Source organism: Streptomyces atratus (assembly GCF_900119365.1).
Lineage (GTDB): Bacteria > Actinomycetota > Actinomycetes > Streptomycetales > Streptomycetaceae > Streptomyces > Streptomyces atratus_B.
The window spans coordinates 457,936-568,763 of record NZ_FPJO01000002.1 but is presented as its reverse complement, the minus strand read 5'-3'; the positions used below and the strand labels follow the sequence as shown (position 1 = coordinate 568,763).

The following is a 110,828-nucleotide window of genomic DNA, read 5'->3' as shown; positions in this document are numbered from 1 at the left end:
GACGACGGCCCGTCGACGCGGGCGGCCGGCCCGTATCCCACCGGCTCCACCGAGGACGCCCTCCCCGACCGCATGCCGGAAGAAGTGCGGGCCACCGACCCCCTCACCGGGGTCGACGCCACGATCGGCATGGCGAGAAAACCCTGGGGCACCAGCGCCGTGCTGGAGCTCAGGAACGTCACGGGCCCGCAGAAATGCAGCCTGATCGCGGTGTCGAGGACCGGCGAGGAGGAAGTCGTCACCTCCTGGTCCGTACCGGAGTGGGGATACGGCGTCGAGGACTCCTCGCACCAGGGCGCGCGTTACCCCCTCCATGTCCAGGGCGGTGCGGCCATGGACCGGGACGACATCGACCACTTCGAGGTGCGTACGTCCGACGGCAGGCGGCTGGTCGAGGTCGATGCCTGACCGAGACCGGCGGCGGACCATTTCGATATGCGCGGCGGGTGCGCGGCGGGTCCCCCTTCGAATAGGGTTGACGGCTGCCCAATGCACGTCAGAAAGGGGCCTCGGTGGCCGCGCAGGATGCCGCTGTCGATTCGTTGCGGGACCGGGAAATCGGTGTCGAGCAGGAACATCTCGACCGTGTGTACCACCGCCTTGAGGAGAAGATCCACGAGGCGGAATTTCTCATGAATGACGCCGTCAAGCGCGGCCAGGTCGGGACCCCGGGAGCGCTCGCCGAGCGCGACGCCCAGGTGTTCCGGGCCGGAATCCACCTCAACCGGCTGAACAGCGAGTTCGAGGACTTCCTCTTCGGACGGATCGATCTGCTGCTCGGCAAGGACGGCGAACGCGGTCCGGACGGCGCCTACACCTCCGTGGAACCTGCCGACGACGCCGTACGCGAGGACCTGACGGCCGATATCGCGGAGACGCTGCACATCGGCCGCATCGGGGTCCTCGACTCCGACTACGCGCCGCTGGTCATCGACTGGCGCGCCCCGGCCGCCGCACCGTTCTACCGGTCGACGCCGAAGGAACCCGGCAGGGTCGTACGCCGCCGGGTCGTCCGCTCCAAGGGCCGCCGGGTCCTCGGCGTCGAGGACGACCTGATGCGCCCCGAGCTGACCGCGTACCTGGGCGGCGACAAGCTGCCCGTCATCGGCGACGGCGCCCTGATGGCGGCGCTCGGCCAGGCCCGCAGCCACACCATGCGGGACATCGTCTCCTCCATCCAGGCCGAACAGGACCTGGTGATCCGGGCCCCCGCCGCCTCCGTCACCGAGGTCTCCGGCGGCCCCGGCACCGGCAAGACGGCCGTCGCCCTGCACCGTGCCGCGTACCTCCTCTACCAGGACCGGCGGCGTTACGCGGGCGGCATCCTCGTCGTCTCGCCGACCCCGCTGCTGGTCGCGTACACCGAAGGCGTGCTGCCCTCGCTGGGCGAGGAGGGGCAGGTCGCGATCCGCGCCGTCGGCTCGCTCTCCGACGAGGCGGCCGGCGTCGAGGGCGCCACCACTTATGACGAGCCCGCCGTCGCCCGGATCAAGGGCTCCTCGCGGATGCTCCAGGTGCTGCGCAAGGCCTCCCGCGGCGCGCTGGAACAGCCCGGCACCCCCCGCAGGGCGGCGGACCGGGACGGCCAGCTGTCCTTCGGCGACGAAGCGGACGGGGCCGAGGGAGCAGCCGGAGCCCCGGCCACCCCCACCCGGCTGCGGGTCGTCGCCTTCGGCGCCCGCGTCGAGCTGAACGCCGACGAGCTGCACCGCATCAGGCATTCCGTCCTCGGCGGCACCGCCCCGGTCAACCTGCTGCGCCCGCGCGCCCGCAGAATGCTCCTGGACGCCCTGTGGAACAAGTCCTCGGGCCGGGGCCGCTGCACCGACCCCGAACTCGCCGCCGAACTGCGCTCCTCCTTCGACGAGGACGTCTCCACCGAGACGGTCTTCCTCGACTTCCTGAACGCCTGGTGGCCCGAGCTCACCCCGCGCGGGGTGCTCGCCGCGATGGCCGACGAGAAGCGGCTCGGCCGCTGGGCCCGCCGGGTCCTCAACCAGGGCGAGGTGCGCCGCCTCGCCCGCTCCCTGAAGCGGCTCGACCGCGAGGGGAACGGGCCGCTGTCCGTGCACGACGTGGCCATTCTCGACGAGCTCCAGACGCTGCTCGGCACACCGCACCGGCCGAAGAAGAAGCGCGAGCTCGACCCGCTGGACCAGCTCACCGGTCTGGAGGAGCTGATGCCGCAGCGCGAGGAGACCCAGCGCGAGCGCGCCGAGCGGCTGGCGGCGGAGCGTACGGAGTACGCGCATGTCATCGTCGACGAGGCGCAGGACCTCACGCCCATGCAGTGGCGGATGGTCGGCCGCCGCGGCAGGCACGCCACTTGGACGATCGTCGGGGACCCGGCGCAGTCCTCCTGGTCCGATCCGGACGAGGCCGCCCGCGCGCGCGACGAGGCGCTCGGCAACCGCCCGCGCCGCCGCTTCACCCTCACCGTCAACTACCGCAACCCGGCGGAGATCGCCGAGCTGGCCTCGAAGGTCCTGGCGCTGGCGATGCCCGGAATGGAGTCGCCGTCCGCGGTCCGCTCCACGGGTGTGAAGCCGCGCTTCGAGACCGTGCGGGACGGCGATCTGGCCGCCTCGGTGCGCGAGGAGGCGCGGCGGCTGCTCGCCGAGGTCGACGGCACCGTGGGCGTGGTCGTCGCGATGGACCGCCGGGCGCAGGCCCGCGGATGGCTCGCGGAGCTCGGCGAGCGAGTGGTGGCGCTGGGCAGCCTGGAGGCGAAGGGCCTGGAGTACGACGCCACGGTGGTCGTCTCGCCCGCCGAGATCGCCGACGAGTCCCCGGCCGGCCTGCGGGTGCTGTACGTGGCGTTGACGCGTGCGACGCAGCAGCTCACGGTGGTCTCGGGGGAGCGGGACCTGCCCGACGAGGACGGTGTTCCGGACCTGCTGAGGGACTGAGGCGGGGGCCGGGCGGAAGCGGTGGGGACCGCGGGGCGGACCGATTTACGGGTCAACCTGTGCAGCGGGGAATCACTTCTTCGGGGTCTTTGTTAGCCTGGTGTAGGCACCGGCTCGATCCAAGCCCCCGGGCCCAACCTTCGTCGCTACGAGCGACCACTTGCCGCGAGGCGAGCATGGCGGGTCGGTGTCGCTAGACCAAGAAGACAGACCCGCGTCACCTCCAGGTGGCGCGGGTCTGTTCTTGTTTGCGCAGTCCTTTCCCGCGCAGAGGAGGGGTGCCCCATCTCACGGACATGGCCGGGACCGGATGCGTCCGGGACCGGGTGGGGGTTCCGCTGAAGCGGTCATATCTCGTATGGTGGAAACTGCTTTCCGAAGAGTGGCAGTCATTACCGGCTACCGGCCAGTAGGTGCGACGATCGGGAAGCGTGTCCGAGGCGAGCGCCCCGGTCGCGCGGCAATGAAGCTAAGGAAAGCGAAGGACTCGGCCATGGCAACGGCGCCCAGCGTCTCGTACTCGATGACGGTCAGGCTGGAGGTGCCCGCGAGCGGCACAGCGGTCTCCCAGCTCACCACGGCCGTGGAGTCCTCCGGCGGATCGGTCACCGGCCTCGACGTGACCGCCTCCGGTCACGAGAAGCTGCGGATCGACGTCACCATCGCGGCCACCTCCACCTCGCACGCCGACGAGATCGTCGAGGGCCTGCGCGGCATCGAGGGCGTCGTCCTGGGCAAGGTCTCCGACCGTACGTTCCTGATGCACCTCGGCGGCAAGATCGAGATGGCGTCCAAGCACCCCATCCGCAACCGTGACGACCTCTCGATGATCTACACCCCGGGCGTGGCCCGGGTCTGCATGGCGATCGCCGAGAACCCCGAGGACGCCCGCCGCCTCACCATCAAGCGCAACTCCGTCGCAGTTGTGACGGACGGCTCCGCCGTGCTCGGCCTCGGCAACATCGGCCCGATGGCCGCGCTCCCGGTGATGGAGGGCAAGGCGGCCCTCTTCAAGCGGTTCGCCGGCATCGACGCCTGGCCGATCTGCCTGGACACCCAGGACACCGACGCCATCGTCGAGATCGTCAAGGCGATCGCCCCCGGCTTCGCGGGCATCAACCTGGAGGACATCTCCGCCCCCCGCTGCTTCGAGATCGAGGCGCGGCTGCGCGAGGCCCTGGACATCCCGGTCTTCCACGACGACCAGCACGGCACCGCGATCGTCGTGCTGGCCGCGCTGACCAACGCACTGCGCGTGGTGGGCAAGGGAATCGGGGACGTACGGGTCGTCATGTCCGGCGCCGGAGCGGCAGGTACGGCCATCCTGAAGCTCCTCATCGCCGCGGGCGTCAAGCACGCCGTCGTCGCGGACATCCACGGTGTGGTGCACGCCGGCCGCGAGGACCTGGTCTCCGCCGACGCCGACTCGCCGCTGCGCTGGATCGCCGACAACACCAACCCGGAGTCCGTCACCGGCACCCTCAAGCAGGCCGTCGTGGGCGCCGACGTCTTCATCGGCGTCTCCGCCCCGAACGTGCTGGACGGCGCCGATGTCGCCGCCATGGCCGACGGTGCGATCGTGTTCGCGCTCGCGAACCCGGACCCCGAGGTGGACCCGGCAATCGCACGTCAGACGGCGGCAGTTGTCGCCACCGGGCGCTCCGACTTCCCGAACCAGATCAACAACGTGCTGGTCTTCCCGGGTGTCTTCCGCGGTCTGCTGGACGCCCAGTCCCGCACCGTCAACACGGAGATGATGCTCGCCGCGGCGGGCGCCCTCGCCGACGTGGTCGCCGAGGACGAGCTGAACGCGAACTACATCATCCCCTCGGTCTTCAACGACCGGGTCGCGGGCGCGGTCGCCGGCGCCGTCCGGAACGCCGCGAAGGCAGCTGTCGGCGGCGTGAAGGCCTAGGGTCGGACCGGGCCGCTCAGGGCCGGGCCGACCTCAGGGCCGGTCCGGTCTACGGCGCGTCGCGGTTCGCCGCGCCCCAAACGCCCCTTTAGGGTGGGCGGGCGGCGCGTCCCCGCCAAGGCCCGCATCCGCTGCGGAACGTTTCCGGGGAGTCGACGGAACGTCACCACGAAGAGGCAGTGGCGCTTTTCGTGTGACTCCGGAGGGTGCCGGATTGGCGTTACCGCCGCAGGTGGGGGCAGGATGCGTAATCGGGCGCGAGGGTCTGACGACAGACCCGGGTCCGGGGACTGTCCGAGGGCCCTGGCAGCATCGGCTTCGATCTCACGCCTCACAGGCAAGAAGAACACGGGAGTAACAACATGAACCGCAGTGAGCTGGTGGCCGCCCTGGCCGACCGCGCCGAGGTGACTCGAAAGGACGCCGACGCCGTGCTGGCCGCGCTCGCCGAGACCGTCGGTGAGATCGTCGCCAAGGGCGACGAGAAGGTCACCATCCCCGGCTTCCTGACCTTCGAGCGCACCCACCGTGCCGCTCGCACCGCTCGTAACCCGCAGACCGGCGACCCGATCAACATCCCGGCCGGCTACAGCGTGAAGGTCTCCGCGGGCTCCAAGCTCAAGGAAGCCGCCAAGGGCAAGTAAGCCCCACAGGCGCGACGAAGGGCGGTCACCCCACCAGGGTGACCGCCCTTCGGTGTGCCGGCCCGAGAGGCCCCGTTCTGGGCCTCTACGGCCCGGTATCGAGGAACCGGGGCCCGGTCGGCGGGGGGGAACGGGCCCCGGAAACGGAGGAACGGGGGCCCGGGGCAGCGCCCCGAACCCCCGTCAGCAGCCGTCCGGCGCCCGGTCTCAGACCAGCGCCCCGCCCGGCAGCTCGACCTTCGCGCCCAGCTTCTCCAGCTTCTCCATGAAGTTCTCGTAGCCGCGGTTGATCAGGTCGATGCCGTGCACCCGCGAGGTGCCCTGCGCCGCCAGCGCGGCGATCAGATACGAGAAACCGCCGCGCAGGTCCGGGATGACCAGATCCGCGCCCTGGAGCCGCGTCGGCCCGGACACGACCGCCGAGTGCAGGAAGTTGCGCTGGCCGAAGCGGCAGTCGGAGCCGCCCAGGCACTCGCGGTAGAGCTGGATGTGCGCGCCCATCTGGTTCAGCGCGGAGGTGAATCCGAGCCGGGACTCGTACACCGTCTCGTGGACGATGGACAGGCCCGTGGCCTGCGTCAGAGCCACCACCAGCGGCTGCTGCCAGTCGGTCTGGAAGCCGGGGTGCACGTCCGTCTCCAGGGCGATGGCGTTCAGCGCGCCGCCCGGGTGCCAGAAGCGGATGCCCTCGTCGTCGATCTCGAAGGCGCCGCCGACCCGGCGGAAGGTGTTGAGGAACGTCATCATCGAGCGCTGCTGTGCGCCCCGTACGTAGATGTTGCCCTCGGTGGCCAGGGCTGCGGACGCCCAGGAGGCCGCCTCCAGGCGGTCCGGGATCGCCCGGTGCGTATAGCCGTCCAGCCGGTCGACACCGGTGATCCGGATCGTCCGGTCGGTGTCCATCGAGATGATCGCGCCCATCTTCTGCAGTACGCAGATGAGGTCCTCGATCTCCGGCTCCACGGCCGCGTTGGACAGCTCGGTGACGCCCTCGGCGAGCACCGCCGTCAGCAGCACCTGCTCGGTGGAGCCCACCGACGGGTACGGCAGCCGGATCTTGGTGCCTCGCAGCCGCTGCGGGGCCTCCAGGTACTGCCCGTCCGCCCGCTTCTCGATGGTCGCGCCGAACTGCCGCAGCACGTCGAAGTGGAAGTCGATCGGCCGGCCGCCGATGTCGCAGCCGCCGAGCCCCGGGATGAACGCGTGGCCGAGCCGGTGCAGCAGCGGGCCGCAGAAGAGGATCGGGATGCGCGACGAGCCCGCGTGGGCATCGATGTCGGCGACGTTCGCGCTCTCCACATGGGTCGGGTCCAGAAGCAGCTCGCCCGGTTCGTCACCGGGCCGGACCGTCACACCGTGCAGCTGGAGCAGCCCCCGGACCACCCGCACGTCGCGGATGTCGGGCACATTGCGCAGCCGGCTGGGCCCGCTGCCGAGCAGCGCGGCGACCATCGCCTTCGGCACCAGGTTCTTGGCGCCTCTGACGCGGATCTCGCCCTCGAGCGGGGTTCCGCCGTGGACAAGCAGGACATCGTCTGTGCCGGTCATGAATCTCGCGTTCCGGAGTGGTCGGGCAGGGGGCCAAACGAAAGAGTAATGGCCCACTGCCCCCATTCCGTAAGAGAAGAGGGGGTGTACGAACGTCATGAATCCGCCACAACACGCTCTGCTTCCCGGGTCTTGCGGAGGGTGACCGTCCGCATGGTCCTCCGCAATGCGCGCTCCCCGTGCACCCGTGCGCCCTGAGCTGCGCCGCGGCCCGTCCGGCGACCGGGCGGCCCGCTCGGTCCCCGCGGGGAGCGAAGATGCGGGATCATTTCTGCCATGACCGAGGTGTCCTCGCTCACAGGGCGACTGCTCGTGGCCACACCCGCGCTCGCGGACCCGAATTTCGACCGCGCGGTGGTGCTGCTCCTCGACCACGACGAGGAGGGCTCACTCGGCGTGGTCCTGAACCGCCCGACCCCGGTCGGCGTCCGCGACATCCTCATGCCCTGGGCGGGCCTGGCCGGTGAACCGGACGTCGTCTTCCAGGGCGGCCCGGTCTCGCTCGACTCGGCGCTCGGTGTGGCCGTCATCCCCGGCGACGAGGGTCCGCTCGGCTGGCGCCGGGTGTACGGGGCGATCGGCCTGGTGGACCTGGAGGCGCCGCCGGAGCTGCTGGCCGCGGCGCTCGGCTCGCTGCGGATCTTCGCCGGTTACGCGGGCTGGGGCCCGGGCCAGCTGGAGGCCGAACTGACCGAGGGCGCCTGGTACGTGGTCGAGTCCGAGCCCGGGGACGTCTCCTCCCCGCGCCCGGAACACCTCTGGCGCGCGGTCCTGCGCCGCCAGCGCAGCGAACTGGCGATGATCGCCACCTATCCGGACGACCCTTCGCTGAACTGAAGCTCCGGGCTGTCGGTACCCTTGGCGGTTATGAGCACTCTTGAGCCCGAGCGCGGGGCAGGTACCGGAACCCTCGTGGAGCCGACGCCGCAGGTGTCGAACGGCGACGGCGACCACGAGCGCTACGCCCACTACGTCCAGAAGGACAAGATCATGGCGAGTGCCCTGGAGGGCACCCCCGTGGTCGCACTGTGCGGAAAGGTCTGGGTACCGGGGCGCGACCCCAAGAAGTACCCGGTCTGTCCCATGTGCAAGGAGATCTACGAGTCCATGGGCGCCGGTGGCGACAAGGACAAGGGCAAGGGCGGCAAGGACAAGAAGTAGCGGGAAGCAGGCCGGAGCCGTCCGGCGACCATTGCTTCGGGCCCCCGGGGCGCGCGTTCGACGCGCGCCCCGGGGGCCCTTTGCGTTGCACGGACTGCTTCACCGGGTCACAGAGTGGTAGAGACCACTTGTCGGCGTCTGCGTGCGCACCTACTCTCCTGCCAGTTGTGCACAACGAAACGCACGCCTGAAGAGCAGTTCGCACCGCACCCTCGCCGTGGACCTGATGAAGTCGCCAGATGGTGCCGGTCGAGGCACTGACCATCCCGCTGTTCTTCCTGATGCGGGACTTCGGCCGGCTGAACACGCTCGGCTCGCTGATCCTGCCGCACCTCGCCTTCTCGCTGCCGTTCGCGATCTGGATGCTGCGCGGCTTCGTCAAGGCCGTCCCGGAGGCACTGGAGGAGGCCGCCTGCATCGACGGTGCGAGCCGCACCCGCTTCCTGTGGCAGATCCTCTTCCCGCTGGTCTTCCCCGGCCTCGTGGCGACCAGCGTCTTCTCGTTCATCTCCACCTGGAACGACTTCCTGTTCGCGAAGTCGTTCATCATCAGCGACACCTCCCAGTCGACGCTTCCCATGGCGCTGCTGGTCTTCTTCAAACCCGATGAGAACGACTGGGGAGGAATCATGGCAGCCTCGACGGTGATGACCATTCCCGTGCTGGTCTTCTTCGTACTCGTACAGCGCCGCCTGGTCTCGGGACTCGGCGGAGCGGTAAAGGACTGACGCCATGGACATGGACCAAGACATGGACCCGACCCCGGCGCCCGCGCACCTCGTCCCGGCGCCCGTGCGCGCCGGTGGTGAAGGGCGGCCCGGCTTCCTGTTCGACCCGTCCACCACCATCACGGCGGCCCCCGGCACGGAGAACACCGAACGCTGGCTGCGCACCACGCTCGGCGCCGCCTTCGGCCTGCCGCTCGCCCCGGGCGGCGAACACACCACGAACAACGTCCGGCTGGGCATCGACCCGGCGCTGGAGCCGGAGGGCTACCGGCTGAGCACCGGGACCGGCGGAAGCGTCGAGATCACCGGAGGCAGCCCCGCCGGGGTCTTCTGGGGCGCGCAGACCCTCCGTCAGCTCCTGGGCCCCGAAGCCTTCCGCCGAGCGCCCGTCGATCCCGGCGCGCGCCGCGCGATCCCCGGCACGGACATCGAGGACGGCCCCCGCTTCGCATGGCGCGGCATGATGCTCGACGTGGCACGGCACTTCATGGCCAAGGACGACGTCCTGCGCTATCTCGACCTCCTCGCCGCGCACAAGCTGAACGTCTTCCACTTCCACCTCACCGACGACCAGGGCTGGCGCATCGAGATCAAGCGCTACCCGCGGCTCACCGAGATCGGCTCCTGGCGGTCCCGTACGAAGCACGGTCACCGGGCCTCCGAGCTGTGGGACGAGACCCCGCACGGCGGCTACTACACGCAGGACGACATCCGCGAGATCGTCGCGTACGCCGCCGAGCGGCATATCCGCGTCGTCCCCGAGATCGACATCCCGGGCCACTCGCAGGCCGCCATCGCCGCGTACCCCGAACTGGGCAACACCGACGTCATCGACACCACCACCCTCTCCGTCTGGGACACCTGGGGCATCAACGCGAACGTACTCGCCCCCACTGACAACACCCTGCGCTTCTTCGAAGGCGTCCTCGAAGAGGTCCTCGACCTCTTCCCCGCCGCCACCTCGCCGTTCATCCACATCGGCGGCGACGAATGCCGCAAGGAGCAGTGGAAGGAGTCGCCGGTCGCCCAAACCCGGATCGAAGAATTCGGCCTGGCCGACGAGGACGAGCTGCAGTCCTGGATCATCCGGCACTTCGACACCTGGCTCACCGCACGTGGACGCCGGCTGATCGGCTGGGACGAGATCCTGGAGGGCGGCCTCCCGGCGGGCGCCGCCGTGTCCTCCTGGCGGGGCTACGGTGGAGGCATCGCCGCCGCGGAGGCCGGCCACGACGTCGTCATGTGCCCCGAGCAGCACGTGTACCTGGACCACCGTCAGGACGCCGGCCCCGACGAGCCGATGCCCATCGGCTTCGTCCGTACCCTGGAGGACGTCTACCGCTTCGAACCCGTACCGGCGGGACTCTCCGAGGAGGCGGCCCGTCACATCCTGGGCACCCAGGCCAATGTCTGGACCGAGGTGATGCAGAACCGGGCCCGCGTCGACTACCAGGTCTTCCCGCGCCTCGCGGCGTTCGCCGAGGTCGCCTGGTCACCGCTGCCCGCCTCCGCCGAGCGGGACTTCGCCGCCTTCGAGCGCCGAATGACCACGCACTACGCCCGACTTGACGCCGTCGGCGTCGACTACCGGCCGCCGGGCGGCCCGTTGCCCCGGCAGCAGCGCCCCGGTGTGCTGGGCCGGCCCATCGACGGAGTGCCCCCGAACGTGTGATCCCGACCGCACCCGGACTCCGGCCGGCACGCCCCGAAACGGACGTGCCTGCCGACGGTTTTTTGTCCGGAACTCGCCCTGCCGCAAAGGCCGCCGCACCAGGTCGTGTCGTCGAGCTGCCGTCTGCCGCGCGGCAGAGCACCGCAGAGGAACAATCAGCAACAAGGCATGGCGAAGAGTCGCAATTCACACTCGGCACCGAAGCGGGCCGAAGCGGTCCGAAACGGGAACATTCCTCTGATCAGGGATGGATGCGCCCTTCGTGGACCCTCGCGTCGGTCCGATCCGAAGATGTGCCAGAGTTGCCACGTCCAGGCTTTGAGCACGTACCGTACGGCGAAACAGCCGGACAGCCGGGACACCGGGAAGGGGCAGCTGGGTTGACCACGCACGCACCGCAGGCGACGCAGTCCGTGACGTTGCCGGCCTCGCTCGACGAGGCCGTGGCGGCGCTCGGCGCCATGCCCGCCGCCGTTCCTGTGGCAGGCGGTACAGACCTGATGTCGGCCGTCAACAAGGGGCTGCTGCGCCCCTCGGGCCTGGTCGGCCTGGGCCGGATCAGCGAGCTGCGCGGCTGGCACTACCAGGACGGCCACGCCCTGCTCGGCGCCGGACTCACCCATGCGCGCATGGGGCGGCCCGACTTCGCCGCCCTCATCCCCGCCCTGGCCGCGTCGGCACGCGCCGCGGGCCCGCCCCAGATCCGCAACGCCGGAACGCTCGGCGGCAACATCGCCACCGCGGCCCCGACCGGCGACGCCCTGCCGGTGCTCGCCGCGCTGGAGGCCGAACTGGTCATCGCCGGCCCGGGCGGCGCCCGCCGCGAGATCCCGGTCTCGCACCTGCTGGCCGGCCGCGACATGCTCGAACCCGCCGAACTCATCGGCTTCGTCCGGGTACCGCTGCTGCACGCCCCCCAGGTCTTCCTGAAGGCCACCGGCCGCACCGGCCCCGGCCGCGCCACCGCATCCGTCGCGATCGTCCTCGACCCGGCCCGGCGCGGGGTGCGCTGCGCGGTCGGCGCCATCGCGCCGATGCCGCTGCGGCCGCTGGAGGCCGAGCGCTGGATCGCCTCACTGATCGACTGGGACGGCGAACGCGGCCTGGCCCCCGACGCGCTGGCCGCCTTCGGCGAGTACGTCGCCGCGGCCTGCATCCCGGACCAGGCACCGCCCGCCGACGGGGGAGAGGCACCACCGCTGCCCCCCGCCGTACTGCATCTGCGGCGGACCGTCGCCGCGCTGGCCCGACGCGCGCTGGGGAGGGCACTGTCGTGAGCAACGAGGACCGCAACGATCAGCACGGGCAGCAGGAGCACCTGCGGCACGGGAGCTGGCAGCCGACGCCGCAGGGCGGCGAGTACGACGCCGACGCGACCGCCTTCGTCCACCTGCCGCCGGAGGACCTGGCGAACATCCCCCTGGCCGCGCCCGGCCAGGGTTACGTACCGCCGATGATCCTTCCGCTGACGCCCGCGGCCGGGCTCGACCCGTCGGCCACGGGCAGCTGGGTCGTGCAGCCGCAGAGCCGGCAGGAGCACGAAACGGGCGCGGAGCAGCCGGCACCCGAGGCGGTGCACTGGCCGGACCCGAACCAGCAGCGGGGCCCGTACGACTACGAGTACCCGCAGGCCCCTGACGTCTCCCAGGTCCCGCAGACCCCTCACGACGCGTACCCGCAGCAGCAGTACGGGGAGACGCACGGGGTGGCCACGGGCCAGTGGAACTTCACCGAGTCCACGGAGTACGGCGTCCACACCGGTCAGGTCGGGCACGCGGGTCAAGTCGACCACACGGGTCAGGTCGGGCACGCGGGTCAGGTCGACCACACCGGTCAGGCCGGCCACGTCGACCACGCCGGTCACACCCCCCAGGGTGGCCACACCGGTCAGTGGACGATCCCGGTCGCCGACGGTGATCTCCCGGAGGAGTCCGGCGAATTCGCCGCCTCGGCCCTGGCCGCCCAGTGGTACGGGGACCGGACCCCGCCGGCCACGCTGCCGGGCGGTGCGCCCGCCCCGTGGGCGACACAGCAGCCGACTCCGGAGCCCCAGGCTGCTCCGGAGCCCGTTTCCGAGGCTGTTCCGGAGCCCGTTTCCGAGCCCGCTCCGGAGCCCGTTTCCGAGCCCGTTTCCGAGGCCGTTTCCGAGGCCGAGAAGGCACCGGCTCCCGAGGAGGCGCCGACCCCCGAGGAAGCACCGGCGACGCCCTCCGACAACGCCTCGGCTTCGGACGAAGCGCCTTTCGAGCATTCGGCGGAGGCCGAGCCCGAGCCCGGGCCCGAGCAGCACTCCGCGGACCAGCCGCCGGAGCCGGCTCCCGACGCCCCGCAGCCCGTGGTCGTCGACGACGCCGCACCTGCCCCCTCGGCCGACACAGCACCGCCGGAGGCGCAGGCTCCCGACGCCGAGTCTCCCGATGCCGAGTCTCCCGATGCCGAGTCTCCCGATGCCGAGTCTCCCGACGCCGAGCCGCTGGACGCCCAACCGGCCGCCGACCTCCAACCGTCGGACGACGCCCAGCCGGACGCCGCCGTTCAACCCACCGACCCCCAGCCGCTCGCCGTCCCGGACGAGCACCCCGCCGCCTCCTACGTCCTGCACGTGAACGGCGCCGACCGCCCCGTCACCGACGCCTGGATCGGCGAGTCGCTCCTCTACGTGCTCCGTGAGCGCCTCGGCCTGGCCGGCGCCAAGGACGGCTGCTCGCAGGGCGAATGCGGCGCGTGCAACGTCCAGGTGGACGGTCGGCTGGTCGCCTCCTGTCTGGTCCCCGCAGCGACCGCGGCCGGCAGCGAGGTGCGTACGGTCGAGGGCCTCGCCGTGGACGGCGAACCGTCCGATGTCCAGCGCGCCCTCACCAAGTGCGGCGCCGTCCAGTGCGGCTTCTGCATCCCCGGCATGGCCATGACCGTCCACGACCTGCTGGAGGGCAACCACGCCCCCAGCGAACTGGAGACGCGTCAGGCGCTCTGCGGAAACCTCTGCCGCTGTTCCGGCTATCGAGGTGTCCTCGACGCCGTCAACGAGGTCATCGCAGGCCGCGAGGCCACCATCGACCCAGCCTCGTCGGACTCCACGTCCCCGGAGCCCGACGAGGCCCGCATCCCGCACCAGGCGGCCCCCGGCGCCGGTAGCGTCCAGTCGCACCCGCAGGACGGAGGCATGGCGTGAGCAACGACGCAGCCACCGCTGCCAACGCGACCAGCACACGGATCACCACCTCGGTGACCGAGGGCCCCGACACCGAGCCGCCCGCACTCGGCCTCGGCGTCTCGCTGCCGCCCGCCGACGCGCGCGCCAAGACCGAGGGCACCTTCCCGTACGCGGCCGACCTCTGGGCCGAGGGCCTGCTCTGGGCGGCGGTCCTCCGCTCCCCGCACCCGCACGCCCGGATCCTGTCCGTCGACACCTCGGCCGCCGTCGAGATGGCGGGCGTACGGGCCGTCATCACGCACGAGGACATCCCCGGGGAGCGCGCGTACGGCCGCAGGATCGTCGACCGCCCGGTCTTCGCGTCCGACCTGGTCCGCCACCACGGCGAGCCGATCGCCGCGGTCGCCGCCGACCACCCCGACACGGCCAGGCTCGCCGCCGCGGCCATCGCCGTCGAGTACGAGGTCCTCGAACCGGTCACCGACCCGGAGAAGGCCTTCGCCGCCGAACCGCTGCACCCCGACGGCAATCTGATCCGCCACATCCCGCTGCGCTACGGGGACCCGGACGTCACCGGCGAGGTCGTCGTCGAGGGCCTGTACCGCATCGGCCGCCAGGACCCGGCCCCGATCGGTGCCGAGGCCGGACTCGCCGTGCCCCGCCCCGACGGCGGAGTGGAGATCTACACCGCCTCCACCGACCCGCACACCGACCGCGACCTCGCCGCCGCCTGCTTCGGCCTCGAACCGGAGCGGGTGAAGGTCGTCGTCACGGGTGTCCCCGGCGCGACCGGCGACCGCGAGGACCCCGGCTTCCAGCTTCCGCTCGGCCTGCTCGCCCTGCGCACCGGCTGCCCGGTCAAGCTGACCGCCACCCGCGAGGAGTCCTTCCTCGGCCACTCCCACCGCCACCCGACGCTGCTGCGCTACCGCCATCACGCGGACGCCGACGGGCGGCTGGTGAAGGTCGAGGCACAGATCCTGCTCGACGCGGGCGCGTACGCCGAATCCTCGTCCGAGTCGCTGGCCGCGGCGGTCGCGTTCGCCTGCGGCCCGTACGTCGTCCCGCACGCGTTCATCGAGGGCTGGGCCGTCCGTACGAACAACCCGCCGTCGGGCCATGTGCGCGGCGAGGGCGCGATGCAGGTCTGCGCGGCCTACGAGGGCCAGATGGACAAGCTGGCCGCCAAGCTCGGCATCGACCCGGTCGAACTGCGCCTGCGCAACGCCCTGGCCACCGGCGACATTCTGCCCACCGGCCAGACGGTGACCTGCCCCGCACCCGTCTCCGAACTCCTCACCTCCGTACGGGACTTCCCCCTCCCCGCTCTCCCCAAGGATGCCCCGGAGGACGACTGGCTGCTCCCCGGCGGCCCCGAGGGCGCGGGCGAACCGGGTGCGGTGCGCCGGGGGGTCGGCTATGGGCTCGGCATGGTCCACATGCTCGGCGCGGAGGGCGCCGACGAGGTCTCCACGGCCACGGTCAGGGTCCACGACGGCATCGCCACGGTCATCTGCGCGGCGGTCGAGACGGGCCAGGGCTTCTCGACCCTCGCCCGGCAGGTCGTCCAGGAGACCCTGGGCATCGAAGAGGTCCACGTGGCGTCCGTCGACACCGACCAGCCCCCGGCCGGCCCGGCGACGCACGGCCGCCACACCTGGGTGTCGGCCGGAGCGGTGGAACGCGCCGCCAAAATGGTCCGCACCCAGCTCCTCCAGCCCCTGGCCCACAAGTTCGGCATGTCCACGGAGCTGCTGCAGATCGCCGACGGCAAGATCACCTCGTACGACGGTGTGCTGTCCACGACGGTCACGGAAGCGATGGACGGCAAGGAACTCTGGGCCACCGCCCAGTGCCGCCCCCACCCGACCGAACCCCTCGACGAATCCGGCCAGGGCGACGCCTTCGTCGGCCTCGCCTTCTGCGCGATCCGCGCGGTGGTGGACGTCGACATCGAACTCGGCTCGGTCCGGGTCGTGGAGATGGCGGTCGCCCAGGACGTCGGCCGGGTCCTCAACCCGTCACAGCTGGCGACCCGTATCGAGGCCGGCATCACCCAGGGCATCGGCGCCGCCCTCACCGAGAACCTCCGTACCGCCCGCGGCCTGATCCGCCACCCCGACCTCACCGGCTACGCGCTCCCGACCGCCCTGGACGCACCCGAAATTCGCATCGTCAAACTCATCGAAGAGCGCGACGTGGTGGCCCCCTTCGGCGCCAAGCCCGCCTCGGCGGTCCCCGTGGTGACGTCCCCGGCAGCAGTGGCCGCAGCAGTACGCGCAGCCACCGGCCGCCCGATAAACCGCCTCCCCATCAGACCCCAGGCGGCGGTGGCGGCCCCCAACGCCTGAGCCCGGCAAGGATGGCGTGATCCGATGCAATCCAGGTTGCAGGTGCAATCTGGAGATGCACACTGTCACCGCTGCTGGCTAAGGTGAACCCCGAGGCAATAGGCGGCTGTTGCCGAACGGGGGAGGACACTGTGGGCCAGAGTGATCCGGGGGCGGAATCCTCGGCGTTTCCATGGGGTGTTGCTGGCGCGTTCGGGGCCGTTGGAGCGGTAGCGCCGGGCGCCGTGGGCGAACTGGTCACCGAACTCTCCTCGTTCACCAAGTTCCGAGACCGCATCGAGGAACTCCTGCGCGACCTCAAGGGATCTCCGGCAGACGCGAAGAAACTGGGTGAAGTCGCCATCGGTGCGACTCAGTTCGGCGACCCCGCGTGGGCGGAGGCAACAGGCTTGCACACCGCGTACCAGAAGGTTGTCACGGAGCTGGAATCCCTCTCGAAGCTGCTGTCGGATTCCATTGAGGGCATGGGCATCGCGGTCCTGGCGGCGCACAAGGGCTACGAGAACCTGGACGACGACATCCGTGACCGCATGCTCGCGATCAAGAGAGATACGCAGGAGCACTACGACGGGGTGTACAACCCAGTTCCTGAAGAGGGCAAGCATGGCGGTGGGCAGTCGGCGACTGCGAAGCCGGCCGGAGGCGACACGACGGGCGGCGCGGGCATCTGATGATCGCGATCATTGGCTTGGCACCGGGAGAAACGGGGCAGTGGGATGGGTACGACATCTTTCGACGACATGTCGCACGAGCAGATGATCGCGTGGCTGGACAAGGCCAGCAGCGGGGCTGTCCAGGCTGCGGCTGACAGCTTGTTGAGCGCGGCGACTGAGATCGACAAGATCGGCGAAGAGCTGAAGATCCGTCCGCAGATCGTGGACTGGAAGGGTGAGGGAGCGAACTCGTTCCGTACCTGGAGTGCCGACCTGGCCAACGCCACCCTGCGTCTGGGGCTGTACAGCAGGGAGGCATCGAAGCGGCTTGGCGAAGCCGCTGAGGCGATCGCCCTGGCCAAGGCGGCGGCACCTCATCCCCAGCCGGGCGCGGAGGCGACCCTGAAGGCGGCTCTCTCGGTACCGAACGACCCGGATGCGTCAGCACTTGCGAAGAAGTTGCACACGGAGAAGGATGCGATGGCCAGGGAGATGACGAAACTCTCTCAGGCGTACAACCAGTCGGTGGATGGGATCGGCGCCCTGAAGAAGCCGGAATTCCCTCCGCCTCCAGAGGTGATCGCGCCGCGCTCGGCGGCGAGGCGCGATCAAGCCGCCAGTGAGTATTCCCCTGGCGGGGGAGCGGCGGTGGGCGCCGCCGGTGCGGTGTCACGGAGTGTTTCGATGCCCGGCGCCGGCCATGAATCGCCTGTTGGGCTTGCAGCCCCCTCAACAGCGCACTCAAGCGTCACCGTTCCGGTCGGCGGCACCGCGTCGCGCCCGGTCGACATGGAGATCGATGGTGTCGCGACCCTGCCCAAGACCGCACCGAATCCTCCAGTGCATCAGCCCGAAGTGCCGGGCCTGGCGAGGCCCGATGGCGGCCTGCCTGTAACGCCTGAGGTTCTGCCGCCGAGCATCGGCGACAGAACCTCAGTGCAGCCTCCGTCGAAGAATGCGGGTGGCAAGACAGCGGGGATCTCTCGGCCATCGATACCCTCGGCCACAGGGAACCCGGTGGCAGGGCCCGTGGGGAGGCCGTCCCGGGACACTGGAATCGTGGGGGGTCGTCCGGCCGCGCAGACAACTGGGCGTCCCACAGGGGGCCTTCCTCGCGGCACCGTGGTCGGCGGCGGCGAAGGCACTCAGGCCGGTCGCGGAATGATGGGGCACGGTGCCGGGATGGGCGGGGCCGGGGGCAGCGGCCAGAGCGGGATCGCCGGTGGCCGCCGATTGGCGGCTGAGGCAGGGGGCATCGTTGGGGGCCGTCCCCAGCAGCCCGGACGCATGGGCAATCGCCCCTTCACGCCCGGTGGCACGGGTCTGGTGCGAGGTGCGGCAACGGATGACGGGAGCCGAGGAGTTGGGCAGGCAGGTCGCGGGGCCTCCCATGGTCCGAGAGTCGGAGACCCGCGCCGTGATGAGCGGGAACGCCCGGATTACCTCGTCGAGGACGAGGAAACCTGGCAGCAGGGCTACCGGCGGGTTGTCCCGCCGGTGATCGACTGAGTAGCCGAAACCAGGAAAAGGGAATGAGATGCGTTCCAGCACTGCAGCGGCCATCCGTCGTGGTGTCGCTGTCTCGTCTGCAACGGCGCTGCTGCTGGTGGGCGCCAGACCTGCGTACGCGGACACCGTCCGTTCGGACCAGTGGTACTTGGATGCGATGCAGGCCGAGCAGATGTGGGAATTGAGCACGGGGAAAAACATCACGGTAGCTGTTATCGATTCGGGCGTGGACGCATCCATCCCGGATCTCCAAGGACGCGTTCTCAAGGGATTGGATCTGGCGAAGGATTCCCCAGGAGACGAGCAAACGGACTACGACAATCACGGGACTGGTATGGCGAGCATTATCGCCGGGACCGGTAATGTGGCTAGTGGTGGTGGTTCTTTCGGGCTCGCGCCGGGGTCGAAAATTCTCCCGATCCGGCTGAGAGACAATACCAATAAAGTGAATGGGGCGACAGGGAACAAGTATTTTAATGATGACTTGTCCGTAGCGATTCGCTTCGCTGCTGATCACGGTGCAAAAATCATTAATGCTTCGGTCGGAGATAGTATTGGGGGGTCGCAAAAACTCGCGGATTCCGTGAAGTATGCCCTGGATAAAGGCGTGCTCATTTTTGCGGCTGTGGGGAATACTGCTGATGAGGGAAATCTGATCGAGTACCCTGCCGGGACTCCAGGGGTCGTCGGCGTAGGGGCGATTGGCAAGAACTTGCACAAGTCGGATTTCTCTCAGTACGGCGCACAGGTCGATCTCTCGGCCCCAGGCGTGGACATGGTGCACGGTTGCAGCGGTGGCACGAGACTGTGCAAAACCAGTGGCACCAGCGATGCCACAGCTGTCGTTTCCGCTTCCGCCGCGCTGATCTGGTCCAAGTATCCGGATTGGACCAATAACCAGGTACTGCGGGCTCTGCTCAAGACGGCAGGTGCTCCGACCAGCGGCGCCAAGCGCAACGACTATGTCGGCTACGGCATCGTCCGCCCCCGCATTGCCCTCAAGGCCCCGGGCGACCCCGGCCCGCCAGACGTGTACCCGCTCCCCGACCTCGCTGCATCCGAGCGTTCAAGCCCCAGCCCTTCCGTCAAGCCATCCAAGGCGACCGGGGGTTCAGCGGACGTCAACAAGCCGACCGCAGCACCCCCCGCCTCCGATGGCAGCAGCAACACGGGTCTCTGGATCGGTCTGGGTATCGGCACGGTCGCGCTCACTGGCGTAGTGGCCGCGGCTCTGTCTATCCGCTCCCGTCGTCGCAAGTCTGGCTCCGCAGCCGCGCCATCCGCGTACCCGCACCAGCCTCCGCGCACCAACCCGTACCAGCAATCCCAGCAGCCCACGCACCCGGCCTACGGACCCCCTCCGACCGCTCCCCCTGGCTCCAATTCGCCCTGCGCATAAGTACTCACGGCTGCGTAGTGCTGGTGCGATAATCCGGACACTGCCGACAACGTGGTGACGTACGTGCCCGGGACGTTTGCCAAGCTGGGGTCCATCGACGGAGACATCGGAAGAGCTGTAGCACTCCAGTCGGAGGCAGAGCGCCACGATCTCGCCCACTCGACGGCATCGGTCGTGTGGCTTGGTTACGACGCCCCGCAGGCCATCATGAGCGATGCGACGGAGACCGAGTGGGCCGACAAGGCCGAGGAGCCGCTGGGCAACTTCCTTCAGGGTATTGAGGAAGCCAACCATCGCGATGTGAACCAGACGCTCCTGGGTCACAGCTATGGGTCCCTGGTGGCAGGCCAGACGATGAGTACCCATATAGACCTGCCGGTCGACAACGCGATCATGGTGGGTAGTCCGGGCGTGGGCGTGGACCATGCGAAGGACCTGAATATCCCGGCGGACCATGTCTTCGCGGCCACGGCCAAGAACGATCTCATCAACCTTGCCCCGCCGCTGGCAGGCCCCCTGGCCCCCCTCAATCCGAAGGCGTACATGGAGCTTTTCGACGACCACTCGATCGTTCACGGAACCGACCCGGTCTCCGACGACTTCGGCGGCGTGGTCTTCGACGTCCCCGCCGGGAGGCACCCGGGCTCTGGTGGCGAAATTATGCCCGCGCACTCCCAGTATTGGGACGAAACCAGTCAACAAGCTGGCAAGGATCGTTACCGGAGGACAGCCATGACTCTGCGGGGGGCTTTCCCGGCTGCTGCACTGCTGGCGGCCATGACGGTCATGGTGACCGCGTGCGGGGCACAGCAAGACAGCGGAGAAACACCGAAGCAGGTCATGATGAACGAGCAGCAAGCGATGGACCGGGCAGAAGAGATCGTTCACCAGGCGGTGGACGGCATGTCGCCCAATCCGACACTGGAGCGCACGGGCCCCGAGACCGTTGGCCCCTGTATCGCCAGAGACGACCACGGTCCCGACGACCGACTGCAGGTCACCCTCTTCTACAAGCTGACCGGGGTTCCGGGGTCCGAGGCCAAGAGCCTCGTGCTGCAGGCGCGGGATGCCTGGCTGAAGCAGGGCTACAAGTACAACTCGTCGAACAAGGAGGATATGTCCGGCCCTTTCCCCTGGGTCAGCATGCGCACGGAGCCCGATGACTTCTGGATGGAAGGCATCACCGGTGTCCTGGACCGCACCAAGGGCGAGGGCCTCGCTACCCTCAAGGTGAGGTCGCCCTGCTTCCTCCCGCCGGGGAAGTCCTCGGCATCGACCGAGGCCGACCCCGCCGCACTGGAGGAGCCGCAGGCCGACGATCCCGCTCGGCATCGGGCTCTCGGCCACTCCAGCCGTATCTACGATGCCCTGCGGGTCGGGTCGGCGCCCACGCAGCCCGGGGAAGGCCTCGGCGTGGTCCGGGACGAGTCCGGGGCCTCGGTTCATCACGCCTGGTCGACGGAGCCGCTGCCGGAGGACGTGAGGGTACGGGTCCTGGCACGCGCGCAGGCGTACTTCCAGCGCGCGGGATGGAGCGTGCGCCACGTGCCGACGCGTGAGGGCGCCCCCGTCGTCGTCGCCCGCCACCCCGAAGAGGGCACGATCGCACAGGTCGCAGCCTCGACCACCGGCGCCGTGCGCGTCGCGGTCACGACGCCCGCCGACGGTCCGACGGCCGCAGACGTGTGACAGCCGTCCTCAAGTCCCGCTGCTGCGAGGTCCGGGTGCGACCCCACGCGGCTCGTTCACCGAGGCGATACGCGTGGGTGCCCGCAGGGATGCGGACCACCCGCGTCAGGCGGCGGGGCCGCGGTCTGCGACGGCTCTCGCACCGTCGTGCAGGTCGGCCGCGACCTCCACCTGAGTGGTTCGTCGGCGGTACGTCCACCGTTTATGTCGTGCGATCTTCCCCGAGCCTGTCCGGAGCCAACTGCGCCATCACTAGCCCGTACAGCAGCTCCACGTCCACGAACTCCCCTTCCTGCGGCGCCCCGCACCGCCAGCTCAGCGGGTACGTGTTGCCGTCCGGAGCGGGGATTCCGACGTACTGGTCCCGGGCAGCCGGCCCGAAGCACCTGGCGCCCGGAGGCCAGTCGTACTCCTTGCTCGACCCGGGTGGGATCAGGAAGTACGTCCATCGGCTGCCTGCGATCTCCCGTACGACCGGGCCCGGTTCGCCCTCGGTGAGGGTGCCGAGGTGGTGCAGCACTGCCTCGCCCCGTACGCCCCGCAGCCGGATGGCGTCGAAGTGGATGCCGGTCAGGTGCAGTTGGTGTCCGGCGGACGGGACCCATTCGGGGTGCTTCTTGCTCGTCATAGCTATGAGGATTCCGTCGGTTGCGTAGCGTGACCAGGAGGGCGCGATCCACATCGACGGGATGTAGAGAGGGTGGTGGTGGTTGTGGGGACCAGTGGAGAGCCGTCGCGGGTGCGCAGGCTCGTGGGGGACCTGATCCGTATCCATCGGGTGCGGGCCGGGCTCACGCAGAAGGACGCGGCGGACAAGCTGTTGATCTCGGAGTCGCTGATGGGGGCGGTCGAGCGGGCGGAGCGCATTCCGTCGGTGGAGCTGCTGGCCGACGCGGACCGGGTCTTCGTCGCGGGCGGTGCGCTGAAGGCGTGCATCGAGCTGATCGACGAGGAGAAGTACCCGGCGAAGTTCCTGGACTGGGCGCGGCTGGAACGGCAGGCGCGGGTCATCAGCGCATACGAGACGATGCTGATTCCGGGGCTGCTCCAGACGGAGGCGTACGCGTACGCCCTCTACGGGGCGCGCAAACCCGCGTACACCGAGGACGAGACCGTCCGGCATGTCGAGGCGCGGCTGGAACGGCAGGCGGTGCTGATGCGCACGCCGCCGCCGTACGTCGGGTTTGTCATCGAGGAGTCGATCCTGGACCGGACCCTCGGCGGCGCGGAGGTGCTGAAGGCGCAGTTGCTGCATCTGCTGGAGTGCATGCGGCGGATGAACCACCTCACCGTGCAGGTCATGCCCTCGGATCAGCACACGCACGCTGGATTGATGGGGCCGATGCAGTTGATGTGTACGGCAGAAGGCCGCAATCTGGTGTACGTGGAGGCGCAGGGCGGCGATAGGTTGATCTCCAGGCCGGAGCAGGTGGGCGACATGTTCGACCTCTTCGGCATCCTGCGGGCTCAGGCGCTCAACCCCTGGAAGTCGGCGGAGATCATCGAAACGAAGGCGAGGCAACTGTGACCACCGGGCCCGAGCTCTCCTGGTTCAAATCCAGCTACAGCGGCAACGAAGGCGGTGCCTGCGTCGAAGTCGCCTACGACTGGCGCAAGTCCAGCTACAGCGGCAATGAGGGCGAAGCCTGCGTGGAGGTTGCTGCCTGCCCCCACACCGTGCATGTCCGTGACTCAAAGGTCGTCGACGGTCCCACCTTTGCCGTCGCTCCTGCCGCTTGGTCCGCGTTCCTCGCGGGTGCCGTCAAGGGCTGACCACGGTCGTGTTGCCGTCTGCTGATCCCGGCCCCGCCGTTGTCCTCATCACCGGCGTGATGGCCTCCGGGAAGTCCACCGTGGCCCAGGCCCTTGCCGAGCGGCTGCCCCGGTCCGTTCATGTGCGCGGAGATGTCTTCCGGCGAATGGTGGTGTCCGGACGGGCCGAGATGGTGCCGGGGGCGTACGAGGAGGCTGCCGCTCAACTCCGGTTGCGATACCGGCTGTCTGCGATGACGGCCGACACCTACGCGGGTGAGGGCTGGACCGCTGTCGTTCAGGACGTGGTGCTGGGGGCGGAGTTGGCCGGGTACGTCGAACTCGTGCGGACGCGACCCTTGTACGTCGTCGTGCTCGCCCCCGAGCCGCGGGCCGTTGCCGAGCGGGAGGCCGGGCGGGGCAAGAGCGGTTATGGGGCCGGGTGGACGGTGGAGGCGCTGGACCGTGTGCTGCGGGAGGAGACGCCGCGGATCGGGCTCTGGCTGGACACGACCGGGCAGACCGTGGAGCAGTCGGTGGACGCGGTCCTCGCACAGCTCGATCAGGCGCGGGTGAGGGGTGCGTGAGCGGAGTCGGGGCGTCGGCAGGCTCGACGCGGCGACTGCTTTGACGGTCGGTGTTTTCCAGGGGTGACATTCTGGATGCGCACGGCGCCTGGACCGTGCGGCAGTCGTTGGTTGATCACCTTTCGGGGGACTGGCTGATACTGAGAGGCCGACGTGAGAGCCTGCGAAAATGGTCTCGTCGGTATCCGGGAACTGATTGTGGGGGAGTTAATGACATTCGATGCTGAGTGGTCAGCTCTTCGTGCAGAATCGGCGCAAAAGGTTGATATGCGACTTAATGGGGTCGGGGGTGGTGCAGGTAGCCAGGCTGGTCCCGCGAACGCCGATCTGGCGGTCAATCAGGACCATCTGGGTGCCATTGGTCACGATGCGTATGGGTTGCGTACCCGGCTCTCCAGGGAGGGTGACCATGCCCGCCCCTCGACTTTCGATGCGGCGAACGCGCTCACTAATGGAAATTTTTCCAGTGGGTCCGCCCTGTTGAAGGTCCATGATCGGTGGAACACCCACCTGAAGACCCTTCTTGACGCCTGTGCGCAGATCTCGAACCATCTCGACTACACCAAGTCCGCCCATGCGAAGGACGATGTGCAGATCGGTGGCGACCTGATTTCTGTCTCCAAACTCAACGAATACCTGAAGTAGTACGTGGGGGAACAGGCGCATGCTGAATTTCGAGGACATTGTCGACGCGCCCGTGGCCAAGTTGAAGGCAGCGGCCGACGACTGGTCGGAGATGGTCGCCAAACTGGACCGGCTGGCCGAGGACGCCCATGACGGCATGAAGGCCAAAGCGGACAAGGCCGAGTGGGAGGGCGTCAACGCGGGCGTCACGAAAGGGTTCATCGGCAAGACGGCCAAGGAGTTCAAGGACGCCGCCGCTGAGGCCAAGGGGGTCAAACAGATCCTCGAAGACGCGTGCGCGGCCATCAAGAAGGCCAAAGATGAGCTGATCAGCATTCGCGACGACGAGGGACCCTCGGCCGGCATCCATGTGGACGCCAAGGGCAAGGTCACGGCTCGGCATCCTTACGAAAAGTCAGGAGTCTCGCCCAACCAGGATCCCGACTATTTCGAAATTCTGGGCCAGCAGAAGAAGGCGATCGAGGCATGGCAGAAGAAGATCGACCTCATCGTCGACAACTGCAATGACACCGATGTCGCTTTCAAGAACGCCCTCGAGGCCAACGTCACCAAGGGCCGCGACTTCACCGCGCCGAAGTACGAGAAGCTGGACCAGGAGGAGGCGGCCCGCGCAGCCGCGCTTGCTGGCAAAGGTCGGGACATCACGCACACCGAGCTGCAGGCGCTCAACGAGCTGCTTCACGACAACGGCAGGTCGCGCGAGTTCGCGAAGAATTTCTACGAGAAGCTCGGTCCGGAGAAGTCGCTCGCCTTTTTCGGTCAGCTATCGACTGATACGTACGAGTACGGAAAAGTTGACAAGGAGCGGCTGAAGGACGTCCAGGAGCTCCAGAAAAACCTGGGTCTCAACCTGGCTACCGCCTCCGGTGACAAGAAATTCACAGCCGATTGGGGTCCGGACCTGCGCAAGCTCGGCACCGAGCGTATCCCGCTGACCAAGTACGACAGCGGTGGGCCGTTCGGATACCAACTGCTCGGCGGGATCATGCGGTACGGGAATTACAGTGCGAAGTTCCTGAACCCGATTGCCGAGCACGTGGCGCAGCTGCACCAGAAGGACCCGTACATGTTCGCCGACAGCAAGGTGGTGAACAGCCCGTTCAAGAACCCGTTCAACCCCTCCGGCGTCAACGGCTCCGGATACGACCCCACCGTCTCCATGCTGGAAGCCCTGGGGCACAGCCCGGACGCAGCCAAGCACTTCTTCTCCGACGGCCCGACCATGTACAACGAGGACGGCACGGCCAACAAAGATGCTACGGCGGACCTCGGAAAGGCGGATGGCGCGGCCATCGACAACTACCTCGACTTCTTCGGGAATGAGAAGTGGAAGTCCTTCGGGGATGTCGACTCGCTCGACCCGAAGGAACAGGAGAGGTCGCTCGGCTACATGCCGGACGCGCTCGGACATGCACTGGAGGCGGCGACCCTCGGGTACCCGTATGACAGTCCGAATGCCGGTGTCGAACGGGACGCGGGCAACGCCGGCGTCATGCGCGATGTCATGGAGAAGTACGGCTCGGATGCAGGCCTGCTCAAAAAGCAGGAGGCGATGGCCGACAGCCTCGGGGTCATGGGGGCTGGGTACATCGACGACATCAACTGGTCGCTCGAAAAGAATGACTCGGACAGCGTATTTGCTCCGAGCAAGAATCCGGAAGGGCACCTCGACTTCTCCATCGTGAACAGTGATGGAGTAAGTCGCAACGGAAGAGATGTAGCGCGTCAATTCCTCAGTACTCTCGGCCAGCACCCAGACGCATACGCCACGCTTTCCAACGCAGAACAGATCTACACCACCGGAATGTTGGAGCGTCAGGTGGACTCGAGCGGCGAGGTCAACCAGGGTGATGCGCGATCAGTAGTTGGTACGGGCGCCGAGGTGCAGGGCATGCTCGACCAATCTCGTGCGGATCAGGTCGTGGCGTCGGACATGAAGAAGCAAGAAGATTACGAAAAGGCCGTGGCCGCACGGTCCGGCTGGATCGAGTTCGGAGCAGGTGTGGGGGTCGCCGCGGGCGTCGCATTTCTGCCACCCGTAGCGGCAGTAGGCGCGGCGGCAACGCTGATCACGCTGGGCAGCGATACGGCCAGCGGAGCCGTGGAACATGTCATCGGTCAGTTCATCGGGAAGGTTTCGGACCAGTCCGTGGAGGAGCACAAGGAAAAGGTCGAGGAACTCACCCGTGAGGAGAAGACCAGGGTGTTCCGTTCCGGGGAGTCCATGGCTGAGGCGCCCATGGAAGGGTTCCTGGAGCGGCATACGATTGCTGCTGACGCCACTTTCCGTCAGGACCTGAAGGAATCGATGAGAATCGGATATGCAATAGGAAATGACCGTGAGAACCAGCAGGGCAGCGATCCCGAGACCGGAGACTGAGCCGGCGAATGGTGTGGGACGAGGCGCGGAGGTGAAGGCCGTGGAAACGGTGCGCGTGAGGCGGGTGCTGTGCACTGTCGGGTTGCTGATGGCTGTCGGGGCAGCGACTGCCGGGTGTGGCGAGGAGAAGAAGACGCCGGAGTACGTCGGGGCGGGGGAGGTATGTGATGGCCTGTTCAAGGGTCCGCTGGCGAAGACGATTCAGTCCGTCACGGGTGCGAATTCGTTCGCCTGGACCAACCCGAACGCCATGGACCGCGTCGCCGACGCACTTGAGGACGGGTACGAGTCCGGCCGTCGCTGGGCCCAAGGCGACACGTTGTGTCGAATCGCCCCGAAAGGCGCGGGGAGAGAGGGGCGAGCGGGCATCGCGTTTTCCATGTACGCGCCGCAGGACGTGGGAGACCTGCGCCTTCCGGCAGGGGGAAAGCTCTACACCATGGGAAAGCAGTCCGAGGCGACTCCGACGTCCGCCGCTCTCTACTTCGAGTGTGTGAGCTCTCGGTTCGAAGGTTCGAAGGATCGTCCGATGCGCATACTCGGCAATTTTGGCCGACCGAGGGACCATGAGCAGACTCAGTCTGATTCGCGGGAAGTGAACCTGACGGTCCTGCATGCAGCATCCCTTGCCGTGGCGAAGAAGCTGCAGTGCGAGAACAACGGCGGGCTGCCGGACAAGCCTGTGCTGGAGTCCCGGACTGCCAACTGAGTTTCTATTGGTGGCGGGGTCGGGGCCCTGGACCCGGAAAGCCGCCCGCCCCGGAACGTCCCCGGGGGCGGGCGGCTTCGTCTGCGAGGCCGTGACCGGATTCGAACCGGTGTAACTCGAGTTGCAGTCGAGCCCCTGAACCACTCGGGCACACGGCCGTGTGTTCCTCGTCGTGGTTCGACCGTAGGGCCGGGTGTTCCGGGTGCTCAAGAGCGCGGGGCGGGCTGCAATGCGACTGCCATGCCGCGTTCACGATCGGGGGCGGCGGCGTCCGTGCGGTGCGTCGCGGTCCTACGACCAACGGACGAGCGGGGGACCGCCTCGCGACAGGGACCAAGTGAGATTTTGCCCCTTACGCTTGGGCTCATGAGTGCCTTGGAACCGCGTGACGGCGTCGATGTCCCGCCCCTAGCCGTGGACACAGCGGATGCCGCCGTCGCCGCCGAGTCCGAGTCCGGATCCGGAGAAGGGGTGCTCGGGAGGACCTACCGGGCGCTCAGTGTCGGCATCGTCTCCGTCGTGTTCCTGATCGCCTTCGAGGCGACCGCCGTGGGGACCGCGATGCCGGTCGCCGCGCGTGAGCTGCACGGCATTCCGCTGTACGCGTTCGCGTTCTCCGCGTACTTCACGACCAGCCTCTTCGCCATGGTGCTCTCCGGGCAGTGGGCGGACCGGCGCGGTCCGCTGGGGCCGCTGGCCACCGGGATCAGCGCGTTCGCGGCAGGGCTGCTGCTCTGCGGGACCGCCGGGACCATGTGGATCTTCGTCGCGGGGCGGGCCGTCCAGGGGCTCGGCGGCGGGCTGGTGATCGTGGCGTTGTACGTGGTGATCAGCCGGGCCTACCCGAAGCGGCTGCAGCCGTCGATCCTGGCCGCCTTCGCCGCGAGCTGGGTGATCCCGTCGGTCGTCGGGCCGCTCGTCTCCGGGAGCGTGACCGAGCACCTGGGGTGGCGGTGGGTCTTCACCGGTATCCCCGTCCTCGTGGTGTTCCCGCTGGCGCTCGCGTTGCCCGCGATCCGGCGGCGGGCGTCCGGGCCGGCCGATCCCTCGGCGCCCGTCGAGCCGTACGACCGGCGGCGCATCATGCTCGCGCTCGGGATCTCGCTGGGTGCGGCGCTGCTCCAGTACGCCGGGCAGGAGCTGAACTGGTTCGCGCTGCTGCCGGCCGCCGTGGGTGTCGCACTGCTCGTGCCCGCCGTGCGGGGGCTGCTGCCCCCGGGGACCGGCCGGGCGGCGCGCGGGCTGCCCTCGGTGGTGCTGCTGCGCGGGGTGGCGGCCGGGTCGTTCATCGCCGCCGAGTCGTTCGTACCGCTGATGCTGGTGACCCAGCGCGGGCTCAGCCCCACGATGGCCGGGTTCTCGCTCGCGGCCGGGGGCGGGACCTGGGCGCTCGGTTCGTACGTACAGTCCCGGCCGCGTCTGGAGCCGTACCGGGAGCGCATGATGGTGGGCGGCATGGTGCTGGTCGCCGCGGCGATCGCGGCCGCGCCGTCCGTGCTGATCGACTCGGTGCCGGTCTGGACCGTGGCCGTGGCCTGGGCCTTCGGGTGCTTCGGCATGGGCGTGGTGATCGCGTCGACGAGCGTGCTGCTGCTGAAGCTGTCGGCGCCGGAGGAGGCGGGGGCGAACTCGGCCGCCCTCCAGATCTCCGACGGGCTGTCGAACGTGCTGCTGCTCGCCGCGGGCGGAGCGGCCTTCGCCGCGCTCGGCGGTGGTGCGGTGGGGGCCGTGCACGACGCGGCGGCGGGGGCCGCGGGGTCCCATCCGGCGGCGTTCGCGGCGGTCTTCCTGCCGATGGCGGGGGTGGCGCTGGCGGGGGCGTGGGTGGCGGCGCGGGTGCGAACCCGGTAGTTGGTACCAGTCTGGCCCCACTCGGCGGTACCGGTTTGGTATGGCGATGAACCTGCGTCTCCGTGACGACCAGACCGAAGCCCTCAAGCAGCGCGCGGCGCAGGAGGGGACCAGCATGCACGCCATACTGCTCCAGGCCGTGGACGACTACCTGGCCAGGACCGCTCAGCAGGCCATCGTCCGCAAGACGGCCAAGGAGCAGGCGGCCAAGTGGAGCGAGCTCATGGAGCGGCTCAAGTGACCTGTGTCTACCTGACGTCCGAGGACGCCCTTGTTGTTGCCGAGCACGCCTGCTCGGACATGCACGTCGTCGTACGCGATGCCGGGCTCCTCGAATCGGCGGCGCACCGTCCGTCCGCAGCGATGTTCGGCGAGGAGGCGTACCCGGACGTGATCGACAAGGCTGCCGCGCTCCTGCAGTCCTTGGCGATCAATCACCCGCTCTTCGACGGCAACCAGCGCACGGCCTGGCTGTCGTGCGTGACCTTTCTGGCGATGAACGGCGTGGATCTGCGTCCGGACATCGATGCTGCGGAACGTCTGGTCATCGCGGTGGCCACCGGCGAAATGGACGAGGTGAAGACCGTTTCCCAGGGGCTGCGCGAACTGGTCGTCGAGGGCGTGTGACAGCCATCGCAATTCCGTGCGGGGCGGCGTAGTTCGAGGCGGTGCACGCGCCGCCCCCCGGTAAGGTGGCCCGGTTGTCGTATCGCGTGCGGGTCCGTCCCGGCCGTGCGGACAGCGCCCCACGTACCCGAGAGACCCGAACCGGAGACCGTGACTACTACCGCCTCCCACCACCTCTCACCCGCCTTCCCCGGCCGCGCCCCCTGGGGCACGGCCGGCAAGCTGCGAGCCTGGCAGCAGGGCGCCATGGAGAAGTACATCCAGGAGCAGCCGCGCGACTTCCTCGCGGTCGCCACCCCCGGCGCGGGGAAGACCACCTTCGCGCTGACCCTCGCGTCATGGCTGCTGCACCACCACGTCGTGCAGCAGGTCACCGTCGTCGCGCCGACCGAGCACCTGAAGAAGCAGTGGGCCGAGGCAGCGGCCCGGATAGGGATCAAGCTCGACCCCGACTACAGCGCGGGTCCGCTGAGCAAGGAGTACGACGGCGTCGCGGTCACCTACGCGGGCGTCGGCGTACGGCCGATGCTGCACCGCAACCGCTGCGAGCAGCGCAAGACCCTCGTCATCCTCGACGAGATCCACCACGCCGGTGACTCGAAGTCCTGGGGCGAGGCGTGCCAGGAGGCGTTCGACCCGGCCACCCGGCGGCTCGCGCTCACCGGTACGCCGTTCCGGTCCGACACCAACCCGATCCCCTTCGTCGCGTACGAGGAGGGCAACGACGGCATCCGGCGCTCCTCGGCCGACTACACCTACGGCTACGGCAACGCGCTCGCCGACGGCGTCGTCCGGCCCGTGATCTTCCTCAGCTACAGCGGAAACATGCGCTGGCGCACCAAGGCCGGTGACGAGATCGCCGCCCGGCTCGGCGAGCCGATGACCAAGGACGCCATCGGGCAGGCCTGGCGCACCGCCCTGGCGCCCACCGGCGAGTGGATCCCCAATGTGCTGAGCGCCGCCGACAAGCGGCTGACCGAGGTGCGCAAGGGCATTCCGGACGCGGGCGGGCTGGTCATCGCCACCGACCAGGAATCGGCGCGCGAGTACGCCAAGATCCTCAAGCGGGTCACCGGCGAGAAGGCCACCGTGGTCCTCTCCGACGAGAAGGCCGCATCGAAGAGGATCGACCAGTTCAGCGCGGACGACTCCCGCTGGATGGTCGCGGTCCGCATGGTGTCGGAGGGCGTCGACGTGCCGCGCCTCGCCGTGGGGGTGTACGCCACCACCATCTCCACGCCGTTGTTCTTCGCGCAGGCCGTCGGGCGTTTCGTGCGCTCGCGCAGGCGCGGCGAGACCGCCTCGGTCTTCGTGCCGACCATTCCGATGCTGCTCGACTTCGCCAACGAGATGGAGGTCGAGCGGGACCACGTCCTCGACAAGCCCAAGAAGGGCAGCGACGAGGAGAACCCGTTCGCGGAGGAGGACAAGCTCCTCGCCGACGCCGAGAAGCTGGAGGACGAGGAGACCGAGGAGCAGCTGCCCTTCGAGGCCCTCGAATCCGACGCGGTCTTCGACCGGGTGCTGTACGACGGTGCCGAATTCGGCATGCAGGCGCACCCCGGCAGCGAGGAGGAGCAGGACTACCTGGGGATTCCCGGGCTGCTGGAGCCCGACCAGGTGCAGTTGCTGCTCCAGAAGCGGCAGTCCCGGCAGATCGCGCACAGCCGCCAGAGGCCGGCCGTGGAGGCCGATCTGCTGGAGAGGCCGGCTGACGCGCGGCCGGTGGTCACGCACAAGCAGCTGCTCGGACTGCGCAAGCAGCTCAACACGATGGTTTCGGCCTACACGCACCAGAGCGGCAAGCCGCACGGGGTGATCCACACCGAGCTGCGGCGGGTGTGCGGCGGGCCGCCGAGCGCGGAGGCCACGGCCGGGCAGATCCAGCAGCGGATCAAGAAGGTCCAGGAGTGGGCCACCCGTATGACGTGAGCCGACGGGGGCATGCGGGTGCCGGCCCGGGGCGGGGACTGCGGTCCTCGCCCCGGGCCGGTGTCGTACGTGCGGATGAGGGTGGCGCGACCAGCGGAGGAACGACGCGGGCCGGACGAACGGCGCGGACTACCGGAGGAACCTCGCGGCTACCAGACGAACGGCGCGGACTGGTTCGTCGTGGCCACGCACGGAACCGTGGCCGAGGTCGGGGACGAGGCCACGATCTGCAGTGACCAGTTGGTGGCGCTCGGGGGAGCGGGCAGCACCACGGAGTTCGTGCTGTCACCCGCCGCCAGGGTGCCGGAGGTGAGCTTCAGCGGGCCCAGGGTGATCGGGCTGCCGCCGCTCATGCCGGGGTTGGTCTTCCCGGAGAACCGCACCTGACTGGTGACGCCGCCCGAGGTCTTGGTGAGCTTGAGCGTCGTCGTGATGCTGTTCGGGTCGGCGCTGGTACCGGCCGGCATGGTGATCGCGGTGGACGTGATCTTGATGGTCTTGGACGTGCCCGAGTCGGCGGCGGTCAGGGTGGCGAGACCGCTGCCCCAGGCGCCGCAGTCGTACGTGGCCGTCGCGGTGAGCGGAGTCACGGCCTGGGCCGTCGGGGCCAGGGCGAGTGCGCCGGCCACGGAACAGGCCGCGGCCAGTACCAGGGGGATGTGTCTTCGATTCGACGACATGACGGGGGGAACTCCTTCCGGTTCTGAATTCCGCAGATTCACCGAAGAACTGAAGAAGTGGATCTGCGTGCCGGGCCCGGCATGTCGGCAGCAGTGAAACGGTGATCTTCAGAGAAGTCAAGAGATGTCCGCAGGGGCACTTGAAATTCCCGCGGAAATGCTTTTCGGGCATTTCAGATAAGGATCAATCGGTTCTCTCTTGACTTCTTGGCACCCGGCCTCCTCAATGTGCGCAATCAATGGGCCATGGAGGGGTGTCTGGTGATACGACGACGAAGACCCGGCGTGACCGGTCTGCTCGCTGCCTGCTTCGTGATGTCGCTGAGTTGCGCCGGGGCGAGCGCCCAGGCCGCACCGTCGGCCGACGGGCGGGCCGCCGGTACGGTCACCCCGACCGTCCACTGCACCCTGCCCGCGGGCCAGGGCGAGGCGACCGGGCCGCAGGAGATGACCGTCGAGCTGTCGCCCGCGGTCGTCGCCCCGGGCGGCAAGGTGCACGCCAAGGTCACCCTCGGCCCGTCCCCCGCCACCAGCGGCCTTTCTCTGGAGGACGTGCCGACCATCCCCAGCCTGGACCTCGCCATGTCCGGCGGCGCGACCGGCACCGTCACGGTGCGCGGTGCCGAGTTCACCATGGACATCCCGTCCGGCACGCCCATCGAACTCCCGCCGTACGAGGGCGACTTCCTGGTCCCCGCGAACGCCTCCGGAGACATCTCGTTCACCCCGGTCCGCACCCTGACGCAGACCAAGGTGCTCGGCTCGGTCTTCGAGACACCGTGCGACGTCGTCGACGGCGGCGGCAGCATCGGCACCGTCACGGCGGAGGGTGCCGGCTCCGAGCCCGCCACCCTGAGCGCGCCCGCCGACCCCGTACGCCCCAACACCGCCGTGACACTGGGAGGTTCGGGCTGGACGCCGGGCGGTGCACCGGTGCCCTCGCTCTGCTCGGTGGGCGGAGGCGGCTGCGATCCGCTGAAGTTCAGCAGCAACACGCTCACCATCGGCGGTGACGGGACGCTGAGCGGCACGGCCACCCTCGCGCAGGCCGGTGCGGTGCCGGACGGCACGTACGAGGTGAAGGTCAACGACGGAACGAAGGAGGCCACGGCCCCGCTCACCGTCAGGGCCGTCGCGGCCGGCGACCGCGAGATCTCGCTGTCGCGGAGCAGCGGCCCGGTCGGCAGTGTGATCACGGTCAGCGGCAAGAACTACAACCCGGACCGCTGGATCAATGTCATCGGCCTCGACGCCTCGGGCACCGGGCTCGACGACAGCGCGGTCTACGTGAAGAGCGGTTCGGACGGCACCTTCGCCGTCGAGTTCACCGTGGTCTCCGAGGCCGTCGTCGCCGTCCAGGCCGACGAGGGCAACGACCCGGCGACCGTACGGACCGCCCCGTTCACTGTCTCCACCGGCGGGGGAGGAGGCGGCAGCGCCGATCAGAAGCTGAACACCTCGGTCAGGGCCGGGACACTGTCCATGGTCCAGGACGGTGACACCGTCGACTTCGGTACGACGGTCCTGGGCACCGGCAGCGGTGTGCAGCGCTCCCGGCTCAACCGGGTCGAGGTGGAGGACGCCCGCGGCGTCGACAGCGGCTGGTCCCTGACCGCCACCCTCACCGGCTTCACCAGCGCCGACGGCGGCACCATCCCGGCCGGCGCCGTCCGCTGGACGCCCAGGTGCACGGCGCAGAACGGCAGCGTGGGGGTGCCGGTGGCCGGATCGCCCGCCGCGCTCGGGAGCGGGGCGGCGAGCCTCTGCCGGATGGATCCGGACGGCTCCCGTCCGTTCACCGGCGGCCGGTTCGACGCCGATGCCGATCTCACCCTCACCGTTCCCGGATTCACCCGGCCCGGAGATTACAGCGCCACTCTCACCCTGACCCTTCTCTGAGCACGGAAACGAATAATTCCGGAGGCGCCCGCCCGCTCCCCGTCGCATCGGAGCGGGCGGGCGTCGTCATTCCGAATTCGGAGAAATTCCCGCAGCAGCTGAAGACACCCATGGAGGAGCAACATGCCCGCCCGACAATCGACAAGAACCGGAAGACCGGGTGCGGTGTTACGCCGCGCCGTGGCCCTCACCGCCGGGGCCGTGCTCGTCTGGACCGGTGGCACCTTCGCACTCGCGCCCGCAGCCCAGGCCGGCACCGTCACCCCGACCGTCCACTGCAGCCTGCCCGCCGGTCAGGGCGAGGCGACCGGGCCGCAGCAGATGAGCGTCGACCTGTCGCCGTCGATCGTCGACCCGGGCGGCAAGGTCCACGCCAAGGTCACCCTCGGGCCGTCCCCCGCCACCAGCGGCCTCAGCCTGAGCGACGTCCCCACCACCCCCAGCATCGACTTCGCCATGTCCGGCGGCGCCACCGGCACGGTCACCGTCACCGGCCCCCAGATCAACCTCGACATCCCGTCCGGCAAGCCCATCGAAATCCCGCCGTACGAAGGGGACTTCATCATCCCCGCCGACGCGAGCGGCCCGATCTCCTTCACTCCCGTACGCAATCTGACGCGTACGAAGGTGCTCGGCTCCACCTACGAGACCCCGTGCGACGTGGTGAGCGGCGGCGGCTCCATCGGCACGGTGACCGCCGAGGGCACCGCAGGCCATCCGGCCACCTTGACCGCACCCACCACCGCCGTCCGGCCGTCCACCGCCGTCACCCTGTCCGGCAGCCTGTGGACCGCGGGCGCCACCCCCGTACCGTCGCTGTGCGCGGCGGACGGCGGCGGCTGCGACCCCGCCAAGTTCGTCTCCAGCACCCTCTCCATCAGCGGCTCCGGGGAACTGTCCGGCAGCGCGGTGCTCGCCGCCGCGGGCGCCGTGCCCGACGGCTCGTACCTGGTGAAGGTCGGCGACGGTACGAAGGAGGCGACCGCGCCCCTGACGGTCAAGGCCTTCGTCCCCGCCGGGCCGCGGGCCATCGCGCTCTCCCGCTCCGGCGCGCCGGTCGGCAGCGTCATCCGGGTCACCGGCAGCAACTACTTCCAGGACCGGTGGATCAACACCGTCGGCCTGGACGCGGGCGGGGCGACGCTCGACGACACCGCCGTCTATGTGAAGAGCACCCCCGAGGGCACGTTCAGCGCCGACTTCACCGTCTCCGACCCGGCCATCGCCGCGATCCAGGTCGACGAGGGAAACGATCCGGCCACTGTGCTGACCACACCGTTCACCGTGACCGACGCCTCCGCGACGCTCTCCGCGGGCGCGGCGAAGGTCAAGCCGGGCGGGACGATCGCCCTCTTCGGCGGTGACTGGCCGTCCGGCACCACGCCCACCGCCGCGCTCTGCACCGCCGACGGCGGCTCCTGCGACAGCACCCGGATCAGCGGCTCCACCCTCCGGATCGGCGCCGACGGAACGCTCGCCGGCACGGTCACCGTCGCCGGATCCACCCCGCGTGCCGTGTACGCACTCCAGGTCACCGCCGGGGGAGCGCAGGCCCTCACCCCGCTGACCGTCGCCCCGTCCTTCGTCGTGCTCACTCCGTCGGCCGGTCCGAAGGGCACGGCGGTCACCGTCGTCGGGCAGGGCTTCGCGAAGGTCGCGACCGTGTCCATCGTCGGGCTGCGGGCCGACGGATCGCAGACGTCCGACCCGGCGAAGACCAAGGTGGTGGGGCTGGACGGGGCGTTCTCGCAGACCTTCACGGTCAACGCCGCCGACACCGTCGCCATCCGGGTCCGGGAGGTCCTCGTCAACCCGCGCACCGAGACAGCGGCGTTCACCGTCCAGGACGGCACCGTTCCCGCCGGACCGTCCTTCGCGCTCTCGCCGCCCGAGGGGCCCGTCGGCACGGCGGTCCAGGTGACCGGACGGGGATTCGCCCCCGTCGCCACGGTCTCGGTGACGGGCCGCACCGCGGACGGGAAGCAGACCGCCGACCCGTACGTCACCCGGGTCGTCGGGCTCGACGGCACTTTCGCCCTCGACTTCACCGTCCGTGACCCGGCGACGAAGTCGATCCGGGCCTGTGAGGTGCTCGTGAACGGAAAAATTGTGCAGCAGTCGTTCACCGTGAGTTGACGACAGTTCACTTCCGGTGCGTGAAGTGCCGTGAAGGCGTCGGCCGACCTGGACGCGCGTAGACCTCCGGGATCCGGCCGGCGCCGCGCTGACCGGCACTTATGCTGCTTCAAGCCAACTCCCGCTCCGACGGCGCCCGGATTCTGGACGAGGCCTTCCGCTGAGCGGACTCGCTCGCTACTGTCCCAAAAAATGAACGCCCCGTGGCAGAGCCGCTCCGGGGCGCAGCCGGTGCCTGGTTAGGCCGGCGGCCTCTCCGTGCGTCGCCGCTGGGACCGGCGGCGCACATTCCGTGGGAACCAGCCGCTGCCGCTCATCAAAGAGGAGAGGGCGTCGTGACCGCGGAAACCTCCCAGACGCTCGACCGGGGCCTGAGGGTCCTCAAACTGCTTGCCGACACCGACCACGGCCTGACCGTCACCGAGTTGTCCAACAAACTCGGGGTCAACCGGACCGTGGTCTACCGTCTGCTCGCCACCCTGGAGCAACACGCCCTGGTGCGCCGCGACTTGGGCGGCCGGGCCAGAGTGGGCCTGGGTGTGCTGCGCCTGGGCCGCCAAGTGCATCCGCTCGTACGGGAAGCCGCGCTGCCCGCGCTGCGGTCGCTGGCCGAGGACATAGGGGCCACCGCCCATCTCACGCTGGTCGACGGCAGCGACGCGCTGGCCGTCGCGGTCGTCGAACCGACCTGGACGGACTACCACGTGGCCTACCGGGCCGGTTTCCGCCACCCGCTGGACCGGGGCGCCGCGGGCCGGGCGATCCTCGCCGCCCGCCAGAAGCCGGTCGGCGAGACCGCCTTCACCCTCACCCACGGCGAGCTGGAGGCCGGGGCGAGCGGGGCCGCGGCGGCGCTGGTGGGGGTGACCGGGGTCGAGGGCAGCGTGGGTGTGGTGATGCTCTCGGACTCCGTGCCCGAGCGCGTCGGGCCCCGCGTGGTGGACGCGGCCCGGGAAGTGGCGGACGCGCTCCGATAGGGGGCGACGGGCCGGAGAACCGATGGGCCGGACGGACCCTGCGGGGCCGATCGCGGGCCGGCACTCGGGGCGGATTCTGGCCGGTTCATGTCTTCGCGGGCGCCCGGCCGGGCCGTATGTTTTCGGGGCTCACGCCTTGACCGAAGCGCGTGGCCGTTCCGGGGGGTTCCGATGGATGGTTCTGTTCTCCTGCTTCTCGTCGTCGTGGGTATCGCGGTGTACTTCCTGCCGTTCATGATCGCCGCGGGGCGCGGGGTGAACACCGGCTCGGTGTTCGTGATCAATCTGTTCCTCGGCTGGACGTTCATCGGCTGGGTGGTCGCCCTGGCCATGTCGATGGGAAACCGGCGGACGCCGTAGAAACGCCCTCCGGCCGCGTACGGGGCTCCCGGCCCGTGCGTCCGGGCCAGGCGGTTAGATTGGGCGGGTGCTCACTCGTCTCTCGCGCCCCCGTGCCCTCGCTCTGTGCGCCCTGCCCGTCCTCGCCCTGTTCGGCGTGGCCGCGTTCGCACCGCTGCCGTTCACCCTGGCGCAGCCCGGCTCGACGGCGAACGTGCTCGGGGACGATCACGGCACGCCCGTGATCAGCATCAAGGGCGCACCGACCCGCCCCACCGAGGGTGAGCTGCGGATGACGACGATCGTCGCGACCGGGCCGACCGCCGATGTCGGCGTCGGTGATGTGATCGACAGCTGGTTCCGTACGGACCGGGCGGTCCTGCCCCGTGACTCCGTCTATCCGAGCGGCGGCTCCGAGAAGGAGATCGAGAAGCACAACCTCGACGACATGCGGAAGTCGCAGGACTCCGCGGTCGACGCCGCCCTGAACTACCTCGGGAAGAAGCCCGGCTCGGTCGATGTGACCCTGCACCTCGCCGATGTGGGCGGCCCCAGTGCCGGTCTGTTCTTCGCGCTCGGCATCGTCGACAAGCTCGACGGCGACGGCTCCGGCGGCGATCTCACCGGCGGCCGCACCGTCGCGGGCACCGGCACGATCCAGGCGAACGGCGAGGTCGGCGCGGTCGGCGGGGTGTCGCTGAAGACCCAGGCGGCACGCCGCGACGGGGCGACCGTCTTCCTCGTACCGAAGGCGGAGTGCAGGGAGGCGCGCGCCGAGCTCCCCAAGGGGCTGCGGCTGATCCCGGTCACGACTCTGAAGAGCGCGGTGTCCTCGCTCCGGGCGCTGGAGCAGGGGCACAAGGTCCCGAGCTGCTGATCTCCTTGGCCGCCTGCGACGGTACGGGCGCAGTCCGGTGCGCGAGGCGGCCGGTACGAGGTCGGACTCCGTTGCGTACCGCCGCAGTTCGGCGGAGCGCAGGCCGTGCAGCAGCAGATGGGTGTCGGAGTGCATGACGGTGTCCTTCCGGTCGGGAGGGGCTCGTTGCCCGCGGGGCTGGTTACTCCGCGGGGCGCGGGAAGAGGTGCACATGGCTGCGGACGTCGGCCGATCCCTCGGTGCCCTCCGGGACCTGGCCCCGGTAGCTCTCGATGAGTTCGTGGATCTTCCCGATCAGTTCCTCGGCGAGATCCGGGGTGAGGCGCACCTGGAAATCGCTGATGTCCCAGCCCTCGCGCCATTCCTCGGGCCATTCGCGCATGGTGCCGATCCAGGTGTTCAGCTCCTGGGCGTGCGAGGTGGCAGTCTCGTGGAGTACGACATCGACGGCACCGCGTACCGCGGGGTCCGGGTGGCTCAGGAATCTGCCGCTGTCGAAGACGGTGCCGCGGTGTGCGGCCCGCCACCAGCGCTCGCGGCCCTTGCCGCGCTCCGGGTCGTCCTCGACGAAGCCGTACGCCGCCAGCTGTCTGAGGTGGTAGCTGGTGGCTCCGCTGGACTCGCCGAGCCGCTCGGCGAGACCGGAGGCGGTGGCGGGGCCGTACTCCCGCAGGGCGGCCAGCAGGCGCAGCCGCAGGGGGTGGGCCAGTCCGCGCAGGGTGCGGGCATCGACCTTGTGGATGTTCTCGGCTTCGGCGGGGGTCCCGGCGCCGTCCTCTGTTGCGGGCATGGGTAAACCGTAGAGTTGCAAAGCTCTCTTTGCAACGGAACCTTTGCGAGCGGCGGGCGCTGCCCGGGGGAGGGCGGCGACGGAGGCTCCCGGCTCAGCCCTCCTTGATGAACCCCTCCTGGATCAGCCAGTCCTTCGCCACCTCGTGCGGGTCCTGCCCGTCCACGTCCACCTTGGCGTTGAGCACCTGCGCGACCTCGGTGGTCAGCTTCTTGCTGACCGGGTCGAGCAGCGCGGCGATCTGCGGATACTTCTCGAAGGTCTTGGTGTGGATCACCGGCGCCGCGTTGTAGTTGGGGAAGAAGTGCTTGTCGTCGACGAGCACTTCGAGGTCCATCGCCTTGATCCGGCCGTCCGTGGTGAACACCTCGCCCAGCAGGCAGGAGTTGGACTTCGAGACCTGGGTGTAGATGATCCCGGCATCCATCTTCTTGATGTTGCCGGCCGGGAGCGACATCCCGTAGGCCTTCTCCATGCCCGGCAGCCCGTCGTCGCGCGAGGCGAACTCGTTCTCCACGCAGATCGTCACCGCCGACGGGTCCTTCTTCGCCAGCGCCGCGACGTCGGAGAGCGTCTTCAGGTGGTACTTCGCGTTGTTCTTCCGGCTGATGGCGAGCGCGTAGGTGTTGTTGAGCGTGGACGGCGTCAGCCAGGTCACCCCCGTCCTGCGGTCCTCGTCGCGGACCGCCTCCCACTGCTCGACCGGGTCGGGGATCGGCTTCGCATGGCCCAGGTAGGTGATCCAGCCGGTGCCCGTGTACTCGTACATCGCGTCCGCGCCGCCCTTGACGATCGCCTCGCGCGCACTGATCGAGCCGGGCAGGTTCGTCCGGTCCAGGACCTCCGCGCCGGCGGCCTTGAAGACCAGGCCGATCATCTGGCCCAGGATGATGTTCTCGCTGAAGTTCTTCGAGGTGACGGTCAGCGAGGCACCGTCCAGCGGCTTCCCCCGGCCGACCGAGCCCGGCACCACGTCGTCCACCATCGGCGAGCCGCTCTTCAGCCCGCACCCGGAGAGCGCCAGCGCCAGCGCCACCGCCCCCACCAGGCCGGCCCGTACCTTCCGCGGCCCCATCACCCCACCTCCAGTCCGCGCGGCGTCAGCGCCACCTCGACCAGTGAGGCCAGCCAGTCCACCAGCAGCGCCAGCACCACCGTCAGCACCGAACCGAGCACCAGTACCGGCATCCGCTGGGTCTGGATGCCCGAGGTGATCAGGTCCCCGAGGCCGCCGCCACCGACGAAGGTGGCCAGGGTCGCCGTACCCACATTGAGCACCAGCGCCGTGCGCACACCGGCCAGGATCAGCGGGACGGCGAGCGGCAGCTCGACCTTGGTGAGCGTCCCCGTCGCCGACATGCCGATGCCGCGCGAGGCCTCGATCAGGTTCGGTTCGATCGCCCTGAGACCGGCCACCGTGTTGGAGAAGACCGGCAGCACCGCGTAGATCACCATGCCGATGATCGCCGTCGAGGGTCCGATGCCCAGCCAGATCACCAGCAGTGCCAGAAGGCCGATCGCCGGTGTCGCCTGCCCGACGTTGGCGACCGCCGTGACCACCGGGGCGCCCTTGCGCAGCCTGCGCCGGGTCAGCGCGATCCCCAGCGGAATGGCGATGATCAGCACCCAGAACGTCGAGATCGCGGTCAGCCGCACATGCTGCCACCAGCGCAACCGCACATTGCCGCCGGTCAGCGAGTTCCGCGCGATCGAGTCGAGATGGACATTGGTGATCCACAGATACGTGATGGCCAGCACGATCACGAGCGCGACCGGCATCACCACCAGCTTGCGCCAGGTGAACCGGCGCGGCGGACCGGCCGGTGGCGGGGCCGGCTCCTCCTCCTCGTCCCGGAAGGCATGACCCTTGACGTCGTGCTCGCCGGGCAGGCGGTCCTTGCCGGAGGAGGGCGTGGGCGGCTCGGGGCGCGGCCGGCGGGAGGGTTCGTGGTTCAACGGTGGATTGCGAGTCATGCGCCCGGACCGCCCTCCAGCTCCGCTTCGGTCTGCTGGCTGCGCATCTCCTCCAGGTCGTGCTGGTGCTCGATGGCGGCGAGCCGGTCGGCCTCCAGCAGTTCATGGACGGAGTTCATCAGGGTCTGCATGTCGACGACCCCGATGAACTCGCCGCGCCGCCCGGTCACCGCGGCCCGCCCGCCGCTGTCGGTCAGCACCGCCTCCAGCGCGTCGTGCAGCGTCGCGTCACGCGTCACCGTGTCGTGGACCAGCTGCCCGGCCCGCGCCAGCGAACCCCGGGCCCGCATCAGGTCGCCACGCCGCAGCCACTTGTACGGGCGGTTCCTGCGGTCCAGCATCAGCAGCTCGTTGTGCGGGCCGCTGCGTAGCTTGTTGAAGATCGACTGGAGCGGGTCGTCGACCGTCACCGTCGGGAACGCGGCCATCTCCACATCCCGTACGCGGGTGAGGTTGAGCCGCTTCAGCGCCGCGCCGGCCCCGACGAAGCCCGAGACGAAGTCGTCCGTCGGATTGGTGAGGATCGCCTCCGGGGTGTCGAACTGCGCGATGTGCGAACGCTCCCGCAGCACGGCGATCCGGTCACCCAGCTTGATCGCCTCGTCGAAGTCGTGGGTGACGAAGACGATCGTCTTGTGCAGTTCGTGCTGGAGCCGGATCAGCTCGTCCTGGAGGTGGTCGCGGGTGATCGGGTCGACCGCGCCGAACGGTTCGTCCATCAGCAGCACCGGCGGATCGGCCGCCAACGCCCGTGCCACGCCCACCCGTTGCTGCTGCCCGCCGGACAGCGCGCGGGGATAGCGCCCGTGGAACTCCCGCGGGTCGAGCCCCACCAGATCGAGCATCTCCTCGACCCGGTCCTTCACCTTCGACTTCGACCAGCCGACCATCTTCGGTACGAGGGCGATGTTCTCGGCGACCGTCATGTGCGGGAAGAGCCCGGACGACTGGATCGCGTATCCGATCTTGCGGCGGAGCTTCACCGGGTCGATGTCGGTGACGTCCTCGTCGTTGATCCTGATCCGCCCGGACGAAGGCTCGATCAGCCGGTTGATCATCTTCAGCGTGGTGGACTTTCCGCAGCCGGACGGGCCGACGAAGATCACCGTCTCGCCGGCCTTGATGTCCATCGAGACGCTGTCCACCGCCGGGCTCGGATTGCCCGGATAGTGCTTGGTCAGGTCCTCCAGCTGGATAGTGGCACCGGACGTGGTTCTCTTCGTTCCGGCGCTCTCGGCGTCCGTGCTCCCGGTGGCGGTCTCAGACACGAATCCCCCTTGGAATGGTGAGCCGCCCGAGCAGTACGTACGCGGCGTCGAAGAGCAGAGCGAGGATGACGATGCCGAGCGTGCCCGCGAGCACCTGATTGAGCGCGTTGGCGCTGCCCAGCGAGGCGATGCCACGGAAGATCTCGTTGCCCAGGCCGGGGCCCGAGGCGTACGCGGCGATGGCGGCGATGCCCATCAGCATCTGTGTGGAGACCCGGATGCCGGTGAGAATCGGCGGCCAGGCGAGCGGGAGTTCCACCCGGCACAGCCGGGCGGGCCGCGACATCCCGATGCCCTTCGCCGCATCGACCAGCGCCGGATCGACGCCGCGCAGCCCCACGATGGAGTTGCGGACGATGGGCAGCAGCCCGTACAGCGTCAGGGTGATCACCGTGGGCGCGACGCCGAGGCCGACGAGCGGGATGAGCAGACCGATCGCGGCGAGGGAGGGGATGGTGAGGATCGTCGCCGTCGAGGTGATGGCCAGTGACCCCGCCCAGCCGCTGCGGTAGGTGACGACCCCGATCAGGATGCCCAGCGCGGTGGCGATGACCATGCACTGGAACACGGCGCTGACGTGCTGGTACGCGTCGGTGAGCAGCTGTTGGTGCTGGTTGCCCAGGTACTCCCAGAAGCTCACGCGTCACTCCTCGGCTCAGTCGTTGTCCTCCGCGGCCTGCTCGACGAGCGGGATGATCCGCAGCGGGACCGGGTTCTCCATGACGATGGCCGTGGAGGCCCGGACGATGCCATCAAAACCGACAACCCGGTCGATCACCCGTTGGAGATCGGCGTTGGAACGCGCGACGAGACGGCAGAGCATGTCGCCGTGCCCGGTGGTGGTGTGCAGCTCCAGCACTTCCGGTACGCCGGCCAAGTGGGCCCGTACATCGGCTCCTTGACCCTGCTTGATCTCCAGCGTGGCGAACGCGGTGACGGGATAGCCGAGCGCCGCCGGATCGACCGCCGGACCGAATCCGCGGATGACTCCATTCGACTGAAGCCGGTCGAGCCGGGCCTGCACCGTGCCCCGGGCCACGCCGAGCCTGCGCGATGCTTCGAGGACGCCGATGCGGGGCTCACGGGCCAGCAGCACGATGAGCCGCCCGTCCAGTCGATCGATCGCCATGGTCTTCTCCGAAGGGGTGGGCGTGATGGTCATCATGCACAGATAGCCCGTTCATCATCCCGATCCGCTGTACAGATTGACCAGCAGATTCACGAACTATTGCGCACCTTGCGAAGCAGAGAGAGCCTTCGGGCATGACTGAGACTCTGCACACCACCCCCGAAACAGCCCGGCAGGCCGACCCCTTCCCGGTCAAGGGAATGGACGCGGTCGTCTTCGCCGTCGGCAACGCCAAGCAGGCCGCGCACTACTACTCGACGGCCTTCGGCATGAAGCTGGTCGCCTACTCCGGACCGGAGAACGGCAGCCGCGAGACGGCGAGTTACGTACTGACCAACGGATCGGCGCGTTTCGTCTTCACCTCCGTCATCAAGGCCGCCACCGACCACGGCCGCTTCCTCGCCGCCCATGTGGCCGAGCACGGCGACGGCGTCGTCGACCTGGCCATCGAGGTCCCGGACGCCCGCGCGGCCTACGCGTACGCGGTCGAGCACGGCGCCCTCGGCCTCGACGAGCCGCACGAGGTCAAGGACGAGCACGGCACCGTCGTGCTCGCCGCGATCGCCACCTACGGCAAGACCCGGCACACCCTCGTCGAGCGCTCCGGCTACGACGGCCCCTACCTCCCCGGCTACGCCGCGGCCGACCCGATCGTCGAGCCCCCGGCCAAGCGGACCTTCCAGGCCGTCGACCACTGCGTCGGCAACGTGGAGCTCGGCCGGATGAACGAGTGGGTCGGCTTCTACAACAAGGTCATGGGCTTCACCAACATGAAGGAGTTCGTGGGCGACGACATCGCCACCGAGTACTCCGCGCTCATGTCGAAGGTCGTCGCCGACGGCACCCTCAAGGTCAAGTTCCCGATCAACGAACCGGCGATCGCCAAGAAGAAGTCCCAGATCGACGAGTACCTGGAGTTCTACGGCGGCGCCGGCGTCCAGCACATCGCGCTCGCCACGAACGACATCGTCGCCTCGGTACGGGCGATGCGGGCGGCAGGCGTCCAGTTCCTGGACACGCCCGACTCGTACTACGACACCCTCGGCGAGTGGGCGGGCGAGACCCGCGTGCCCGTGGAGACCCTGCGCGAGCTGAAGATCCTCGTCGACCGCGACGAGGACGGCTACCTGCTGCAGATCTTCACCAAGCCGGTCCAGGACCGCCCGACCGTCTTCTTCGAGATGATCGAGCGCCATGGCTCGATGGGCTTCGGCAAGGGCAACTTCAAGGCCCTGTTCGAGGCGATCGAGCGCGAGCAGGAGAAGCGCGGCAACCTCTGACCCCCGGGTCGGCGCACCACAGGCTCCGGGCTCCTCAGCGGCCGCCCGGGGCCTGTGGCGTTGTCACGGGCCGCTGCGGCTCGGGCTTCGGGGCGGGCCCATGTCCGGTGGGGGAGGTGTCAGCCGTCCAGGGCCTCCTGGGCGGCCGGACCGTCCAGCGGCGAGAACCGCGGGTTGGAGCGCAGGGCCTCCTCCAGATTGCGGCGCGCCGGACCGTAGTCCCGCAAGGCCTTCTGGATCACGCCCAGGTGGTACGCGTACGAGGCGTTCTGCCCACCCGTCTCCACCGCGCGGGCCGCGTACTCCAGCGCGGCGGACGGGTCGCCCGAGCGGTACAGGGCCCAGCCCAGTGCGTCCGCCACCGCCGCGCTGCGGTGGCGGCGCGCCCATTCGGCGTCCAGCAGGTCGACCGCCGCGTCCGGATCCCCGTGATCGGTCTCGAAACGGCCGCGCAGGAGCGCGTTGTCCACGCCCTGGGCATCGTCCCGGTCGAGCGCCTCGCGGAGCCCGGCGTACTGGCCGCGGGCTTCTTCCTCCTGCCCCAGCGACTCGTACAACTCGCCCAGCGCCAGCATGTATTCGGGCCGGGGGAGCTGCGCCAGCGCCGCCCGGTAGTCGCGCAGCGCCTCGTCCGTGCGGCCGAGCGCCACCAGCGCCCTGGCCCGGCCCGCGAGCGACGGATGGTGCGCCCGGTCGGCCCGCAGCGCCGCGCCGTACTGCGCGACCGCCTCCTCCGGCTCGCCCCGCTCCCAGGCCAGCTCGCCCAGCAGGGCCAGGCACTCCGCCTTCTGCGCGGGGGTGGCCGCCCGGTCCGCCGCGTCCTGCGCGTTGGCCAGCGCGTCCTCGCGCCAGCCGCGGTCCAGATACATCCTGGCCGTCTGCACGAGCGCCGGAACCCCCGCACGCAGCGCCGTGAACCGCTCCACCGCCGTCTTCACGGACTCGCGGTCCCCGAGACCGGCGTACGCCTCGATCAGCGCCGGATAGACGGTCCACTGCTTGGGCTGCCGCGCCCGTACCGTCTCGCCCCACTTCTTCGCCGTGCCGAAGTCGTGCCGGGCATTGGCCAGCGCCGCGAGCCCCACCCAGGCCGCCGTGTTCCCGTTCGCACCCGGCCGCACCTCCAGCGAGCGCTTCAGGGCCTGCTCGGCCCGTCCGTAGTACGCCGCGTCCGCGGAACGCCGCGCCCACTCCACGTAGGCCGTACCGAGCACCGCCCAGGACCGGGCGTCGGACGGATGGGTGCCCACCCACTGCTGCCGGTCCCCGATCAGCGCCGTCAGATCGGAGAGCGAGGCCGGGGAGCCGGCCGCCGTCGCCGTCAGCGCACGCGAGACCGGACCGGGTACGGGCGGCGGCGCGGCCTTCTTCCCGTCGTCCGGCACGGCCACCACCGCACCCGTCACCAGCACCGCACCCGCCACCACGCCCAGGGCCGCCCGGCGCAGCGTCGTACGCAGCGAGAGGGGCGGGACCCCGTCCTCCGACGCCGGGTCACGGAGCGCGGACAGCGCGGAGGCGCCGGAGAAGTCGGAGGCGTCAAGGGGAGGGCGGCGGCTCGGATCGTGGGACTGCGGAGGCTGCTGCGGCATGACATCCATGCCGATCACTCTGCGTCAGTAATAAGAGCACACCGCGCCTTGTGAAGGCCGCGGCAGACGGGTTCACACCAATGGGCCCGGGTGTCACGCTTGGATCATGAACGGTCTTCTCGGACAACTGCGTGCGGGTCTGCCCGCCGAGGCATTGGTCACGGATCCCGACGTCACCGCCTCGTACGCCCACGACATGGCGAGCTTCTGCGACGCGGGCACGCCCGCCGTCGTCGTGCTCCCGCGCACGGTCGAGCAGGTCCAGCACGTCATGCGCACCGCCACCGCGCTGCGCGTGCCGGTCGTCCCGCAGGGAGCCCGTACCGGCCTGTCGGGCGCGGCCAACGCCTCCGACGGCTGCATCGTGCTGTCCCTGGTGAAGATGGACCGGATCCTGGAGATCAGCCCGGTCGACCGGATCGCCGTCGTCGAACCCGGCGTCGTCAACGCGGTGCTGTCCCGGGCGGTCAACGAGCACGGTCTCTATTACCCGCCGGACCCCTCCAGCTGGGAGATGTGCACCATCGGCGGCAACATCGGCACCGCGTCCGGCGGTCTGTGCTGCGTGAAGTACGGGGTCACCGCCGAATACGTACTCGGCCTGGAGGTCGTCCTCGCCGACGGGCGCCTGCTCAGCACCGGCCGCCGCACCGCGAAGGGCGTCGCCGGATACGACCTCACCCGGCTCTTCGTCGGCTCGGAGGGCAGCCTCGGCATCGTCGTCAAGGCCGTGCTCGCGCTGAAGCCGCAGCCGCCGCAGCAGCTGGTCCTGGCCGCGGAGTTCCCGAGCGCGGCGACCGCCTGCGACGCGATCTGCCGGATCATGGAGCGTGGTCACACTCCGTCACTCCTCGAACTGATGGACCGTACAACGGTCCAGGCCGTCAACAAGATGGCCAACATGGGCCTCCCCGACACCACCGAGGCGCTCCTGCTCGCCGCCTTCGACACCCCGGACCCGTCGGCCGACCTGGCCGCCGTCGCCGAGCTGTGCACCGCGGCCGGTGCCACCGACGTGGTCCCCGCGGAGGACGCCGCCGAGTCCGAAATGCTGCTCCAGGCCCGGCGGATGTCGCTCACCGCACTGGAGACCGTCAAGTCGGCCACGATGATCGACGACGTCTGCGTACCCCGCTCGAAGCTCGGCGCCATGCTGGAGGGCACCGCGGCCGTCGCCGAGAAGTACGGCCTCACCATCGGCGTCTGCGCGCACGCGGGCGACGGCAACACCCACCCCGTCGTCTGCTTCGACCACACCGACGCCGACGAGTCCCGGCGGGCCCGCGAATCCTTCGACGAGATCATGGCGCTCGGCCTGGAGCTCGGCGGCACGATCACCGGTGAACACGGCGTGGGCGTACTGAAGAAGGAATGGCTCGCGCGCGAGCTCGGCGAGGTGAGCGTCGAACTGCACCGGGGCATCAAGCAGGCGTTCGACCCGCTGGGGCTCCTCAACCCCGGCAAGGTGTTCTGACGGCGGGCGCGACGGCCGGGCGGAGCGGTGCCCGCTCATGCCTCGCCGTCCTGCGACTCGTCCGACGGCCACGGGTCGCGCATCCACAGGTCGTCGGCCGGCAGCGGCGCGAGCAGCTCGGCGAGGCCCTCGTCGATCCCGAGCAGCTCGGCCTCCGTGCCGGGCGGGACCACCCGCAGCGTCCGCTCCACCCAGGCGGCCACCGCGGCGGACGGCACCTCCAGGAGCGCGTTCCCGTCGGGCGAGCTCAGCGCGACGAAGATGACGTTGCGCTGATCGACCTTGGTCGGCCAGATCCGGACGTCCCCGTGACCACACGGCCGGAACACCCCTTCGACCAGCAGATCGCGGGCGAACATCCAGCGGACCGGGAAGTCGGAGCCGATGTGAAAGGCGACGTGCACGGCGTACGGGTCCTCCGTGCGGTACGTCAGACGGGCGGGTACGGGGATGCTGCGCTCGGGCGACAGGACCAGCCTGAGTTCCAGCTCGCGTTCCACGACGGTGTGCATGAGTGCGTCCTTCCGGTGCCTGTGGACCGGTCCCATGACCGGCCCGCACAAGGAGAGAGCGCCCTCCCCGCCATCTATTACGCGACTTCCGAAAGAATTTTCCGGGCGACGGGAAACCGGCCCAAACCCCTGGAGTGGCCCAGGGGTACGCGGGCGTCTGGTAGATGTGGACCCGTTGTATTCAGGCCTCGAAGAGATACGGGACCACGGTGATGAGCGCCCCAACCCCGGCACCCGGTGACGAAAGCCCCCACGAGGGGTACTACCCCGACCCGTCCATTCCCGGATATGTCCGGTACTGGAACGGTGCTTCGTGGGTGCCAGGCACGAGCCGCCCCGCCCCTCAGCAGGGCGAGTCGATCCCTGCGGCGCCTTCCGGAGCAGCGCCCTCCGCACCGGCGGCCGAGCCGCAGCCGGAGCCGCGGCCGCCGGTGCAGTCGCCGTCGCAGCCCGCTGTCCCGGCACCGGTGGACGAGACCGGTCCGGTTTTCCTGGACGAGGAGCCGTCCGCGGGCAACCGCCCCGAACCGGCCACCGCCTGGCAGGCCGACGCCTCCCGGCAGACCGGATTCGGCGGGGAACGCGACCGCCGGGTCTCCTGGGGCGGCAGCGGCCAGCCCGATGACCAGGGCGGCCGGAGCGGGCAGAGCGGCCAGGGCGGGCAGAGCGGCCAGGGCGATCAGGATCGGCCGTCGCGTACGGAGCCCGGCCCCGATCCGCGTACGCCCGCCGACCGCGCTCCTGCCGACGGTGCCCCCGCCGACCGGGCTCCGGCGGACCCGCGACAGCCCGCGGCAGCTCCCCCCGAGAACACTGTGGCGATCCGGGTCGGCCGCCAGGGCCGTCCCGGCAGCGGCAGCGGCGGAACGGGCGACGGCACGGGCGACGCGGGGCGGCCGCCCGCCGACGGGACGGTCACGATCCGGGCCGTGGGCCGGGGAGGCGGCCCGCCCGCTCACCGGACGCCGGAACCGGCGGCCTCGGAGGGGACGATGGCGATCCGCGCGATCGCCCCCGGTACGGGCGCCCAGAACCCCGCCCAGGCCCCCGCACAGAACCGGACCCCCGCCCCGGCGCAGAACCCCGCCCTGGCCCCGGCCCCGGCCCCGGCCCCCGTACAGAACCCCGCCCCCTGGGCACAGCTCCCAGCCCAGCAGCAACAGCCCCAGCTCCCGGCCCAGCAGCACCAGCAACAGCCCCAGCAGCACCGACTCCATCCCCAGCCCCAGCAACCCCACCAGCCGCAGCCGCAGCCGCAGCTCGGTGCGCAGGGTGCTCAGCCGGATCAGCCCGTCGTGCCCTGGAAGCCGCCGGTCGACGACCCCTTCCAGCAGCTCGCGCAGGCCCAGGCGGCGGCCAGGCCCGCCGGACTCGGCAAGCGGTTCGCCGCCCGGCTGATCGACACCGTCGTACTGATGGCGCTCGTCGGCGCCATCGGCTTCCCGCTCGTCTCGCAGGCACTGGACCACATCGACGAGAAGATCAACGCGGCGAAGCTGTCCGGAGAGACGGTCACCGTCTGGCTGGTGGACTCCACCACGGCCGGTCTGTTCGGTGGGGTGCTCGGCGCGTTCCTCGTGCTCGGCGTCCTGCTGGAGGCGCTGCCGACGGCCAAGTGGGGGCGCACGCTCGGCAAGAAGGTCTGCGGACTCGAAGTACGGGACATCGAGTCCCACGACGCCCCGTCCTTCGGCGCCGCGCTGCGCCGGTGGCTGGTCTACGGCGTGCTCGGCGTCCTCGTGATCGGCGTGGTCAACGTGCTGTGGTGCCTGATCGACCGGCCGTGGCGCCAGTGCTGGCACGACAAGGTGGCACACACCTTCGTGGCGAGCTGAGCGCACCCGTCCGGCTGACGGCCCATCGGGTGAGAGTCGGTCAGCGGCGCCCTTTCCCCCGAACGCACCTGAGCCGTTGCGGGCACCCCCGGGCCGGGGTGCACTGCCCCCATGAGCAACGATCAGCCGACGTCCGGTCAGCCGCCCGAGGACGACCCGTTCCTCAAGAAGCCGCACGAGCCGCCGCCGTCATCGGGTTCGCCGTACGACAGTGCTCCGCCCCCGCCACCGTACGATCCGGGGCCCTACGGCGGCGGACCGTACGGCGGTGCGGATCCGCTGGCCGGCATGCCGCCGCTCGGGGAGCCGGGCAAGCGCATCCTGGCCCGGCTGATCGACTTCCTGATCATCTCGATCCCGCTCTATCTGATCTCGCTGCCGTGGGGCGGCGTGGTCGAGGTGACGGAGAACAACGGCGACAGCAACGGCGTCAGCGATGTCTTCAGCCAGACGTACAGCGGGCACCAGCTGGTGTGGTCGCTGATCGGCCTGGTCGCCTACGTCGCGTACGACACCTATTTCACGCACAAGGACGGCCGGACCCTCGGCAAGCGGTTGCTGAAGCTGCGGGTCGCGATGCTCAACGACGGCCGGGTGCCGGATACCGGCGCGGCGTTCCTGCGGGCCGTGGTGCTGTGGCTGCCGGCGCTGCTGTGCTGCCCGTGCCTGTGGTGGCTGATCAACATCGTGCTCATGTTCACGGACAAGCCGTACCGGCAGGGCCTGCACGACAAGGCGGCGAAGACGGTGGTCGTACAGACCAACTGAGCCGGACGGCCGAGCCGGACCGGCCGGACCGGCTAGGGGCGCAGCGAGTGCTGGCCCACGCGCTCGTCCGCGGGAGTCGCGGTGCGCCGCGCGGCCTCGCGGGGGGCGGGGACCGGGGCCTGGGCCCCGTCGCGGGCGAGACCCTCGGCCTCGACGGCCGCGGAGACCGCGTCCTGGTTCACCCGGACCGCGGAGCGGGCCCTTGCCCGCTTCGCAGCTTTCGCGTGTGACGGCTGGGGTACGGTCACGGCCACCAGCAGACCGAGCGCGAGCGCCGCGGTTCCGATGACGGCGATTGCGATGCCCGATTCCGTACGGGAGAGCAGCAGCATCGCGAGGGTCGAGAAGACGACGGTGACCGAACCGTACGAGAGCTGTGCGGCAGTGGGATGCGGCATGGCGGTATCCGTCCTCGGGGCATCGGAGGGGCAGTCTCTCAACACGGTCGCACTGTCAATCGACTCTACGACGGTGGATGCCCGAGAGGGGCCACCGGTAAGCGTGACCTAACCCACGGTACCGGTGCACAGGGGGCGCACGGAGTCATTCCGTACGCCAACCGCGGCGCATGACGCGCCGGTTGCCCGCTTGATGAACGTCCGGATAACGGAAGCGTTCTCCTGCATAGTGCACTTGGCCTGTTCAAGTCAAGATCTGTCTTTTCTCGCGTAACTCCGGTCGAATGTCGTCACTTGTGACGCGTATTCGCGCGCGGCCCCACACCACTCCTGGCCGCAGCGGCGAGTGCCGGGGAGGACTGCATCAAGTGACCACAAACAGACGGGCGCTTCGCGCCGCAGCGGTTGTCGTGGCCATGGCCGCCACTGCCGCCACGGCGTCAGCTTTTGCCACGGCCCAGGCAGATGACACGACATCGGGGGCCAAGAGCGCCACCGTCGACCGCCGTGACCCGGGGTCGGCGAAGGGTAATGAGCACGATCTGAAGGGCCCGTTCACCGAGCAGCAGGACGCGCAGCGTCAGGCCGCCCTGGAGCAGGTCATATCGGGCGACAAGAAGATCTCGAAGCGTGGCGGCTCCCAGGTCGTCAAGCTCGACGACAAGAAGTACGTCGAGCTCGGCCGCGAGAAGACCGACAAGATCTTCACGGTCCTGGTGGAGTTCGGCGACCAGGTCGACAACACCACCATGTTCGACCCGGACGGCGACGGCCCGAAGCCGGCCGTTCCGAAGTACGGGGGCACGCCCGGCCCGCTGCACAACAAGATAGCCAAGCCGGACCCCAAGAAGGACAACAGCACCGCCTGGCAGGCCGATTACAACCAGGCGCACTTCCAGGACCTCTACTTCGGTGAGGGCGCCGGCAAGGACTCGCTGAAGACGTACTACGAGAAGACGTCCTCCGGGCGCTACTCGGTCGACGGCGAGGTCTCCGACTGGGTCAAGGTGCCGTACAACGAGGCCCGTTACGGCTCCAACTACTGCGGCTCGACCAACTGCGCCAACGCCTGGGACATGATCCGGGACGGCGTGAACGCCTGGGCCGCCGACCAGAAGGCCCAGGGCCGTACGCCCGAGCAGATCAAGACGGATCTCGCCAAGTACGACCAGTGGGACCGTTACGACTTCGACGGCGACGGCAACTTCAACGAGCCCGACGGCTACATCGACCACTTCCAGATCGTCCACGCCGGTGAGGACGAGTCCGCGGGTGGCGGCGTCGAGGGCAAGAACGCCATCTGGGCCCACCGTTGGTACGCCTACGGCACCAACGCCGGCGCGACCGGCCCGGCCGACAACAAGGCCGGCGGCACCGAGATCGGTGACACCGGCATCTGGGTCGGCGACTACACCGCGCAGCCCGAGAACGGCGGCCTGGGTGTCTTCGCCCACGAGTACGGCCACGACCTGGGGCTGCCGGACCTGTACGACACCACCAACACCGCCGAGAACTCGGTCGGTTTCTGGTCCCTGATGTCGGCCGGTTCCTGGCTCGGCACCGGCAAGGACTCGATCGGTGACCTGCCCGGCGACATGACCGCCTGGGACAAGCTCCAGCTGGGCTGGCTCGACTACGCCGAGGCCAAGGCCTCGACGAAGTCCACCCACAAGCTGGGTGTCTCCGAGTACAACACCAAGAACAAGCAGGCGCTCGTCGTCACGCTGCCCGAGAAGCCCGTCACCACCGCCGTCACCAAGCCGGCGGAGGGCTCCAAGCAGTGGTGGAGCGACATGGGCGACAACCTCAGCAACACCCTGACCCGCTCGGTCGACCTCACCGGCAAGTCCAAGGCCTCCCTGGACCTTTCGGGCTGGTGGGACATCGAGAAGGACTACGACTACCTCTACACCGAGGTGTCGGACAACGGCGGCACCAGCTGGACCGCGATCGACGGCACGGCCGACGGCAAGGCGATCCCGCGCGACGCCAGTGACAAGCCGGCCCTGACCGATGTCTCCGGCGCGTACCAGAAGCTCTCCTTCCCGCTGGACGCCTACGCGGGCAAGAAGATCGACATCCGCTTCCGCTACGCCACCGACGGCGGCGCGGGCGGCATCGGCTTCGCGGCCGACACCATCTCGGTGACCGCCGACGGTGCCGCGCTCTTCGCGGACAACGCCGAGGGCGACGACAACGGCTGGACCGCCAAGGGCTTCTCCCGCGTCGGCGAGTCGTTCACCAAGGACTACCCGCAGTACTACATCGCGGAGAACCGCCAGTACGTCAGCTACGACAAGACCCTTGAGGTCGGCCCGTACAACTTCGGCTTCTCCAAGACCCGTCCGGACTGGGTCGAGCACTACCCGTACCAGAACGGTCTGCTCGTCTGGCTCTGGGACAAGTCCCAGAAGGACAACAACGTGTCGCAGCACCCGGGCCACGGTCTGATCCTGCCGGTCGACGCGCACGCCAAGCCCCTGAAGTGGGCCAACGGCACGATCATGCGCAACAAGATCCAGCCGTTCGACGCTCCCTTCAGCTGGTACGCGACCGACGCCTTCACGCTGCACGACGCGGACGTACCGGTCCGGGTCAAGTCGCAGCGCGGCATCCCGGTCTTCGACGACCACAAGGGCACGTACTGGTACGAGGAGAACCCGACCGGAAGTGTTCAGGTCCCTGACACGAACACCCGGATCTCGATCGTCAAGGAGCCGCGCAGCGGCCAGACGATCACCGTCAAGGTCGGTCCTTCGCACAAGTAGTTCTGCATAATCGCAGGTCAAAGCATGATCGGCCGTCGCCCTCTAGCGGGCGGCGGCCGATCGTGTTTAGGTGCGTCTTGTTCAGAAGCTTATTGACACGACGCCTCACGGGGGAGCGCGGAGCATGGCAGGCGGAGGATTCTGCAAGTTGCCGAACGGCAGTGTGGTGGTGGCGATCACCCTGCCCAGCCCGACGGACGGAGCGGGTCCCGGCACCCCGGTCCGGGTTCTGGTGCACGCGGCCAACCGGGCCCGCGCCCTGACCCGGCTGCGCAACGCGGGCCTGCGCGCCGTCTACCTCCGCGGCAACGCCGAGCCGCCCACACCCGACGAGATCACCGCCGTGCTGCACCACCCCGACGGGCTGCTGTGGCGGGCGAGACCGCAGCAGGCGCAGGAGCTCTGGCACCCGATCCGGGCCCTGCTCCGCCCCGCCGTCCCCGTACGACGTCCGGCCTGAGGCCCGCCCGGGGCCTGCGCGGACCGCAGGGGGCCGTGGCGCGCTTCTACACCACCGGCTTGCCGGACAGCTTCACGCCCGCCCTGCGGAGCTCCTCCAGGGCCCGCTCCGTGGTCGCCTCGGCGACCCCGGCGGTCAGGTCGAGCAGCACATGCGTCGTGAAGCCCGCCCGGACCGCGTCCAGCGCCGTCGCCCGCACGCAGTGGTCGGTCGCGATGCCGACCACGTCGACCTCGGCGATCCGGTGGTCCCGCAGCCAGTCGGCCAGCCCCACGCCGTTCTCGTCCAGGCCCTCGAAGCCGCTGTACGCCGCGGCGTAGGCGCCCTTGTCGAACACCGCGTCGATCGCCCCCGAGGCGACCGCGGGGGCGAAATTCGGGTGGAAGCCCACGCCCTCGGTGCCGGCCACGCAGTGCGCCGGCCAGGAGTCCTCGAAGTCCGGCTCGGCGGAGAAGTGGCTGCCCGGGTCGATGTGGTGGTCACGGGTGGCCACCACGTGGTGGTACCCGGCCTGGGCCGCCCCGATCAGATCGGTGATGGCGGCGGCGACATCGGCGCCCCCCGCCACGGCGAGGCTGCCGCCCTCGCAGAAGTCGTTCTGAACGTCGACGACGATCAACGCGCGGTGCATGGCGGGTGTCCTTCGGTGGGGGACGGTCGGCGGTCGTGGGGGGTGTCTTTCGAGCCTAAGGGCTGTCCCGTAATCCCTGGCGGGCGCGCGACGACAGCCACGGCACCTCGCCGCGTTGTCGGAACGCCCGAGTACATCCAGTATTCGGGCGTCCCTCCGCCTTGCGATGCACCGCGTCTGACGCCGCACGCTGATCCACCAGGGATTACGGGACAGCCCTCAGAGACTCCGGCCCCGGATAGGGAGGGGACGGAACGGAGCCTTGCGGCGCCCGGGGAGCACGGTGGTGAGCGAGCGCGCCCGCCCGCCACCGTGCTCCCCGGTCACACGTGCTCCGTGGGAATCACCGGCTCCCCGCGCGACAGCTGCACCGCCGACATCGGCAGCCCCGCCCGTGCCGCGATGTGCCGCTCACGCGCCGCGTCCAGCGGCTCGCGGGCGATCACCTCGCCGCCCCTGACCAGCTCGACCAGCAGCTGCCGGTCGGCCAGCTCCGGCGGAACGGCGCCGGTGCCGACCACCTCGGCCTCGGCCACCCCGTTCTCGTCCAGCCGGCGCGCGGCCCACTTGCGACCGCCCACCGACGACTTCGCGCCGAGCGACTTCTTGGCCACCGGACGCAGCGGCTCCGCCGGATCGGCGGACCCGGCACGGGCGACGAGCTTGTAGACCATCGAGCAGGTGGGCTGCCCGCTGCCGGTCACCAGCTGCGTGCCCACCCCGTACGCGTCGACCGGCGCCGCGGCCAGCGAGGCGATGGCGTACTCGTCCAGGTCCGACGTCACCACGATCTTCGTCTCCGTGGCGCCCAGCTCGTCCAGCTGCTGCCGCACCCGGTGCGCGACCAGGAGCAGGTCGCCGGAGTCGATCCGCACCGCGCCCAGCCCGGTCCCGGCGACCTCGACCGCCGTGCGGACCGCCTCGGCGACGTCGTACGTGTCGACCAGCAGCGTCGTGCCCCGGCCCAGCGAGTCGACCTGGGCCCGGAACGCGTCGCGCTCGGTGTCGTGGAGCAGCGTGAAGGCGTGGGCGCTCGTCCCGACGGTCGGGATGTTGTAGCGGAAGCCCGCCGCCAGGTCGGACGTGGTGTTGAAGCCGCCTATGTACGCGGCGCGCGCCGACGCCACCGCCGACAGTTCATGGGTGCGTCGTGCACCCATCTCGATCAGGCCACGCCCACCGGCCGCGGCGGACATCCGCGACGCCGCGGCGGCGATCGCCGAGTCGTGGTTGAGGATCGACAGGATCACCGTCTCCAGCAGCACGCACTCGGCGAAGGAGCCCTCGACCCGCAGGATCGGCGAGCCGGGGAAGTACACCTCGCCCTCCGGGTAGCCCCAGATGTCACCGCTGAAGCGGTAGTCGGCCAGCCAGGCGAGCGTGGGCCCGTCCACGACGTTCTGTTCGCGCAGGAAAGTGAGCATCTCGTCGTCGAAGTGGAAGTTCTCCACCGCGTCCAGTACCCGTCCGATGCCCGCGACGACGCCGTAGCGCCGCCCCTCGGGCAGCCGGCGCGTGAAGGCCTCGAAGACCGAGCGCCGGTCGGCCGTGCCGGCCTTCAGCGCGGCCTGCACCATCGTGAGCTCGTACTGGTCGGTGAAGAGCGCGGTCGACGGCACACCGACCCGTCGCCCAAGGTCCGCAGAGTTCATGTCCCGGATGCTACCCCTATTTCGTCAGAGTGACGAGATCTCGGGTCGTTTGTGCGATGCACCCTCCCGAGTGGCAGCATGGGGTGGGTGAGCGTCGCACCCACAGAGATCGAGCGTCCCGAATCGGCCGAGGAGAGTGCCGTCGTCCCCGAGCCGGACGTCCCCTGGGTGACGCTGGTCCACAACGACCCGGTCAATCTCATGAGCTACGTGACCTATGTCTTCCAGGCCTACTTCGGCTACCCCAAGGACAAGGCGCACAAGCTGATGCTGGATGTCCACCAGAAGGGGCGCGCGGTCGTCTCCAGCGGCAGCCGCGAGGAGATGGAGCGCGACGTCCAGGCCATGCACGGCTACGGACTGTGGGCCACCCTCACGCAGGACCGCAACTAGACCGGTCCTCCTCCTGCGCCCCGCCCGAATCCTGCCCCGCCCGACCCACCATCGGAGAAAACCCATGGCCGGCCACTTCGAGGCCACCCCCGGCGGCGGCGCGGCCGTCGCGCTCGACGAGGTGGAGATCGCGATCCTGCGCTCCCTCGCCGTCCAGCTGCTGGAACTGATCGGTCCCGGCGACGAACCCGCCGAGGGCGCGGACCCGCTCGCCGCCCTCTTCGCGGAGGGGCCCAGCGAGCCGCCCACCGACCCCGCCCTGGCCCGCCTCTTCCCCGAGGCGTACGGCGACGAGGACAGCGAACTGCGGGCCGCCTCCGCCGAGTTCCGCCGCTTCACCGAGAACGATCTGCGCGCCCGCAAGCGCACCGACGCCCTCGCCGTCGTACGCACCCTGGACGCCCTCACGGTCGCCGGGGACGGCTCCGCCGTGCTCGAACTGACCGGCGACGAATGCCGCAACTGGCTCGGCGCCCTCAATGACCTCCGGCTCACCATCGGCACCCGCCTGGAGGTCTCCGACCAGGACGAGGGCGAGTCCGGCTCCTCGCTCTACCGTCTCCCCGACAGCGACCCGCGCAAGCCGATGGTCATGGCCTATCTCTGGCTCGGCGCGCTCCAGGAAACGCTCGTGGAAACGCTGATGCCGTAGCCGGTGCCGCGGCGGCGTGCTCCGGACGAGCGTCGAGTGTTCGCTGTTCGCTCAAGGGATGCTCAAATCCGGATAACGATCCTGTCACCCGAATGGTCTCTTTTGCTGCGGCAGGAAACTTTTGTCCGCTTTTTCCTGTGACGTGCACCACATAATGTCCGGTGGATCGCCCGGATGCCCGTGATAAATCTTCACGACCACTCGGGGACGCCACCCCTGTTCCCGAGGGCGTCACGAGCCGGCCACCACCGGCGGCACTCCATCCATATCCGGGGGGATCGGGACCTGATCCGCAGCCTCGACGGCGCGGATCGGCGTGGAGAAAGGCGCAGCACATGACATCGGCACAGGTCGACAACGGGCAGGGCGGCCGCCAGGCCGTGGAAGTCGCGGATGCCGGCCCGGCGGGCGAGGGGTACCAGCGGGCCCTCGGCGCCCGTCAGATCCAGATGATCGCCATCGGCGGAGCCATCGGCACCGGGCTCTTCCTCGGCGCGGGAAAGGCGATCGCCAAGGCCGGACCCAGCCTGATCCTGGCCTACGCCGTCGCGGGCCTGGTGATCTTCTTCATCATGCGGGCACTGGGTGAACTCCTCATGTACCGCCCGGTCTCGGGTTCCTTCTCCGAGTACGCCCGCGAATTCATCGGCCCCTTCGCCGGATTCGTCACCGGCTGGACCTACTGGCTGTTCTGGGTCGTCACCGGAATCACCGAAGTCACCGCGGCCGCCCAGTACATGACGTTCTGGTTCAGCATTCCCCAATGGGTTTCGGCACTGATCTTCACCATCATCCTGTACGGCGTGAACCTGATCTCCGTGAAACTCTTCGGAGAACTCGAATTCTGGTTCTCCATGGTCAAGGTGACCGCCATCATCGGCATGATCCTCATCTGCGCCGGAATTCTCACCCTCGGCTTCTCCGACGCCGGGGACACCGCGTCCGTCACCCACCTCTGGTCGGACGGCGGATTCTTCCCGCACGGCATCAAGGGCACCCTGATGACCCTGCAGATCGTGATGTTCGCCTTCCTCGCCGTCGAACTCGTCGGCGTCACCGCGGGCGAGTCCAAGGACCCGAAGACCGTCCTGCCCAAAGCCATCAACACCGTGCCGTGGCGCATCGCCGTCTTCTACGTCGGCGCCCTCATCATGATCCTCTCCGTGGTCCCGTGGACCGAGTTCTCGCCGGGCGTCTCCCCGTTCGTCGCCGCCTTCGAGAAGATGGGTCTCGGCCTCGGCGCCGGCATCGTCAACTTCGTCGTACTGACCGCGGCGCTCTCCTCCTGCAACTCCGGCATGTACTCCACCGGCCGCATGCTGCGCGACCTCGCGCTCAACGGGCAGGGCCCGAAGCTCTTCACCCGGCTCACCAGGAGCGGCACCCCACTCGTCGGCACCACCTTCTCCGCCGCCCTGATGCTCGTCGGCGTCTGGGTCAACTACCAGTGGCCCGGTGACGCCTTCACCTACGTCGTCTCGTTCGCCACCATCTCCGGCATGTGGGCCTGGATCATGATCCTGATCTGCCAGATCCGCTACCGGCGCCTCGCCGACCGCGGAACGCTCCCGCAGTCCGCCTTCCGGGCCCCCGGCGCCCCGTACAGCAGCGTCTTCGCGCTGGCCTTCATCGCCGTGGTCGTCGTGATGATGGGCATCGACAAGGACACCAGGATCTCGCTGTACTGCGCCCCGCTCTGGGCCGCCCTCCTCGGCATCTCGTACGTGGTCCTCAAGGCCCGCAACCCCGAGAACAAGGCCTTCGCCAAGAACTGAGCCGCCGACCTGCCGCTTCAGCGGCCTCGTCCACCATGCGGGCCCCGCCGTACCACACTTCGGTACGCGAGGGCCCGCATGCCTATCCTGGCGAAATGCTGACCATCACCCAGGCGCTCCACGACCAGATCGTCGCCCACTCCCGCGCCGACCACCCCGACGAGGCGTGTGGCGTGGTCGCGGGACCGGCCGGGACCGGCCGCGCCGAACGGTTCATCCCGATGCTCAACGCCGCCCGCTCGCCCACCTTCTACGAGTTCGACTCGGCCGACCTCCTCAAGCTCTACCGCGAGATGGACGACCGCGACGAGGAGCCGGTGATCATCTACCACTCCCACACCGCCACCGAGGCCTACCCCTCCCGCACCGACGTCACCTACGCCAACGAGCCCGGCGCCCACTACGTCCTCGTCTCCACGGCGGACACCGACGACGCGGGCCCCTTCCAGTTCCGCTCGTACCGCATCGTGGACGGCGAGATCACCGAGGAGGACGTCGAGGTCGTCGAGGCGTACGAACCCGCCTGACCGCGCCGTACCGCCGCACCCCGGCAGACCGCCCACCGGCCGGACGGGACCGGACTCACCACGGCCCCGTCCACCTGTCGAACGCCAGGCATCCACCAGGTGAGATCACACTCGGGATTACGGACCGGGAATCGATACGATGAGCGCATGGTTCCCCATGACGTGAGCGACAAGACGCCGGGCATCCTGCTCGTCGCGCGGCTGCACGTCGACCTGTGCAGGCTCTCCAGCGCGATCTGTACCTGCCGCCTGCCCGCCGGCCGCAAGGCCTGAGCAGGGCCCGCGGCCCGAGAGCATCACACGTACGCACCAACCCCCGCGCGGGGGCAGAGCCGCGCGCCCCACGCCACCTCTCCGCTTCCGACAGGAGCCCACGCCATGGCCATCGAGGTCCGCATCCCGACCATCCTCCGCACCTACACCGACGGCGCCAAGGCCGTCGAAGGCAACGGAGCGACCCTCGCCGACCTCTTCGCGGACCTGGAGAGCCGCCACAACGGCATCCGCGACCGCATCGTCGACGGCAACGAACTCCGCCGCTTCGTGAACGTCTACCTCAACGACGAGGACGTCCGCTTCCTCGACGGCATCTCGACCAAGCTCAGCGACGGCGACAACGTCACCATCCTCCCGGCCGTCGCCGGCGGCATGAACTGATGCGGTACGACAGCCCGCTCGCCGCGGTGGGCAACACCCCGCTCGTCCGCCTGCCGCGGCTGTCACCCTCGGACGAGGTCCGCATCTGGGCCAAGCTGGAGGACCGCAACCCCACCGGCTCGATCAAGGACCGCCCCGCGCTCCACATGGTCGAACAGGCGGAGAAGGACGGCCGGTTGACCCCCGGCTGCACCATCCTGGAACCCACCAGCGGCAACACCGGCATCTCGCTCGCCATGGCGGCCAAGCTCAAGGGCTACCGCATCGTGTGCGTCATGCCCGAGAACACCTCCCAGGAACGGCGCGACCTGCTCGCCATGTGGGGCGCCGAGATCATCTCCTCCCCGGCGGCCGGCGGCTCCAACACGGCGGTACGCGTCGCCAAGGAACTGGCCGCCGAACACCCCGACTGGGTCATGCTCTACCAGTACGGAAACCCGGACAACGCGGGCGCCCACTACGCCACCACCGGCCCCGAGATCCTCGCCGACCTCCCGTCCGTCACCCACTTCGTGGCCGGCCTCGGCACCACCGGGACGCTCATGGGCGTCGGCCGCTACCTGCGCGAACACAAGCCGGACATCAAGATCGTCGCCGCCGAGCCGCGCTACGACGACCTGGTCTACGGGCTCCGCAACCTCGACGAGGGCTTCGTCCCCGAGCTCTACGACGCCTCGGTCCTCACCACCCGCTTCTCCGTCGGCTCGGCGGACGCGGTCACCCGCACCCGCGAACTCCTCCAGCAGGAGGGCATCTTCGCGGGCGTCTCCACCGGCGCCGCACTCCACGCGGCGATCGGAGTGGGAAAGAAGGCCGTGAAGGCGGGGGAGAACGCCGACATCGTCTTCGTCGTCGCGGACGGCGGCTGGAAGTACCTGTCGACGGGCGTCTACACGGCCCCGACCACGGAAGCGGCCATCGAGACGCTGCACGGCCAGCTCTGGGCGTAAAGGCGTAAAGGCGTAAAGGCGTAAGGGCGCAAGGGCGTAACGGGGCAGGAACGCAGTGCCCCGGCGCGGGCGCGGGGGCACCCCGGCCCGCGCCCGCGCTCACCCCGCCCCGCCCCGGCCGAGCCCGCGCACCCGCTCCCACACCCCCGCGTCCACGACCCCCACCCGCCGCCGGAACCCCCGCACGGCGACCTCCCGCAGCTCGTCCGTCTCCAGGAAGCTCGCCCGGCCCTGCACATCCGCCACCGTCCCGGCGGGCAGCGCGATCACTCCGGGCCGGTCCTCGTGACGCTTGCTGGTGATCTTCGCGACGAGCGCCGAGTCACCCCGTACCGACAGCACCAGACAGGGCCGGTCCTTCGCCCCGGGCCCGTCCTCGTACGGCACCTCGGCCCACCAGATCTCACCCGGCCGCGGCCCGCGCTCCGGCCCCGGACCGCGCCCGGGCCCCGCCGGCGGACGGGTCCGCCCACCCGGACGCCCACCGGAGCGCGCCCCCGCCGACCCCGCCGGCCTGCGGGCACGTCCACGAGGCCCGCGCCCGCCCCGCCCCCGCCCGTCGGCGACCGCCGCGACGAGCGCGAGCAGCACGACAAGGACGAGCGCGATCCACCACCAGGACATGTCCATGCTCCGACCGTACCGGCGTCCCCACCGCTTCCATCGAACCGGTGACAGAGCAGGTGAGTTCCCCCACAACGGACGGCCACGGAGGAGCGACCGGCTGTTCCGCGCCTTACGCTCGACAAACCGCTCAACAGACCGCACGAACCCTCCCCGTTCCCACGTCTCGGAGGTTCACGCTCCATGAAGCTCACCGTCGTCGGCAGCTCCGGCTCGTTCCCGTCCGCGGGATCAGCGTGTTCGAGCTATCTCGTAGAGGCCGACGGCTTCAGGCTGCTCCTCGACATGGGCAACGGCGCCCTCGGCGAGCTGCAGCGCCATGTCGGTCTCTACGACCTCGACGCCATCTTCCTCAGTCACCTCCATGCCGATCACTGCATCGACATGTGCGCGTACTTCGTCGTCCGCTACTACCGGCACGACGGGGGGCGCCCCGCCCCCATCCCGGTCTACGGACCCGAAGGCACCGAGCAGCGGCTGACCACCGCCCATGCCGACACCCCGTCCGAGCACGCGATGAGCGAGGTCTTCGACTTCCATACGCTGAAGCCGGGATCGTTCGAGATCGGCCCCTTCTCGGTCCGTACGGAGAAGGTCTGCCACCCCGTCGACACCTTCGCGATCCGGATCGAGCACGGCGGCCGCTCGCTGGCGTACTCCGGCGACACGGGGATCTGCGAGGCCCTGGACGAACTCGCCGAGGGCGTCGACCTGTTCCTCTGCGAAGCATCTTTCGTCCACGGCAAGGAGGACATCCCGGACCTCCACCTCAACGGCCGCGAGGCGGGCGAGACCGCCGCCCGCGCCGGAGTGGGGCGCCTCGTCCTGACCCACATCCCGCCGTGGACCGACGCCGCCCGCAATCTGGCCGACGCCCGCACGGTCTTCCACGGACCGGCGGAGGTGGCGATGCCGGGGGCGGTGTACGAGATCTAAGGGCTTCGCCGCATCATGATCGGGAAGAAGCCGGTCATGAACTGTCCGGCCGTCGGGTCACCGGCCAGGAAGCGTGCTACTTCGTGAGGTTCCTCTCGATCTCCTCCTCCAGCTCGTCGGGCTCGCGGCCCGGCGTCTGGAGGTCGAACCTGGTGATCGCGAACCGGAAGATCACGTAGTACACGGCGGCGAAGGCCAGCCCGATCGGGATGATCAGCCAGGGGTTGGTCGCCAGGCTCCAGTTGATGACGTAGTCGATCAGACCGGCCGAGAAACTGAAGCCGTCCTTGACCCCGAGCGCCCATGTCACCGCCATCGAGACACCGGTGAGCACCGCGTGGATCCCGTACAGCAGCGGCGCGACGAAGAGGAACGAGTACTCGATCGGCTCGGTGATACCCGTCACGAACGACGTCAGCGCGACCGAGAGCATCATGCCGCCGACCGCCTTGCGGCGATGCGGCTTGGCGCAGTGGTAGATCGCCAGTGCCGCCGCGGGCAGGGCGAACATCATGATCGGGAAGAACCCCGAGGTGAACTGGCCGGCCGTCGGGTCGCCCGCCAGGAACCGGTTGATGTCACCGTGCACGACCGTGCCGTCCGGCTTGGTGAAGTCACCGAACTGGAACCAGACGAACGTGTTCAGGAACTGATGGAGACCGATGACCAGCAGCGCGCGGTTGGCGACACCGAAGATGCCGGAGCCCACCCAGTCCAGGTCCACCAGCCACTTGGAGAAGCTGGTCAGGCCGTCACCGATCGGCTGCCACAGCCAGGCGCACAGCCCCGCGAAGAGCAGGCCGACGAACGCCATGATGATCGGGACGAGCCGGCGGCCGTTGAAGAAGCCCAGCCAGTCCACCAGCTTGACCCGGTGGTACCGCTGCCAGAACCAGGCGGACAGCAGGCCCATCACGATGCCGCCGAACACGCCGGGGTTCTGGTACTCGGCGGCCGTGACCTTGGCGTCGCCGGTCACGCAGGTGCCGAACCAGGTGCCGCCCGAGGTGAACGTCGAACCCGGGGCGCAGTCCACCGGGAAGGCGTGCAGCACCGCGTAGTAGACGAGGAAGCCGGCCACCGCGGCGAGCGCGGTCGAGCCGTCCGACTTCTTCGCCATGCCGATCGCGACACCGATGCAGAACAGCAGGGGAAGGCCGAGCCCCGAGTCGAGCAGCGCGCCGCCCGCGGCCGCGAACACCTTGGCGATGTTGTTCCAGCCCAGGCCCTCGTCGCCGAATACGTCCGGCTGGCCCAACCGGTTGAGAATGCCGGCCGCCGGCAGTACGGCGATCGGGAGCTGGAGGCTGCGGCCCATCTTCTGGAGGCTCTGGACGAAGCCGTTCCACCACGTCTTCTGTGGCACTGCGGCGCTGCTTGAGCTCATCGGCATCCTCCCGGAACAAGGCGCGTTCGGCGGTCGCTGCAGAGTGGTATAGACCAGTTGGGGTACGGCGCGTAACCCGCCTGGAAGACAGAGCACCAGTGATCGTCATCATTGGGGACCACCCAGACACCCGCCCGCGAAGCTGGGCCAAACGTGCGTTACGGTGACGAAACGGACCCAGGGTGGGCCGTCGCACGCATGTGAAGAACCAGGGAGAAGGCCATGGCCAGCAAGGCTGAGAAGATCGTCGCCGGGCTCGGCGGAATCGAGAACATCGACGAGATCGAAGGCTGCATTACCCGCCTCCGCACCGAGGTCCACGACCCGAGCAAGGTCGACGAAGCCGCGCTCAAGGCCGCCGGAGCCCACGGCGTCGTGAAGATGGGCACCGCGATCCAGGTCGTCATCGGCACCGACGCCGACCCCATCGCCGCCGACATCGAAGACATGATGTGACCGGCCGCCCAGCCCTTCGCTGAGCCGACCGCTCGGCACCGTACAGGCCCCGCCCGCCCGGACGGGGCCTGCACCGCACCCGAACGGACGCCACCCCGGCACCCGATAGGGTCGACGCCATGTCTCGTATCGACGGCCGCACCCCCGAACAGCTCCGCCCCGTCACCATCGAACGCGGATGGAGCAAGCACGCCGAAGGCTCCGTACTCATCTCCTTCGGCGACACCAAAGTCTTCTGCACCGCCTCCGTCACCGAAGGCGTCCCGCGCTGGCGCAAAGGCAGCGGCGAAGGCTGGGTCACCGCCGAATACTCCATGCTGCCCCGCTCCACCAACACCCGCGGCGACCGCGAATCCGTACGCGGCAAGATCGGCGGCCGCACCCACGAGATCAGCCGCCTCATCGGCCGCTCCCTACGCGCCGTCATCGACTACAAGGCCCTCGGCGAGAACACCATCGTCCTCGACTGCGACGTCCTCCAGGCCGACGGCGGCACCCGCACCGCCGCCATCACCGGCGCCTACGTCGCCCTCGCCGACGCCGTCACCTGGGCCCAGCACAAGAAGATCGTCAAGCACGGCCGCAAGCCCCTGACCGACACCGTCTCCGCGATCAGCGTCGGCATCGTCGACGGCACCCCCCTCCTCGACCTCTGCTACGAGGAGGACGTCCGCGCCGAGACCGACATGAACGTCGTCTGCACCGGCGACGGCCGCTTCGTCGAGGTCCAGGGCACCGCCGAGGCCACCCCCTTCGACCGCAAGGAACTGGGCGCCCTCCTCGACCTCGCCACGGCCGGCTGCGCCGACCTGACCGTCATCCAGCACGAGGCCCTCGCCCGCACCCTGGGCGAGTAAAGAAGCAACCAAGTACGCACCACAGCGCGTCGTTACGAACACGGGCGCACGGGTCGAACCGTGCGCCCGTCCGCATATCCGCATCCGGAGAGGAACCGCACCATGGCCAAGGCCACCCGCCACCGCCGCATCACCGTCGCGCTGACCCTGACCGCCCTCGCCCTCACCGCCGCGTCCGGCTGCGGCGCCGTCGACAAGGCACTGGACTGCGTCCGCACCGCCGACGCCATCGCCACCAGCGTCGACAACCTCCAGAAGGCCGTCTCCAACGCCACCAGTGACCCCACCCAGGCCTCCGAAGCCCTCGACGAGATCGAGAAGTCACTCGGCGAACTCGGCGACAAGACCGACAACGCCGACCTCGGCAAGGCCGTCGACAACCTCCAGGCCGGCGTCGGCAACGTCCGCGACTCCATCGACAAGGGCGACGCCACCCCCGACATCACCCCGGTCACCGACGCAGCCGCGGAGATCGGCAAGGTCTGCACCCCCTGACCACCCCCGATACTGGGTGACATGACCCGCCTCATCCTCGCCACCCGCAACGCCGGGAAGATCACCGAACTCCACGCGATCCTCGCCGACGCCGGCCTCACCCATGAGCTCGTCGGCGCGGACGCGTACCCCCACATCCCCGACGTCAAGGAAACCGGCGTCACCTTCGCCGAGAACGCCCTGCTCAAGGCCCACGCCCTCGCCAAGGCCACCGGCCACCCGGCCATCGCCGACGACTCCGGCCTCTGCGTGGACGTGCTCGGCGGCGCCCCCGGCATCTTCTCCGCCCGCTGGGCCGGCACCCACGGCGACGACAGGGCCAACCTGGACCTGCTCCTGGCCCAGCTCTCCGACATCGACGCGCCCCACCGCGGCGCCCACTTCGCCTGCGCGGCCGCCCTCGCCCTCCCCGACGGCACGGAACGCGTGGTCGAGGGCCGCCTGACGGGCACCCTGCGCCACACCCCGTCCGGCACCAACGGGTTCGGCTACGACCCGATCCTCCAGCCCGAGGGCGAAACCCGCACCTGCGCGGAACTGACCCCGGCGGAGAAGAACGCGATCAGCCACCGGGGCAGGGCGTTCCGGGCACTGGTGCCGGTGGTTCGGGGGTTGGTGGGGTGACGGCGTCTCCGTGAATGCAACGGGTCCGGCCCGCTGCGGAAGCGGGCCGGACCTGTCACCGGGGTGCGCGAGGAGGGACTCGAACCCTCACGCCGCTAGGGCACTGGTACCTAAAACCAGCCTGTCTCACCGATTCCAGCACTCGCGCGTCTCCGGCAGTCTACAAGGAGAGGCTGCGCAGACTCGAAGACTTATGCGGCGGCCGATTTGGTTCGGCGCCGGTTCCGGCACCATGTTCCTGTGAGGGCATGGCAGTTGGGGCAGAGGTAGCGAAGGTTGTCAGCCCGGTTGTCGAGCCGGTCGCCACTGATGTGGTCGATTTCCAGGACGAGGCGGTTCCCTCGCCACGTCTCACCGGTTCCGCACCTTGCGCATCTGCGAGGTACCTCGATGTCGTCGAGTGCTCTTCGCAAGAGGGCTGTGCTCGTTCGGGGCGCTCCTGATTCCAGGCGCTGAAGAATCTCGGCTGAGGATCTGCGGTACGGGGAGTGCGTGCCGCGACGCTGGCTTTGACCGGAGAAGTGAGCAGTCGACAGGCCGTATGCCTTGATGTCCCGTTTCAGTCGGGCACGAGCGCCGCCGTTGTCGGCCTGGCCGAGGGCCCTCAGGACGCCGGCCAGGCTGTGGGACGCGGTGACGGCAGCCGCCAGCTCGTGGCGCGGGGTGGAAGGCGTCCCGTACCTTCGTCCGCTGGTGAAGTGGGAAGTGTCGATGTCGAGACGGTCGATTCTTCTGCGCAGGTAGCCGTAGGGGCTCTCGCTTGGGGGTAGGCCCATGTATTCGAACATTTCCCGGATGCTGTGCGTTTGGGCGGCTGCTTCGGTGAGCAGTTCCTTCGGGTACGCGTGGCGCCCTTGACTCGGCAGAGCCTCCTCGGCGAAGTGGGACGTGTCGATGCCGTAGTGCTTGAGCCGGTCGCGTACGTAGCGGAGCGACCGGCTACCCAGCGGTGCATCGAGTCGGCGCAGGGTGTCGACGAGGCTGGTCGCCGTAGCCGCAGTTCGTTCGAGCAGGTCACGAGGGTATTTGTTCTGGTCGCTCATGCTGTCCTCCTGCGCTTGCGACCGCGATAGGTGTCGGTTGCCGCATGGCAGTTGGGGCAGAGGAGCCGGATGTTCTCTGGGCGGTTGTCCCACCAGTCGCCATTGATGTGGTCCACTTCGAGCCGGAGCGGTTGGCCCAGCCACTCTCCTTCGTTGCCACAGGCGGCGCAGGAATCCTTGACCCCATGGCGGATCAGTTCGCGACGCAGCCGTTCGCCCGGAATCCTGCCGTCCGAAGGGGAGCCGAGGACCAGCGGGTTCCCCAAGGCCCCTTTGGGCCTGTGCGGAGTTGTACGCAGGAAATGTGACGTATCGATGCGGAGCTTGGCTACGCGGCGGCCGATGTACGCCTGATTGCCGCCGACGGCGCTTACGCCCAACTTGCGCACTACCTCGGCCATGCTCTTGGAGCAGGCGACGAGTTCGCGCAGTGTCTCTTCGGTGTGGCGCACCCTTGTGTCTGCGAAGTGCGAGATATCCACCCCCGCCTCGGTCATCTTCCGGCGCAGATAGCTCCGGCTCCCCGGCGTCGGTGTTCCCCCGCACCAGCGGACCGCGTCGTTCGCGTTCGTGGTCTCCCGCGCCGCTTCCTCGAGTAACTCACGGGTGTATCGAGCCGCCATGTTCCCCTCCGCATCCGGCCGCGTGTTCGCGGCCTCGTACGGATCAACGAGCCATTTATCGGAGTGTCACGTCCGATATCCGACAAGATGTGGAATGGCCTGCACCGCTTCGGTCGGGGCTGAAGCGGTGCAGGCCATTCCGGGAGCTGGGCGGACCCCCGGTTTCAGATGCCGAGGTCTTTGATGATCTTGGCGACGTGGCCGGTGGCCTTGACGTTGTAGAGGGCGCGTTCGACCTTGCCCTCCTCGTCCACGACGATCGTGGAGCGGATGACGCCCGTCACCGTTTTGCCGTAGAGCTTCTTCTCGCCGAAGGCGCCGTATGCCTCAAGGGTCTCCTTGGACGGGTCGCCGACCAGGGTGACCTTGAGGTTCTCCTGCTCGCGGAACTTGGCGAGCTTCTCGGGCTTGTCGGGGGAGACGCCGATCACGTCGTATCCGGCGCCGGCGAGCAGCTCCAGGTTGTCGGTGAAGTCGCAGGCCTGCTTGGTGCAGCCGGGGGTGAGGGCGGCCGGGTAGAAGTAGATGATGACCTTGCGGCCCTTGTGGTCGGCGAGCGAGATCTCGTTGCCGTCGGCGTCGGGCAGGGTGAAGGCGGGGGCGGTGTCGCCGGGCTGGAGTCGCTCGCTCATGGTTCTCCTCGGGTGGCACGTGGGGTGTACGGGACCGAGCGTAATAGGGGTGCCGCCGGGTGCGCGGGCGGTCGAGCTGACAGACTGGCGATGAAGGTTTACCGGACGACGACCACGGAGGCGGCGCAGTGTCGGATGCCAGGACCCCTGCGCAGATCGAGGCGGACATCATCAGCAGGCGTGAGCAGCTTGCGGTGGTGCTCGATGAGATCGGGGTGCGGGTGCACCCGGATACGATCATGGGTGATGTGAAGGCCAAGGCTGTCGAGGCCGTGGACCGGACGGCCGGGCGGGCTTTCGTCGCGGTGAACCGGGCGGTGTCGGATGTGAAGGCGCAGTTCGTTTCCGAGGACGGGGCCCCGCGGCTGGAGCGGGTGATTCCGGCGGCGTTGCTCGCGGTGGGTGTCGTGGGTCTGGTCGTGGCGTCGAAGCGGCGTCGGAAGAGCTGATGTCGCGGCCTGTGCACCCCGGAGGGGCGTGTGGGCGCGGCGGGCAGGTAGGTTGCGGGGCGTGAGCGAGAACACCGACGACAAGCTGCCCATCCGCATGTTGCACGACCGTGTGCTGGTCCGGTCCGATACGCCCGAGGGCGAGCGGCGTTCCGGTGGCGGCATTCTGATTCCGGCGACGGCCGCGGTCGGCCGTCGGCTGGCCTGGGCCGTGGTGGTCGCGGTCGGCCAGAACGTGCGGACGGTGGAGCCGGGCGACCGGGTGCTGTACGACCCCGAGGACCGTGCGGAGGTCGAGGTGCGTGGTGTGGCGTATGTGCTGATGCGTGAGCGGGATCTGCACGCGGTGGCGGCGGACCGGTTCGAGGGGTCGGTGGATTCGACCGGGTTGTATCTGTAGCTCCTGTCCCGTTCTGCGGCAGTGCTGCCCGCGGCTGTGGGTGCTTGGCCTGGTGACCGGTGTCACCAGGCCTTTTGCATGTTCTTTGCTACGGTGGGGGCACCCGACGAGACGCGCCGTACCGGGCTTCGAAAAGACGACGCACCTGTGTTGTTCGCGTGTTCTGTCTCGTCGGAGGTGCCGTTGTGGCGTGGGTTCTGCTTGTTGTCGCCGGTCTGCTGGAAGTGGCTTGGTCGATCGGGATGAAGTACACCGAGGGGTTCACCCGGCTGTGGCCGAGTGTGTTCACGGGTCTCGGGATCGTGGCGAGCATGGTGATGCTGTCCCATGCGGCCAAGACGCTGCCGATCGGTACGGCGTACGGCGTGTGGGTCGGTATCGGTGCGGCCGGTGCGGCGGTGCTGGGGATGGTCGTGCTGAACGAGCCGGTGACCGCCGCCCGGATCTTTTTCGTCTGTCTGCTGCTGGTCGCCGTCGTGGGGCTGAAGGCGACCTCGGGTCACTGACGCGGGGCGGGGGTGCCCCGGGGGCCGGGGAGGAATCCGTAGCTGTCCCCGTCGGCGGTTTCGTCGCCGCGGGGGCCGCCGTTGTCACTGTCGTTGTCGCCGCCGGCGTTGTCCCCGCCGGCGTTCTGTGCGCCGCCGTTGGCGGTGGTGCTTTCGGTCGGGGTGCCGGTGTCCGTGCCGCCGGTGGCCGGTTCGCTGGATCCGGGGGTCGACGGCTCGCCGGGCGGGGTGGTTCCGGGGCTGTTCGGTGGGGTGCTGGAGGTGGTTTCGGAGGGTGTTCCCGTGTCCTGCGGGGTGGTTTCCTCGTCGGTGGGCGGGGCGGGTTCCTCGGCGCCGGGTTCGAGTTCGAGGTCGAAGTCCGTGGCCGTGGTGGAGCGCAGGGCGGCTTCGGTGTATTGGGCCCAGGTCTGGGCGGGTGCTCCGCCGCCGTTGATGCGGGCGAGTCCGAGTGCTCCGTACAGCGGTTTCTGTACGCCGGTCTCGGGGTCCTGGCCCATGACGGCGATGACGGTGGTGAGGTCGGGGGTGTAGCCGGCGAACCAGGCTGCCTTGTCCTCCTCGGCGGTGCCGGTCTTGCCTGCGGCGGGGCGCCCCGCGCCCTGGGCGGCGGTGCCGGAGCCGCTCTCGACGACGCTCCGGAGGATCGAGGTCGTGGTGTCGGCGGCCTGGCGGCTGACCGCCTGCTCGGTGTGGCCGGTGTCGGGGAGCGTGAGGTCCTCGCCGTCCTTGCTGATCCGCTCGACGAGGGTGTATGCGCCGTGCCGGCCGTGGTTGGCGAGGGTGGCGTACGCCTCGGTCATGTCCAGGACGCTGGCGGTGGAGACGCCGAGCGCGATGGACGGGGTTGCGGTGAGGTCGGGGGTGTTCTTGGGGAGGCCGAGGTCGATGGCGGTCTGTTTGACCTTGTCCGGGCCGACGTCCTCGGCCATCTGGGCGTAGACGGCGTTGACGGACTTGTCGGTGGCGATGGAGACGGTGATGGGCCCGTAGTTGATGTCGTCCTCGTTGGCGGGGGCGTATCCGGTGGGTCCGTGGGGGCCCTGGACCATGCGTTTGTTGGTGCCGTCGTAGATGGTGTTGGGGGTGATGCGCCGGCCGTCCTGGGTGGTGGAGCGGCCCGCGACGGCGGAGGTGAAGACGAAGGGCTTGAAGGTGGAGCCGACCTGGTAGTCGCGCCGGGTCGCGTTGTTCACGTACTGCTTGGTGTAGTCGATGCCGCCGTACATGGCGACGACGCGGCCGGTGTGGGGGTCGATGGAGGCGCCGCCGACGCGGACGTTGCGGTCGGCCGGGCGGTCGGGGCTGGTGTGGGACATGACGTTGTCGTCGACGGCCTTGACGAGCGCGTCCTGCTTCTTCTTTTCCAGGGTGGTGGTGATCCGGTAGCCGCCGGTGGCGAGGGTGTTCTCGTCGATGACGTCGTTGCCGGTGAGGTAGTCCTCGACGGCTTGGACGATGTAGCCGCGCTGTCCGGAGAGTCCGGTGGGCGGCTTGACCTTGCCGGGCATGGGGAACTTCGTCGCGGCGCGTTCGCCCGCGTCGAGCCACTTCTCCTTGACCATGCCGTCGAGTACGTAGTTCCAGCGTCCGAGGGCTGCGGCCTTGTTCTCGGGGTGGACGACGATGTCGTACGCGCTGGGGGCGTTGAGCAGGGAGGCGAGGTAGGCGCCCTCGGCGGTGGTGATGTCGCCGATGTCCTTGGAGTAGTAGGCCTGGGCGGCGGCCTGGATGCCGTAGGCGTTGCGGCCGAAGTAGCTGGTGTTGAGGTAGCCCTCGAGGATCTGGCTCTTGGACTCCTCGCGGTTGAGTTTGACCGCGATGAAGAATTCCTTGATCTTGCGGACGACGGTCTGTTCCTGGCCGAGGTAGTAGTTCTTGACGTACTGCTGGGTGATTGTCGAGCCGCCCTGTTTGCCCTTGCCGGTGAGGGTGTTCCAGGCCGCGCGGGTCATGGCCTTGAGGTCGACGGCCCGTTCGGAGTAGAAGTCGCGGTCCTCCGCGGCGAGGACGGCGTGCTGGACGGTGAGTGGCACCTGGGCCAGCTTGACGTTCTCCCGGTTGACCTCGCCGGAGCGGGCGAGGACGCTGCCGTCCTTGTAGAGGTAGACGTTGGACTGTGCGGTGGCGCTGGTGTTGGCGGCCGGGATGTCGACGAGTTCGTACCCGGCGATGAAGCCGCCGATCAGGAGCGCGGCGACGAAGAGGACGGCGCCGAGGACCATTCGCCAGGTGGGGACGGCGCGGCGCCATCCGGTGCGCTTGGGCTTCTTCGCCTTGCCGCTCCCGCTCCCGCTCCCGCTCCCGCTTCCGTCGCCGGGATTGCCGGACGCTCCGGCGCTGCCGTGGGCGGCCGGATCCCTGGGGGCCCAGCCCCGGGGTTCGTGTTCCCCGCTCGGCTGCTGTGGCTCGTCGCTCATTTCGGTGCAGACTCCTCGGCCGCGGTCAGTTCCCCCATAGTGCCCTTTTCTGTGGAACAAGCACCGGATCGACCCCGGATCGGCCCCGAAAAGCGGTCGCGGTGGCTGTTCCCGTTGGACTAGGGTCGTGCGCTTTGGTGTCCAAAGCCGTTGGGCACCGGGCGATGGGGGGTGTATGCGGTGCGGCTTTACGCGGTGGTGGCGGCGGGACAGTTCCGGCGCTACGCCACCTACCGGACCGCCACGGCGGCGGGGGTCTTCACCAACACTGTCTTCGGGTTCATCCTCGCGTACACCTATGTGGCGTTGTGGGACGAGCGGCCGCAGCTCGGTGGTTACGACATGTCGCAGGCGCTCAGCTACGTCTGGCTGGGGCAGGCGCTGCTGATGACCTGTTCCATGATGGGCGGCGGCTTCGAGGACGAGCTGATCGAGCGGATCCGCACCGGTGACATCGCGGTCGATCTCTACCGGCCCGCCGATCTCCAACTGTGGTGGCTCGCGGGCGATCTGGGTCGTGCCGCTTTCCATCTGCTGGGGCGTGGCATCGTGCCGATGCTGGTGGGCTCGCTCGTCTTCGATCTGGCGTTGCCCTCCTCGCCGGGGATCTGGGTGGCCTTCCTCGTGTCGGTGGCGCTCGGTGTCGTGGTCAGTTTCGCGATCCGTTATCTGGTGGCGCTCTCCGCGTTCTGGCTGCTGGACGGGGCGGGGATGGCGCAGATGGCGTGGCTGGCCGGGATGTTCTTCTCCGGGATGCTGCTTCCGCTGACGTTGTTCCCCGGGGTGCTGGGGGACGTCGCGCGGGGGCTGCCGTGGTCGTCGCTGCTCCAGGTGCCGGTCGATGTGTTTCTCGGTAAGTACCCGGGGTGGGAGCTGGTGCGGGCGTACGCCTTCCAGGGCGGCTGGGCGCTGGCGTTGCTGCTGGTGGGGCGGATGGTGCAGTCGGTGGCGACGCGGAGGGTGGTGGTCCAGGGTGGCTGATACGACCGGTGCGGTGGAGGTGGCCGGGGCGGCGGACGTGCCCGGCGGCCGGCTCGCCGACTGGCCCGAGGAGGTGTTCGCCCGACGGCCGCGGTTCGTCGAGGGGGTCAGGGCGTACGGGCTGATCGCGATGATGTGGCTGCGTTCGACGATGGCGTACCGTGCCTCGTTCGCTCTGACGGCGTTCGGGAACTTCGCGGCGACCGCCTTCGACTTCGTCGCGATTCTGCTGATGTTCTCGCATGTGGACCGGCTGGGCGGCTACACGCTGCCCGAGATCGCGCTGTTGTACGGGGTGTCGGGCACGGCGTTCGGTTTCGCCGATCTGTTGCTGGGTTCGATGGACCGGTTGGGCCGGCGGGTGCGCGACGGCACGCTGGACACGTTGCTGGTGCGGCCGGTCCCGGTGCTCGCCCAGGTGGCGGCGGACCGGTTCGCGCTGCGCAGGCTGGGGCGGGTGCTTCAGGGGGCGCTGGTGCTGGGGTACGCGCTGGTGGCGCTGGACATCGCGTGGTCGCCGCTGAAGGTGGCGATGGTGCCGCTGATGCTGCTGAGCGGGGCGGCGATCTTCGGGGCGCTGTTCGTGGCCGGGGCGGCGTTCCAGTTCGTCGCGCAGGATGCGGCCCAGGTGCAGAACGCCTTCACGTACGGCGGGAACACACTGCTCCAGTACCCGCCGTCGGTCTTCGCGAAGGATCTGGTGCGTGGGGTGACGTTCGTGGTGCCGCTGGCCTTCGTGAACTGGCTGCCCGCGCTGTATGTGCTGGGTCGGGAGTATCCGTTGGGTCTGCCGGACTGGGTGGCGTTCCTGCCGCCGTTGGTGGCGGGCCTGTTCTGGCTGCCGGCCGGTCTGGCCTGGCGCGCGGGTCTGCGCGCGTACCGCAGTACAGGAAGTTGATCCAAGACAACGAATGAGGCAGGGGGCCGGACATGGACGCGGAAACCACCACCGGATTCATCGAGCTGGACGATGTGGAGAAGGTCTTCGACGTGCGTCGCAAGACCGGTTTCATGCGTGGTGAGCGCCACCGGGTGCGGGCGGTCGACTCGATCAGCTTCCGTGTCGCGCGTGGCGAGATGGTGGGTTACATCGGCCCGAACGGCGCGGGGAAGTCGACGACGATCAAGATGCTGACGGGCATCCTCACCCCGAGCGGCGGCCGGCTGCGGGTGGCGGGCATCGATCCTTCCCGGGAGCGTACGAGGCTGGCGCACCGGATCGGTGTGGTGTTCGGTCAGCGCACCACGCTCTGGTGGGACCTGCCGTTGCGTGATTCGTACCGTCTGATGCACCGGATGTACCGGATTCCTGATGCGCGTTACCGGGAGAATCTGGACCGTTGTGTCGAACTCCTCGATCTGGGGGAGTTGTTGGACGTGCCCGTGCGTCAGTTGTCGTTGGGGCAGCGGATGCGTGGTGACATCGCCGCGGCGCTGCTGCACGATCCCGAGGTGCTGTATCTGGACGAGCCGACGATCGGGCTGGATGTCGTCTCCAAGTCCAGGGTGCGTGGTTTCCTGCGCGACCTGAACGCCGAACGCGGTACGACGGTGCTGCTCACGACCCATGATCTGACGGACATCGAGCAGCTCTGCAAGCGTGTGATGGTGATCGACCACGGCCGGTTGATGTATGACGGTGCCCTGGCCGGTCTGCATGAGGTGGGCGAGAGCGAGCGGACGCTGGTGGTCGATCTGGAGCGTCAACTGCCGCCGATCCGGCTGGAGTCGGCGCCTTCGGTCCGTACGGTGAAGGTGGAGGGGCCGCGGCAGTGGCTGGCCTTCCCGGCTTCGGAGTCGGCTGCTCCGCTGGTTGCGCGGATCGCCGCGGACTATCCGTTGGTCGATCTGTCGGTGCGGGAGCCGGACATCGAGGCCGTGATCGCGAAGATGTATGAGTCGGCCACCGGCATGTAGGGCTGTGACGTCCGCGTGGACGTTCGAGGTCGAGGTCCGGGGCACCGCCCGTCGGCGTTGCCTGTCAGAGCTGGTCGGACCTGGGCTGTTCGGGCGTCAGTTCCGTCAGGTCCACCAGTGAGCCCAGGAGCCGGTAGCCCGTGTCGTTGAGGTGGAGGTGGTCGCCGCTGTCCCAGGCCGGGCGGAGCCGGGTCGGGCGGTGTGGGTCACGGGCCGCCGCGTCGAAGTCGATGACGTGGTCGAAGATCCCGCCCGCCCGGATCAGCGCGTTGACCTGTTCCCGTACGCCGTCGCGCGCGGGTGTCCAGGTGCGGTATCCCTCGTACGGCATCAGCGTCGCCCCGGTGACCCGCAGCCCGCGTGCGTGGGCGCGCTGGGTCAGGGACCGCAGGGCGTTCGCGATGCGTTGCGGGTCGGTCTCCTGGGGGGACCGCTGCACGTCGTTGATGCCGAGCGCGACGACGACGGTCTTCACTCCGGCGATGTCCAGTACGTCGCGCTCGAAGCGGGCGCTCGCCCGTACGCCGCTTCCGTCGCGCAGGAGCCGGTTGCCCGCGATGCCCGCGTTGGTCACCCCGTACCGGCCGTCCAGCCGGTCGGCGAGCACATCGGGCCAGCGGCTGTTCGTGTCGAGGGTGGAGCCGGTGCCGGCGGTGAGCGAGTCGCCGATCACGGCGATCGTTCCGGCGGCGGCCCGGGTGTGTACGTCGACGGCGGTGAGGTAGCGCCAGTCCTCGGTCCGCCGGGTGCCCCATGCGGTGTCCACGTACGAGGTCTGGTGGCTGCGTCCGTGGAGGGTGACGGGCCCCTCGGTGGTGGGGGTGCGCAGGGTGACCACCAGATCGGAGTCGGCGGCGACCCGGACGGCGACGGGGTCGCTGACGACCTGCCCGCCGGCCGCGACGGTCACGCTGCCGGCGCCCTGGAAGGTCACGGGGCGGCTGCTCACGGTGGCGCGGTCCACGACCAGCGGACGGGTGCCGAAGGCGTTGGAGAGGGTGATGCGGGCCGCGTCGCCGCCGATGCTGGTGTGCACGACGTTACGGATGGTGCGCCGGTGCAGGGTGCTGCCGTTGTAGGAGTCGGCCACCCCGGCGACGGGTGCGGCTGCCCAGGTGGCGGCCCAGAGGCCGGTGGAGTGGGCGGGGGCGGCGGGTGTGCGGGCCACGGAGCGCGGGTCGGGTGCGGTGATCGGCTCCGGCCGGTTGCCGGAGCCGGAGAACAGCAGGGAGCCTGCGAAGGCGACGGCGGCGGCGAGTGCGGCGGTGCCCGCCACGAGGGCGATGAGCAGGGCGTACCCCTGGCGCCTGGGCATGGGCGGTGTTTCTCCTCGTGATCAATTGGACTGATCCCATGATGGGGCAGGGCATCGGGAACTCGACGTGCGGCCCGGGAGTAGGTCAGGTAGGGACAATGCGTACGGGACACCGGGGGCGAGGCGTACGCGGACGGGTGGAGCGGATGGAACGGATCGATCGGACCGGCCCCGGGGAGCCGGGGGCGCGGCAGCAGGAGCGTGCCGGGGAGCGGGTGGCGGGTGCGGCCCGTCCTGTGCCCGGTGGCCGGGCTGCTTCGCTCGCCTCGTTCGCGTACACCGCGGCGGACGAGGAGAAGCGGCGCGGGGTGCGCCGGATGAAGACCACGGCCACGGGCCTCCTCCTGCTGGTCGCGCTGGTGTACGTGCTCGCCACCTGGGCGAAGAACGCGGGTGTGGGTGGCTGGCCGGGCTTCGTCGCCGCGGCCGCCGAGGCGGGGATGGTGGGTGCGCTGGCCGACTGGTTCGCCGTCACGGCGCTGTTCAAGCGTCCGCTCGGCCTGCCGATCCCGCACACCGCCATCATCCCTACCAAGAAGGACCAGCTCGGGGCCTCCCTGGGTTCCTTCGTCGGCGAGAATTTTCTCTCCGGCGACGTCGTGCGGGGCCGGATCCACGCGCTCGGTGTCGGTGGCCGCCTCGGCGCCTGGCTGGCCGAGCCGGAGCACGCGGACCGGGTCACCGCCGAGCTGTCGACGGCGTTGCGCGGTGCGCTGAGGGTGCTGCGGGATTCCGATGTGCAGGCTGTGGTGGGCGAGGCGATCACCCGGCGGGCCAACGCGGCGGAGATCGGGCCGGGTCTCGGCAAGATGCTGGAGAAGATCGTCGCCGACGGCGGCCACCGCAAGGTGGTGGACCTGATCTGCGCACGCGCCCATGACTGGCTGGTGCTGCACGGTGATTCGGTGATGGACGCGGTGCAGGGCGGGGCTCCGGGCTGGACCCCGAGGTTCGTCGACAAGCGGGTGGGGGAGCGGGTCTACAAGGAGCTGCTGCGCTTCGTCACGGAGATGCGGGACATGCCGGGGCACCCGGCGCGCGCCTCGATCGACACCTTCCTGACGGACTTCGCGGCCGATCTCCAGACGGACTCGGACACCCGGGCCCGGGTGGAGCGGCTGAAGTCGGAGATCCTGGGGCGTGGCGAGGTCCAGGATGTCATCGCCTCGGCCTGGGCGTCCGTACGCACGATGATCATCGCGGCGGCGGAGGACGAGCAGAGCGAGCTGCGGCTGCGGGCGCGGGCCTCGCTGATGGCGCTGGGGGCGCGGCTGGCGACCGACAGCCGGCTCCAGGCGAAGCTGGACGGCTGGCTGGAGGACGCGGCGGTCTATGTCGTCACGACGTACCGCGCGGAGATCACCTCGCTGATCAGCGACACGGTCGCCGGCTGGGACGCGGATCAGACGTCGAGGAAGATCGAGGCGCACATCGGCCGCGACCTGCAGTTCATCCGGATCAACGGCACGGTGGTGGGTGCGCTGGCGGGGCTGCTGATCTACACGGTGTCGTGGGTGCTGGGGGCGTAGCGCGGCACAGCACGGTAAGGGGCGGGGGCTTTTCGGAGCCCCCGCCCCTTACCCGTGCTTTTGTCCGTGCGGCTCAGGTGGCCCGGCGGGTGACCGCCCACGACGCTGCGGCCACGCTGCCCGCCGCGGTGAAGACGGCGGGCCAGGCGCCGACCTTCTTGGCCAGTGGGTGCGAACCGGCGAACGCGGCGAGATACGCCGCGGTCAGCCCGGCGGCGGCGCGCGGCCCGGCCTGCCGGTTCCACTCGTACGCGGCGACGGTGCCCGCGGCGGCGAGGGCGACCCCGCCCAGCTGCCGCTTCCTGGTCCACCGCGCCACGGCGTACCCGCCGACCAGCCCGCTCGCCGCCACCGCCGCTGCCGGAACCTTCGCCATCGCAGCCACCTTCGCCTTCTCGTCCGTGTCGTCCGGGCCGTGAGGGCCCGGGTCTTCGAGGCTAACGCGGTGCCCGGGATTCCGGTCGCCGAGGGGGTGCACGCGCGTTTACCCTGAGGGGTGAACGCGCGTGCACCCCTGTGTCGCTTTGCCCCTGCGCCCCTGCACCTCTGTGTCGCTTCGCCCTGCACCCCGCACCACGCCCTGCCGCCGAGCACCGTACGGAGAGCCATGCCCGCGGACATACCCGCCCCGGCCACCGCCACCACCGAGGCCCCGCACCCCCGCTTCGCGGTCGGCGTGCTGGCGTTCTGCGGTGTCGTGGTCGCGGTGATGCAGACGATCGTCGTCCCGCTGCTCCCGCACATCCCGGCCCTGACCGGCGCGACCCCGGCCGCCGCGAGCTGGCTGGTCACCGTCACCCTGCTCACCGGCGCCGTCTTCACGCCCGTCCTGGGCCGGGCCGGCGACATGTACGGCAAGCGGCGGGTGCTCGTCGCCTCGCTCATGGTGCTGGTGCTGGGTTCGGTCCTGTGCGCGGTCAGCTCCCACATCGGGGTGCTGATCACCGGCCGCGCCCTGCAGGGTGCCGCCCTCGCCGTCCTGCCGCTGGGCATCAGCATCCTGCGCGACGAACTCCCGCCCGAGCGGGTGCTGTCCGCCGTCGCGCTGATGAGCTCGACGCTCGGCATCGGCGCGGCGGTCGGGCTGCCGGTCGCGGCCCTCGTCGTCGAGAACTTCGACTGGCACACGATGTTCTGGGTCTCGGGCGCGATCGGCGTCATCGACATCGTGCTGGTGCTGCGGTGCGTACCGGAATCGCCGGTGCGCACCCGTGGCCGCTTCGATGCCCTCGGCGCGCTCGGACTGTCCGGGGCCCTGGTCTGCCTGCTGCTCGCGGTCACCCAGGGCGCCGACTGGGGCTGGACCTCGGCGCGGACGACCGGCCTGCTGGTGGCGGCCGTCGTCGTGGCGCTGTTCTGGGGCGCGTACGAGCTCCGGGTGGCGTCGCCCATGGTCGACCTGCGGGTCTCGGCCCGCCCGGCGGTCCTGCTCACCAACGTCGCCGCCCTGCTGATCGGCTTCGCCTTCTACGCGAACTCCCTGGTCACCGCGCAGATGGTGCAGGAGCCGAAGGAGACGGGGTACGGGCTCGGCGCCTCGCTCGTCGTCAGCGGCCTCTGTCTGCTGCCGGGCGGCGTGATGATGGTGGCGCTCTCACCGGTCTCGGCACGGATCTCCGCGAAGTACGGCCCGAAGGTCAGCCTGGCGCTGGCGGCCGGGGTGATCGGCACCGGTTACGTGGTGCGGTACTTCACCAGCCACAACCTCTGGCTGATCATCGCCGGCGCGACGGTCGTCGCCTCGGGCACGGCCATCGCGTACTCGGCACTCCCGGCGCTGGTCATGCGCGGTGTCCCGGTGAGCGAGACGGGCGCGGCCAACGGCCTCAACACGCTGATGCGGTCGATCGGACAGGCCTTCTGCAGCGCGACGGTGGCCGCCGTCCTCGCCAACATCACCTTCCGGGTGGGCGGCAGAACGGCCCCGACGCTCCACGCGTACCAGCTGGTCTTCCTGATCGCGGCGGGTGCGGCGCTCGCGGCGCTGCTGGTCACCCTGTTCCTGCCGGGCGGCCGGGCACCCGCGACGGGTACGGTCGAAGAGCACCATGACGTTCCCGCCGACCGGAAGGACGGGGTGGGGACGATGCCGATCCAGGAGGGCGCATGACCAGTGGCCAGGCCACCGTACCGGCTCCGGCCCGGCCCGCCGCCGACCCGGGCACCGGCCGGGACGCGATCCTGCGCGCGGCCCGCCGGGCGTTCACCCAGCGCCCGTATGCCGAGGTCACCATCAGGGGGATCGCGGCCGACGCCGGCGTGAGCCCGTCCCTGGTGGTCAAGCACTTCGGCCGCAAGGAAGAACTCTTCAACACCGTCGCCGACTTCGGGCCCGCCGCCGCGGAACTCTTCGACGCCCCGCTCGGCGTGCTGGGCCGTCACATGGTGGTGACGCTGGTGAACCGCCGCCGCGAACTGCAGTCCGACCCGTTGCTGCGCGTCGTCTTCTCGCTCGGCAACCGCGACGAGCGCTCCCTGCTGCGCGACCGCTTCCAGGAGCAGGTCACCGACGCCCTGACCGCCCGCCTCCCCGGCCGCGAACGCGCCCTGCGCGCCGAACTGATCGCCGGCCACCTCCTCGGCCTCGGCGCCACCCTCAGCCTCCACCGCGAAGGTGCCGGCGCGGACGCCACCCCCGAACACATCGCGGACCTGTACGCGCCCGCGCTGCAGTCCCTGATCGACCGCCCCTGACCGGCAGTCCCTGACCGGCACCCGCGACCGCGTCAACACCTGGATGCAGGGCCACCCGGAGGACTACCGCTGACCCGCGGGCACCGTCACGGGTGGTAGAGCGCCCGGCACCGGACGGGGTCGACCGGCTCGCCCTCCCGCACCGGCAGGAAGTACTCCACCTGCCACTCCTGCGTACGGCCGGCCTGGCGACCGGTCGTCGTCACCCACGGCGGATAGACGCGGAAGGCACGCTTCCCGCCGACACCGTTGTGCGACACGATGTCCCGCTCGCAGAGCACGTCACGCGGGAACACGAACTGCCCGAAGCCGCCGGCGTCGCGGGTGCTGATGACGAAGAGGTCGACCGGGTCCCCGGAGTCGTAGGGCCGGATCGGCCCGTCCACGGACCGCTTCCACACCGTCACGAACTGGCCGGCCTTCGTCGGCGTGGTCCGTGCCACCCGGAACCTGACCGCGGAGCCGTCCACGGTGAACGAGTGTGCCCCGTACTCGGCGCTCTCCGCCTCGGGCACCGGCCGCGTGCACACGAGCCCGCTCGGTTCGTAGACCAGCGTCCTCGCCGCGAGGAGGTCGGGATGGAGGGGCTCAGAAGGTGTGGTCATTTCGCCCATTCTGTCAGCGGCTGCCCCGTCGTCGCGCCGTTCCCGTATACGACACCACCCCGGTACGAGGGCGGGGCGGCTCGTACCGGGGTGGGGGTCGCGGGGTGCGGCGGATCAGCTGAAGACGACCGAGCGCAGCTTCAGCCGCTCGGAGGCGTGGCCGCCGTTGGGCCGGAGGGTGAAGTAGTCGCCCTCGCAGTCGGGGCCGGTGAAGACCGTCGCGCTGGAGTAGGTGAAGTTCCAGGGGGTGTGGGCGGGGTTGGACGAAGAGGGGTCGGCCACCTCGGGCAGGGTGATGCACATCTGGCTCGGCGGGTCGACGAGGAAGCCGAACTGCGGCGATCCGCCGTGGCCGGTGTAGGTGTACCTGAAGTCTCCGGTGGCCGCGCCGGCCGAGGTCGGCACGGCGACAATGAGCGCGAGCGCGCCGAAGGCGGCAGCAACGGTGGAGCGAAGACGCATGGGGGGAACTCCTTGCACGGGATCGGAAACGCCCCAAGTCTGCGCTGCTGACCTGCGGTTACTGCCGAATGCGGGGTTCCGTCACCCGGACGGGAACTGCCGAAACGGTTCTGCCGACGGCCAAGTGGGTCATGGGCAGGTTTCACCGCGTTGACCACACCATCGCACCGGTCCGCTGCCAGGTTCTAGACCGACCGGCAATTGGGGGGTGGGTGAAGGAGCGGGGCTGGGTGCGTGCAGCTGCAAGGCGGAGGACTGAGGCAACGCAATGGGGTCTCCCCTGCTCGAGCGAAGCCGAGAGCTTGGGGAAGTTGTTGATTGACGACAACGCGGCAGATGTGCGTGCCCAGCCCCGCGACGCCGCCCCCCTATTGCCGGTCGGTCTTAGTGTGGCCCGGTGAAGACACAGATGATCGTGCTGAACGGTGGTTCCAGCTCGGGGAAGTCCGGGATCGCCCGGTGCCTTCAGGCGGTGTTGCCGGATCCGTGGCTGACCTTCGGCGTCGACACACTGGTCGAGGCGATGCCCGCGTCCATGCGCGAGTCGGACGCGGGCATCGAGTTCGCTCCGGACGGCGAAGTGGTCGTCGGCCCCGAGTTCCGTACGTTGGAGACGGCATGGATCGAGGGGGTCGTCGCGATGGCCCGCGCGGGAGCCGGGGTCATCGTCGACGAGGTGTTCCTCGGCGGCGCGGCCTCCCAGCAGCGGTGGCAGAAGGCGCTCGGCGGGATCCGGGTGCTGTGGGTGGGCGTCCGGTGCGAGAGCGCCGTCGCCGCCGTCCGCGAGATCGCGCGGGGCGACCGCGTCCCGGGCATGGCGGCCGCACAGGCGGACCTGGTCCATCAGGGCGTGACGTACGACATCGAGGTGGACACGACGCGGAGCGGGTCCATGGAGTGCGCGCGGGTCATCGCAGCCCACCTCGGCTGACCGGGCGCGCCCCACCGACGTACGCCCCCGCCGCCTCACGGACGGACACTCCCGCCACCCCGCTGATCGTTTCCGGCCACAGCGCTACGCACGCAGCACATCGCAGCACATCACAGCACCGCGTCGCACCGCGCGGCACAGCACTACGCGTCGCCGAGCTCCAGCTCACCGACGACCTGGTCCCCGCTCGTCTCCCCGGTGAGCCGGAACCCGAGCTTGAAGTAGAACTGCTCGGGCCCGTGTTCACCGGGGACCCAGCTCACGGTCGCACGCGTCTGCCCCCGCCGCCGGATCTCCTCGCACACCGCCTCCACCGCGAAGCGCCCGTATCCTCGTGCCTGTTGATCGGCGGCGATGTTCAGCCGCCAGAGCCCGGAGCGCAGCCGGACGTCGTTCGGGTCGTCCGGGTGGAACCGGACGTCGAAGAAGGCCATGACGAAGCCGACGAGCTGCTCGCCGTCGAAGATCAGCCGGGGCCAGGCGATGTCGGGGGTCACGTAGGCCTGGGCCAGCGACCAGGCGACCGGCTTCACGAGCCCGTCCTGGTCGGGTCGTACTTTCAGTTGGCAGGCAGCCTCGACATTGTCCGACGTGACCTTTTCCAGCCGCAGTGTTGAAGACATGCGGGCAACCTACAGACGGACGCCCTGCCGCAACGAACGAATACCCGGTGCCGCCGAGGCGGCGGCACCGGGTATCCGATGAACTCCCTTTATTTGAAAGGTCAGTTCGCGGGGGCCTGGTAGAGGCCCCGGCCGGCGCGGTGGGCCCGGGAGGTGGCGACGAGCCGGTCGAGGGTGCTGCGGACGGTGTTGATGCCGTTGGGGGTGAGCTCGCGCCCCAGGGCCTTCGTCACGTCGCGGGCGCGGACGGGGGTGTCGCCGGACGCGGCGAGCACCTTCATGGTCAGCTCGGTGAGGCTGCCGCTGTCGTCGACGGCCGGTGCGGCGGCCGCGGAGGTCGCGGCCTTCTTCGGCGCCTTGGCCTTCGCGGGCTTGGCGGCCTTGGTCGTCGCCCTGGCCGTCCTGGTCGCCTTCGCCGGTACGGCGGACTTGGCCGTCGCCTTGGCGTCCTTGGCGTCCTTGGCGTCCTTGGCGTCCTTGGCCTCCTCGGCGGGCTCGGCGGCGACGGCCTTCTTGGCCTGGCCGCGCTGGGCCCTCGGCTTGGCGGCGGCCTGCTTGCGGCCCTTGGGCGCGGCGGGCGCCTTGCGGGCGGCACGGCGCGCGGGGGTGGCCGCGGCCTGCTCCTGCGGGGCTTTTGCCTGGACGGCGGATTCGTGGGAGTCGACGGAGTCGATGGAATCCTGCGCCTGCTGCGGAATCCTGGCAGCGGGAGCGCTCGCCGCGTCGGCCTTGGCGTCCTCCGTCTCACCCGGCTCCGCCGCCTTCGGCTCCGCCGCCTTCGGCTCCGCCACCGCGCTCGCGGAGGGAGCAGGGGCGGGGGTGGGGACGCCCGACAGCGCACGCAGCGCTGTCAGCGCGGTCCGCACCGACTCCAGGCGCTCGGTGACAGTCGCGAGCTCCTTCTCCAGGGTCTGCTGGTGCTGCTCAAGGATCGGAAGTTCCTCCTCCAGCAAGGTAGTTGTGGCATCGATGGTGACCAGTGTGTTGGTCTCGGAGGTCATGTTGTCGCCCTTCTGTCCCGGCCGACCGTTGGTGACCGATGTATCGCAGGGTAAGGGGTGTTGTGTTGTGGCCGGAAATCGTCCGTCCACTACGGCGTTCCGCGAAGCACCGTCAGCACCGGCCGCCAGTCTCCTGAACGACGCCACGGCGTGCCCCGGAGTTGGTCCGGGAGACACTCGTTTGGCCGTACCGGGTCATCGGTGAGGCGTCCGGCGCGCAGCGACGCCGACGGATACGAGTCCGTTCAGCCCACTCCGTCCGCTGCGCTTTCCCCCTTCCCGCCGCGTGCGGCCGCTTCCGCCATGTGCGCCGTCGTCGGGCATCCGTCGGGGATCACCGCCGCTGGGCCGAGGACCGGTCCGGTACTCCCTGCGCCTGCGGTCCGACCGACGCGGAAAGCCGGGCCTTGCAGGTGCACCGCCCCTCGCCCCCGCGGGTCTTGTCAGACCCCCACCTCCCCGGGCGCCTGCCCGCTCGGGCCGGGCGACACGGCCTGCCGCACCCCGCCTCGATCCCGCCCCCGCTCCGGACTCAGCCGCAACGCCATCACCATCAGAGCGGCGACCGAGAACCCGACTCCGGCCCAGGCGAGTTGGCGGGCTCCGTACTCAGCCATGACCCAGCCGCCGACGGCGGTGCCGACGGTGATGCCGAGGTTGGAGAACGAGATGAAGAGGCTGTTCCCGAACTCGGGTGCATCGCTCGCGTCCCGCCCCAGCCAGCTCTGGCTCACGATGAGTCCGCCCGAGTGCACGGCACCCCAGACCAGGACCGCCGGAACCATCGGTGCGAACAACGGGCCGACGGCGTACAGAAGGACGTAGACCAGCAGACACAGCACCGGATACGCGACCACCGTGCCGACGAGGTTGCGCCGCAACAGGCTGCCGAAGGCGAAGTTCCCGAGGATCATCACGATGCCGAACGCCATCAGCATGGCGCTGACCCACGTACCGTCCATGTGCGTGACCTGCCCCAGGTACTCGGCGGAGTAGCCGTAGACCGAGAACATGGCCGCGAAGACGAGGACGACGGAGGTGATGGTCAGCCACATGCGGGGCCGCTTGAGAATGCTCAACTGGGCACCGTACGAAGACCGTTGGGAATCCGGAACCGGCATCGACGGGACGAACCACAGAATGCCGAGGAACGCGATCAGATTGACGAGTGCGCCGAACCAGAAGGCCGAAGCGAGCGACAGATGTCCGGCGAGGTACGAGGTCAACGGCACGCCGAGCGCGAAGCCGACGGTGACCCCGGCGAACACGGTCGTCGTGGCCCGGGTCGCGTCCTTCGCGGGTACCAACCGCGCGGCGGTGGCGAGCGCGACCGCGAAGAACACGGGATGGAAGAGGGCGGGAACGACGCGGAAGGCGAGCATCACCTCGTACTGCGTGGTGAGTGCGTAGACAGCGTTGGAGAGCGCGAACACCGCGATCGCGGCGGCGAGCACCTTCTTGCGGTCGATACCGGACGCAAGCAGCGTTGTGAACGGCCCGGACACTGCGATGACCAGGGCGAACACCCCCACGAGCCAGCCGGCGGCGGACGGTGTGACACCGAGTTCGGCCGAGACCCGGGGCAGCACGCCGACCATCCCCATCTCGGTGGTGATGATCCCGAACACGCCCAGGGCGAGCACCAGAACGGTGAGGGAGGTCTTTCTCATCGGAACGGCCGTTACCTTTCGTTAAATCTAGAAAAGTAGATGTATTGAAGTGGGTGTCGAGGGCGCGCGTGAGGGGTCGGGGCCGGAGCCGGTCTACAGCTCGTCGCGGACGTGCGCGGCGAACTCCGCGATCGCCGGCTCGTTGCGCCGGTAGTACGTCCACTTGCCGATGCGCTCCGAGGTGAGCAGCCCCGCGTCCTTCAGGGTCTGCAGGTAGCCGGACACCACCGACTGCGCCAGCCCGGACCGCTTCTGGATGTCGCCGACGCACACGCCGATGTGGAAGCCGAGCCCCTGCTGCTGGTAGGAGTCCTCGTCGAAATGCTTCTCGGGCTCCCTCAGCCACTGCATGAACTGCAGGCGCGCGGGATTGGCGAGCGCCTTGTGCACGGCCAGCGGGTCCATCGCTCCACCCCTCCGGATCTCTCTGAAACTCTCTCTGTGGTACGCATCTAGCTTTCGCGATATGTAGTGCCGAGTCAAATCGTGCCGAGGCCGGTGCAGTGTGCGACCGTCGCATCGTCCGCCGCCACCGCGTGACGTGCCTCCGCCTGCCGCACGCGATGGACGATCTCGGCGGGGCCGCTCGATGCCAGGAGGGCCATGGCCCCTGGCCAGTCGACGAGCCGGAACCGGTCCACGATGCGGCTGGCCCCGTTGCTGAGCAGGGCGGCACCGGTCAGCCCGGAGACCGGACAGCTCGGAGCCGTCGCCGAGGGGAGCGACGAGTACCGCCGAATCCTGCGGGACCTGCGCGCCCACCGGAACCGGCCGGGCGGGTTCTGGGTGGCCAAGGACGACCCGCGGGCGGCGGACGAGGCGATCACCGGAACCGCTCGCGATGACAGGCGCTGTCTACGCCGACCGGGCAGGGGCGGGATCGCCGGTCCGGTTCGGTACCTGGCCGACGGCTCGCTGAAGGCGCAGTTGGCCGATCTCTGCGACATTCTTCATCAGTTCGGCGTTGACCCAGGCAATCATGTGGGCGACGGTGTGCCGAGGATCGTCCGGCCACGGGAACGGGCCGGTGGTGGCCAGACCGGCAGGGGTGAGCTGGTCCAGCGCCTCCAGCCAGTCCTCACGCAGGCCGCGCAACCACTCGACGGTCGGCTCCCCCGCGCCGGGCCAGGCGATGTCCTCCCGCTCTCGGGGCGTTCTCCCGTAGGCGTGATCCACGGCCACGCTCCACCACCAGCCGATGTGCCAGCTCAGCCAGCCGATGGTCGGCACAGGAACAGGATCGGGCTCGGTCTCCGCCCAGTCCACTGTCCATGTCCCGTCGTCGGCCCGGTGCACCGTCCAGCAATCCGCAGCGGGTTCCCACAGGAAGTCCTCGGGGACGAGCCGCTCCAGGTGGTACTCGAACAGCGACCATGTCAGGTCGAACTGCCAGCGCAGCAGGTCAAGTGCGCGGGCAGAACCATTGTGGGAGTCAGTCACCGTACGACTCTCGCACGGGGCGGGTCCGGTGAGAAGCGAATACCCGGCGAGCGGGCCCGCCCCGCTGTCCGGCGGAGCCGAGGAATTTCGCACCGGCCGGGGATTCGTCGCATCCTCGAAAGGTCGGCCCGTTTGCACCCCGCGACGCCGCCTCCGACCAGCAGGAGGTGCCCGTCGGCCACAAGCAGGCAGGCGGGGACCGGGTGGCTGGTCAGCGCCGAACGAGCAGGCCAGAGCTATGCGGCGTCCCCGAGGGATGCACTCCATCCGCCACGGGAGAAGTGACACACCCCGTCCGGTGTGATGCGGACCTGCGCGCCGAGCAGGGGCAATGAGCCCTCCACGTTGAGGCGGTTGCGGATGCGTTCCAAGGCGGTCCACAGCTTCTGGGGCCCGCCCTGGCGCACTTCTGGCGGGTCTGCCCACTCGGCGGATGCGCGTGCCCATGACCCGTCGGGATGGACGAGGCAGGTCGTTCGGCTCTGGTCGTCGAGTTCTCCGTAGGCGAGTTCCACGCCGGGCACGGTGAGTTCCAGCATGGAGCGCAGTTCCCATGCATTCGCCACGTCCACCACGGGATAGCGGCCCGTACTGACCTCTTCCCCGTCCGCACTCCGCGCGAAGGCGAACAGCTCGGTGAGTTCGGGCGGGTAGTCGTCCCCGGGGCGAGTGACCATGAAACCGGCCATGTCTCGTTCCACTCGCCCGACCACGTCACCGTTGGCATGCTTCCATCCGGTGACGATCAGGCATGTTCGTCCGAGCGTCGTCGCGATGCGTCCACCGGGTGCCAGCGCTCCGAGAATCGGCCTCAGCCCCGCACCGGCGGGCAGGCCGACCGTGGACACGATCCGCTTGTACGTGCCAGGTACATGCTCCGTCGCGTCGGCAGTGACGAAGTGGGGGAAGATCCCGAGCCGGGCCAGTCGTTCACCGGCCGCACGGGTCAGGTGGGAGTCCACATCCAAGCTGGTCACATGCTGGTCCCCGATGCGCCGGGCCGCATAGGCGGTGAGTCCGCCGCTTCCGGTCCCCAAGTCCAGGACCGAAAGCCCGTCCCCGAGCCGCCCATGGCGGAGCATGCGCACCACGAGACCGGGCATCGTTGCCGATGATGTGGGTCGGCCGTGTGCCCGGTCCTCGATCCGGGCATGGTCGGCGTGCAGGGCGCCGACCTTGGTGATCAGCGACCGGTCCGAGTAGGCCGCTCGCAGCCACGCTCCCGGATCACTGGCCCCGTCGCGCAGCACCCAATCCGAGCCGTTCGCGTCCCTCTCCCACCATCGAGGGACCAGTTCGTGACGGGGCACGTTCGCCACCGTCGACAGCCACCGGGAATCCGGGTCCGTCACCTGATCCGCGAGCCGCTCCGCAGGTCCGTGCCAATCCATGCTGCCCAGCCTCTCAGTACTTGGGCGCACAGGCAGTCGTGTTCGCCGGGTTGCAGTCGCCGCTGTCGTCCGGCGGACAGGCATCCCGGGCAGGCAGCGGAATCCGCGCTGCGAGGTCTGCCCAAGCCTTTCCACCGAGCAGTTCCGCCAACCGGTTCTCGCGCACGTTCCCCGCCGGGAAGTCCCGCGCCAGCACGCACCCCGCGAGATCCCCGTTCGGAAGGACGGCGGCGCGCCCACGCGTGCACCTCCCGCACATCTCGTCCACCGCCGGTGACTGCCCCGGCAGCAGCGCCCGCCCGACCGCCCGCGCCCTGTCCACGGTGATCCGGGTCACGCCCATGGATTGCAGTTCGGCACGGGCTTCGACGACACGTTGCCCCGGCAGGACCTCCACGATTCCGGCCCGGACCGTCACGCCCCGCTTCACGGCCTCACGGATGTTGTGCCGGGTCCGGACGTAGCTTCCGATCCGGCCGGTGATCTTGTCGTGCTCGGCGGAGCCGTCGCTGTAGTAGCTGGTACCCAGCGTCACCGCCGGATGCGTGAACAGCTCCCACCACTGCTCGTGGACCGTGTACAGGTTGCTGTAGACCTCCACGTGACGACCGAGCGAGAGCGCGTACTCGGTGAGAGCCCGCCAGTGCGGGTGAACCGTCGGTTCACCGCCGATGATCTGAATCGTGCGGATACCCAGAGCGGCGGCATCGAAGATGACCGCGCGCCAGTCATCCAGGGACATGGCCCCGTGGGTGGCCTGCGGACTGGAATCCGACAGGCAGTGCGTGCAGGACAGCTGACATCAGCCAGAAGGAAGTGGATCAGCGGGTGCAGGCGCGGATCGAGCGGCAGGCGGTGCTCACCAAACCCAATCCGCTCCAGCTCTGGGCGATCATGGATGAGGCCGCCGTACGCCGGATGGTCGGTGGGCGTGAGGTGATGCGCGAGCAGGCGCAGCATCTTGCCCGGCTGGCGGACGAGCCTCAGGTGACCTTGCAGTTGATCCCCTTCGGGAAAGGGGCACACGCCGGTATGACCGGGAGCTTCGTGCACATGGACTTCCCGGATGCGCAAGATCCGGAGTTGGTCTACGTGGATACACCTGCGGGTGATCTGTTCCTGGAGTCCGAGGCGGAGATCCGGCGGTACAAGTCGATGTTCGAGCACTTGCAGGCTGTGGCGCTGGGCCCGGACGACAGCGCTGAGCTGCTGGATAGTGTGTGCCGGTCGGAGTGACTGAGAGAAGGTGTTCGGAAGTGCAGTACGACCCCACCGAGTTGGCATGGCGGACGAGTAGCTACAGCAGCGGCAACGGTCAGTGCGTCGAGGTTGCCGACGTGCAGGGCGCCGTTCCTGTGCGGGACAGCAAGGCGGCAAGCGGTCCGGTGCTGATCTTCGGTGCCGGGGCGTGGGCCGCCTTCGTGGCCGGAATGCGCGAGCGTGGCATCGCGGCCGCTGTGTGATCCCTGGGTCTGATCGCCGGCCGGCCGGGGCGTTGCGCGGACCGACCGGTCGGCGGTCAGCCCGTCACTCTCCGGCCGGAGCCACCCCGATCGGGCACGAGACCCCCGTGCCGCCGATGCCGCAGTAGCCCGCCGGGTTCTTGTCGAGGTACTGCTGGTGATATGCCTCGGCGGGCCAGAACGTGCGGCCCTCCGCCGGGAGGATCTCCGTGGTGATCGTTCCGTGGCCGGCGGCCGTGAGGACCTTCTGGTACGCCTCGCGGGAGGCTGTCACCGCGGCCTCCTGCTCGGGGGAGTGGGTGTAGATCGCCGAGCGGTACTGGGTGCCCACGTCGTTGCCCTGGCGGAAGCCCTGGGTCGGGTCGTGGGACTCCCAGAAGAGCTTCAGCAGCTCGGCGTACGAGACGGTCTTCGGGTCGAAGACGACGCGGACGGCCTCGGTGTGGCCGGTCAGGCCCGAGCAGACCTCTTCGTACGCGGGGTTCTCGGTGTAGCCGCCCTGGTAGCCGACGAGCGTCGTCCAGACGCCGTCCGTCTGCCAGAACTTGCGCTCGGCGCCCCAGAAACAGCCCAGCGCGAAGTCCGCGACCTCCAGCCCCTCCGGGTACGGGCCCAGCAGCGGGTTGCCGAGGACCGTGTGGTGGGACGGGACGGCGAATTCGGGGGTGGGGCGGCCCTTCAGGGCCTCCTCCGGGGTGGGGAGCTGGGGGGTGCGGCGTTGCAGGAACATGCGGGGGCTCCTCCTGGGGTGGGTGTGCAGTGCGTACAACGCGGCGGGAGCGCCATGGATTCCGCCCGGCCGTAGCCCTCAGTGCGGCAGCGTCGCGGGGCTGCCGCCGTTCGCCTCGTAGCCGGCCACCGCCAGCGCCCGGTAGACCGTGTACTCGGCGGCCGGGTCGGAGTCCTGCGTCCACGGCAGCGCGCCCACGTGGCCGTCGATGTGGACGAGCTGGGTCATCGCCTCCGACCAGCGTTCCATCCGGACGAGGAAGAGGACCAGCAGATGGCGCACGTGCGCGAGCATCGGGTCGTCCGGGCGGGCCGCGTGCACCGCGAACAGGGCACCCTCGACCGCCTTGGTCACCACCAGGCCGCGGTAGAAGCCCTGCACCAGATTGACCTCGGGCAGGTGCTCGTACACCGCGAAGAGCGGCAGCGCGGCCAGCAGCGAGCCCTGCGGGGCGCGGGCGGCGGCCGAGGTGGCGAAGCGGTCGGCCTCCTCGCGCGAGCCGTGCCACTTCTCGCACCAGTAGTGCAGCGCGGCGATGTGCGCGCCCATGTGCGCCGGGGCCCGGTCCATCACCTTCGCCCAGAGCCGGTCGAACTCCTCGTGGGAGTAGCCGAGTCCGCGGGAGACGGCGAGCTCGACGATGTACGGAAGGGGGTCGCCCGGTGCCAGCAGGGCCGCCTCGCCGCAGACCGTACGGGCCTCCTCCAGGATGATCCGGAAGTCGTCCGTCCCCGCGGTCGACGAACGCCACGCCTGCTGCACCAGGAACTCGGCGTGCACCGCCGCACCGCCCGCGTCCTTCGGCGCCTCCGCCCGCCACTTGCGCAGCCACGCACCACCGACCCCGGGCTGCTGCGCCAGCTCCAGCGAGGCGGCACCGGCGAAGGCCTGCACCCGCTGCCACCGCACCTCGCCCTCCTTGGGCGTACCGGCCAGCAACTGCGAGGCCGCCCGCCAGTCCTGTGAACGCTGCACGACATCGAGCACATCCAGAAGATCCTGGTCCGGGCCCGGCAGCCGGATGTCCAGCTCCTCCTGGCGCACGAAGCCGTAGGCGTCCGGGTCGGCGGCGTCCGGGGAACCCGGCGCGACCTGGCGGATTCCGCCCCGGCGGCGCAGCACGAAGGGGCCGACGACCGCGGCGAGCATGCACAGGGCGATCAGGAACCACAGAATCTCCATGCCCCCATTGTCACCGGACGGCCCGGTAGTCCGGTGGGCGCCCTCGCGACGAACTACGCTCTGGCCCCATGAGCGACCAGCACAGCTTCGAAACCCTCGCGATCCATGCGGGAAACACCGCCGATCCCCTCACCGGCGCCGTTGTCCCGCCCATTTACCAGGTGTCCACGTACAAGCAGGACGGCGTGGGCGGACTGCGCGGCGGCTACGAGTACAGCCGCAGCGCCAACCCGACCCGTACCGCCCTGGAGGAGAACCTCGCGGCCCTGGAGGGCGGCCGCCGCGGACTCGCCTTCGCCTCCGGCCTGGCCGCCGAGGACTGCCTGCTCCGTACGCTGCTGACCCCCGGCGACCACGTGGTCATCCCGAACGACGCCTACGGCGGCACGTTCCGGCTGTTCGCGAAGGTCGTCTCGCGCTGGGGGGTCGAGTTCTCCGTCGCCGACACCTCGGACGTGGCTGCGGTACGGGCGGCGATCACCCCGCGCACCAAGGCGATCTGGGTGGAGACGCCGTCCAACCCGCTGCTCGGCATCACCGACATCGCCGCGATCGCCGGTGTGGCCCGCGCCGCGGGCGCGCGCCTGGTCGTCGACAACACCTTCGCCAGCCCCTACCTCCAGCAGCCCCTCGCCCTGGGCGCCGATGTGGTGGTCCACTCCACCACGAAGTACATGGGCGGACACTCGGACGTCGTCGGTGGCGCGCTGATCGTCAACGACCCCGAACTGGCAGAGGAGTTGGCGTACCACCAGAACGCCATGGGCGCGGTCGCCGGACCGTTCGACGCCTGGCTGGTGCTGCGCGGCATCAAGACCCTGGCGGTCCGCATGGACCGGCACAGCGAGAACGCCACCAAGGTCACCGATCTGCTCACCCGGCACCCCAAGGTGACCCAGGTCCTCTACCCGGGGCTGCCCGAGCACCCCGGCCACGAGATCGCCGCCAAGCAGATGAAGGCGTTCGGCGGCATGGTGTCCTTCCGCGTCGAGGGCGGCGAGGAGGCGGCGGTCCAGGTCTGCAACCGGGCGAAGCTGTTCACCCTCGGTGAGTCGCTGGGCGGCGTCGAGTCGCTCGTGGAGCACCCGGGCCGCATGACGCACGCCTCGGCGGCGGGCTCCCCGCTGGAGGTGCCGGCCGACCTCGTACGCGTCTCCGTCGGCATCGAGAACGCCGACGACCTGCTGGCCGACCTGACGCAGGCGCTCGGCTAGGGTTTTTCGTTCGGATCAGGCCGGATCAGGCACCGGGGCACGCGAGCCCGGCACGATCCGAACGAGAGGCCCTGGAGCCGGTCCGTCAGTGAATCCGGGCGGGCCCGAGCCTTCGGGTCCGCCCGGACGTACGCGGCGGGGTCAGGCGCCGACCTTCTCGTCCTCCAGCATCGCCCGGATCTGTTCGCGCAGTTCCGGGCTGTCGGTGTGCTCGTGGACGGAGACCGCGTGCTCCGTCGCGGCCCGTACGACTTCCTCCTCCTCACCTGAGATGGTGAGCGAACAGTGCGACACACTCGGATGCTTGCGGCAGTCAGCGATCTTCCTGGTCATGGCAGCCTCCTCGGCCGGTTCCGCGTGCCGCCCATTCCAGGGTAGATCGCACGCGAGCCCCGCTCACCAGCCCTCCAGCGGCGTCGTCTCGGCGGGAGGCACCTGCCAGGGATGCGCCTGAATCGCCCAGACCGTGAAGGCCACCACCGCGGCGCACGCCACCAGCAGCATCAGCCGGCGGGCGAACAGCCGCCGGCGCAGCATCCTGCCGCCGCGCTCCGCCACCCGCTGCGCCAGATCGGCGGGCACCTGCGGATGCGGGCCGTCCAGCATCCGCCGGACCTCGTCCTCCCGGTCGCCACCGCGGCTCATCGCGCCACCCCCAGCGGACCCGGCGTGCCGCGCCGCGCCGTGGGACGGCGGGTGCCGCGCATCGTGGCCACCGAGCGGTTGCAGACCGCCCGCACCCGCTCCACCGGCAGGCCGAGCAGCGCCGCGGTCTGCTCCTCCGCGACGCCCTCGTACAGCCGCAGTACGAGGACGAGGCGTTCCTGCGGTGTCAGGGGGTCCAGCAGACCACCGCGCGGCCGGTGGTGCCGCCAGACCTCGTGGGCGAACCGGGTGGCGAGCTCGCGCCGGGTGCGGTCGTACGGGTCCTCGCCGCGCAGCCCGTCCCACTGTGCGTACGTGTGCGCCAGGGCGGCCGTGAGCAGCCGCTGGGCCCGGGGATTGGCTCCCGGCGGCCGCATGGGCTCGGCGGTGAGCAGCGTGGCGGCGTGCAGCAGGCGGCCGGCCGCGCCCGCTACGAAGGTCTCGAACTCCTGGGCGCGGCGCCGCCCCCGGCCCGTCTGGCGCTCTCGCACAGTCCACATACGAGCCGCTGCGGGACTCCCGGTCAAGAGGAATGCCGTAGTCCGCCCGGGCCCGGAGCTTCCGTCAGCCCGCCGGGGGCGCCTGGTGCGAGGTCTGGCGGGCGGCCAGCGAGATGTTGAACCGGGTGAGCAGCGTGCAGAAGGTCTCGCGCTCCTCGGCCGTCCAGCCGTCCGTCACCTGGGTCATGAGCTCGCGCCGGGAGCTGCGGACCTCTTCCAGGCGCGCCTGGCCGCGCGGCGACAGCTGGAGCACGACGGCCCGGCCGTCCTCGGGGTGCGAGGTGCGCTTGACCAGGCCGGTGTCGACGAGCGGAGCGACCTGCCGGGTCACGGTCGAGGAGTCGATCCCCATGCCCGCGGCGAGCGCCTTGACGCCCATCGGACCTTCCCGGTCCAGCCGGTTGAGCAGCAGATAGGCGGCCCGGTCCATGGAATTGCGCACCTGGCCGAGCCCGCCGAGGCGGGTCTGCTCGGCACGGCGGGCGAATACCGCGACCTGGTGCTGCAGAGCGTCGAGGAGGTGTTCGGAACCCGTGGGTTCGGGGGCGGCGCCCCCGGAAGGAGACGCAGCTGTCGTCATGTCCTGAGGGGGCATGGCCGGGGGCTCTCTTCGTGCGGTGTCGGATGGGTGGGGGACAGAGTACGCGGCCACGGGGCAACGCGTACCAGCGCTGCACAAACCTGTGGACAACGGTCCAGGAGGGCACCGGACGCGGCGCCCGGTGCCCCGCCGGACGGCGGGAACCCGCGGGCCGAGCTGCAAGAATTACGGTATGAACTACCGCGCGACCGGCCACTTTCCCCCACTGATCCTCGACGACATCCGCGGGGCGCAGAAGATGCTCTCCGGTGTGGCCAGGGTGACCGCCATGGAAGGCAGTCGCCACCTGAGCGAGCTCGTGGGCGCGCCGGTCCATTTCAAGTGCGAGAACCTGCAGCGGACCGGCTCGTTCAAACTGCGTGGTGCGTATGTGCGGATCGCCGGTCTGTCCCCGGTGGAGCGGGCGGCCGGGGTCGTCGCCGCGAGCGCCGGAAACCATGCGCAGGGTGTCGCACTCGCGTCTGCGTTGCTCGGCGTACGGTCCACGGTCTTCATGCCGGTCGGGGCGCCGCTGCCGAAGGTGGCCGCCACCCGCCAGTACGGGGCGCAGGTCCGGCTGCACGGACATGTCGTCGACGAGACGCTGGCCGCCGCGCAGGAGTACGCCCAGGAGACCGGTGCGGTCTTCATCCATCCCTTCGACCACCCGGACATCATCGCCGGACAGGGCACGGTGGGCCTGGAGATCCTCGAACAGTGTCCCGAGGTGCGCACCATCGTCGTGGGGATCGGCGGCGGCGGTCTCGCGGCGGGCATCGCGGTGGCGGTCAAGGCGGTCCGGCCCGATGTGCGGATCGTCGGGGTGCAGGCGGCGGGCGCGGCCTGCTATCCGCCCTCGCTGGCCGTGGGCCATCCGGTGTCGATCGGGTCGCTGAACACGATGGCGGACGGCATCAAGGTGGGGCGCCCCGGCGATGTGCCGTTCGAGCTGGTCAGGGAGTTGGTCGACGAGGTCCGTACGGTCTCCGAGGACGAGCTGTCCAGTGCGCTGCTGCTCTGTCTGGAGCGGGCGAAGCTGGTGGTGGAGCCGGCCGGCGCGAGCCCGGTCGCGGCCCTGCTGAGCGATCCGAAGTCGTTCCGCGGGCCGGTGGTCGCGCTGCTCTCGGGCGGCAATGTGGACCCGCTGCTGATGCAGCGCATCCTGACCCACGGCATGGTGGCGGCCGGCCGCTATCTGAGCCTGCGGCTGCGTCTGACCGACCGTCCCGGTGCGCTGGCCACGCTGCTGGGCGTGCTCTCGGTGGTCGACGCCAATGTGCTCGACATCGGTCATGTGCGGACCGATCCCCGGCTCGGGCTCACCGAGGTCGAGGTGGAGCTCCAGCTGGAGACGAAGGGGCCGGAGCACTGCGCGGAGGTCTCGGCGGCGCTGCGCGACGCGGGCTATCTGGTGATGGACTGACCCGTACCGGCGCCGCACCGACCCTTGCCTGTCGCGATGTATCGCGTTACGTTACTGTTGCCGCCGGGTTGTCGCGGGCATGTCCGCCCACAGGCGTTCACCAGGCGCGGAAAGACCGTCAAACCTAGGATCTGTTGAGGAAGTCACCCGAACACACTGGGGGAATCCCGTATGCCAGGCGCCATCCATGCCGAAGGCCTGGTGAAGACCTTCGGCGATGTACGAGCACTCGGCGGTGTCGATCTCGATGTGCCGGAAGGCACCGTCCTCGGACTTCTCGGTCCCAACGGCGCAGGCAAGACGACCGCCGTGCGCGTCCTCACCACGCTGCTCAGGCCCGACAGCGGCAGGGCCGTCGTCGCGGGCATCGACGTACTGAAGAAGCCCAACGAGGTACGCAGGTCGATCGGCCTCTCCGGCCAGTTCGCCGCGGTCGACGAGTATCTGACCGGCCGTGAGAACCTCCAGATGGTCGGCCAGCTCTACCAGATGAGCGCACGGGACGCGAAGGCCAGGGCGGGGGAGCTGCTGGAGCGGTTCAACCTCGCCGACGCGGCCGACCGCACCGCCAAGACGTACTCCGGAGGCATGCGGCGCCGCCTCGACCTGGCGGCGGCGCTCGTCGTCTCCCCGCCGGTCATGTTCATGGACGAGCCGACCACCGGCCTCGATCCGCGCAACCGGCAGCAACTCTGGGAGGTCATCGAGGAACTCGTCGCGGGCGGCACGACACTGCTGCTCACCACGCAGTACCTGGAGGAGGCCGACCATCTCGCGCACGAGATCTGCGTGATCGACCACGGGCTGGTCATCGCCCGCGGCACCTCCGACGAGCTCAAGGCCCGCACCGGCGGCGAACGCGTCGAGGTCGTGGTGCACCAGCGCGACCAGATCGAACCGGCCCGCGCCGTGCTCGCCCACCTCGGCAAGGGCGAGGTCGCCGTCGCCGAGCACATGCGCAAGCTGACCGTCCCGGTCATCGGCGGGGCCAAGCTGCTGGCCGAGGTCATCCGCGACCTCGACGCCCGCGGCGTGGAGATCGACGACATCGGACTGCGCCGCCCCACCCTCGACGACGTCTTCCTCTCGCTGACCGGGCACACCGCCGGGACGGGGAACGGCGACAAGAACGGCGACGCGACCGGGGCCGGCCCGGCCGACGACGCCCTGGCGGGGACGGAGGCGGTCAAGTGAGCGCCATCAGCGAAACGGCCCCGGCCCCGGCCGCCTCCAGGGCGGGCGGCGGGATCGGGCAGTCGATGCGCGACTCCCTCGTCATCGCCCGCCGGAACCTGATCCGCATGGCCCGGATCCCCGAGATGATCATCTTCGGGCTCATCCAGCCGATCATGTTCGTCGTGCTGTTCAGCTACGTATTCGGCGGCTCGATGATGATCGGCGGCTCCACCAGCCCCGCCGAGTACCGGAACTTCCTGATGGCCGGCATCTTCGCGCAGACCGTCACCTTCGCCACCGCCGGAGCCGGCGCGGGCATCGCCGACGACATGCACAAGGGCCTCATCGACCGGTTCCGCTCGCTGCCCATGGCGCGCGGCGCGGTCCTCACCGGCCGTACGCTCGCCGACCTCGTCCAGACGACGCTGACCCTGCTGGTCCTCGCCGTCGTCGCCCTGCTGGTCGGCTGGCGCACCCACGAGAACATCGGCAAGGTGCTCGGCGGCTTCGCGCTGCTGCTCCTGCTGGGGTACGCCTTCTCCTGGATCGGGGCGCTGATCGGCCTCTCGGTCCGCACCCCCGAGGCGGCCACCTCCGGCGGGCTGATCTGGCTCTTCCCGGTCACGTTCATCTCGAACGCCTTCGTGCCCACCGAGAACATGGCGAGCTGGCTCCAGCCGATCGCCGAATGGAATCCGTTCAGCGCGACCGTCCAGGCCTGCCGGGTGCTCTTCGGCAACCCGGGCGTGTCGCCGTCGGATGCCTGGCCGATGGTGCACCCGGTCTGGGCGTCGCTGATCTGGTCCCTGCTGATCCTGGTGGTCTTCCGCACCCTGGCGGTGCGCAAGTACCGGCAGGCGGCGGTCTGAGGACCGCCGCACACGCAGGGAGCCTCCGGCCGTCGGGCCGGAGGCTCCCTGCGTCGCTGGTGCCCGGTCAGCCGGTGTACGGCTTCGCCGCGAGGATCTTCACGGTGGCCGTCTTGCCGTTCGGCAGCTCGTACTCGGCGTCGTCGCCCATCCGCTTGCCGTTCACGCCGGTGCCGAGCGGCGACTGCGGGGAGTACGTCTCGATGTCCGAGCTCGCGTACTCACGGGAGGCGAGCAGGAAGGTCATCGTGTCGTCCAGGTCGCCGTCGAAGGCGATCGTCACGACCATGCCGGGCTCGACCACGCCGTCGTCGGCAGGTGCCTCGCCGACCTTCGCGTGCTCCAGGAGCTGGGTCAGCTGGCGCACCCGGAGCTCCATCTTGCCCTGCTCCTCCTTGGCCGCGTGGTACCCGCCGTTCTCACGCAGGTCGCCCTCCTCACGGGCCGCCGCGATCTTTACGGCGATCTCCGTGCGCGCGGGACCAGACAGGTGCTCCAGCTCGGCCTTGAGCTGGTTGTACGCCTCCTGCGTGAGCCAGGTGACGTTTTCGCTGGTCTGGGTCACAGGGTGCTCCTCGTCGGTACTGGTGAATACAAAGCATCGCCCTACCCGTAAGCATGTGCCACCACGGGTGGGCGAAACCACGAGCCTAACAATTCCCCAGGAAAAGGGGGAGAAGGTAAATCACCGGGACCGCGTATGCGCAGGTCGGGCCGGGGAACGGTGGGTCAGGGCCGGCGTGCGCCGGTCAATGCGACGCCCCGTCGTCGATGGTGCAGCCCAGCAGCTCGACGCTGGTGGCCCTGGACGTCGTACGCAGCGTCAGGATCCGGTCGATCCGGTCGGTGCGCTCGTCGAAGCGGAAGTCCTTGCGGGCCACGTCGCTGCCGTCCTCGTGCTGCGCGCGCAGGGTGCAGAAGCCCTTGGCGTCCTTGTCCTTGCGCACTTCGAGGTGGATGTCGACCCGCTCGTCCGAGACGACCTGGCGCTTGATCACCTCGGCGCTGATGCCCTGACCGGCGACATAGTCGTAACCGATCCAGCCGACCACACCGAGGAGCACGACGCCCAGCACCGAGCCGACGATCTTGAGCCGACGGTCCGCGCGCTGGTCCGCGGAGCGGCCGTAGCGGTTCTCCGGAGGCGCTTCGCGCACCGCGGTCATGATCGTTCCTCCCGTGCCGGGGATCGAGGAATTTTTCCACCCCCCGGTTCGGTCACTATAGAAGCCTGCCCACATGCCGAATCACTGAGGATCGAGTCTTGACCGAGCAGCTGCGACTGATGGCCGTCCACGCCCACCCCGACGACGAGTCGAGCAAGGGCGCGGCCACCATGGCCAAGTATGTGTCCGAGGGGGTGGACGTGCTGGTGGTGACCTGCACGGGAGGCGAGCGCGGCTCCATCCTCAATCCCAAGCTCCAGGGTGACACGTACATCGAGGAGAACATCCACGAGGTGCGCAGGAAGGAGATGGACGAGGCCCGGGAGATCCTGGGCGTCGACCAGGAGTGGCTCGGCTTCGTCGACTCGGGCCTGCCCGAGGGCGACCCGCTGCCCCCGCTGCCCGAGGGCTGCTTCGCGCTGGAGGACGAGGAGAAGGCCGCGGGCCGTCTCGTCCGCAGCATCCGCGCCTTCCGGCCGCAGGTCGTCACCACGTACGACGAGAACGGCGGGTACCCGCACCCCGACCACATCATGACCCACAAGATCACGATGATCGCCTTCGACGGTGCGGCGGACACCGAGACGTTCCCCGAGTCGGAGTTCGGTCCGGCCTGGCAGCCGCAGAAGCTCTACTACAACCAGGGCTTCAACCGACCGCGCACGGTGGCGCTGCACGAGGCGCTGCTGGCCCGCGGTCTGGAGTCGCCGTACGGCGAGTGGCTCAAGCGCTGGAAGGAGTTCGAGCGCGACGAGCGCACGCTGACCACGCACGTCCCGTGTGCGGACTTCTTCGAGATCCGTGACAAGGCGCTGATCGCACACGCCACGCAGATCGACCCGGACGGCGGCTGGTTCCGCGTTCCGATGGACATCCAGAAGGAGGTCTGGCCGACCGAGGAGTACGAGCTGGCGAAGTCTCTCGTCGATACCTCCCTCCCCGAGAGCGACCTCTTCGCGGGCATCCGCGACAATGCCTGATATGTACGCGACCCAGGCACTGACCGACCTCGTTCCGCTTGCCGATGAGCTCGACAAGAACAAGGTGACCCCCGGCGTTCTCGGCTTCATCGTCTTCGCGGCGCTCGCCGTAGGCGTGTGGCTGCTGATGAAGTCCATGAACCGGCACATGGGCAAGGTCGACTTCGAGGAGGCCCCGGACCCGGACGCGGTGGCGGTTGAAGCCACCGCCGGGGCGGGCTCCGCGAAGCGGAAGTAGCAACAGAGACAGGAAGGGGGCGGGGCGGCCCCGGGACGTTCCGGAGCCGCCCCGCGCCCGGCGTCGGTCCGGCCGGTCCGTGGCCGGCCGGACCCGACAGACTCTCAGTCGCCGGACGGGGTGTACCCGGCCGGGACCGGTACGCCCATGACCTCCCGGGCATGGCGTGTCGGCGTCATGCCCAGGCGCCATGCCTGCCAGCCGTCCTCCAGGTCCACGCCGCGGTTCAGTACCACCGTGTACGCCTCCGCGCAGTCCTCCAGCTTGCCGTCGCGCGCCGGGTGCCCGGCCCCCAGCAGCTCGGCCAGCTCCTGCTGCGCCACCGCCGTGCCCACCTCGCTGCCGCCCGGCGACGCGTAGGGCAGCAGCGTGCAGCGCAGGAAGCGGGCCCAGTCCGCGCCCCGCGCGTCCCCGTACGAGTCGAACAGCTCCACCGCCTCGCCGCACAGCTCCAGCGCCTGCGGGGCCCGGTTGTTGCCCGCGTCGATCAGGGCCAGCTCCAGACAGGTCCACGCCTCGCCGTGGGCGACCCCGATGCGCCGGAAGTCGGCGCGGGCGTCCACCAGGAGCTGGCGGGCGAAACCGGAGTTGCGCAGGTTCCCGGTCTGGGCCGCCCGCTGGTCACGGGTGACCCGGCCCGAGTGGTGGCGGGCGCAGGCCAGCCCGTACACGTCCCGCATCCGGGAGAACATCGTGCGGGCCCGCTCCAGCTGCCGGACCGCCCGGTCGGTGTCGCCGCTCTCCTCCAGGGCCTGGCCCAGGTAGAACAGCGTCCACGCCTCGCCGCGCGCGTCCTCGTTGTCCCGGTGGCGGGCCAGCGCCCGGTCCAGCTGCTCCACGGCCGGGGCCGGGTCGCCGTCCAGGAGCCGGGCGCGGGCCAGCTGGGTCAGCGCCCACGCCTCGCCCCGCTCGTCACGGGTACTGCCGTACAGCTCCAGGGCCCGGCGCAGCGCGTCCTCGGCCCGCTCCACCTCGCCCATCCGCAGCAGGGTCTGGCCGAGCTGGAACCGGGTCCACGCCTCGCCGTGCAGCGACTCGCCCTCCCGGTGCAGGGCCAGCGCGGTGTCCAGCAGGGTCAGCGCCTCCGCGATCCGGGCCCGGTCGCGCTCGACGGCCGCCAGCGCGTGCATCGACCAGGCCCGGTCCTCCGCCTGCTCCTCGGAGGACTGCAGCTCGATCGCCTCGCGCAGCCGCGCCGACGCCTCGGTCAGATTGCCCTGGTGGTGCAGGGTGATGCCGAGCGAGCAGAGCGCCAGCGCCGTACCCGCCCCGTTCTGCGCCTCGCGGTACAGGCCGACGACCGAGGACAGGGTGGTCCGGGCCTTGTCCAGCTCACCGAGCTGACGGGCCGCGATGCCGGTGCGCCACTGCACGGACCGCTCCAGCAGCCCCTGGTCCACCGCCTGCGTCAACTCGCTGATCTCGCCCAGCCGGTAGAGGTCGCCGCGCAGCAGGCAGTAGTCGCACAGCGCGCCCAGCAGGTCCAGCACGGCGCCCTGGTCGACGCCCTCGGCGTGCCGCAGCGCGGAGGTGATGAAGCTCGACTCGTCGTCCAGCCAGCGCAGCGCCGAGTCCAGCGAACCGAAGCCGTGCGAGCCGAACTGCCCGGCCCGGGTGGACATCTTGCCGTCCACCATGCGGATCACCGCACCGGCCAGGTCCGCGTAGTTCCGGATCAGCCGCTCCTGCGCGGCGGTACGGTCCGCCACCTCCTCCTCGTCCCGCAGCCGGGCCAGGGCGAAGCCCCGTACGAGGTCGTGCAGCCGGTAGCGCGAGCCCCGTACATGGGTCAGCAGCCCGGCCCCGGACAGGTCCTTCAGCAGCCGCTCGGCCTCCTGCTCGTCGGCGGAGAGCAGCGCCGCCGCCGCGGCGGCGCCGAGGCTCGCCCGCCCGGCCAGCGCGAGCCGGCGCAGCAGTCGCCGAGCCTGCTCGGACTGGTCGGTGTAGCGCAGCCACAGCGCCCGCTCCACCGGGGCGGCCTGTCCGTACCCCGCGAGGCCGTCGGCCAGCGCGCCGCGGGTGCGGGACCCGAGCGAGGAGCCCGCGATCCGCAGCGCGAGCGGCAGCCCGCCGCACAGCTCGGCGACGGTGTCCGTGGCCCGGGCGTCGTACGGCCCCTCCTCCTCGGCCTGTGCCGCCTCGCGCAGCAACTCCTCCGCACCGGCCGCGTCCAGCGCCCCGACCGGCAGCCGGTGGACCCGGGCCGGGATGTCGTCCGGCAGCTCCAGGGGCTCGCGGGCGGTGACCAGGACAAGGCTGTCGGAACGCTCGGGGACCAGGGTGCGGACCTGCTCCGCGTCGCCCGCGTCGTCCAGGACGATCGTCACCGGGGTGCCGGTCAGATGCTGGTGGTAGAGCTCGCTCAGCCGCCGCACCTGCTGCTCGGCGGAGGCCCCTTTCCGGAACAGCAGCTGCTCGCGGGGCGCGCCCAGCCGGTTCAGCAGGTGCAGCAGCGCGTCCCGGGTCGCCAGCGGCGCCTCACCGGCCACATCGCCGCGCAGATCCACCACACAGGCGCCGCGGAACAGGTCCTTCAGGTCGCTTGCGGCCCGCACCGCGAGCGAGGTGCGCCCGGAGCCGGGCGTGCCGTGCAGGACGACGACGGTCGGTTTGGTCTCCGTCGACGCGCGGGCCTCCCGCACCCAGCGGGCGATCTGCTCCAGCTCGGCCCGCCGTCCCGCGAACGGCCCGTCGGAGGCGGGCAGATGGCCGAACGACTGCTCCAGCAGCGAGCGCGTACGGGCCGCCGCGCTGCGGTCCGTGCGGCGCGGCGACGGAGCGGTCCGCGACTGCGCCGGGACCTTCTTCGCCGGGGTGCGGGACGAGGCGGTGAGCATCCGCTGCTGGTCGATGAACGGGCGGATGCCCCGCACCTCAAGCGCCGCCAGCCACTGGCGCCGCAGCTGTTCGGTGCCGCCGGGCTGCCCCAGCGCGCCGGCCCGCCGGTGGGCGGCGGGCCAGTGGGACGCGGTGACCTTGGCGACGGTGGCGGTGGCCCCCGCGACCGCGACGACTGCGCCCGCGCCGAGCGCCGGCCCGGTCGCCGTACCGAAGGCGACATCCGCGCCGAAGGCGGCGACCGCGGCAACTCCCGTCACCAGCAGGGGAGTTCCCATCGCCGCCCGGCTGAACCGCTGCGACAGCGGCTGCGCCCCGGCCTCGGCCGCGTCCAGCGCCCGGAGATACGCGGCGTACTCGTCGGCCGCGGCGGCCGCCAGCGAATCCAGCGCCGCCCGCCCGCGCGCCGTCAGCGTGGCCGCGTCGGCACGCCCGCCCGAGCGGCGCACCTCTTCCTCCACGGCCCGTACCAACAGCCCTTCGGCTTCGGCCCGATGGCTGTCCCGCATGTGTGTCCCCCTCCGGATACGACGGATACGACGGTTGCTGCGGCGTCGGCCGGCATCGCCGCCCAGTCTCCTGCGTACGGCGCGTCAGCGCGAGAGAGTGATGCCATCAACCGGGGCCGAGAGAGGATGAGGCCATGCCGAATCGCCTGGACCATGAGACTGTCGGCATGCTGGAGGAGTAAGCGAGTTGCCACTGGTCCCAGTGCACTGGCTGAACCCGTAACCGCCGACCAGGTGTGATGCCAGAGGCGTCAGGTGGCTCCCAGGTCCACGGTGACGGAGAAGGGGGCGACAGCCTTGATCACGCCGGTGAACATTTCGCCGTCCCTGTAGGCCTTGGTGGCGGGGTCGAGAACGTAGGTGTAGACGATGGGGACACCGGTTGCGGCCTGTTCGATACGCCAGTAGAAGGGAATGCCGGCCTTGGCGTACTGGTCCACCTTCACGATTCGGTCGGTGGTCTCCGAGCCGGGCGATACGACCTCGACGACCAGGAGTACGTGTTCGGGGCGGGTGGGCGTGAGGTCGATGGTCTCTGCCCGGTAGACGATGACGTCCGGACGGCGGTTGGTGAGCGGAACGTCCTGCAGGCGGACGTCGAAGTCCGTGTCGGCGTTCCAGTCCGGGCCTGCGGCGGCGTCCAGGGCATTGGCCAGGATCCGGGCCAGCCGGTTGTGCCGCTTGGAGGCGCTCGGGCTCACGATGACCATCCCGTCCACGATCTCAATGCCGGCACACTGTTCCTCGGACCAGGAGTCGTACTGTTCGGCGCTGATCTGGGTGTGCATCCACGCGGGCGCCACCATCTCGGCGGTCATGGTGTGCCTCCTTCGAGGAGCCTCAACAGTTCCAGCGCTGCTGGGCTCAGCCTACTGTCCTGCGATGCCGAGGCGCCCGATTTCGGAAGAGCACGATTGCCTCCCCTGTCTGTCTCTTCTCTGTTGCGGCGCACCGGCAACCTGGGACCGGTGGGCCCTTGCCGGGTTCGTCGAAGCCCGCCCGGCGAGCCGTCCCAATTGAATGTTTGTCCCAAGTGAGTTGTGGCGAGTGGGGAGGCGGTCGTCCACCACGTGATGGCACGTAGGCACAGTTCGGCCAAGTGAGGCAGAGCCCGTGCGGGCCTCGCCGACGGGGTTGGGCATTGTGAGAGGCTGGGCGTATGAACCGGTTGGCTGGTGTGACCTCGCCGTATCTGCTTCAGCACGCTGACAATCCGGTCGACTGGTGGCCCTGGATGCCGGAGGCTTTCGAAGAGGCGCGGCGGCGCGATGTGCCCGTTCTGCTATCGGTCGGCTACTCGGCGTGTCACTGGTGCCATGTGATGGCCCACGAGTCCTTCGAGGACGACCGGGTCGCGGCCTATCTGAACGAGCACTTCGTCCCGGTGAAGGTCGACCGCGAGGAGCGGCCCGACGTCGACGCCGTGTACATGGAGGCCGTGCAGGCGGCGACCGGTCAGGGCGGCTGGCCGATGACCGTCTTCCTGACCGCCGACGCCGAACCCTTCTACTTCGGCACCTACTTCCCGCCCGAGCCCCGGCACGGCATGCCCTCCTTCCACCAGGTCCTCGAAGGCGTCTCGGCGGCCTGGACCGAGCGCCGGGACGAGGTCGCCGAGGTCGCCGGGCGCATCGTCCACGACCTCACCCGGCGCTCCCTCGTCCACGGCGGCGAGGGCCTGCCCGGCGAGGCGGAACTGGCGCAGGCGCTGCTCGGGCTCACCCGCGAGTACGACGAGAAGCACGGCGGATTCGGCGGGGCGCCCAAGTTCCCGCCGTCCATGACCATCGAGTTCCTGCTGCGGCACCATGCCCGCACCGGGGCCGAGGGCGCCCTCCAGATGGCCGTCGACACCTGCGCGGCGATGGCCCGGGGCGGGATGTACGACCAGCTCGGCGGGGGCTTCGCCCGCTACTCGGTGGACCGGGAGTGGGTCGTGCCCCACTTCGAGAAGATGCTCTACGACAACGCGCTGCTCTGCCGCGTGTACGCGCACCTGTGGCGGGCCACCGGCTCGGAAGAGGCCCGCCGGGTCGCCCTGGAGACCGCCGACTTCATGGTGCGCGAACTGCGCACCGCCGAGGGCGGTTTCGCCTCCGCGCTCGACGCGGACAGCGAGGACGGGACCGGGCGGCATGTCGAGGGCGCGTACTACGTGTGGACGCCCGAGCAGCTGCGGGAGGTCCTCGGCGAGGAGGACGCCGCCTTCGCCGCGGAGCACTTCGGGGTGACGTCGGAGGGCACCTTCGAGGAGGGCGCCTCGGTCCTGCAGCTGCCGCGGGCGGACGCCGGGGCGGACGCGGACCGGGTCGCCCGGGTGCGGACCGCGCTGCTGGCCGCCCGTGAGCTGCGCCCGCGCCCCGGCCGGGACGACAAGGTGGTCGCCGCCTGGAACGGTCTGGCGATCGCCGCGCTCGCCGAGACGGGGGCGTACTTCGACCGTCCCGACCTCGTCGAACGCGCCACCGAGGCGGCGGACCTGCTGGTACGGGTGCACATGGGTGACACCGCCCGGCTGGACCGTACGTCCAGGGACGGGCGGGCCGGCGGGCACGCAGGGGTGCTGGAGGACTACGGCGACGTGGCCGAGGGCTTCCTCGCCCTGGCCTCGGTCACCGGCGAGGGGGTCTGGCTGGAGTTCGCCGGCTTCCTGCTCGACATCGTGCTCCTGCACTTCACCGGCGAGGGCGGTCGGCTCTACGACACGGCGGACGACGCCGAGCAGCTCATCCGCCGCCCGCAGGACCCCACCGACAACGCGACTCCGGCGGGCTGGACGGCGGCGGCCGGGGCGCTGCTCTCGTACGCCGCGCACACAGGCTCCGAGGCCCACCGCACCGCCGCGGAGGGTGCGCTGGGTGTGGTGAAGGCGCTCGGGCCGCGGGTTCCCCGCTTCACCGGCTGGGGCCTCGCCGTCGCGGAGGCACTGCTCGACGGGCCGCGCGAGGCCGCGGTCGCCGGGCCGGTCGGCGGTGAGCTGCACCGTACGGCGCTGCTGGGCACGGCGCCGGGTGCGGTGGTGGCGGCGGGGGAGACGGGCGGGGCCGAGTTCCCGCTGCTGGCGGACCGGCCGATGGTGGGCGGGGCGCCCACGGCGTATGTGTGCAGGCACTTCGTGTGCGACGCGCCGACCACGGACGTGGCGGAGCTGGCGCGCGCTCTGGGGGGCGGCGGGGCCTGACGCCGGTCACAGCGCCGGGCCGCCCTCCAGCGTGTCCAGCGCCTCGTCGATCATCGCGACGAGGTCGCCCTTCTGGCCGTGTTCGCCCCAGTACAGCGTCACCTCGCGCAGAGCGCTCAGCACCGCCGCGACGAACACCCGGACCGCCAGGTCGTCGGGGGCGCGCCCGCTGCGGGCGGCGAGTACGCCGGCCAGCTCCTTCGCCGTGCCCGCCATGCTCTCCGCCATCCGGACCCGGATCGCGGGGACCTCCACCATCAGCCGGGTGCGCTGCCGCAGCTCCCGCTCCCCGGTGGCCAGGAAGGCGGCGAGCGTGCCGGTCAGCACCTGCCGGATCGACTCCAGCGGCGGCTCACCGGCCGGGCGGGCACGCAGGGCGGCGGCCAGGGCCTGGTCGTACTCGTCGGTGAGGACGATGTCCTCCTTGGCCGGGAAGTACCGGAAGACGGTGCTGGGCGACACCTCGGCCGCCTCCGCGATCTGCTCGACCGTCGTCGCGTCGTACCCCTGCTCCGCGATCAGCCGGTAGGTGGCCCGGCGGATCGCGGTCCGGGTCCTGAGCTTCTTCCGCTCGCGCAGTCCCAGCTGCGGAGGTGTTCCCGGAACGGAAACGGAAGGGGTACGGGAGGTGGCGGCCATGGTCGTCATTGTCGGGCATCGGCGGGCCGCCGGCACCGGTCGGGGAGCGGCGCTCAGTGGTGGTTGTAGGCCACCAGCGAGATGCCGACGTAGTGCACCACGAAGGCCGCCAGGGTCAGCGAGTGGAACACCTCGTGGAAGCCGAACCACCGCGGCGAGGGGTTGGGGCGCTTGATGCCGTAGATGACGCCGCCGGCGCTGTAGAGCAGCCCGCCGACGACGACCAGCACCAGCACGGCGATCCCGCCGGTCCGCATGAAGTCCGGCAGGAAGAAGACCGCGGCCCAGCCCATCGCCAGGTAGCAGGGCGTGTAGAGCCAGCGCGGGGCGCCGACCCAGAACACCCGGAAGGCGATGCCCGCGGCGGCGGCCGCCCAGACCGCCCACAGCAGCGGGGTCCCGGTGGACTCGGGGAGCAGCAGCAGGGTCAGCGGGGTGTAGGTGCCCGCGATGATCAGGAAGATGTTGGCGTGGTCGAGCCGGCGGAGCACCGCCTCGCCGCGCGGACCCCAGGTGCCCCGGTGGTAGAGCGCGCTCACCCCGAACAGCAGGCAGGCGGTCAGGGTGTAGATCCCGCAGGCGATCCGGCCGAGGGCGCTGTCCGTGAAGGCGATCAGCGCCACCCCCGCGACGATCACGGCGGGGAACATTCCGGCGTGCAGCCAGCCGCGCATCCGCGGCTTCGCCGGGACGGTTTCGGACTCGGCTGGTTCCAGCCCGGCGGACTCGGGCGCGGCGGCGGCAGCAGTCATTCCCGCATCGTACCTACGCGACCGTAGGTAACCGATACGAGTGGCAATGCTCACGTGTGCGCCCCCCTGGACATATGGGTGAAACGGTCGGATGATCAAATGAGTGCGGTCGGCACCGGATGAGCGCCAACGAGATTCGAAGGGGTCGAAGCATCCGGGTCGCAGCCCCCACGGGGCAACTACCAAACAGACACCCTCAACAAGGAGCGATCGTGGCGCGCGACATCGCGGCTCCCCTCACTGTCCCCACCGATCACCAGGAGCTCGTTTCCTGGGTGAACGAGATCGCAGCGATAACCGAGCCGGACCGGGTGGTCTGGTGCGACGGTTCCGAGGCCGAGTACGAGCGCCTGTGCGGGGAGCTCGTGGCCAAGGGCACGTTCACGAAGCTGGACGAGACCAAGCGCCCGAATTCGTACTACGCCGCGTCCGACCCGAGCGATGTCGCCCGCGTCGAGGACCGCACGTTCATCTGCTCCGAGAAGGAGGAGGACGCCGGTCCGACGAACCACTGGAAGGCCCCCGCC

Annotated in this window: 111 protein-coding genes, 2 tRNA genes, 1 pseudogene and 1 riboswitch (2 of these 115 only partly in view); of the genes and pseudogenes, 68 read left to right on the top strand and 46 right to left on the bottom strand. The window is 69.8% G+C overall.

What is annotated here, in order from left to right; all coding sequences use genetic code 11:
• From BT364_RS06745 to BT364_RS06730, 4 genes are all read left to right on the top strand, one after another.
• A protein-coding gene (locus BT364_RS06745) for a zf-HC2 domain-containing protein (RefSeq protein ID WP_072484147.1) crosses the window boundary here: on the top strand, window positions 1–408 show its 3' portion. The gene continues 495 nt to the left of window position 1, outside the view; the window shows 408 of its 903 coding nt (coding positions 496–903); its start codon lies off the left edge, out of view; the stop codon is at window positions 406–408.
• A gap of 104 nt (window positions 409–512) precedes the next feature.
• Window positions 513–2,909, top strand: coding sequence for a HelD family protein (locus tag BT364_RS06740; protein WP_072484146.1), 2,397 nt, complete (start codon window positions 513–515; stop codon window positions 2,907–2,909).
• A gap of 493 nt (window positions 2,910–3,402) precedes the next feature.
• The gene (locus tag BT364_RS06735) at window positions 3,403–4,824 is read left to right on the top strand and encodes an NAD-dependent malic enzyme (RefSeq protein WP_072484145.1); all 1,422 of its coding nucleotides are present in this window, start codon (window positions 3,403–3,405) and stop codon (window positions 4,822–4,824) included.
• A gap of 362 nt (window positions 4,825–5,186) precedes the next feature.
• Complete coding sequence (locus tag BT364_RS06730; RefSeq protein ID WP_003968811.1) at window positions 5,187–5,468, top strand: HU family DNA-binding protein; 282 nt, start codon at window positions 5,187–5,189, stop codon at window positions 5,466–5,468.
• Window positions 5,469–5,675: 207 nt separating this feature from the next.
• Here BT364_RS06730 and murA read toward each other — a convergent pair whose 3' ends face one another.
• Window positions 5,676–7,016, bottom strand: a complete 1,341-nt coding sequence (gene murA, locus BT364_RS06725) for a UDP-N-acetylglucosamine 1-carboxyvinyltransferase (protein ID WP_072484144.1) — start codon at window positions 7,014–7,016, stop codon at window positions 5,676–5,678.
• A 276-nt stretch (window positions 7,017–7,292) separates the two neighbouring features.
• On the opposite strand from murA, the gene BT364_RS06720 reads away from it, so the two are divergent.
• From BT364_RS06720 to BT364_RS42575, 11 genes and pseudogenes are all read left to right on the top strand, one after another.
• Complete coding sequence (locus tag BT364_RS06720; RefSeq protein WP_072484143.1) at window positions 7,293–7,853, top strand: YqgE/AlgH family protein; 561 nt, start codon at window positions 7,293–7,295, stop codon at window positions 7,851–7,853.
• 30 nt (window positions 7,854–7,883) lie between these two features.
• Window positions 7,884–8,177 (top strand): DUF3039 domain-containing protein, encoded by a 294-nt coding sequence (locus tag BT364_RS06715; RefSeq protein WP_072484142.1) that lies wholly within the window; start codon window positions 7,884–7,886, stop codon window positions 8,175–8,177.
• 236 nt (window positions 8,178–8,413) lie between these two features.
• Window positions 8,414–8,905: pseudogene (locus BT364_RS06710) on the top strand (carbohydrate ABC transporter permease); the annotation flags it as partial.
• 4 nt (window positions 8,906–8,909) lie between these two features.
• Window positions 8,910–10,577: a beta-N-acetylhexosaminidase gene (locus BT364_RS06705; RefSeq protein ID WP_256259605.1), complete on the top strand. Its 1,668-nt coding sequence runs from the start codon at window positions 8,910–8,912 to the stop codon at window positions 10,575–10,577.
• Window positions 10,578–10,957: 380 nt separating this feature from the next.
• The gene (locus BT364_RS06700) at window positions 10,958–11,854 is read left to right on the top strand and encodes an FAD binding domain-containing protein (protein WP_072484141.1); all 897 of its coding nucleotides are present in this window, start codon (window positions 10,958–10,960) and stop codon (window positions 11,852–11,854) included.
• On the top strand, window positions 11,851–13,749 hold the full coding sequence (locus BT364_RS06695) for a 2Fe-2S iron-sulfur cluster-binding protein (protein WP_072484140.1): 1,899 nt from the start codon (window positions 11,851–11,853) through the stop codon (window positions 13,747–13,749). Before BT364_RS06700 ends, BT364_RS06695 begins: the two co-directional genes overlap by 4 nt.
• Window positions 13,746–16,082, top strand: a complete 2,337-nt coding sequence (locus BT364_RS06690; RefSeq protein ID WP_072484139.1) for a xanthine dehydrogenase family protein molybdopterin-binding subunit — start codon at window positions 13,746–13,748, stop codon at window positions 16,080–16,082. Before BT364_RS06695 ends, BT364_RS06690 begins: the two co-directional genes overlap by 4 nt.
• Window positions 16,083–16,306: 224 nt before the next feature.
• Window positions 16,307–16,753, top strand: a complete 447-nt coding sequence (locus BT364_RS06685; RefSeq protein WP_072484138.1) for a hypothetical protein — start codon at window positions 16,307–16,309, stop codon at window positions 16,751–16,753.
• A 69-nt stretch (window positions 16,754–16,822) separates the two neighbouring features.
• Window positions 16,823–18,244 carry a hypothetical protein gene (locus tag BT364_RS40890; RefSeq protein WP_143166455.1) on the top strand — a complete coding sequence of 474 codons (1,422 nt, stop codon included), beginning with the start codon at window positions 16,823–16,825 and terminating at the stop codon, window positions 18,242–18,244.
• Between the two features lie 28 nt (window positions 18,245–18,272).
• Complete coding sequence (mycP, locus tag BT364_RS06680) at window positions 18,273–19,643, top strand: type VII secretion-associated serine protease mycosin (RefSeq protein ID WP_072484137.1); 1,371 nt, start codon at window positions 18,273–18,275, stop codon at window positions 19,641–19,643.
• Window positions 19,644–19,694: 51 nt separating this feature from the next.
• Window positions 19,695–21,332, top strand: a complete 1,638-nt coding sequence (locus BT364_RS42575) for an alpha/beta hydrolase (protein WP_079179339.1) — start codon at window positions 19,695–19,697, stop codon at window positions 21,330–21,332.
• 202 nt (window positions 21,333–21,534) lie between these two features.
• On the opposite strand, the gene BT364_RS06665 is transcribed toward BT364_RS42575, so the two are convergent.
• Window positions 21,535–21,960: a hypothetical protein gene (locus tag BT364_RS06665; RefSeq protein WP_079179338.1), complete on the bottom strand. Its 426-nt coding sequence runs from the start codon at window positions 21,958–21,960 to the stop codon at window positions 21,535–21,537.
• Between the two features lie 111 nt (window positions 21,961–22,071).
• On the opposite strand from BT364_RS06665, the gene BT364_RS06660 reads away from it, so the two are divergent.
• The 6 genes from BT364_RS06660 to BT364_RS06635 all read left to right on the top strand — a co-directional run bounded on the left by BT364_RS06660 (window position 22,072) and on the right by BT364_RS06635 (window position 27,405).
• The gene (locus BT364_RS06660; RefSeq protein WP_256259603.1) at window positions 22,072–22,860 is read left to right on the top strand and encodes a helix-turn-helix domain-containing protein; all 789 of its coding nucleotides are present in this window, start codon (window positions 22,072–22,074) and stop codon (window positions 22,858–22,860) included.
• Window positions 22,857–23,105 (top strand): DUF397 domain-containing protein, encoded by a 249-nt coding sequence (locus BT364_RS06655; protein WP_072484136.1) that lies wholly within the window; start codon window positions 22,857–22,859, stop codon window positions 23,103–23,105. Before BT364_RS06660 ends, BT364_RS06655 begins: the two co-directional genes overlap by 4 nt.
• Before the next feature lie 11 nt (window positions 23,106–23,116).
• Entirely contained in the window at window positions 23,117–23,671 is a 555-nt protein-coding gene (locus tag BT364_RS06650) for an AAA family ATPase (protein WP_371268240.1), read from the top strand.
• A 210-nt stretch (window positions 23,672–23,881) separates the two neighbouring features.
• Complete coding sequence (locus tag BT364_RS06645; RefSeq protein ID WP_072484214.1) at window positions 23,882–24,316, top strand: hypothetical protein; 435 nt, start codon at window positions 23,882–23,884, stop codon at window positions 24,314–24,316.
• 19 nt (window positions 24,317–24,335) lie between these two features.
• Window positions 24,336–26,696 (top strand): hypothetical protein, encoded by a 2,361-nt coding sequence (locus BT364_RS06640; RefSeq protein ID WP_072484135.1) that lies wholly within the window; start codon window positions 24,336–24,338, stop codon window positions 26,694–26,696.
• Window positions 26,697–26,736: 40 nt separating this feature from the next.
• Window positions 26,737–27,405, top strand: coding sequence for a hypothetical protein (locus tag BT364_RS06635; RefSeq protein ID WP_079179337.1), 669 nt, complete (start codon window positions 26,737–26,739; stop codon window positions 27,403–27,405).
• Window positions 27,406–27,491: 86 nt separating this feature from the next.
• On the opposite strand, the gene BT364_RS06630 is transcribed toward BT364_RS06635, so the two are convergent.
• Window positions 27,492–27,563, bottom strand: a tRNA-Cys gene (locus BT364_RS06630).
• Window positions 27,564–27,771: 208 nt separating this feature from the next.
• On the opposite strand from BT364_RS06630, the gene BT364_RS06625 reads away from it, so the two are divergent.
• From BT364_RS06625 to BT364_RS06610, 4 genes are all read left to right on the top strand, one after another.
• Window positions 27,772–29,256 carry an MFS transporter gene (locus BT364_RS06625; protein ID WP_072484134.1) on the top strand — a complete coding sequence of 495 codons (1,485 nt, stop codon included), beginning with the start codon at window positions 27,772–27,774 and terminating at the stop codon, window positions 29,254–29,256.
• 40 nt (window positions 29,257–29,296) lie between these two features.
• The gene (locus tag BT364_RS06620; protein WP_072484133.1) at window positions 29,297–29,497 is read left to right on the top strand and encodes a ribbon-helix-helix protein, CopG family; all 201 of its coding nucleotides are present in this window, start codon (window positions 29,297–29,299) and stop codon (window positions 29,495–29,497) included.
• Window positions 29,494–29,883 carry a type II toxin-antitoxin system death-on-curing family toxin gene (locus tag BT364_RS06615; protein WP_072484132.1) on the top strand — a complete coding sequence of 130 codons (390 nt, stop codon included), beginning with the start codon at window positions 29,494–29,496 and terminating at the stop codon, window positions 29,881–29,883. The genes BT364_RS06620 and BT364_RS06615 overlap by 4 nt, the downstream gene beginning before the upstream one ends.
• Before the next feature lie 150 nt (window positions 29,884–30,033).
• On the top strand, window positions 30,034–31,815 hold the full coding sequence (locus tag BT364_RS06610) for a DEAD/DEAH box helicase (RefSeq protein WP_072484131.1): 1,782 nt from the start codon (window positions 30,034–30,036) through the stop codon (window positions 31,813–31,815).
• A 149-nt stretch (window positions 31,816–31,964) separates the two neighbouring features.
• Here BT364_RS06610 and BT364_RS06605 read toward each other — a convergent pair whose 3' ends face one another.
• Entirely contained in the window at window positions 31,965–32,495 is a 531-nt protein-coding gene (locus tag BT364_RS06605; RefSeq protein WP_072484130.1) for a hypothetical protein, read from the bottom strand.
• A gap of 285 nt (window positions 32,496–32,780) precedes the next feature.
• On the opposite strand from BT364_RS06605, the gene BT364_RS06600 reads away from it, so the two are divergent.
• The 5 genes from BT364_RS06600 (at window position 32,781) to BT364_RS06580 (ending at window position 38,723) form a co-directional block, all read left to right on the top strand.
• Window positions 32,781–34,394 (top strand): WxL domain-containing protein, encoded by a 1,614-nt coding sequence (locus BT364_RS06600; RefSeq protein ID WP_072484129.1) that lies wholly within the window; start codon window positions 32,781–32,783, stop codon window positions 34,392–34,394.
• Between the two features lie 123 nt (window positions 34,395–34,517).
• The gene (locus BT364_RS06595; protein WP_143166454.1) at window positions 34,518–36,530 is read left to right on the top strand and encodes a hypothetical protein; all 2,013 of its coding nucleotides are present in this window, start codon (window positions 34,518–34,520) and stop codon (window positions 36,528–36,530) included.
• Window positions 36,531–36,865: 335 nt separating this feature from the next.
• Window positions 36,866–37,507 carry an IclR family transcriptional regulator gene (locus tag BT364_RS06590; protein WP_072484127.1) on the top strand — a complete coding sequence of 214 codons (642 nt, stop codon included), beginning with the start codon at window positions 36,866–36,868 and terminating at the stop codon, window positions 37,505–37,507.
• A gap of 171 nt (window positions 37,508–37,678) precedes the next feature.
• Complete coding sequence (locus tag BT364_RS06585) at window positions 37,679–37,867, top strand: superinfection immunity protein (RefSeq protein WP_072484126.1); 189 nt, start codon at window positions 37,679–37,681, stop codon at window positions 37,865–37,867.
• A gap of 67 nt (window positions 37,868–37,934) precedes the next feature.
• Window positions 37,935–38,723: a S16 family serine protease gene (locus BT364_RS06580; RefSeq protein ID WP_072484125.1), complete on the top strand. Its 789-nt coding sequence runs from the start codon at window positions 37,935–37,937 to the stop codon at window positions 38,721–38,723.
• A 181-nt stretch (window positions 38,724–38,904) separates the two neighbouring features.
• Here the strand turns inward: BT364_RS06580 and BT364_RS06575 are convergent, their stop codons facing one another.
• The 6 genes from BT364_RS06575 to BT364_RS06550 form a co-directional block, all read right to left on the bottom strand.
• On the bottom strand, window positions 38,905–39,513 hold the full coding sequence (locus tag BT364_RS06575; RefSeq protein ID WP_072484124.1) for a winged helix-turn-helix domain-containing protein: 609 nt from the start codon (window positions 39,511–39,513) through the stop codon (window positions 38,905–38,907).
• A 94-nt stretch (window positions 39,514–39,607) separates the two neighbouring features.
• The gene (locus BT364_RS06570) at window positions 39,608–40,588 is read right to left on the bottom strand and encodes a glycine betaine ABC transporter substrate-binding protein (protein WP_072484123.1); all 981 of its coding nucleotides are present in this window, start codon (window positions 40,586–40,588) and stop codon (window positions 39,608–39,610) included.
• Window positions 40,588–41,403: an ABC transporter permease gene (locus BT364_RS06565; RefSeq protein WP_072484212.1), complete on the bottom strand. Its 816-nt coding sequence runs from the start codon at window positions 41,401–41,403 to the stop codon at window positions 40,588–40,590. Before BT364_RS06565 ends, BT364_RS06570 begins: the two co-directional genes overlap by 1 nt.
• Before the next feature lie 80 nt (window positions 41,404–41,483).
• The gene (locus BT364_RS06560; RefSeq protein WP_072484122.1) at window positions 41,484–42,755 is read right to left on the bottom strand and encodes an ABC transporter ATP-binding protein; all 1,272 of its coding nucleotides are present in this window, start codon (window positions 42,753–42,755) and stop codon (window positions 41,484–41,486) included.
• Window positions 42,748–43,395, bottom strand: coding sequence for an ABC transporter permease (locus BT364_RS06555; protein ID WP_072484121.1), 648 nt, complete (start codon window positions 43,393–43,395; stop codon window positions 42,748–42,750). Before BT364_RS06555 ends, BT364_RS06560 begins: the two co-directional genes overlap by 8 nt.
• A 15-nt stretch (window positions 43,396–43,410) precedes the next feature.
• A complete protein-coding gene (locus BT364_RS06550) occupies window positions 43,411–43,884 on the bottom strand; it encodes an Lrp/AsnC family transcriptional regulator (protein WP_072484211.1) in 474 nt (157 codons plus the stop codon).
• A gap of 134 nt (window positions 43,885–44,018) precedes the next feature.
• Here BT364_RS06550 and hppD point away from each other — a divergent pair, with 134 nt between their 5' ends.
• The gene (hppD, locus tag BT364_RS06545) at window positions 44,019–45,164 is read left to right on the top strand and encodes a 4-hydroxyphenylpyruvate dioxygenase (RefSeq protein WP_072484120.1); all 1,146 of its coding nucleotides are present in this window, start codon (window positions 44,019–44,021) and stop codon (window positions 45,162–45,164) included.
• A 119-nt stretch (window positions 45,165–45,283) separates the two neighbouring features.
• Here hppD and BT364_RS06540 read toward each other — a convergent pair whose 3' ends face one another.
• On the bottom strand, window positions 45,284–46,765 hold the full coding sequence (locus BT364_RS06540) for a tetratricopeptide repeat protein (protein ID WP_079179349.1): 1,482 nt from the start codon (window positions 46,763–46,765) through the stop codon (window positions 45,284–45,286).
• A gap of 97 nt (window positions 46,766–46,862) precedes the next feature.
• Here BT364_RS06540 and BT364_RS06535 point away from each other — a divergent pair, with 97 nt between their 5' ends.
• Window positions 46,863–48,230, top strand: coding sequence for an FAD-binding oxidoreductase (locus BT364_RS06535; protein WP_072484119.1), 1,368 nt, complete (start codon window positions 46,863–46,865; stop codon window positions 48,228–48,230).
• A 35-nt stretch (window positions 48,231–48,265) separates the two neighbouring features.
• Here BT364_RS06535 and BT364_RS06530 read toward each other — a convergent pair whose 3' ends face one another.
• Window positions 48,266–48,742: an SsgA family sporulation/cell division regulator gene (locus tag BT364_RS06530; RefSeq protein ID WP_072484118.1), complete on the bottom strand. Its 477-nt coding sequence runs from the start codon at window positions 48,740–48,742 to the stop codon at window positions 48,266–48,268.
• Between the two features lie 212 nt (window positions 48,743–48,954).
• Here BT364_RS06530 and BT364_RS06525 point away from each other — a divergent pair, with 212 nt between their 5' ends.
• Entirely contained in the window at window positions 48,955–50,577 is a 1,623-nt protein-coding gene (locus BT364_RS06525) for an RDD family protein (protein WP_072484117.1), read from the top strand.
• Between the two features lie 111 nt (window positions 50,578–50,688).
• A complete protein-coding gene (locus BT364_RS06520) occupies window positions 50,689–51,345 on the top strand; it encodes an RDD family protein (RefSeq protein ID WP_072484116.1) in 657 nt (218 codons plus the stop codon).
• Between the two features lie 32 nt (window positions 51,346–51,377).
• On the opposite strand, the gene BT364_RS06515 is transcribed toward BT364_RS06520, so the two are convergent.
• Complete coding sequence (locus BT364_RS06515; protein WP_072484115.1) at window positions 51,378–51,743, bottom strand: hypothetical protein; 366 nt, start codon at window positions 51,741–51,743, stop codon at window positions 51,378–51,380.
• Window positions 51,744–52,111: 368 nt separating this feature from the next.
• On the opposite strand from BT364_RS06515, the gene BT364_RS06510 reads away from it, so the two are divergent.
• Both BT364_RS06510 and BT364_RS06505 read left to right on the top strand, forming a co-directional pair.
• The gene (locus BT364_RS06510; protein WP_079179335.1) at window positions 52,112–54,511 is read left to right on the top strand and encodes an immune inhibitor A domain-containing protein; all 2,400 of its coding nucleotides are present in this window, start codon (window positions 52,112–52,114) and stop codon (window positions 54,509–54,511) included.
• A gap of 124 nt (window positions 54,512–54,635) precedes the next feature.
• Window positions 54,636–54,971 (top strand): hypothetical protein, encoded by a 336-nt coding sequence (locus BT364_RS06505; protein WP_177328034.1) that lies wholly within the window; start codon window positions 54,636–54,638, stop codon window positions 54,969–54,971.
• Window positions 54,972–55,017: 46 nt separating this feature from the next.
• Here the strand turns inward: BT364_RS06505 and BT364_RS06500 are convergent, their stop codons facing one another.
• Window positions 55,018–55,602: an isochorismatase family protein gene (locus BT364_RS06500; protein WP_072484112.1), complete on the bottom strand. Its 585-nt coding sequence runs from the start codon at window positions 55,600–55,602 to the stop codon at window positions 55,018–55,020.
• Window positions 55,603–55,925: 323 nt separating this feature from the next.
• Complete coding sequence (locus BT364_RS06495; RefSeq protein ID WP_072484111.1) at window positions 55,926–57,254, bottom strand: nicotinate phosphoribosyltransferase; 1,329 nt, start codon at window positions 57,252–57,254, stop codon at window positions 55,926–55,928.
• Between the two features lie 78 nt (window positions 57,255–57,332).
• Between BT364_RS06495 and clpS the strand changes: the two genes are divergently transcribed.
• The 7 genes from clpS to BT364_RS06465 all read left to right on the top strand — a co-directional run bounded on the left by clpS (window position 57,333) and on the right by BT364_RS06465 (window position 62,208).
• Window positions 57,333–57,647: an ATP-dependent Clp protease adapter ClpS gene (gene clpS, locus BT364_RS06490; RefSeq protein ID WP_072484110.1), complete on the top strand. Its 315-nt coding sequence runs from the start codon at window positions 57,333–57,335 to the stop codon at window positions 57,645–57,647.
• Between the two features lie 64 nt (window positions 57,648–57,711).
• The gene (locus BT364_RS06485) at window positions 57,712–58,299 is read left to right on the top strand and encodes a DUF2017 domain-containing protein (RefSeq protein WP_072484109.1); all 588 of its coding nucleotides are present in this window, start codon (window positions 57,712–57,714) and stop codon (window positions 58,297–58,299) included.
• Window positions 58,300–58,634: 335 nt separating this feature from the next.
• On the top strand, window positions 58,635–60,074 hold the full coding sequence (locus BT364_RS06480) for an amino acid permease (protein WP_072484108.1): 1,440 nt from the start codon (window positions 58,635–58,637) through the stop codon (window positions 60,072–60,074).
• Between the two features lie 95 nt (window positions 60,075–60,169).
• Window positions 60,170–60,601, top strand: a complete 432-nt coding sequence (locus tag BT364_RS06475) for a M67 family metallopeptidase (RefSeq protein WP_072484210.1) — start codon at window positions 60,170–60,172, stop codon at window positions 60,599–60,601.
• 147 nt (window positions 60,602–60,748) lie between these two features.
• Window positions 60,749–60,874, top strand: coding sequence for a putative leader peptide (locus tag BT364_RS42570; protein WP_256259613.1), 126 nt, complete (start codon window positions 60,749–60,751; stop codon window positions 60,872–60,874).
• 105 nt (window positions 60,875–60,979) lie between these two features.
• Window positions 60,980–61,258 carry a MoaD/ThiS family protein gene (locus BT364_RS06470; RefSeq protein WP_072484107.1) on the top strand — a complete coding sequence of 93 codons (279 nt, stop codon included), beginning with the start codon at window positions 60,980–60,982 and terminating at the stop codon, window positions 61,256–61,258.
• Window positions 61,258–62,208 (top strand): PLP-dependent cysteine synthase family protein, encoded by a 951-nt coding sequence (locus BT364_RS06465; RefSeq protein WP_072484106.1) that lies wholly within the window; start codon window positions 61,258–61,260, stop codon window positions 62,206–62,208. Before BT364_RS06470 ends, BT364_RS06465 begins: the two co-directional genes overlap by 1 nt.
• Before the next feature lie 99 nt (window positions 62,209–62,307).
• Here the strand turns inward: BT364_RS06465 and BT364_RS06460 are convergent, their stop codons facing one another.
• A complete protein-coding gene (locus BT364_RS06460; protein ID WP_072484105.1) occupies window positions 62,308–62,838 on the bottom strand; it encodes a type II toxin-antitoxin system PemK/MazF family toxin in 531 nt (176 codons plus the stop codon).
• 177 nt (window positions 62,839–63,015) lie between these two features.
• Between BT364_RS06460 and BT364_RS06455 the strand changes: the two genes are divergently transcribed.
• Window positions 63,016–63,768 (top strand): MBL fold metallo-hydrolase, encoded by a 753-nt coding sequence (locus BT364_RS06455; protein WP_072484104.1) that lies wholly within the window; start codon window positions 63,016–63,018, stop codon window positions 63,766–63,768.
• 76 nt (window positions 63,769–63,844) lie between these two features.
• Here the strand turns inward: BT364_RS06455 and BT364_RS06450 are convergent, their stop codons facing one another.
• Window positions 63,845–65,155 (bottom strand): PTS transporter subunit EIIC, encoded by a 1,311-nt coding sequence (locus BT364_RS06450; protein ID WP_072484103.1) that lies wholly within the window; start codon window positions 65,153–65,155, stop codon window positions 63,845–63,847.
• 222 nt (window positions 65,156–65,377) lie between these two features.
• Here BT364_RS06450 and BT364_RS06445 point away from each other — a divergent pair, with 222 nt between their 5' ends.
• The 4 genes from BT364_RS06445 (at window position 65,378) to rdgB (ending at window position 67,587) form a co-directional block, all read left to right on the top strand.
• Window positions 65,378–65,611, top strand: coding sequence for a PTS sugar transporter subunit IIB (locus BT364_RS06445; RefSeq protein ID WP_014156020.1), 234 nt, complete (start codon window positions 65,378–65,380; stop codon window positions 65,609–65,611).
• A 119-nt stretch (window positions 65,612–65,730) separates the two neighbouring features.
• Window positions 65,731–66,468, top strand: coding sequence for a ribonuclease PH (gene rph / locus BT364_RS06440; RefSeq protein WP_072484102.1), 738 nt, complete (start codon window positions 65,731–65,733; stop codon window positions 66,466–66,468).
• Between the two features lie 102 nt (window positions 66,469–66,570).
• Complete coding sequence (locus BT364_RS06435) at window positions 66,571–66,963, top strand: hypothetical protein (RefSeq protein ID WP_072484101.1); 393 nt, start codon at window positions 66,571–66,573, stop codon at window positions 66,961–66,963.
• 21 nt (window positions 66,964–66,984) lie between these two features.
• Window positions 66,985–67,587 (top strand): RdgB/HAM1 family non-canonical purine NTP pyrophosphatase, encoded by a 603-nt coding sequence (rdgB, locus tag BT364_RS06430; protein ID WP_072484100.1) that lies wholly within the window; start codon window positions 66,985–66,987, stop codon window positions 67,585–67,587.
• Between the two features lie 64 nt (window positions 67,588–67,651).
• Here rdgB and BT364_RS06425 read toward each other — a convergent pair.
• The 4 genes from BT364_RS06425 to bcp form a co-directional block, all read right to left on the bottom strand.
• A tRNA-Leu gene (locus BT364_RS06425) sits at window positions 67,652–67,735 on the bottom strand.
• 43 nt (window positions 67,736–67,778) lie between these two features.
• Window positions 67,779–68,630, bottom strand: a complete 852-nt coding sequence (locus tag BT364_RS06420) for an HNH endonuclease signature motif containing protein (protein WP_072484099.1) — start codon at window positions 68,628–68,630, stop codon at window positions 67,779–67,781.
• Window positions 68,627–69,253, bottom strand: a complete 627-nt coding sequence (locus tag BT364_RS06415; protein ID WP_072484098.1) for an HNH endonuclease — start codon at window positions 69,251–69,253, stop codon at window positions 68,627–68,629. Before BT364_RS06415 ends, BT364_RS06420 begins: the two co-directional genes overlap by 4 nt.
• Before the next feature lie 164 nt (window positions 69,254–69,417).
• Window positions 69,418–69,885 (bottom strand): thioredoxin-dependent thiol peroxidase, encoded by a 468-nt coding sequence (gene bcp / locus BT364_RS06410; protein ID WP_072484097.1) that lies wholly within the window; start codon window positions 69,883–69,885, stop codon window positions 69,418–69,420.
• Between the two features lie 128 nt (window positions 69,886–70,013).
• On the opposite strand from bcp, the gene BT364_RS06405 reads away from it, so the two are divergent.
• The 3 genes from BT364_RS06405 to BT364_RS06395 all read left to right on the top strand — a co-directional run bounded on the left by BT364_RS06405 (window position 70,014) and on the right by BT364_RS06395 (window position 71,240).
• On the top strand, window positions 70,014–70,334 hold the full coding sequence (locus tag BT364_RS06405) for a DUF3618 domain-containing protein (protein WP_072484096.1): 321 nt from the start codon (window positions 70,014–70,016) through the stop codon (window positions 70,332–70,334).
• Window positions 70,335–70,395: 61 nt separating this feature from the next.
• Window positions 70,396–70,734: a GroES family chaperonin gene (locus BT364_RS06400; RefSeq protein ID WP_030923137.1), complete on the top strand. Its 339-nt coding sequence runs from the start codon at window positions 70,396–70,398 to the stop codon at window positions 70,732–70,734.
• Between the two features lie 82 nt (window positions 70,735–70,816).
• A riboswitch (guanidine-III (ykkC-III) riboswitch) is annotated at window positions 70,817–70,880 on the top strand.
• 39 nt (window positions 70,881–70,919) lie between these two features.
• A complete protein-coding gene (locus BT364_RS06395; RefSeq protein WP_072484095.1) occupies window positions 70,920–71,240 on the top strand; it encodes a DMT family transporter in 321 nt (106 codons plus the stop codon).
• Here the strand turns inward: BT364_RS06395 and BT364_RS06390 are convergent.
• Window positions 71,234–73,657, bottom strand: coding sequence for a transglycosylase domain-containing protein (locus BT364_RS06390; RefSeq protein WP_072484094.1), 2,424 nt, complete (start codon window positions 73,655–73,657; stop codon window positions 71,234–71,236). The two genes, BT364_RS06395 and BT364_RS06390, sit on opposite strands and share 7 nt — an antisense overlap.
• A gap of 180 nt (window positions 73,658–73,837) precedes the next feature.
• Between BT364_RS06390 and BT364_RS06385 the strand changes: the two genes are divergently transcribed.
• From BT364_RS06385 to BT364_RS06375, 3 genes are read left to right on the top strand one after another with little or no spacing between them, the layout of a single operon-like run.
• The gene (locus BT364_RS06385; protein WP_072484093.1) at window positions 73,838–74,638 is read left to right on the top strand and encodes an ABC transporter permease; all 801 of its coding nucleotides are present in this window, start codon (window positions 73,838–73,840) and stop codon (window positions 74,636–74,638) included.
• A gap of 37 nt (window positions 74,639–74,675) precedes the next feature.
• On the top strand, window positions 74,676–75,536 hold the full coding sequence (locus BT364_RS06380) for an ABC transporter permease (RefSeq protein ID WP_072484209.1): 861 nt from the start codon (window positions 74,676–74,678) through the stop codon (window positions 75,534–75,536).
• A 32-nt stretch (window positions 75,537–75,568) separates the two neighbouring features.
• Window positions 75,569–76,555: an ABC transporter ATP-binding protein gene (locus BT364_RS06375; protein ID WP_072484092.1), complete on the top strand. Its 987-nt coding sequence runs from the start codon at window positions 75,569–75,571 to the stop codon at window positions 76,553–76,555.
• Window positions 76,556–76,619: 64 nt separating this feature from the next.
• Here BT364_RS06375 and BT364_RS06370 read toward each other — a convergent pair whose 3' ends face one another.
• The gene (locus tag BT364_RS06370; RefSeq protein ID WP_072484091.1) at window positions 76,620–77,870 is read right to left on the bottom strand and encodes an SGNH/GDSL hydrolase family protein; all 1,251 of its coding nucleotides are present in this window, start codon (window positions 77,868–77,870) and stop codon (window positions 76,620–76,622) included.
• A gap of 146 nt (window positions 77,871–78,016) precedes the next feature.
• Between BT364_RS06370 and BT364_RS06365 the strand changes: the two genes are divergently transcribed.
• Window positions 78,017–79,399, top strand: coding sequence for a DUF445 domain-containing protein (locus BT364_RS06365; RefSeq protein WP_371268218.1), 1,383 nt, complete (start codon window positions 78,017–78,019; stop codon window positions 79,397–79,399).
• 73 nt (window positions 79,400–79,472) lie between these two features.
• Here BT364_RS06365 and BT364_RS06360 read toward each other — a convergent pair whose 3' ends face one another.
• On the bottom strand, window positions 79,473–79,775 hold the full coding sequence (locus BT364_RS06360; RefSeq protein ID WP_072484090.1) for a hypothetical protein: 303 nt from the start codon (window positions 79,773–79,775) through the stop codon (window positions 79,473–79,475).
• Between the two features lie 231 nt (window positions 79,776–80,006).
• On the opposite strand from BT364_RS06360, the gene BT364_RS06355 reads away from it, so the two are divergent.
• Both BT364_RS06355 and BT364_RS06350 read left to right on the top strand, forming a co-directional pair.
• Window positions 80,007–81,509, top strand: a complete 1,503-nt coding sequence (locus BT364_RS06355; RefSeq protein WP_072484089.1) for an MFS transporter — start codon at window positions 80,007–80,009, stop codon at window positions 81,507–81,509.
• Window positions 81,506–82,093 carry a TetR/AcrR family transcriptional regulator gene (locus BT364_RS06350; protein ID WP_072484088.1) on the top strand — a complete coding sequence of 196 codons (588 nt, stop codon included), beginning with the start codon at window positions 81,506–81,508 and terminating at the stop codon, window positions 82,091–82,093. Before BT364_RS06355 ends, BT364_RS06350 begins: the two co-directional genes overlap by 4 nt.
• Before the next feature lie 86 nt (window positions 82,094–82,179).
• On the opposite strand, the gene BT364_RS06345 is transcribed toward BT364_RS06350, so the two are convergent.
• Window positions 82,180–82,698: a MepB family protein gene (locus BT364_RS06345; protein WP_072484087.1), complete on the bottom strand. Its 519-nt coding sequence runs from the start codon at window positions 82,696–82,698 to the stop codon at window positions 82,180–82,182.
• 114 nt (window positions 82,699–82,812) lie between these two features.
• Window positions 82,813–83,160 carry a hypothetical protein gene (locus BT364_RS06340; RefSeq protein WP_072484086.1) on the bottom strand — a complete coding sequence of 116 codons (348 nt, stop codon included), beginning with the start codon at window positions 83,158–83,160 and terminating at the stop codon, window positions 82,813–82,815.
• Window positions 83,161–83,569: 409 nt separating this feature from the next.
• Between BT364_RS06340 and cpt the strand changes: the two genes are divergently transcribed.
• Entirely contained in the window at window positions 83,570–84,091 is a 522-nt protein-coding gene (cpt, locus tag BT364_RS06335) for a chloramphenicol phosphotransferase CPT (protein ID WP_072484085.1), read from the top strand.
• Window positions 84,092–84,234: 143 nt separating this feature from the next.
• Here the strand turns inward: cpt and BT364_RS06330 are convergent, their stop codons facing one another.
• From BT364_RS06330 to BT364_RS06295, 8 genes are all read right to left on the bottom strand, one after another.
• Window positions 84,235–84,714 (bottom strand): GNAT family N-acetyltransferase, encoded by a 480-nt coding sequence (locus BT364_RS06330; protein WP_072484084.1) that lies wholly within the window; start codon window positions 84,712–84,714, stop codon window positions 84,235–84,237.
• Between the two features lie 101 nt (window positions 84,715–84,815).
• Window positions 84,816–85,715, bottom strand: a complete 900-nt coding sequence (locus tag BT364_RS06325; protein WP_072484083.1) for a hypothetical protein — start codon at window positions 85,713–85,715, stop codon at window positions 84,816–84,818.
• 443 nt (window positions 85,716–86,158) lie between these two features.
• Complete coding sequence (locus BT364_RS06320; RefSeq protein WP_072484082.1) at window positions 86,159–87,385, bottom strand: MFS transporter; 1,227 nt, start codon at window positions 87,383–87,385, stop codon at window positions 86,159–86,161.
• A 93-nt stretch (window positions 87,386–87,478) separates the two neighbouring features.
• On the bottom strand, window positions 87,479–87,790 hold the full coding sequence (locus BT364_RS06315; protein ID WP_072484081.1) for an ArsR/SmtB family transcription factor: 312 nt from the start codon (window positions 87,788–87,790) through the stop codon (window positions 87,479–87,481).
• 74 nt (window positions 87,791–87,864) lie between these two features.
• Window positions 87,865–88,179: a hypothetical protein gene (locus BT364_RS06310; protein ID WP_143166453.1), complete on the bottom strand. Its 315-nt coding sequence runs from the start codon at window positions 88,177–88,179 to the stop codon at window positions 87,865–87,867.
• Window positions 88,180–88,240: 61 nt separating this feature from the next.
• Window positions 88,241–88,825, bottom strand: coding sequence for a DinB family protein (locus tag BT364_RS06305; protein ID WP_072484079.1), 585 nt, complete (start codon window positions 88,823–88,825; stop codon window positions 88,241–88,243).
• Between the two features lie 236 nt (window positions 88,826–89,061).
• Window positions 89,062–90,216: a methyltransferase domain-containing protein gene (locus BT364_RS06300; protein ID WP_072484078.1), complete on the bottom strand. Its 1,155-nt coding sequence runs from the start codon at window positions 90,214–90,216 to the stop codon at window positions 89,062–89,064.
• A gap of 13 nt (window positions 90,217–90,229) precedes the next feature.
• The gene (locus BT364_RS06295) at window positions 90,230–91,012 is read right to left on the bottom strand and encodes a radical SAM/SPASM domain-containing protein (protein WP_072484077.1); all 783 of its coding nucleotides are present in this window, start codon (window positions 91,010–91,012) and stop codon (window positions 90,230–90,232) included.
• A gap of 20 nt (window positions 91,013–91,032) precedes the next feature.
• Here BT364_RS06295 and BT364_RS06290 point away from each other — a divergent pair, with 20 nt between their 5' ends.
• Both BT364_RS06290 and BT364_RS06285 read left to right on the top strand, forming a co-directional pair.
• Window positions 91,033–91,452, top strand: coding sequence for a DUF5753 domain-containing protein (locus BT364_RS06290; protein WP_072484076.1), 420 nt, complete (start codon window positions 91,033–91,035; stop codon window positions 91,450–91,452).
• Between the two features lie 20 nt (window positions 91,453–91,472).
• Window positions 91,473–91,679, top strand: a complete 207-nt coding sequence (locus BT364_RS06285; protein WP_072484075.1) for a DUF397 domain-containing protein — start codon at window positions 91,473–91,475, stop codon at window positions 91,677–91,679.
• A gap of 64 nt (window positions 91,680–91,743) precedes the next feature.
• Here the strand turns inward: BT364_RS06285 and msrA are convergent, their stop codons facing one another.
• Complete coding sequence (msrA, locus tag BT364_RS06280) at window positions 91,744–92,409, bottom strand: peptide-methionine (S)-S-oxide reductase MsrA (protein ID WP_072484074.1); 666 nt, start codon at window positions 92,407–92,409, stop codon at window positions 91,744–91,746.
• A gap of 78 nt (window positions 92,410–92,487) precedes the next feature.
• Entirely contained in the window at window positions 92,488–93,591 is a 1,104-nt protein-coding gene (locus tag BT364_RS06275; RefSeq protein ID WP_072484073.1) for a hypothetical protein, read from the bottom strand.
• Between the two features lie 68 nt (window positions 93,592–93,659).
• Here BT364_RS06275 and BT364_RS06270 point away from each other — a divergent pair, with 68 nt between their 5' ends.
• Entirely contained in the window at window positions 93,660–94,805 is a 1,146-nt protein-coding gene (locus BT364_RS06270) for a cystathionine gamma-synthase (protein WP_072484072.1), read from the top strand.
• A 141-nt stretch (window positions 94,806–94,946) separates the two neighbouring features.
• On the opposite strand, the gene BT364_RS06265 is transcribed toward BT364_RS06270, so the two are convergent.
• From BT364_RS06265 to BT364_RS06250, 4 genes are all read right to left on the bottom strand, one after another.
• Window positions 94,947–95,138 carry a DUF1059 domain-containing protein gene (locus tag BT364_RS06265; protein ID WP_072484071.1) on the bottom strand — a complete coding sequence of 64 codons (192 nt, stop codon included), beginning with the start codon at window positions 95,136–95,138 and terminating at the stop codon, window positions 94,947–94,949.
• A 63-nt stretch (window positions 95,139–95,201) separates the two neighbouring features.
• A complete protein-coding gene (locus tag BT364_RS06260) occupies window positions 95,202–95,450 on the bottom strand; it encodes a hypothetical protein (RefSeq protein ID WP_072484070.1) in 249 nt (82 codons plus the stop codon).
• Window positions 95,447–95,941, bottom strand: coding sequence for a sigma factor-like helix-turn-helix DNA-binding protein (locus BT364_RS06255; protein ID WP_072484207.1), 495 nt, complete (start codon window positions 95,939–95,941; stop codon window positions 95,447–95,449). Before BT364_RS06255 ends, BT364_RS06260 begins: the two co-directional genes overlap by 4 nt.
• Window positions 95,942–96,014: 73 nt before the next feature.
• Complete coding sequence (locus BT364_RS06250; RefSeq protein WP_072484069.1) at window positions 96,015–96,545, bottom strand: MarR family winged helix-turn-helix transcriptional regulator; 531 nt, start codon at window positions 96,543–96,545, stop codon at window positions 96,015–96,017.
• Between the two features lie 178 nt (window positions 96,546–96,723).
• Between BT364_RS06250 and ilvA the strand changes: the two genes are divergently transcribed.
• From ilvA to BT364_RS06235, 3 genes are all read left to right on the top strand, one after another.
• Window positions 96,724–97,953, top strand: a complete 1,230-nt coding sequence (gene ilvA, locus BT364_RS06245) for a threonine ammonia-lyase (RefSeq protein WP_072484068.1) — start codon at window positions 96,724–96,726, stop codon at window positions 97,951–97,953.
• 171 nt (window positions 97,954–98,124) lie between these two features.
• Complete coding sequence (locus BT364_RS06240) at window positions 98,125–99,147, top strand: ATP-binding cassette domain-containing protein (protein WP_072484067.1); 1,023 nt, start codon at window positions 98,125–98,127, stop codon at window positions 99,145–99,147.
• A 65-nt stretch (window positions 99,148–99,212) separates the two neighbouring features.
• Entirely contained in the window at window positions 99,213–99,998 is a 786-nt protein-coding gene (locus tag BT364_RS06235) for an ABC transporter permease (RefSeq protein WP_371268275.1), read from the top strand.
• A 67-nt stretch (window positions 99,999–100,065) separates the two neighbouring features.
• On the opposite strand, the gene greA is transcribed toward BT364_RS06235, so the two are convergent.
• Together greA and BT364_RS06225 are read right to left on the bottom strand one after the other, a co-directional pair.
• Entirely contained in the window at window positions 100,066–100,563 is a 498-nt protein-coding gene (greA, locus tag BT364_RS06230; RefSeq protein WP_072484065.1) for a transcription elongation factor GreA, read from the bottom strand.
• A 184-nt stretch (window positions 100,564–100,747) separates the two neighbouring features.
• A complete protein-coding gene (locus tag BT364_RS06225; protein ID WP_072484064.1) occupies window positions 100,748–101,164 on the bottom strand; it encodes a DUF4307 domain-containing protein in 417 nt (138 codons plus the stop codon).
• 98 nt (window positions 101,165–101,262) lie between these two features.
• Between BT364_RS06225 and mca the strand changes: the two genes are divergently transcribed.
• Together mca and BT364_RS06215 are read left to right on the top strand one after the other, a co-directional pair.
• Window positions 101,263–102,144 (top strand): mycothiol conjugate amidase Mca, encoded by an 882-nt coding sequence (gene mca / locus BT364_RS06220; protein WP_072484063.1) that lies wholly within the window; start codon window positions 101,263–101,265, stop codon window positions 102,142–102,144.
• A 1-nt stretch (window position 102,145) separates the two neighbouring features.
• Window positions 102,146–102,382 carry a hypothetical protein gene (locus BT364_RS06215; protein ID WP_072484062.1) on the top strand — a complete coding sequence of 79 codons (237 nt, stop codon included), beginning with the start codon at window positions 102,146–102,148 and terminating at the stop codon, window positions 102,380–102,382.
• Window positions 102,383–102,486: 104 nt separating this feature from the next.
• Here BT364_RS06215 and BT364_RS06210 read toward each other — a convergent pair whose 3' ends face one another.
• Both BT364_RS06210 and BT364_RS06205 read right to left on the bottom strand, forming a co-directional pair.
• Window positions 102,487–105,729 (bottom strand): tetratricopeptide repeat protein, encoded by a 3,243-nt coding sequence (locus BT364_RS06210; RefSeq protein WP_072484061.1) that lies wholly within the window; start codon window positions 105,727–105,729, stop codon window positions 102,487–102,489.
• 251 nt (window positions 105,730–105,980) lie between these two features.
• Window positions 105,981–106,547 carry a Uma2 family endonuclease gene (locus BT364_RS06205; RefSeq protein WP_072484060.1) on the bottom strand — a complete coding sequence of 189 codons (567 nt, stop codon included), beginning with the start codon at window positions 106,545–106,547 and terminating at the stop codon, window positions 105,981–105,983.
• Between the two features lie 341 nt (window positions 106,548–106,888).
• On the opposite strand from BT364_RS06205, the gene BT364_RS06200 reads away from it, so the two are divergent.
• Window positions 106,889–108,910 carry a thioredoxin domain-containing protein gene (locus BT364_RS06200; protein WP_072484059.1) on the top strand — a complete coding sequence of 674 codons (2,022 nt, stop codon included), beginning with the start codon at window positions 106,889–106,891 and terminating at the stop codon, window positions 108,908–108,910.
• A 6-nt stretch (window positions 108,911–108,916) separates the two neighbouring features.
• Here BT364_RS06200 and BT364_RS06195 read toward each other — a convergent pair whose 3' ends face one another.
• Both BT364_RS06195 and trhA read right to left on the bottom strand, forming a co-directional pair.
• A complete protein-coding gene (locus tag BT364_RS06195; RefSeq protein WP_072484206.1) occupies window positions 108,917–109,549 on the bottom strand; it encodes a TetR/AcrR family transcriptional regulator in 633 nt (210 codons plus the stop codon).
• Window positions 109,550–109,602: 53 nt separating this feature from the next.
• Window positions 109,603–110,301, bottom strand: a complete 699-nt coding sequence (gene trhA, locus BT364_RS06190; protein WP_072484058.1) for a PAQR family membrane homeostasis protein TrhA — start codon at window positions 110,299–110,301, stop codon at window positions 109,603–109,605.
• A 212-nt stretch (window positions 110,302–110,513) separates the two neighbouring features.
• Between trhA and BT364_RS06185 the strand changes: the two genes are divergently transcribed.
• Window positions 110,514–110,828, top strand: the beginning of a protein-coding gene (locus tag BT364_RS06185) for a phosphoenolpyruvate carboxykinase (GTP) (RefSeq protein WP_072484057.1). 1,509 nt of this gene lie beyond the right edge of the window; only the first 315 of its 1,824 coding nucleotides appear in the window; the start codon lies at window positions 110,514–110,516; the stop codon falls past the right edge of the window.

What these genes read in the sequence shown, in the direction of transcription:
- BT364_RS06735 (WP_072484145.1), top strand. Translation starts at nt 3,403, where the DNA reads ATGGCAACGGCGCCCAGCGTCTCGTACTCGATGACGGTCAGGCTGGAG.
- BT364_RS06730 (WP_003968811.1), top strand. Translation starts at nt 5,187, where the DNA reads ATGAACCGCAGTGAGCTGGTGGCCGCCCTGGCCGACCGCGCCGAGGTG.
- murA (WP_072484144.1), bottom strand. Translation starts at nt 7,016, where the DNA reads ATGACCGGCACAGACGATGTCCTGCTTGTCCACGGCGGAACCCCGCTC.
- BT364_RS06720 (WP_072484143.1), top strand. Translation starts at nt 7,293, where the DNA reads ATGACCGAGGTGTCCTCGCTCACAGGGCGACTGCTCGTGGCCACACCC.
- BT364_RS06715 (WP_072484142.1), top strand. Translation starts at nt 7,884, where the DNA reads ATGAGCACTCTTGAGCCCGAGCGCGGGGCAGGTACCGGAACCCTCGTG.
- BT364_RS06705 (WP_256259605.1), top strand. Translation starts at nt 8,910, where the DNA reads ATGGACATGGACCAAGACATGGACCCGACCCCGGCGCCCGCGCACCTC.
- BT364_RS40890 (WP_143166455.1), top strand. Translation starts at nt 16,823, where the DNA reads ATGTCGCACGAGCAGATGATCGCGTGGCTGGACAAGGCCAGCAGCGGG.
- mycP (WP_072484137.1), top strand. Translation starts at nt 18,273, where the DNA reads ATGCGTTCCAGCACTGCAGCGGCCATCCGTCGTGGTGTCGCTGTCTCG.
- BT364_RS06665 (WP_079179338.1), bottom strand. Translation starts at nt 21,960, where the DNA reads ATGACGAGCAAGAAGCACCCCGAATGGGTCCCGTCCGCCGGACACCAA.
- BT364_RS06645 (WP_072484214.1), top strand. Translation starts at nt 23,882, where the DNA reads ATGACATTCGATGCTGAGTGGTCAGCTCTTCGTGCAGAATCGGCGCAA.
- BT364_RS06640 (WP_072484135.1), top strand. Translation starts at nt 24,336, where the DNA reads ATGCTGAATTTCGAGGACATTGTCGACGCGCCCGTGGCCAAGTTGAAG.
- BT364_RS06625 (WP_072484134.1), top strand. Translation starts at nt 27,772, where the DNA reads ATGAGTGCCTTGGAACCGCGTGACGGCGTCGATGTCCCGCCCCTAGCC.
- BT364_RS06620 (WP_072484133.1), top strand. Translation starts at nt 29,297, where the DNA reads ATGGCGATGAACCTGCGTCTCCGTGACGACCAGACCGAAGCCCTCAAG.
- BT364_RS06605 (WP_072484130.1), bottom strand. Translation starts at nt 32,495, where the DNA reads ATGTCGTCGAATCGAAGACACATCCCCCTGGTACTGGCCGCGGCCTGT.
- BT364_RS06595 (WP_143166454.1), top strand. Translation starts at nt 34,518, where the DNA reads ATGCCCGCCCGACAATCGACAAGAACCGGAAGACCGGGTGCGGTGTTA.
- BT364_RS06585 (WP_072484126.1), top strand. Translation starts at nt 37,679, where the DNA reads ATGGATGGTTCTGTTCTCCTGCTTCTCGTCGTCGTGGGTATCGCGGTG.
- BT364_RS06575 (WP_072484124.1), bottom strand. Translation starts at nt 39,513, where the DNA reads ATGCCCGCAACAGAGGACGGCGCCGGGACCCCCGCCGAAGCCGAGAAC.
- BT364_RS06570 (WP_072484123.1), bottom strand. Translation starts at nt 40,588, where the DNA reads ATGGGGCCGCGGAAGGTACGGGCCGGCCTGGTGGGGGCGGTGGCGCTG.
- BT364_RS06550 (WP_072484211.1), bottom strand. Translation starts at nt 43,884, where the DNA reads ATGGCGATCGATCGACTGGACGGGCGGCTCATCGTGCTGCTGGCCCGT.
- hppD (WP_072484120.1), top strand. Translation starts at nt 44,019, where the DNA reads ATGACTGAGACTCTGCACACCACCCCCGAAACAGCCCGGCAGGCCGAC.
- BT364_RS06540 (WP_079179349.1), bottom strand. Translation starts at nt 46,765, where the DNA reads ATGGATGTCATGCCGCAGCAGCCTCCGCAGTCCCACGATCCGAGCCGC.
- BT364_RS06535 (WP_072484119.1), top strand. Translation starts at nt 46,863, where the DNA reads ATGAACGGTCTTCTCGGACAACTGCGTGCGGGTCTGCCCGCCGAGGCA.
- BT364_RS06530 (WP_072484118.1), bottom strand. Translation starts at nt 48,742, where the DNA reads ATGCACACCGTCGTGGAACGCGAGCTGGAACTCAGGCTGGTCCTGTCG.
- BT364_RS06525 (WP_072484117.1), top strand. Translation starts at nt 48,955, where the DNA reads ATGAGCGCCCCAACCCCGGCACCCGGTGACGAAAGCCCCCACGAGGGG.
- BT364_RS06520 (WP_072484116.1), top strand. Translation starts at nt 50,689, where the DNA reads ATGAGCAACGATCAGCCGACGTCCGGTCAGCCGCCCGAGGACGACCCG.
- BT364_RS06515 (WP_072484115.1), bottom strand. Translation starts at nt 51,743, where the DNA reads ATGCCGCATCCCACTGCCGCACAGCTCTCGTACGGTTCGGTCACCGTC.
- BT364_RS06505 (WP_177328034.1), top strand. Translation starts at nt 54,636, where the DNA reads ATGGCAGGCGGAGGATTCTGCAAGTTGCCGAACGGCAGTGTGGTGGTG.
- BT364_RS06500 (WP_072484112.1), bottom strand. Translation starts at nt 55,602, where the DNA reads ATGCACCGCGCGTTGATCGTCGTCGACGTTCAGAACGACTTCTGCGAG.
- BT364_RS06495 (WP_072484111.1), bottom strand. Translation starts at nt 57,254, where the DNA reads ATGAACTCTGCGGACCTTGGGCGACGGGTCGGTGTGCCGTCGACCGCG.
- clpS (WP_072484110.1), top strand. Translation starts at nt 57,333, where the DNA reads ATGGGGTGGGTGAGCGTCGCACCCACAGAGATCGAGCGTCCCGAATCG.
- BT364_RS06485 (WP_072484109.1), top strand. Translation starts at nt 57,712, where the DNA reads ATGGCCGGCCACTTCGAGGCCACCCCCGGCGGCGGCGCGGCCGTCGCG.
- BT364_RS06480 (WP_072484108.1), top strand. Translation starts at nt 58,635, where the DNA reads ATGACATCGGCACAGGTCGACAACGGGCAGGGCGGCCGCCAGGCCGTG.
- BT364_RS06475 (WP_072484210.1), top strand. Translation starts at nt 60,170, where the DNA reads ATGCTGACCATCACCCAGGCGCTCCACGACCAGATCGTCGCCCACTCC.
- BT364_RS42570 (WP_256259613.1), top strand. Translation starts at nt 60,749, where the DNA reads ATGGTTCCCCATGACGTGAGCGACAAGACGCCGGGCATCCTGCTCGTC.
- BT364_RS06470 (WP_072484107.1), top strand. Translation starts at nt 60,980, where the DNA reads ATGGCCATCGAGGTCCGCATCCCGACCATCCTCCGCACCTACACCGAC.
- BT364_RS06465 (WP_072484106.1), top strand. Translation starts at nt 61,258, where the DNA reads ATGCGGTACGACAGCCCGCTCGCCGCGGTGGGCAACACCCCGCTCGTC.
- BT364_RS06460 (WP_072484105.1), bottom strand. Translation starts at nt 62,838, where the DNA reads ATGGACATGTCCTGGTGGTGGATCGCGCTCGTCCTTGTCGTGCTGCTC.
- BT364_RS06455 (WP_072484104.1), top strand. Translation starts at nt 63,016, where the DNA reads ATGAAGCTCACCGTCGTCGGCAGCTCCGGCTCGTTCCCGTCCGCGGGA.
- BT364_RS06450 (WP_072484103.1), bottom strand. Translation starts at nt 65,155, where the DNA reads ATGAGCTCAAGCAGCGCCGCAGTGCCACAGAAGACGTGGTGGAACGGC.
- BT364_RS06445 (WP_014156020.1), top strand. Translation starts at nt 65,378, where the DNA reads ATGGCCAGCAAGGCTGAGAAGATCGTCGCCGGGCTCGGCGGAATCGAG.
- rph (WP_072484102.1), top strand. Translation starts at nt 65,731, where the DNA reads ATGTCTCGTATCGACGGCCGCACCCCCGAACAGCTCCGCCCCGTCACC.
- BT364_RS06435 (WP_072484101.1), top strand. Translation starts at nt 66,571, where the DNA reads ATGGCCAAGGCCACCCGCCACCGCCGCATCACCGTCGCGCTGACCCTG.
- rdgB (WP_072484100.1), top strand. Translation starts at nt 66,985, where the DNA reads ATGACCCGCCTCATCCTCGCCACCCGCAACGCCGGGAAGATCACCGAA.
- BT364_RS06420 (WP_072484099.1), bottom strand. Translation starts at nt 68,630, where the DNA reads ATGAGCGACCAGAACAAATACCCTCGTGACCTGCTCGAACGAACTGCG.
- BT364_RS06415 (WP_072484098.1), bottom strand. Translation starts at nt 69,253, where the DNA reads ATGGCGGCTCGATACACCCGTGAGTTACTCGAGGAAGCGGCGCGGGAG.
- bcp (WP_072484097.1), bottom strand. Translation starts at nt 69,885, where the DNA reads ATGAGCGAGCGACTCCAGCCCGGCGACACCGCCCCCGCCTTCACCCTG.
- BT364_RS06390 (WP_072484094.1), bottom strand. Translation starts at nt 73,657, where the DNA reads ATGAGCGACGAGCCACAGCAGCCGAGCGGGGAACACGAACCCCGGGGC.
- BT364_RS06375 (WP_072484092.1), top strand. Translation starts at nt 75,569, where the DNA reads ATGGACGCGGAAACCACCACCGGATTCATCGAGCTGGACGATGTGGAG.
- BT364_RS06370 (WP_072484091.1), bottom strand. Translation starts at nt 77,870, where the DNA reads ATGCCCAGGCGCCAGGGGTACGCCCTGCTCATCGCCCTCGTGGCGGGC.
- BT364_RS06365 (WP_371268218.1), top strand. Translation starts at nt 78,017, where the DNA reads ATGGAACGGATCGATCGGACCGGCCCCGGGGAGCCGGGGGCGCGGCAG.
- BT364_RS06360 (WP_072484090.1), bottom strand. Translation starts at nt 79,775, where the DNA reads ATGGCGAAGGTTCCGGCAGCGGCGGTGGCGGCGAGCGGGCTGGTCGGC.
- BT364_RS06355 (WP_072484089.1), top strand. Translation starts at nt 80,007, where the DNA reads ATGCCCGCGGACATACCCGCCCCGGCCACCGCCACCACCGAGGCCCCG.
- BT364_RS06350 (WP_072484088.1), top strand. Translation starts at nt 81,506, where the DNA reads ATGACCAGTGGCCAGGCCACCGTACCGGCTCCGGCCCGGCCCGCCGCC.
- BT364_RS06345 (WP_072484087.1), bottom strand. Translation starts at nt 82,698, where the DNA reads ATGACCACACCTTCTGAGCCCCTCCATCCCGACCTCCTCGCGGCGAGG.
- BT364_RS06340 (WP_072484086.1), bottom strand. Translation starts at nt 83,160, where the DNA reads ATGCGTCTTCGCTCCACCGTTGCTGCCGCCTTCGGCGCGCTCGCGCTC.
- cpt (WP_072484085.1), top strand. Translation starts at nt 83,570, where the DNA reads ATGATCGTGCTGAACGGTGGTTCCAGCTCGGGGAAGTCCGGGATCGCC.
- BT364_RS06330 (WP_072484084.1), bottom strand. Translation starts at nt 84,714, where the DNA reads ATGTCTTCAACACTGCGGCTGGAAAAGGTCACGTCGGACAATGTCGAG.
- BT364_RS06325 (WP_072484083.1), bottom strand. Translation starts at nt 85,715, where the DNA reads ATGACCTCCGAGACCAACACACTGGTCACCATCGATGCCACAACTACC.
- BT364_RS06320 (WP_072484082.1), bottom strand. Translation starts at nt 87,385, where the DNA reads ATGAGAAAGACCTCCCTCACCGTTCTGGTGCTCGCCCTGGGCGTGTTC.
- BT364_RS06315 (WP_072484081.1), bottom strand. Translation starts at nt 87,790, where the DNA reads ATGGACCCGCTGGCCGTGCACAAGGCGCTCGCCAATCCCGCGCGCCTG.
- BT364_RS06300 (WP_072484078.1), bottom strand. Translation starts at nt 90,216, where the DNA reads ATGGATTGGCACGGACCTGCGGAGCGGCTCGCGGATCAGGTGACGGAC.
- msrA (WP_072484074.1), bottom strand. Translation starts at nt 92,409, where the DNA reads ATGTTCCTGCAACGCCGCACCCCCCAGCTCCCCACCCCGGAGGAGGCC.
- BT364_RS06275 (WP_072484073.1), bottom strand. Translation starts at nt 93,591, where the DNA reads ATGGAGATTCTGTGGTTCCTGATCGCCCTGTGCATGCTCGCCGCGGTC.
- BT364_RS06270 (WP_072484072.1), top strand. Translation starts at nt 93,660, where the DNA reads ATGAGCGACCAGCACAGCTTCGAAACCCTCGCGATCCATGCGGGAAAC.
- BT364_RS06265 (WP_072484071.1), bottom strand. Translation starts at nt 95,138, where the DNA reads ATGACCAGGAAGATCGCTGACTGCCGCAAGCATCCGAGTGTGTCGCAC.
- BT364_RS06260 (WP_072484070.1), bottom strand. Translation starts at nt 95,450, where the DNA reads ATGAGCCGCGGTGGCGACCGGGAGGACGAGGTCCGGCGGATGCTGGAC.
- BT364_RS06250 (WP_072484069.1), bottom strand. Translation starts at nt 96,545, where the DNA reads ATGCCCCCTCAGGACATGACGACAGCTGCGTCTCCTTCCGGGGGCGCC.
- ilvA (WP_072484068.1), top strand. Translation starts at nt 96,724, where the DNA reads ATGAACTACCGCGCGACCGGCCACTTTCCCCCACTGATCCTCGACGAC.
- BT364_RS06240 (WP_072484067.1), top strand. Translation starts at nt 98,125, where the DNA reads ATGCCAGGCGCCATCCATGCCGAAGGCCTGGTGAAGACCTTCGGCGAT.
- BT364_RS06235 (WP_371268275.1), top strand. Translation starts at nt 99,213, where the DNA reads ATGCGCGACTCCCTCGTCATCGCCCGCCGGAACCTGATCCGCATGGCC.
- BT364_RS06225 (WP_072484064.1), bottom strand. Translation starts at nt 101,164, where the DNA reads ATGACCGCGGTGCGCGAAGCGCCTCCGGAGAACCGCTACGGCCGCTCC.
- BT364_RS06215 (WP_072484062.1), top strand. Translation starts at nt 102,146, where the DNA reads ATGTACGCGACCCAGGCACTGACCGACCTCGTTCCGCTTGCCGATGAG.
- BT364_RS06210 (WP_072484061.1), bottom strand. Translation starts at nt 105,729, where the DNA reads ATGCGGGACAGCCATCGGGCCGAAGCCGAAGGGCTGTTGGTACGGGCC.
- BT364_RS06205 (WP_072484060.1), bottom strand. Translation starts at nt 106,547, where the DNA reads ATGACCGCCGAGATGGTGGCGCCCGCGTGGATGCACACCCAGATCAGC.
- BT364_RS06200 (WP_072484059.1), top strand. Translation starts at nt 106,889, where the DNA reads ATGAACCGGTTGGCTGGTGTGACCTCGCCGTATCTGCTTCAGCACGCT.
- BT364_RS06195 (WP_072484206.1), bottom strand. Translation starts at nt 109,549, where the DNA reads ATGGCCGCCACCTCCCGTACCCCTTCCGTTTCCGTTCCGGGAACACCT.
- trhA (WP_072484058.1), bottom strand. Translation starts at nt 110,301, where the DNA reads ATGACTGCTGCCGCCGCCGCGCCCGAGTCCGCCGGGCTGGAACCAGCC.